Origin of the sequence: Marinobacter nauticus (assembly GCF_003634635.1) — a bacterium.
GTDB lineage: Bacteria > Pseudomonadota > Gammaproteobacteria > Pseudomonadales > Oleiphilaceae > Marinobacter > Marinobacter nauticus.
In genome coordinates this window covers 1-115,343 of the sequence record NZ_RBJB01000006.1, presented here as the reverse complement: position 1 = coordinate 115,343, position 115,343 = coordinate 1, and the positions used below count along the sequence as shown (strand labels likewise).

Annotated in this window: 98 protein-coding genes and 1 riboswitch (1 of these 99 running past the window's edge); of the genes, 59 read left to right on the top strand and 39 right to left on the bottom strand. The window is 57.0% G+C overall.

Going from position 1 to position 115,343, the window contains the following annotated elements:
* Window positions 1–154, top strand: the 3' portion of a protein-coding gene (locus C7436_RS16950) for an HAD family hydrolase (RefSeq protein ID WP_236043543.1). The gene continues 494 nt to the left of window position 1, outside the view; 154 of the gene's 648 nt are visible here — the last part of the coding sequence; its start codon lies beyond the left edge, outside the window; its stop codon occupies window positions 152–154.
* Window positions 155–156: 2 nt separating this feature from the next.
* Here the strand turns inward: C7436_RS16950 and C7436_RS16945 are convergent, their stop codons facing one another.
* The 10 genes from C7436_RS16945 to lpxL all read right to left on the bottom strand — a co-directional run bounded on the left by C7436_RS16945 (window position 157) and on the right by lpxL (window position 10,438).
* A complete protein-coding gene (locus C7436_RS16945) occupies window positions 157–1,299 on the bottom strand; it encodes a glycosyltransferase (RefSeq protein ID WP_121208549.1) in 1,143 nt (380 codons plus the stop codon).
* Window positions 1,296–2,126, bottom strand: coding sequence for a glycosyltransferase family 2 protein (locus tag C7436_RS16940; protein ID WP_121208548.1), 831 nt, complete (start codon window positions 2,124–2,126; stop codon window positions 1,296–1,298). The genes C7436_RS16945 and C7436_RS16940 overlap by 4 nt, the downstream gene beginning before the upstream one ends.
* A gap of 81 nt (window positions 2,127–2,207) precedes the next feature.
* Window positions 2,208–3,182, bottom strand: coding sequence for a glycosyl transferase family 90 (locus C7436_RS16935; protein WP_121208547.1), 975 nt, complete (start codon window positions 3,180–3,182; stop codon window positions 2,208–2,210).
* Between the two features lie 108 nt (window positions 3,183–3,290).
* Entirely contained in the window at window positions 3,291–4,199 is a 909-nt protein-coding gene (locus tag C7436_RS16930; RefSeq protein ID WP_121208546.1) for a lysophospholipid acyltransferase family protein, read from the bottom strand.
* The gene (locus C7436_RS16925; RefSeq protein ID WP_121208545.1) at window positions 4,196–5,614 is read right to left on the bottom strand and encodes a mannose-1-phosphate guanylyltransferase/mannose-6-phosphate isomerase; all 1,419 of its coding nucleotides are present in this window, start codon (window positions 5,612–5,614) and stop codon (window positions 4,196–4,198) included. Before C7436_RS16925 ends, C7436_RS16930 begins: the two co-directional genes overlap by 4 nt.
* Before the next feature lie 79 nt (window positions 5,615–5,693).
* Window positions 5,694–6,401, bottom strand: coding sequence for a YrbL family protein (locus C7436_RS16920; protein ID WP_121208544.1), 708 nt, complete (start codon window positions 6,399–6,401; stop codon window positions 5,694–5,696).
* Complete coding sequence (locus C7436_RS16915) at window positions 6,391–7,392, bottom strand: glycosyltransferase (RefSeq protein ID WP_121208543.1); 1,002 nt, start codon at window positions 7,390–7,392, stop codon at window positions 6,391–6,393. The genes C7436_RS16920 and C7436_RS16915 overlap by 11 nt, the downstream gene beginning before the upstream one ends.
* Window positions 7,389–8,507: a glycosyltransferase family 4 protein gene (locus C7436_RS16910; RefSeq protein ID WP_121208542.1), complete on the bottom strand. Its 1,119-nt coding sequence runs from the start codon at window positions 8,505–8,507 to the stop codon at window positions 7,389–7,391. Before C7436_RS16910 ends, C7436_RS16915 begins: the two co-directional genes overlap by 4 nt.
* Complete coding sequence (locus C7436_RS16905; RefSeq protein WP_121208541.1) at window positions 8,504–9,472, bottom strand: mitochondrial fission ELM1 family protein; 969 nt, start codon at window positions 9,470–9,472, stop codon at window positions 8,504–8,506. Before C7436_RS16905 ends, C7436_RS16910 begins: the two co-directional genes overlap by 4 nt.
* A 3-nt stretch (window positions 9,473–9,475) precedes the next feature.
* The gene (lpxL, locus tag C7436_RS16900; protein WP_121208540.1) at window positions 9,476–10,438 is read right to left on the bottom strand and encodes an LpxL/LpxP family Kdo(2)-lipid IV(A) lauroyl/palmitoleoyl acyltransferase; all 963 of its coding nucleotides are present in this window, start codon (window positions 10,436–10,438) and stop codon (window positions 9,476–9,478) included.
* Between the two features lie 102 nt (window positions 10,439–10,540).
* Between lpxL and waaA the strand changes: the two genes are divergently transcribed.
* On the top strand, window positions 10,541–11,794 hold the full coding sequence (waaA, locus tag C7436_RS16895; protein ID WP_121208539.1) for a lipid IV(A) 3-deoxy-D-manno-octulosonic acid transferase: 1,254 nt from the start codon (window positions 10,541–10,543) through the stop codon (window positions 11,792–11,794).
* Window positions 11,795–11,837: 43 nt separating this feature from the next.
* Here the strand turns inward: waaA and C7436_RS16890 are convergent, their stop codons facing one another.
* Window positions 11,838–13,199, bottom strand: coding sequence for a TolC family outer membrane protein (locus C7436_RS16890; RefSeq protein WP_014420550.1), 1,362 nt, complete (start codon window positions 13,197–13,199; stop codon window positions 11,838–11,840).
* Window positions 13,200–13,385: 186 nt separating this feature from the next.
* Window positions 13,386–13,499: riboswitch (TPP riboswitch) on the top strand.
* Window positions 13,500–13,582: 83 nt separating this feature from the next.
* On the opposite strand from C7436_RS16890, the gene thiC reads away from it, so the two are divergent.
* The 6 genes from thiC to C7436_RS16860 all read left to right on the top strand — a co-directional run bounded on the left by thiC (window position 13,583) and on the right by C7436_RS16860 (window position 20,480).
* On the top strand, window positions 13,583–15,460 hold the full coding sequence (gene thiC / locus C7436_RS16885) for a phosphomethylpyrimidine synthase ThiC (protein ID WP_121208538.1): 1,878 nt from the start codon (window positions 13,583–13,585) through the stop codon (window positions 15,458–15,460).
* Between the two features lie 114 nt (window positions 15,461–15,574).
* The gene (locus C7436_RS16880; protein ID WP_121208537.1) at window positions 15,575–16,195 is read left to right on the top strand and encodes an NUDIX domain-containing protein; all 621 of its coding nucleotides are present in this window, start codon (window positions 15,575–15,577) and stop codon (window positions 16,193–16,195) included.
* Complete coding sequence (locus C7436_RS16875) at window positions 16,192–16,677, top strand: DUF1249 domain-containing protein (RefSeq protein WP_023010963.1); 486 nt, start codon at window positions 16,192–16,194, stop codon at window positions 16,675–16,677. Before C7436_RS16880 ends, C7436_RS16875 begins: the two co-directional genes overlap by 4 nt.
* A 210-nt stretch (window positions 16,678–16,887) precedes the next feature.
* Window positions 16,888–17,694 (top strand): 3',5'-cyclic-AMP phosphodiesterase, encoded by an 807-nt coding sequence (gene cpdA, locus C7436_RS16870; RefSeq protein ID WP_121208536.1) that lies wholly within the window; start codon window positions 16,888–16,890, stop codon window positions 17,692–17,694.
* Between the two features lie 113 nt (window positions 17,695–17,807).
* Window positions 17,808–19,868, top strand: coding sequence for a T6SS phospholipase effector Tle1-like catalytic domain-containing protein (locus C7436_RS16865; protein WP_121208535.1), 2,061 nt, complete (start codon window positions 17,808–17,810; stop codon window positions 19,866–19,868).
* A gap of 9 nt (window positions 19,869–19,877) precedes the next feature.
* Window positions 19,878–20,480: a DUF2931 family protein gene (locus C7436_RS16860; RefSeq protein ID WP_121208534.1), complete on the top strand. Its 603-nt coding sequence runs from the start codon at window positions 19,878–19,880 to the stop codon at window positions 20,478–20,480.
* A gap of 63 nt (window positions 20,481–20,543) precedes the next feature.
* Here the strand turns inward: C7436_RS16860 and metE are convergent, their stop codons facing one another.
* The gene (gene metE / locus C7436_RS16855) at window positions 20,544–22,814 is read right to left on the bottom strand and encodes a 5-methyltetrahydropteroyltriglutamate--homocysteine S-methyltransferase (protein WP_121208533.1); all 2,271 of its coding nucleotides are present in this window, start codon (window positions 22,812–22,814) and stop codon (window positions 20,544–20,546) included.
* 113 nt (window positions 22,815–22,927) lie between these two features.
* Here metE and C7436_RS16850 point away from each other — a divergent pair, with 113 nt between their 5' ends.
* The 3 genes from C7436_RS16850 to C7436_RS16840 are packed head-to-tail and all read left to right on the top strand — an operon-like array spanning window position 22,928 to window position 25,461.
* Window positions 22,928–23,818 (top strand): LysR family transcriptional regulator, encoded by an 891-nt coding sequence (locus C7436_RS16850; RefSeq protein WP_121208532.1) that lies wholly within the window; start codon window positions 22,928–22,930, stop codon window positions 23,816–23,818.
* 47 nt (window positions 23,819–23,865) lie between these two features.
* Window positions 23,866–24,258: a glycine cleavage system protein GcvH gene (gcvH, locus tag C7436_RS16845; protein ID WP_022992066.1), complete on the top strand. Its 393-nt coding sequence runs from the start codon at window positions 23,866–23,868 to the stop codon at window positions 24,256–24,258.
* 6 nt (window positions 24,259–24,264) lie between these two features.
* On the top strand, window positions 24,265–25,461 hold the full coding sequence (locus C7436_RS16840) for a class I SAM-dependent rRNA methyltransferase (RefSeq protein WP_121208531.1): 1,197 nt from the start codon (window positions 24,265–24,267) through the stop codon (window positions 25,459–25,461).
* Between the two features lie 10 nt (window positions 25,462–25,471).
* Here the strand turns inward: C7436_RS16840 and C7436_RS16835 are convergent, their stop codons facing one another.
* Window positions 25,472–26,128: a histidinol-phosphatase gene (locus tag C7436_RS16835; protein ID WP_113880404.1), complete on the bottom strand. Its 657-nt coding sequence runs from the start codon at window positions 26,126–26,128 to the stop codon at window positions 25,472–25,474.
* A gap of 182 nt (window positions 26,129–26,310) precedes the next feature.
* Between C7436_RS16835 and C7436_RS16830 the strand changes: the two genes are divergently transcribed.
* From C7436_RS16830 to C7436_RS16820, 3 genes are all read left to right on the top strand, one after another.
* Window positions 26,311–26,841 carry an RNA pyrophosphohydrolase gene (locus C7436_RS16830; protein WP_011784333.1) on the top strand — a complete coding sequence of 177 codons (531 nt, stop codon included), beginning with the start codon at window positions 26,311–26,313 and terminating at the stop codon, window positions 26,839–26,841.
* 12 nt (window positions 26,842–26,853) lie between these two features.
* Window positions 26,854–29,160 (top strand): phosphoenolpyruvate--protein phosphotransferase, encoded by a 2,307-nt coding sequence (gene ptsP, locus C7436_RS16825; RefSeq protein ID WP_121208530.1) that lies wholly within the window; start codon window positions 26,854–26,856, stop codon window positions 29,158–29,160.
* Between the two features lie 93 nt (window positions 29,161–29,253).
* A complete protein-coding gene (locus C7436_RS16820; protein WP_022992070.1) occupies window positions 29,254–30,495 on the top strand; it encodes a patatin family protein in 1,242 nt (413 codons plus the stop codon).
* An 85-nt stretch (window positions 30,496–30,580) separates the two neighbouring features.
* Here the strand turns inward: C7436_RS16820 and hslU are convergent, their stop codons facing one another.
* The 6 genes from hslU to C7436_RS16790 all read right to left on the bottom strand — a co-directional run bounded on the left by hslU (window position 30,581) and on the right by C7436_RS16790 (window position 39,362).
* Entirely contained in the window at window positions 30,581–31,912 is a 1,332-nt protein-coding gene (hslU, locus tag C7436_RS16815; RefSeq protein ID WP_011784336.1) for an HslU--HslV peptidase ATPase subunit, read from the bottom strand.
* Window positions 31,913–31,926: 14 nt separating this feature from the next.
* Window positions 31,927–32,457, bottom strand: coding sequence for an ATP-dependent protease subunit HslV (gene hslV / locus C7436_RS16810; RefSeq protein ID WP_011784337.1), 531 nt, complete (start codon window positions 32,455–32,457; stop codon window positions 31,927–31,929).
* 91 nt (window positions 32,458–32,548) lie between these two features.
* A complete protein-coding gene (locus C7436_RS16805) occupies window positions 32,549–33,193 on the bottom strand; it encodes an SPOR domain-containing protein (protein WP_121208529.1) in 645 nt (214 codons plus the stop codon).
* Window positions 33,194–33,200: 7 nt separating this feature from the next.
* Complete coding sequence (gene argS / locus C7436_RS16800) at window positions 33,201–34,886, bottom strand: arginine--tRNA ligase (protein ID WP_014420563.1); 1,686 nt, start codon at window positions 34,884–34,886, stop codon at window positions 33,201–33,203.
* A gap of 214 nt (window positions 34,887–35,100) precedes the next feature.
* Window positions 35,101–36,930: an Ig-like domain-containing protein gene (locus C7436_RS16795; RefSeq protein WP_228198177.1), complete on the bottom strand. Its 1,830-nt coding sequence runs from the start codon at window positions 36,928–36,930 to the stop codon at window positions 35,101–35,103.
* Window positions 36,931–37,145: 215 nt separating this feature from the next.
* Entirely contained in the window at window positions 37,146–39,362 is a 2,217-nt protein-coding gene (locus tag C7436_RS16790) for a primosomal protein N' (RefSeq protein ID WP_228198175.1), read from the bottom strand.
* Between the two features lie 190 nt (window positions 39,363–39,552).
* Between C7436_RS16790 and rpmE the strand changes: the two genes are divergently transcribed.
* Both rpmE and C7436_RS16780 read left to right on the top strand, forming a co-directional pair.
* Window positions 39,553–39,774: a 50S ribosomal protein L31 gene (rpmE, locus tag C7436_RS16785; protein ID WP_014420566.1), complete on the top strand. Its 222-nt coding sequence runs from the start codon at window positions 39,553–39,555 to the stop codon at window positions 39,772–39,774.
* Between the two features lie 214 nt (window positions 39,775–39,988).
* Window positions 39,989–41,254 carry a malic enzyme-like NAD(P)-binding protein gene (locus C7436_RS16780; protein WP_011784343.1) on the top strand — a complete coding sequence of 422 codons (1,266 nt, stop codon included), beginning with the start codon at window positions 39,989–39,991 and terminating at the stop codon, window positions 41,252–41,254.
* Between the two features lie 86 nt (window positions 41,255–41,340).
* Here C7436_RS16780 and C7436_RS16775 read toward each other — a convergent pair whose 3' ends face one another.
* Window positions 41,341–43,881: a penicillin-binding protein 1A gene (locus C7436_RS16775; protein WP_121208526.1), complete on the bottom strand. Its 2,541-nt coding sequence runs from the start codon at window positions 43,879–43,881 to the stop codon at window positions 41,341–41,343.
* Window positions 43,882–44,118: 237 nt separating this feature from the next.
* Here C7436_RS16775 and C7436_RS16770 point away from each other — a divergent pair, with 237 nt between their 5' ends.
* The 13 genes from C7436_RS16770 (at window position 44,119) to C7436_RS16710 (ending at window position 62,612) form a co-directional block, all read left to right on the top strand.
* Complete coding sequence (locus C7436_RS16770; RefSeq protein WP_011784345.1) at window positions 44,119–45,183, top strand: pilus assembly protein PilM; 1,065 nt, start codon at window positions 44,119–44,121, stop codon at window positions 45,181–45,183.
* On the top strand, window positions 45,183–45,746 hold the full coding sequence (locus C7436_RS16765) for a PilN domain-containing protein (protein WP_023007638.1): 564 nt from the start codon (window positions 45,183–45,185) through the stop codon (window positions 45,744–45,746). The genes C7436_RS16770 and C7436_RS16765 overlap by 1 nt, the downstream gene beginning before the upstream one ends.
* Complete coding sequence (locus C7436_RS16760) at window positions 45,746–46,357, top strand: type IV pilus inner membrane component PilO (protein WP_014420570.1); 612 nt, start codon at window positions 45,746–45,748, stop codon at window positions 46,355–46,357. Before C7436_RS16765 ends, C7436_RS16760 begins: the two co-directional genes overlap by 1 nt.
* A gap of 2 nt (window positions 46,358–46,359) precedes the next feature.
* Window positions 46,360–46,902, top strand: coding sequence for a pilus assembly protein PilP (locus C7436_RS16755; RefSeq protein ID WP_121208610.1), 543 nt, complete (start codon window positions 46,360–46,362; stop codon window positions 46,900–46,902).
* Window positions 46,903–46,967: 65 nt separating this feature from the next.
* Window positions 46,968–49,031, top strand: a complete 2,064-nt coding sequence (gene pilQ, locus C7436_RS16750; RefSeq protein ID WP_410110936.1) for a type IV pilus secretin PilQ family protein — start codon at window positions 46,968–46,970, stop codon at window positions 49,029–49,031.
* Window positions 49,032–49,169: 138 nt separating this feature from the next.
* The gene (gene aroK / locus C7436_RS16745; protein ID WP_023007641.1) at window positions 49,170–49,760 is read left to right on the top strand and encodes a shikimate kinase AroK; all 591 of its coding nucleotides are present in this window, start codon (window positions 49,170–49,172) and stop codon (window positions 49,758–49,760) included.
* The gene (gene aroB, locus C7436_RS16740; RefSeq protein WP_023007642.1) at window positions 49,729–50,826 is read left to right on the top strand and encodes a 3-dehydroquinate synthase; all 1,098 of its coding nucleotides are present in this window, start codon (window positions 49,729–49,731) and stop codon (window positions 50,824–50,826) included. Before aroK ends, aroB begins: the two co-directional genes overlap by 32 nt.
* Before the next feature lie 31 nt (window positions 50,827–50,857).
* Window positions 50,858–52,339, top strand: coding sequence for an AAA family ATPase (locus C7436_RS16735; RefSeq protein ID WP_121208524.1), 1,482 nt, complete (start codon window positions 50,858–50,860; stop codon window positions 52,337–52,339).
* Between the two features lie 171 nt (window positions 52,340–52,510).
* The gene (gltB, locus tag C7436_RS16730) at window positions 52,511–56,959 is read left to right on the top strand and encodes a glutamate synthase large subunit (RefSeq protein ID WP_121208523.1); all 4,449 of its coding nucleotides are present in this window, start codon (window positions 52,511–52,513) and stop codon (window positions 56,957–56,959) included.
* A gap of 76 nt (window positions 56,960–57,035) precedes the next feature.
* On the top strand, window positions 57,036–58,454 hold the full coding sequence (locus C7436_RS16725) for an FAD-dependent oxidoreductase (RefSeq protein WP_011784353.1): 1,419 nt from the start codon (window positions 57,036–57,038) through the stop codon (window positions 58,452–58,454).
* A 128-nt stretch (window positions 58,455–58,582) separates the two neighbouring features.
* Window positions 58,583–59,647, top strand: coding sequence for a uroporphyrinogen decarboxylase (gene hemE / locus C7436_RS16720; protein ID WP_011784354.1), 1,065 nt, complete (start codon window positions 58,583–58,585; stop codon window positions 59,645–59,647).
* 225 nt (window positions 59,648–59,872) lie between these two features.
* Entirely contained in the window at window positions 59,873–60,241 is a 369-nt protein-coding gene (locus tag C7436_RS16715; RefSeq protein ID WP_011784355.1) for a PilZ domain-containing protein, read from the top strand.
* A 73-nt stretch (window positions 60,242–60,314) separates the two neighbouring features.
* Window positions 60,315–62,612 carry a hypothetical protein gene (locus C7436_RS16710; RefSeq protein WP_121208522.1) on the top strand — a complete coding sequence of 766 codons (2,298 nt, stop codon included), beginning with the start codon at window positions 60,315–60,317 and terminating at the stop codon, window positions 62,610–62,612.
* A 37-nt stretch (window positions 62,613–62,649) separates the two neighbouring features.
* On the opposite strand, the gene radA is transcribed toward C7436_RS16710, so the two are convergent.
* Window positions 62,650–64,026 carry a DNA repair protein RadA gene (gene radA / locus C7436_RS16705; RefSeq protein ID WP_011784357.1) on the bottom strand — a complete coding sequence of 459 codons (1,377 nt, stop codon included), beginning with the start codon at window positions 64,024–64,026 and terminating at the stop codon, window positions 62,650–62,652.
* Between the two features lie 70 nt (window positions 64,027–64,096).
* On the bottom strand, window positions 64,097–65,758 hold the full coding sequence (gene ettA, locus C7436_RS16700) for an energy-dependent translational throttle protein EttA (protein ID WP_121208521.1): 1,662 nt from the start codon (window positions 65,756–65,758) through the stop codon (window positions 64,097–64,099).
* A gap of 387 nt (window positions 65,759–66,145) precedes the next feature.
* Here ettA and glyA point away from each other — a divergent pair, with 387 nt between their 5' ends.
* The 8 genes from glyA (at window position 66,146) to C7436_RS16660 (ending at window position 72,755) form a co-directional block, all read left to right on the top strand.
* Complete coding sequence (gene glyA / locus C7436_RS16695; RefSeq protein ID WP_011784359.1) at window positions 66,146–67,399, top strand: serine hydroxymethyltransferase; 1,254 nt, start codon at window positions 66,146–66,148, stop codon at window positions 67,397–67,399.
* A gap of 72 nt (window positions 67,400–67,471) precedes the next feature.
* Entirely contained in the window at window positions 67,472–67,990 is a 519-nt protein-coding gene (gene nrdR, locus C7436_RS16690; RefSeq protein ID WP_023011678.1) for a transcriptional regulator NrdR, read from the top strand.
* Window positions 67,987–69,102 carry a bifunctional diaminohydroxyphosphoribosylaminopyrimidine deaminase/5-amino-6-(5-phosphoribosylamino)uracil reductase RibD gene (gene ribD, locus C7436_RS16685; RefSeq protein ID WP_014420580.1) on the top strand — a complete coding sequence of 372 codons (1,116 nt, stop codon included), beginning with the start codon at window positions 67,987–67,989 and terminating at the stop codon, window positions 69,100–69,102. The genes nrdR and ribD overlap by 4 nt, the downstream gene beginning before the upstream one ends.
* Before the next feature lie 64 nt (window positions 69,103–69,166).
* Window positions 69,167–70,282 carry a bifunctional 3,4-dihydroxy-2-butanone-4-phosphate synthase/GTP cyclohydrolase II gene (gene ribBA / locus C7436_RS16680; RefSeq protein WP_121208520.1) on the top strand — a complete coding sequence of 372 codons (1,116 nt, stop codon included), beginning with the start codon at window positions 69,167–69,169 and terminating at the stop codon, window positions 70,280–70,282.
* Between the two features lie 48 nt (window positions 70,283–70,330).
* The gene (ribH, locus tag C7436_RS16675; protein ID WP_011784363.1) at window positions 70,331–70,807 is read left to right on the top strand and encodes a 6,7-dimethyl-8-ribityllumazine synthase; all 477 of its coding nucleotides are present in this window, start codon (window positions 70,331–70,333) and stop codon (window positions 70,805–70,807) included.
* Window positions 70,807–71,283, top strand: coding sequence for a transcription antitermination factor NusB (gene nusB / locus C7436_RS16670; protein WP_121208519.1), 477 nt, complete (start codon window positions 70,807–70,809; stop codon window positions 71,281–71,283). Before ribH ends, nusB begins: the two co-directional genes overlap by 1 nt.
* Before the next feature lie 3 nt (window positions 71,284–71,286).
* Window positions 71,287–72,234 (top strand): thiamine-phosphate kinase, encoded by a 948-nt coding sequence (thiL, locus tag C7436_RS16665; RefSeq protein ID WP_121208518.1) that lies wholly within the window; start codon window positions 71,287–71,289, stop codon window positions 72,232–72,234.
* The gene (locus C7436_RS16660; protein ID WP_121208517.1) at window positions 72,231–72,755 is read left to right on the top strand and encodes a phosphatidylglycerophosphatase A family protein; all 525 of its coding nucleotides are present in this window, start codon (window positions 72,231–72,233) and stop codon (window positions 72,753–72,755) included. Before thiL ends, C7436_RS16660 begins: the two co-directional genes overlap by 4 nt.
* 32 nt (window positions 72,756–72,787) lie before the next feature.
* On the opposite strand, the gene C7436_RS18970 is transcribed toward C7436_RS16660, so the two are convergent.
* Window positions 72,788–72,991 (bottom strand): DUF6316 family protein, encoded by a 204-nt coding sequence (locus C7436_RS18970; RefSeq protein WP_011784367.1) that lies wholly within the window; start codon window positions 72,989–72,991, stop codon window positions 72,788–72,790.
* Window positions 72,992–73,260: 269 nt separating this feature from the next.
* Here C7436_RS18970 and C7436_RS16650 point away from each other — a divergent pair, with 269 nt between their 5' ends.
* A complete protein-coding gene (locus C7436_RS16650) occupies window positions 73,261–73,908 on the top strand; it encodes a DUF2057 family protein (protein WP_121208516.1) in 648 nt (215 codons plus the stop codon).
* Between the two features lie 25 nt (window positions 73,909–73,933).
* Here C7436_RS16650 and C7436_RS16645 read toward each other — a convergent pair whose 3' ends face one another.
* Together C7436_RS16645 and C7436_RS16640 are read right to left on the bottom strand one after the other, a co-directional pair.
* Window positions 73,934–75,460, bottom strand: a complete 1,527-nt coding sequence (locus C7436_RS16645; RefSeq protein WP_041654568.1) for a WS/DGAT/MGAT family O-acyltransferase — start codon at window positions 75,458–75,460, stop codon at window positions 73,934–73,936.
* An 82-nt stretch (window positions 75,461–75,542) separates the two neighbouring features.
* Window positions 75,543–76,463: a LysR substrate-binding domain-containing protein gene (locus C7436_RS16640; protein WP_014420588.1), complete on the bottom strand. Its 921-nt coding sequence runs from the start codon at window positions 76,461–76,463 to the stop codon at window positions 75,543–75,545.
* A gap of 152 nt (window positions 76,464–76,615) precedes the next feature.
* Here C7436_RS16640 and C7436_RS16635 point away from each other — a divergent pair, with 152 nt between their 5' ends.
* Entirely contained in the window at window positions 76,616–77,602 is a 987-nt protein-coding gene (locus tag C7436_RS16635) for a glutathione S-transferase family protein (RefSeq protein ID WP_121208515.1), read from the top strand.
* A 14-nt stretch (window positions 77,603–77,616) separates the two neighbouring features.
* Here the strand turns inward: C7436_RS16635 and ispB are convergent, their stop codons facing one another.
* Window positions 77,617–78,585 carry an octaprenyl diphosphate synthase gene (gene ispB / locus C7436_RS16630; protein WP_121208514.1) on the bottom strand — a complete coding sequence of 323 codons (969 nt, stop codon included), beginning with the start codon at window positions 78,583–78,585 and terminating at the stop codon, window positions 77,617–77,619.
* Window positions 78,586–78,826: 241 nt separating this feature from the next.
* Between ispB and rplU the strand changes: the two genes are divergently transcribed.
* The 4 genes from rplU to proB all read left to right on the top strand — a co-directional run bounded on the left by rplU (window position 78,827) and on the right by proB (window position 81,919).
* Complete coding sequence (gene rplU / locus C7436_RS16625; protein ID WP_011784373.1) at window positions 78,827–79,138, top strand: 50S ribosomal protein L21; 312 nt, start codon at window positions 78,827–78,829, stop codon at window positions 79,136–79,138.
* Between the two features lie 35 nt (window positions 79,139–79,173).
* Entirely contained in the window at window positions 79,174–79,434 is a 261-nt protein-coding gene (gene rpmA, locus C7436_RS16620; protein ID WP_011784374.1) for a 50S ribosomal protein L27, read from the top strand.
* Between the two features lie 136 nt (window positions 79,435–79,570).
* Window positions 79,571–80,764, top strand: coding sequence for an Obg family GTPase CgtA (cgtA, locus tag C7436_RS16615; RefSeq protein WP_011784375.1), 1,194 nt, complete (start codon window positions 79,571–79,573; stop codon window positions 80,762–80,764).
* 30 nt (window positions 80,765–80,794) lie between these two features.
* Window positions 80,795–81,919, top strand: coding sequence for a glutamate 5-kinase (proB, locus tag C7436_RS16610; RefSeq protein ID WP_121208513.1), 1,125 nt, complete (start codon window positions 80,795–80,797; stop codon window positions 81,917–81,919).
* Window positions 81,920–81,985: 66 nt separating this feature from the next.
* Here proB and rpsT read toward each other — a convergent pair whose 3' ends face one another.
* The gene (rpsT, locus tag C7436_RS16605) at window positions 81,986–82,255 is read right to left on the bottom strand and encodes a 30S ribosomal protein S20 (protein WP_121208512.1); all 270 of its coding nucleotides are present in this window, start codon (window positions 82,253–82,255) and stop codon (window positions 81,986–81,988) included.
* 266 nt (window positions 82,256–82,521) lie between these two features.
* Here rpsT and murJ point away from each other — a divergent pair, with 266 nt between their 5' ends.
* The 6 genes from murJ (at window position 82,522) to ispH (ending at window position 89,983) form a co-directional block, all read left to right on the top strand.
* Window positions 82,522–84,108: a murein biosynthesis integral membrane protein MurJ gene (gene murJ / locus C7436_RS16600; protein WP_121208511.1), complete on the top strand. Its 1,587-nt coding sequence runs from the start codon at window positions 82,522–82,524 to the stop codon at window positions 84,106–84,108.
* 118 nt (window positions 84,109–84,226) lie between these two features.
* Window positions 84,227–85,195 (top strand): bifunctional riboflavin kinase/FAD synthetase, encoded by a 969-nt coding sequence (gene ribF, locus C7436_RS16595; protein ID WP_011784379.1) that lies wholly within the window; start codon window positions 84,227–84,229, stop codon window positions 85,193–85,195.
* A 33-nt stretch (window positions 85,196–85,228) separates the two neighbouring features.
* Window positions 85,229–88,048 (top strand): isoleucine--tRNA ligase, encoded by a 2,820-nt coding sequence (ileS, locus tag C7436_RS16590; protein WP_121208510.1) that lies wholly within the window; start codon window positions 85,229–85,231, stop codon window positions 88,046–88,048.
* Window positions 88,048–88,569, top strand: coding sequence for a signal peptidase II (gene lspA, locus C7436_RS16585; protein WP_121208509.1), 522 nt, complete (start codon window positions 88,048–88,050; stop codon window positions 88,567–88,569). The genes ileS and lspA overlap by 1 nt, the downstream gene beginning before the upstream one ends.
* Window positions 88,570–88,574: 5 nt before the next feature.
* Complete coding sequence (gene fkpB, locus C7436_RS16580; protein ID WP_014420596.1) at window positions 88,575–89,027, top strand: FKBP-type peptidyl-prolyl cis-trans isomerase; 453 nt, start codon at window positions 88,575–88,577, stop codon at window positions 89,025–89,027.
* Between the two features lie 2 nt (window positions 89,028–89,029).
* The gene (ispH, locus tag C7436_RS16575; RefSeq protein WP_121208508.1) at window positions 89,030–89,983 is read left to right on the top strand and encodes a 4-hydroxy-3-methylbut-2-enyl diphosphate reductase; all 954 of its coding nucleotides are present in this window, start codon (window positions 89,030–89,032) and stop codon (window positions 89,981–89,983) included.
* Between the two features lie 29 nt (window positions 89,984–90,012).
* Here the strand turns inward: ispH and C7436_RS16570 are convergent, their stop codons facing one another.
* The 10 genes from C7436_RS16570 to C7436_RS16525 form a co-directional block, all read right to left on the bottom strand.
* On the bottom strand, window positions 90,013–90,417 hold the full coding sequence (locus tag C7436_RS16570) for a type IV pilin protein (protein WP_014420598.1): 405 nt from the start codon (window positions 90,415–90,417) through the stop codon (window positions 90,013–90,015).
* 37 nt (window positions 90,418–90,454) lie between these two features.
* Window positions 90,455–90,838, bottom strand: a complete 384-nt coding sequence (locus tag C7436_RS16565) for a hypothetical protein (RefSeq protein WP_121208507.1) — start codon at window positions 90,836–90,838, stop codon at window positions 90,455–90,457.
* A gap of 44 nt (window positions 90,839–90,882) precedes the next feature.
* Window positions 90,883–94,287 (bottom strand): pilus assembly protein, encoded by a 3,405-nt coding sequence (locus tag C7436_RS16560; RefSeq protein ID WP_121208506.1) that lies wholly within the window; start codon window positions 94,285–94,287, stop codon window positions 90,883–90,885.
* 60 nt (window positions 94,288–94,347) lie between these two features.
* A complete protein-coding gene (locus C7436_RS16555; RefSeq protein ID WP_023009257.1) occupies window positions 94,348–94,857 on the bottom strand; it encodes a pilus assembly PilX family protein in 510 nt (169 codons plus the stop codon).
* Window positions 94,854–95,987: a PilW family protein gene (locus C7436_RS16550; RefSeq protein WP_121208505.1), complete on the bottom strand. Its 1,134-nt coding sequence runs from the start codon at window positions 95,985–95,987 to the stop codon at window positions 94,854–94,856. The genes C7436_RS16555 and C7436_RS16550 overlap by 4 nt, the downstream gene beginning before the upstream one ends.
* Complete coding sequence (gene pilV / locus C7436_RS16545) at window positions 95,987–96,487, bottom strand: type IV pilus modification protein PilV (protein ID WP_081698948.1); 501 nt, start codon at window positions 96,485–96,487, stop codon at window positions 95,987–95,989. The genes C7436_RS16550 and pilV overlap by 1 nt, the downstream gene beginning before the upstream one ends.
* Window positions 96,478–96,960, bottom strand: a complete 483-nt coding sequence (locus tag C7436_RS16540) for a GspH/FimT family pseudopilin (protein ID WP_014420604.1) — start codon at window positions 96,958–96,960, stop codon at window positions 96,478–96,480. Before C7436_RS16540 ends, pilV begins: the two co-directional genes overlap by 10 nt.
* Window positions 96,961–97,107: 147 nt before the next feature.
* The gene (locus tag C7436_RS16535; protein WP_121208609.1) at window positions 97,108–97,674 is read right to left on the bottom strand and encodes a GspH/FimT family pseudopilin; all 567 of its coding nucleotides are present in this window, start codon (window positions 97,672–97,674) and stop codon (window positions 97,108–97,110) included.
* Between the two features lie 112 nt (window positions 97,675–97,786).
* On the bottom strand, window positions 97,787–99,175 hold the full coding sequence (locus C7436_RS16530) for a sigma-54-dependent transcriptional regulator (RefSeq protein WP_121208504.1): 1,389 nt from the start codon (window positions 99,173–99,175) through the stop codon (window positions 97,787–97,789).
* Window positions 99,176–99,224: 49 nt separating this feature from the next.
* Window positions 99,225–100,871 carry a sensor histidine kinase gene (locus C7436_RS16525; protein WP_023009262.1) on the bottom strand — a complete coding sequence of 549 codons (1,647 nt, stop codon included), beginning with the start codon at window positions 100,869–100,871 and terminating at the stop codon, window positions 99,225–99,227.
* A 92-nt stretch (window positions 100,872–100,963) separates the two neighbouring features.
* On the opposite strand from C7436_RS16525, the gene C7436_RS16520 reads away from it, so the two are divergent.
* Window positions 100,964–102,628 carry an NAD+ synthase gene (locus C7436_RS16520; protein WP_121208503.1) on the top strand — a complete coding sequence of 555 codons (1,665 nt, stop codon included), beginning with the start codon at window positions 100,964–100,966 and terminating at the stop codon, window positions 102,626–102,628.
* A gap of 8 nt (window positions 102,629–102,636) precedes the next feature.
* Here C7436_RS16520 and C7436_RS16515 read toward each other — a convergent pair whose 3' ends face one another.
* Entirely contained in the window at window positions 102,637–103,470 is an 834-nt protein-coding gene (locus C7436_RS16515; RefSeq protein WP_121208502.1) for an outer membrane protein assembly factor BamD, read from the bottom strand.
* 172 nt (window positions 103,471–103,642) lie between these two features.
* Here C7436_RS16515 and rluD point away from each other — a divergent pair, with 172 nt between their 5' ends.
* From rluD to clpB, 3 genes are all read left to right on the top strand, one after another.
* On the top strand, window positions 103,643–104,620 hold the full coding sequence (gene rluD / locus C7436_RS16510) for a 23S rRNA pseudouridine(1911/1915/1917) synthase RluD (protein WP_011784396.1): 978 nt from the start codon (window positions 103,643–103,645) through the stop codon (window positions 104,618–104,620).
* Between the two features lie 49 nt (window positions 104,621–104,669).
* On the top strand, window positions 104,670–105,368 hold the full coding sequence (gene pgeF / locus C7436_RS16505) for a peptidoglycan editing factor PgeF (protein WP_410110935.1): 699 nt from the start codon (window positions 104,670–104,672) through the stop codon (window positions 105,366–105,368).
* A gap of 174 nt (window positions 105,369–105,542) precedes the next feature.
* Window positions 105,543–108,122 (top strand): ATP-dependent chaperone ClpB, encoded by a 2,580-nt coding sequence (gene clpB / locus C7436_RS16500; protein WP_022992226.1) that lies wholly within the window; start codon window positions 105,543–105,545, stop codon window positions 108,120–108,122.
* Window positions 108,123–108,203: 81 nt separating this feature from the next.
* Here the strand turns inward: clpB and C7436_RS16495 are convergent, their stop codons facing one another.
* Window positions 108,204–108,680: a DUF4124 domain-containing protein gene (locus C7436_RS16495; RefSeq protein WP_031210239.1), complete on the bottom strand. Its 477-nt coding sequence runs from the start codon at window positions 108,678–108,680 to the stop codon at window positions 108,204–108,206.
* A gap of 470 nt (window positions 108,681–109,150) precedes the next feature.
* On the opposite strand from C7436_RS16495, the gene C7436_RS16490 reads away from it, so the two are divergent.
* The 6 genes from C7436_RS16490 (at window position 109,151) to C7436_RS16465 (ending at window position 115,029) form a co-directional block, all read left to right on the top strand.
* Window positions 109,151–110,869, top strand: a complete 1,719-nt coding sequence (locus C7436_RS16490) for an acetolactate synthase 3 large subunit (RefSeq protein ID WP_011784400.1) — start codon at window positions 109,151–109,153, stop codon at window positions 110,867–110,869.
* Between the two features lie 2 nt (window positions 110,870–110,871).
* Window positions 110,872–111,363 (top strand): acetolactate synthase small subunit, encoded by a 492-nt coding sequence (gene ilvN, locus C7436_RS16485; protein ID WP_011784401.1) that lies wholly within the window; start codon window positions 110,872–110,874, stop codon window positions 111,361–111,363.
* A 64-nt stretch (window positions 111,364–111,427) separates the two neighbouring features.
* The gene (gene ilvC / locus C7436_RS16480) at window positions 111,428–112,444 is read left to right on the top strand and encodes a ketol-acid reductoisomerase (RefSeq protein WP_011784402.1); all 1,017 of its coding nucleotides are present in this window, start codon (window positions 111,428–111,430) and stop codon (window positions 112,442–112,444) included.
* 90 nt (window positions 112,445–112,534) lie between these two features.
* On the top strand, window positions 112,535–113,350 hold the full coding sequence (pssA, locus tag C7436_RS16475; RefSeq protein WP_121208500.1) for a CDP-diacylglycerol--serine O-phosphatidyltransferase: 816 nt from the start codon (window positions 112,535–112,537) through the stop codon (window positions 113,348–113,350).
* 87 nt (window positions 113,351–113,437) lie between these two features.
* Window positions 113,438–114,412, top strand: coding sequence for a protein-methionine-sulfoxide reductase catalytic subunit MsrP (msrP, locus tag C7436_RS16470; protein ID WP_121208499.1), 975 nt, complete (start codon window positions 113,438–113,440; stop codon window positions 114,410–114,412).
* A complete protein-coding gene (locus C7436_RS16465) occupies window positions 114,412–115,029 on the top strand; it encodes a protein-methionine-sulfoxide reductase heme-binding subunit MsrQ (protein ID WP_121208498.1) in 618 nt (205 codons plus the stop codon). The genes msrP and C7436_RS16465 overlap by 1 nt, the downstream gene beginning before the upstream one ends.
* Window positions 115,030–115,343: the final 314 nt, after the last annotated feature.

Here is a 115,343-nt window from a genome sequence, read left to right as displayed (position 1 = left end):
AGGGGACAGCCGTTACGATATCGAAGCCGCGAGCCGTGCAGGCCTCGACTTTATATTTGTTCGTGCATGGAGCGAGTCGACTTTTGATTTTTCATCTGCCCGGTATCAGTTGGACTCGATATCGGATATTGTCGACCAGTTAGCGCAGCAGTAGCGTCAAGGTGTACGAAGGAATGCCTCAACAACCACTACGCTACGAAAAGGTGCCAGCCACTCCGGCTTCACAATAATGGGTAACTGATGCGTTATGTCTGACAGTCTATTGGCCAGCCCCTCTACGGTTCTCGGCGTCAGGTAGGCTTCGAGATCTCCCCGGAATACGTCGCGAACGCCACCGCGGCTTTCGACCGCCATAATCGGTGTGCCACAGGCCAGGGCCTCGGTCAGCACAATTCCCAGGCCTTCGTATTCAGAAGCGAGCACAAAGAGGTCGGCGTTTTTCATCCAGGGATAGGGATTCTTACGCTTGCCTGCAAATAACACTCGGTCGTGGATGCCAAGTTCTCTGGCCTTGGCTTCGAGCTCGCTGCGCAGAGGCCCTTCTCCGACAATCACAAGTTTGTGGCTGATTCCTGACCGAGCATAGGCTTCCAACAGCAGCGCATGGCCCTTCTGGGGCACCAGGCGCGCCACATTCAGAATGTAGGGTGCGGTGGGAATATCCGGATCAGGCTCGCCAGCCAGTGTCTCGATCTGTCTGATCGGACAAGGGTTGGTGATTACCTGAAGGCTGGCAGGCTGAATGCTGCCTTTTTCGAAGGCCTCAAGGGCCGAGTCCATGACGCCGGAAGACACGCAGGCCAGGTGGCGGCGGTGGAACACCAGCTTCCACTCCAGCTCTTTCTGCCAGAGTGGCCGATCGTAATGAATGACGTTTTCAAGAACGTAGACACAACGCTCATCCCGAAACGACCAGAAGTATTTGAAGGTGCCCAGTCCACGGAAAATGATTCGGTCGAACCGGCCGTGCTGCTTTTCCAGGGAGTGGATGTGGCGTTTGAGCAGCCAGCCGCTGAGCCAGCCAACCCACATGAAGTGGGAGCGAGGGAGCAGGACGCCAAGCAGCAGCCGGGATAACAGAAAGACCGGAATGCCAATAATCGATTTCATCAAGGCTTGAAACTGATCAAAGTAATGCAGTTTCACGCCCGGGTTGGCAGGCGCCAGGTCATTGGGGTGATTCCGGCATGAAAGCAGATGGCTTTCATGGCCTTCCTCGGCAAAGGCATCGGCCAGATTGACCGCGACGCGCTCCATACCGCCCATTTTCAGACTGTGGATAACAACCAGTGTTCTCATGCGGGTTGCTTCTTCTTGATACCATTTTCGGCCCAGAAGGTCTTGTTCTCCTTCACGGCTTTCCGGATGGCCCGGTTCCTGGCCCAGATCTCGGGTTTTGAATAACCCCGGGCATGATCCAGATGCAGGCACACCGTGCTGTATCGAATCTGCATGGATTTGTGGCCATAGTTCCACAGACGCTCACCCAGCTCGCGGTCCAGGCCACCATACTGCATGTCTTCGTTGAAACCGTTCACCGCAATCAGGTCTTTGGTCCAGGTGGAACTGTTCATGCCATTCCAGCTTGCGGCTGCCGGGGTAATCCGGTTCATAAAACGACGGAATCCTCGGGAAGAGGAAAGCTTCCAGAGCTTGTGGTTCTTGGGTTGGCCGTGGGCAACCAGCCACTGGGGCTTGAAGATGTCACCGGAGCGAATGTCATTGTCGGTGATGGCCTCGGATACCGTCATGGTCAGCTTGATGTAACCGCCGGAAAGAAAGTAACCGGGCCGGGCCAGATCGTGATGGGTCTGAATGAAATCCGGTTCGGGAATGCAGTCACCATCGGTAAAAATCAGGTAGTCGCATTGTGTTTCACGGATGGCTTTGTTGAGAATCTGACACTTTCGGAACCCGTCGTCTTCGTGCCATACGTGATCGATCGTGAGAATGCCGCGGGCTTTGAAGGAATCAATCAGTTCTTTTGTCTCATTGGCCGAACCATCGTCCGCAATAATGACACGGAATGACCTGAAGCTCTGGCATTCATAGCCAGTGAGCACTTTGCTCAGCCAGAGGGGGGAGTTGTAGGTGGTAATCACCACGCCGATGGAATTTGGAGACATAAGATACCAGTGCCCGAGCCGTCAGATTGAAACGGGCCCTAGTATACACTTGCTCCGGCCTGGATGCCTGTCAGGGGTTTTTCAGATCTGCCCGGACAACCTCAGATAACGATCGATAACCAGAAGCGAGATCAGTCGCTCATGGTTGTGATTACTGAACCTCGCCGCATGTTGTCGGGCGTTTGTGATAATGCGCTTTGCTTCCGACGGATGCTCACGGTAGTAGGTGACCTTCTGCTCAAGATCGGAAAAATCATCCTTGAGCTGGACGTAATGGATGTCTGGCTGCAGGGTGCCTTCCATAAACCAGGTTTCAAATCTCGGTCGCCGCATCAGGCACAGAGAGTTCGATGCCATGATCCATTTCAGGTTGGTGGCAACGTCGATACCTTCCACACTAACGATGAACTGATGCTCGAGTTGCTCCGGGATGGTCATGAAAGGCTTGTGATAGGCCTGCACTGTTGGCTCTTTGTGGCGCACACACCCGATATCGCAAAGTTGGCTGTCGGCCCATTTTCGGGCGAAAGCAATGCGTTCCGGGTGATTGGATTTTCCCCGCCAGACAGCCGTGGAGTGTTTATCTTCGAAGGCGAGCTTATCGTCTACCTTGACGTAGTGGCGAACAGTATTGAGTTTCAGGAGCACGGAGTGCGCGTTGGTGTCGCCAGCGGTGATTGGCCGGCTCTTCACGAAACGAGGGTGCTCGGGTATGCGGGTAACATCGCCTAACTGATAGGCAACCCTGGCGTCCCGTGGAAAGTAACGAATCACGTTACGAAGATCAAAGTAATAGGCACTGCTTTTATTGCGCGGTGAAAACGAGCGGATGGGCTCGGCATCGGGCGCCGGTGCGAAGGTTTGGTGTAAACGGTTGTAGTAACGAACCCGGGCCATGATGTGTGCTCGGATGCTTGGCGTCAGGCTTTCCAGCTCAGACATAAGGCGGTCACGTTGCTGTGACCACCACGCCCAGGGCAGAACGCCGGACAACGCGTTGGCGGCATAGAAGCCGGCTTTGTGCAACCGATTGGGGCGGGCGTTCTGCTTTGCCATACAACCTTCCTGAATACCGGACGAGAAATGTATGGCAATAAGTTGTAATCAAGCCCCATGTCATCCGGGTGACGATTCTGTGGCAATTCGATGACGTTGGGGCTGGCGCTAACGACAGATTTTATGAGGGTAATAGGGGTTGGGGTTGCCGGGCGGGCGATGTCGCAGGCGCTTGTACTCCCATTGATACTGAGCTGGTGCCATTCGAATGACTTTCTCGACCGATTGATTCAGCGCAGTTGCGGCCACCACGGGATCTGAGTCGCCATTGCCCGGAGCCGCCTCCTCAACGATCAGACGGAACCCATTGCCATCCGGCAGGCGTTCAGCAAAAGTGACCAGAACGTTGGCTCCGGTTTTCTGAATCAGGCGATTCACCAGCGTCATGGTGCGCACTTCCATCCCGAAGAAGGGAGCATAGGCGTTGGTTTTGCCTCGTGGCGACTGATCCGGAAGTATGCCGGCCACCCCGCCTTCTTTCAGAATGCCCATCAGCCGGAGCAGTCCCTTACGGTCACCGCGCACCAGTTCGGAACCCAGACGACCACGTACGCGGATCATGTAGTCCTCGAATTCCTTGATATGGGGAGGGCTGTAGAGGGCAGCCATCTTGTAGCGAGACGAAAAAAACAGTCCGGTCAGTTCCCAGTTGCCGAGGTGGGGGGCGAGCAGGATCAGTCCCTTGCCGGAGGCCAACGCCTGATCAACCAGCTCCAACCCTCGGGTTTCCTTGATAAGTTTGAAGCACTTGTCGACCGGCCATTCCCACATCAAAGGAATCTCCATCGCCGTCATGCCGGTATGGGCCATGGATTCCTTCGACAGTCTTTGCTGTTCCTCCGCCGATAGTTCCGGCAGGCAGATCCTGAGGTTTACGTCGGTGGTTTTTCGCGAGCGACCGTTCAGGCGCCAGGCCAGCAAACCGACGAACCTGCCAATGGCCTGGGCAAGTTTCAGAGGCAGCAGGCCGGCGATACGCAACAAGCCGGCAATCAGAAAATACTTGAGCTTGCTCATGACCGACCGTATCGATCCTCGTAACGAACAATGTCGTCTTCACCGAGATAGGAGCCGGATTGAACCTCAATCAGCTCAAGATCGATGACGCCGGGATTCTCCAGAGAATGGATCTGGCCAACCGGGATGTAAGTGGACTGGTTTTCCGTGACCAGATAGGTTTTCTCGCCATTGGTAACTTTGGCGGTGCCACTGACCACGATCCAGTGTTCAGCCCTGTGGTGATGCATCTGAACCGATAGCTTGGCGCCGGGTTTAACCGTGATTCGCTTGACCTGATAACGGGTACCGTTATCAATGGAATCGTATACCCCCCAGGGGCGGTAAACTTCCCGGTGATTCATATGTTCGTGGCGACCATCATTCTTGATCGCTTCCACCACTTTCTTGACGTCCTGAACCTGATCTTTGTGAGCGACCAGCAGGGCATCTTTTGTTTCGATGATCACCAGGTCCTTCACACCTACGGTGGCTACCAGTCGGCTATCGGCCCGAACCAGGGTGGTCTCGGTATTGTGGGCAATGACATCGCCCGAGAAACAGTTGCCGTTGGCATCCTTGTCGCTCACTTCCCAAAGCGCTGACCAGGAACCAATATCGCTCCAGCCTGCATCCAGTGCGACTACCGCAGCGTTATCCGTTTTTTCCATGACGGCATAATCAATGGAGTCTTCCGGGCACTCAGCAAAGACGCTTTCGTTTACGCGGGTGAAATGCAGATCCTCACTTGCGTCATCCAGCGCAGCCTGGCAAATGGCGAGAATATCCGGGCGGTGTTTCTGAAGTTCCTGAAGGTAAGTGCGAGCGCCAAAAAGAAACATGCCGCTGTTCCACAGGTAATCGCCGGAGCTGAGATACTGTTCCGCAGTCTTCTGGTCTGGTTTCTCGACGAACCGGCTGACTTCGAAGCTGCCGTCTGCAAGTCCGGAACCCTGTTGAATATAGCCGTAACCGGTTTCGGCATGGCCGGGTACAATCCCGAAGGTGACCAGCTTGCCCTGCTCGGCCAGCGGGATTGCCTTTCGAATACCGTTCTGGAATGCGCCCATATCCTTGATCAGATGATCCGCCGCCAGTACCAGCATCAGTGGGTTCTGATTCTCATCGGTTTTTCTGATCAGTTGCAGGGCAGCAAGGGCGATGGCCGGCGCCGTGTTGCGGCCACAGGGCTCCAGGATAATGCGGGCATCGTTGTAGCCGGACTGGCGCATCTGTTCTGCCGCCAGGAACCGGTGATCCTCATTGCAGATCAGCAGCGGGTCCGCAGATTCCATGCCCTCAAGGCGGGCGACGGTGAGTTGCAGCATGGACAGTTGATCGTCCGTCAGTTTCAGGAACTGTTTCGGATTCAGTTGCCTGGACAGTGGCCAAAGGCGTGAGCCGGTGCCTCCGGCCATGATGACGGGGTGAATCATGTGCGCACTCCGGGTTGTGAAAGTTGCGATGGATGCAGATAAAAGTGGCCGATATCTTATCATGCTGCCAGGCGCGGTTTTATCTCAAGCTTTGGAAATCTTTCCACGAGAGCCCCTCGTTACTCTGCTCCCACAGCATTCTTTTGTGGAAGCGTGCGAGTTTCCTCGCAATGTAGCGATCACTCCATCCGGGAACCAGTGCCAATGCCTGCGGAATGGTAGGGGCCCCCAGGCCATCCACCAGAAACAGTTCTGGCTGGCCTGAGCGATCCGTGACGACCAGATTGTGAGGCAATAGGTTGCGTGTAAGGATCCGGGTTTGCGCTAGCCAGGCTTCAAAGCGTTTAATGGCTTTTTGTAGTTGGTTGCTCAGCTCTCCGTTACGGACAAAAGACTCCAGGGTTGGCGCGACAGTTCCGTCTGCACACCGAATCAGCTCGCTTTCATTGGCATGGCCCAGACTGGTTTCAATGCTGCCGTAGAATCTGGGCAGGTGAGCCCAGAGAGTTGATTCTTTTTCGGCCTGGATCAGCCGGCGGATTGCCGGTTGCATGTGGGCTTTTAATTCCTGCGAGTTGTCGTTCAATCGTGCTTTGCCGAGCAGGCGCTTGAGTGGAGACTGTCGGTTGTAACGAGCTTTGATATTTTCCGGGCGAATCACTTTCAGACAACGGTCTTTATTTTCGGGATGTTGAAAGCAGTACCGGTTTGCGCCCTGTGCAAAGGGAACAAGAGGCTTGAGATCTATCTGCGCATTCCTGCGTTTGCTGGTTTTATCAGAGTTCATGCTGCAGCACTTGACGGTAAATGGTTATAGTATTGTCCACCATTGCATCCAGCGTCAGCTCACGCGATGCGGTTGCTCGCGCCTCGCTCTGGGCATCAAGTAGTTCTGTGACCGGGGTTTTCAAGCAGTCCATTAACCCTTCCAGAGTCGTCGTTTCGATTATATGCTCTGGTCGTAGTAGTTCGTTGGCAATCGGCACATTTGTTGAGATAACGGGCTTTCCGAGGAGCAGTGCCTCGGCGCAGACATAGGAGAAACCTTCGCGGTTGGAACTTATGATTACCCCCTTGGATGCATTCATCAGTTCCGGCAGGTCATTGCGATGACCCAGCAAGTGGATTCGATCCTTCTGCCCCGTGGTGTCGATCAGTTGTTGCAGCGATTCCCTCTCAGGGCCATCTCCGGCAATCCAAAGGCTGTCTGAACAATATCTGAAAGCCTTGATTAACTGTGCAAAGCCTTTTACCGGCACCAGACGCCCAGCCGCAAGCCAAGCCGGGGTATCGGCCATTGGTAGATTCCGTTCTCGTATGCTTCGTATTTTAACCCCGTTATAGACGACCGACACGTTGGGCTGGTTGATCGACGCCGCGAGTGTCTTGCTGACCGCAATCAGTCGATCAAATGCCTTGGCTTTTGGATACCGGGACTTGAATCCGTGAATCGTGGCAATCAACCGGCATGGTTTGATTAACGGGCGAAGATGCTGTACTGCAAAGGCGGCCTTGGTGCCCTGAGCGTGGATCACATCATAGCCTTCGGAATGAATCAGGCGAAAGATTCTAAGTAGCAGTGCAGGCGAGTATCGAGAGCCAGAAGTATTTATGACGGATGCTCTGACTGACGAAGGAAGCTCGTGTAAGTGTTCTCTTCCCGCAACGAGGGTTACAGACAATCCTCTGTCTGCCAAACCGGTTGCGAGTTCCCGGGCATGTTTTTCCATACCACCAATTCCGGGGCTATCGGAAAGCATCAGCAGCAGAACCTTCACTGGAGCGCCGCCCGTCTGGTCTGAATTGCTGCTTCGTATATCTCGAGTGTGGACTCTGTCTGCGCCCGCAGTAAAAACCGGTCCGGAAGGAATATATCAGGCTTGGGTTTGTCCAGCAGCCCGAGCACGGCGCTGGCAAACGCGCCGGTGTCGTCCGGCGTTACCAGCCCTTTCCGGAAGCAGGCTTGCAGGGTTTCCGCTGCACCGCCGCGGTTGTACGCCACCACCGGTGTACCGGACGCCAGGGCCTCGGTGACTGTGCGGCCGAAGGGCTCTGGCTTGGTGGACATGTGGCACACCACATCGGCCAGCAGGTAGAGGTTGGTCATATCGTTTCGCTGGCCGAGAAACGTGACTTTATCAGTCAGTTGCAAACGACTGCGTTCCTTTTCCAGCTCCTGCAGAAAGCGTTCCTTGCCCGGTTCTGCGCCGCCAACGATGATGCCGTGACAATCCGGGCGTTGACGTACGATACGCGCCATGGCCTCCAGAAAATGCAACTGGCCTTTCCAGCGTGAGATACGGCCCGGCATCATGATGATCTTTTTGCCGGCGAGTTGAGGAAACCTCCCGAGGAGGTGGTTTTGCCATTGTTCGTTGATGGCTCGGTTGCGGAAGGCTTCAATGTCTACGCCACGCTGGACCACCGTCAGCTTGTGTTCCGGCACAGCAAAGTGCTTCAGAACATAGTCTCGTACGCAATTGGACACCGCTATGACCTGGTCCGCTTTTGCCATGATGGCGCTGTAAGGCGTCACTGAATACATGCCGTGGAAGGTCGAAACTACGGCCGGGCGTTCATGTTGTGGCAGCGTTTTCAACGCCAGGTGAACAATCCAGGCCGGCATTCGGGAACGCACGTGAACGATGTCTGGCTTCAGATCCTTCAGCAGCTTGCGCATGGGCAGTATCTGTCCGAATGAAGCCGGCGTTTTTCGGTGTATCGGCATGTGAATATGCGAGGAGCCCTGGCCGCGGACCTGTTCGGCCATCGGGCCGCCGTTGGAAACCACGAAGGATTCGTGGCCTCGTTTCACCAGTTCGGCAGCGAATTCAACAGTACCTCTTTCCACACCGCCACTGTGCAGCGCCGGTAACGCTTGTAGAACCCTCACCTTGTCCGCTCCCCGTCCTTGTTCTGATACTTGCCCAGGAATATCTGCATTACCCAGCGGCCGGCCCGGTCCGCTTCCCAGAGACGATCTTGTCGTTCGAGCTGTTCGGCCATGATTGATGCGTGGTCGGCCCAGTGCGCCAGCAGTCCTTTCTTTGCGAGTTGCTCGACACCATTGGCTACCCTGCTTCCCGATCGAGGATTAAGATCCAGAAGGCCGGTTGGCACCCCCGACGTAACGGCTTCGCACACCATGGACTGGCTATCCGGTGTTACCCAGACGGCTCTTGATGACGCGAACTGGTGGTTCAGCCAGCCCTCGTGCGTCTGATTGTGGTCAACGACTGAAATCCTGGGGCCCTGAAGCTCCGAGAGGCTGTCGGACAGGGCTTTTGGTGTGCGCCGGGAGTTGGTGATGGTCCAGCGCCATTCGGGGTAGCGTGCCATCAGGTCGCCCAACTGCGAAAGAATGGCATCATCATGCCAGTCATAGTGCTGCGATGGTCCTCCGATCAGTACCAGAGCTTCGGGCTTGCTGGTGAGCCTGGCCAGGGGCGTGACGGCATTAATTACCCCCTCTGTGATCAGAATGTTGCGAGCAGGCTTAACCTTGTCGTGGGCCGGAATAATGGCGGCATCGACCAAGCGGAGGGGAAATCCAGGCTTCATCAGCACGAGCGTTTTTGCCTTGCGATAGCGTCGCAAGGCCAGCAATAGCCGGTGGGTTCCTGAGCCGGCCCCGATTATAAGTGCAGGGGCGGGCAGGTTTGGCACCAAAGCCGGCGCAATTCCCGTCAGTGCTCGCCACATCGGGGTTGGGTAATCCGTGGCGTTTATCCAATGGAGGTCCGCGCCGGCGAGGACGCGCAATCGATTACCCAAACCGCGTAACTGGTTGCGATGGCCGGCCTTGTTGTCGGTAATCAGCCAGATAACGGGTGCGGTGGCGCCGGAGTCCCTGTTCAAAAGTCACCTCTTCTTCTTCCGTTTTCGGCCATAGAAGCCTGGATCATCCCTGTTCGGTCGGGTTTTGAAGCGGCGGTGCATCCAAAGATACTGGTCGGGCGCCTTGCGGATTTCCTGTTCGATAATGGCGTTGATTCTGGTGGCATCCTCAAGATCATCGCCACTGGGGAAGTTCTCCAGGGCAGGGTGGAAATAGATGTCGTAGCCCGGGCCATCTTCCCGGCGGAAATGACTGAAGGGAACGACCTTGCACTTGCTACGCTCAGCAATCCGCGATGTGGCAGTAATGGTGCCGGTTGGAATCCCGAAGAAGGGCGCGAAAACGATGTCTTTCCGGCCGTAGTCCTGATCCGTGGCGTACCAGACGGCCCGGTTGTTTTTCAGGCAGCGAAATAGCCCGCGAAGGTCACGTGCGCCCAGCACCGTACCGTAACGTCGGCCGCGAGCCCGGGTCATCACTGCGTTCATCAGTGGGTTGTTGTGATCCCGCTGCATGACGTCTGCCTCAATATACTCCGTCGCCAGGCTACCACCCAGATCCAGCGTGCTGTAGTGGCCTCCGAGCAACAATACGCCATGTCCCTCTTCGAGCGCTTGCTCGAAGTGTTCGAGACCGTGAACTCTGGTGATCTTTTTGAGTTTTGACGCATCGCGAAACCAGGCAACACCAATCTCCATCAAGCCAATCCCGTTGGCGATAAAGGCATTGCGAACCAGCGCGGCCTGTTGCTGCTGGTTCAGCTCCGGGAAACACAGGCGAATATTCACTTCGGCAATATGGCGCCGGCTTTTCGCCAGCCGCCAGGCCAGCAGGCCAGCAATCTTGCCCAGCCACCATTGCAGGCGCAGCGGCAACTGGGCCACTAGCCACATCGCGGCTATGCCAAGCCAGGTTGGCCACCATCGTGGATGGCGGTAGGCGGAATAGTCTGTGTTTCGTGGTAGTTTGCGGTACTTCTTCTTCAAAATCGTGAATCCTGCATCGACAAACGGTTTTCCGGGGGGCAAGATGCCCGTCCAAAGAAAAATTGGCCCTATGATAACGCACTGTTTTGCCGGGAGTCCTGCGTGTTCCAGTTTATCTATTCCCAGCTGATTCGCCTTGTGCTGCCGTTCATACTGATCCGGCTGTGGTGGCAAGGGCGTAAAGCGCCCGCCCTTCGGCGCGACTGGCAACACCGTTTGGGTTGGGTGCCCGAAATTTCTGGCCCGGTTATCTGGGTACACGCCGTGTCTGTGGGTGAAACCATTGCGGCAGGCCCGTTGGTCAGGCGCCTGCTCGCCAGGAATCTGGGGGCCACTATTCTGATGACGGCGATGACCGACACCGGGTTGGCCCAGGCCCGCAAGATGTTCGGTGACAGGGTAACGTATGCCTACGCCCCATACGATACACCCGGCGCCATCCGGCGTTTTCTGGACCGCATCAATCCCAGGATTCTGGTTATTCTCGAAACAGAAATCTGGCCCAATATGATCCGCCAATGCCGCCGGAGGAGAGTTCCGGTTTTCCTGATAAATGCGCGCTTGTCCGAGCGTTCTGCCCGTGGTTACGAACGGGTCAAAGGGCTGGCCGCGCCGATCATGAAAAGCATTACCTGGGTGGCGGCGCAGGCCGACCGGGATGCTGACCGGTTTCGGCGCATTGGCGTTGCCGCCTCCCACGTTGAGGTTACTGGCAGTGTGAAGTTTGATGTCGATATACCGGATGATGTGCGTGCGGCTTCCCGTGCCTTGCGTGAGGAGCTTGGGGCTCGCCCGGTCTGGATTGCCGGCAGCACGCACTCCGGAGAAGACCAGCAGTTGCTTGACGCTCATCAGGGAATACTTCAGCAACATCCTGAGGCTTTGCTGATTATTGTGCCCAGGCATCCGGATCGCTTTGACTCTGTCGCCGAGCTGGCGGAGAAAGAGGGGTTTTCTGTTGCCCGTCGTTCAACCGGTGATGACCCTGCCGAAGCTCAGGTTTATCTGGGTGACACCATGGGCGAACTGATGATGCTGTACGGTGCCAGTGATATCGCCTTTGTTGGAGGTTCGTTGATCGAGCGTGGTGGGCATAATCCACTGGAGCCGGCAGCCTGGGGAATACCGGTTTTTTCGGGTCCTCATGTTTTCAATTTTGAAACCATATACGAGCACCTGCTGACGGATGGTGCTGTGCAGGTAATAGACGGGGCGAAAGCCTTGGCCACGGCGCTCAGTAAGCTGATGACTGATAAAGAAGAATGCCGGGCCTACGGAGTGCGTGCATTAAGCGTCGTTCAGAAAAACCGGGGTGCCTTGGATAAGGTTGTCGAAGGGATTATCGAACGTCTGTAGCTCCGGGTATCGCCGGTGATACCCGGAGCTCGCCTTTTGGGGATTACCGGGCAGGGTTGTCCAGTGTGCGGTCTTCCTCTGCCATCGCTTCTATGCCTCGCGCACCTTCACTCAGCCAGTTGTTCAGATCCACCAGATCCTGAGGGCTCAGGGTTCCGGCTGCCTGTTTCAGTTGCAGAGTGTTGATCACGTAATCATACCGCGCATTGGCGTAGTCCCGCAGGGCGACGTAGTAAGCCCGCTCTGCATCCAGCACTTCCACGATGTTGCGGGTACCAACGTCATAACCGGCCCGGGTGGCATCCAGGGCGCTACGACGAGAGATGATGGTCTGCTCCAGTGCCGATGCCGTTTCCACGTTGTTGTTCACGGTGAGGAACAGGCTGCGGGTGTTTACCTGTACATCGCGACGGACGGTGTTCAGATCCTGCTCTGCAGCGGTGACCAGAGAGCGTTGTTGGCGCACGCCGGCCTGGGTGCCGCCGCCCATATAGAGAGGCACGTTGAGCTCCAGGCCAATAACCCCCTGGGTTCCTTCCTGCTGAGGGTTTCGGGCGCCGTCCAGCTCGGACTCGCCATAGGATGCCACCAGGTCCAGTGTTGGCAAATGGCCGGATTTGGCAACTTTAAGATTGGCCTCGCTGGCGTTCAGTTGTGATAAAGCCGCTTGAATGGACCAGTTCTGGTCCAGGGCTGTTGTTTCCCAGGCATTCGGGTTCATGGGCTCAGGTCGACCGAGCGGGAAATTCTCGCGCAGGTTTTCCAGGTCATCGGCGTATTCGCCGGTCAGTCGCGCCAGCTGCTCCCGGGCGACATTCAGCTGGTTGTCGGCTGCGATGCGCTGGCTTTTGCTGTCGTCATAGCTGGCGCGGGCTTCGTACACCTCGGTGATGGCGATCAGGCCGACGTCGAAGCGTTCCTGCGCCTGTTCATACTGGCGCTGGATTGCTGCTTCAGTCGCGCGAGCTGTTGCAACGGTATCCTGAGCGCGCAGGACATTAAAATAGGCGGTTGCAACATCCAGAATCAGTTGTTGCTGGGCCAGGTTGTACTGGGCCTGGGCGGCTTCGGTCTGGAACTGGCTGGCGTCGTAGCGGAACCAGTTGTCGGCGCGGAAAACCGGTTGCGACAATTGCACGCCATAGTTGAATGACTTGTAGCTGTCTCCCGGGCCGTTTTCAGCGTCGAAATCCGTGTGGTTGGCTTCGGCAAACGCACCAACCTGCGGCAATAAGGTACTCTTGCTCACATCGCTGGCGGCTTGCTGGGCCTGAAACTGTGCCAGCGCAGAGGCGATGCCGGAGTCATATGACAGTGCCTGCTCATAAGCCTCCACAAGATCCAGAGAGAAAGCGGGCTGGGCTGCCAGCAGGGTGATCAAACCTGGAAGTAAACGTTTCTTCATTATTGCTCCTGAAAACTATCTCCGGGCATCCGTGATCTGGACACAGGTATCGGCAGGTCAACGTGTAGAGCGCGGGTTTATCCCGATAGTGACCCAAAGGTATTGGTGGCCCATTATGGACAATAATCGTTCCCGTCTCTACACTTGAAAAGCTCACTCATTTTGTGAGCAAAACAGAATATTTATCGCGTCTTGACGGGGTGCTGATTTGCCTGAACCAGGTGATCGGCTGAGATTGCAACGCAGAACCCGCGACCTGATCCGGATAATACCGGCGTAGGGATTAAGACCGTACGAACCATGCCAGAAGTAGGTTTCGAATTACCTTCGGCATAACTCCGTCATACGCGACCCGACCACCTGAGCAAACACGGGAGCAGACGATGACGGACATCCCATCCTACCTGAGCGATTCCGCACAAGTAGACTCCGCAGCAATCAAACCATTACCAAGCTCACGAAAAATATACGTGCAGGGTAGCCGAGCCGATCTGCGCGTGCCTATGCGGGAAATTACTGTGGGTGACACGCCCACTGAAATGGGCGGGGAAAAGAATCCGCCAGTGGTGGTGTACGACACCTCCGGGCCCTATTCAGACCCGGAAGCCAGCATCGATCTGCGCAAGGGGCTGCCGCCGGTGCGCGCTGCATGGATTGCCGAACGCGGCGATGTCGAACAACTGGAAGGGTATACCTCTGAGTTTACCCGCCGGCGTATGAAAGATCCGACTCTGGATCCGCTCCGGTTTATGGACGAGCGCAAACCCCTGCGTGCCAAACCCGGCAACAATGTGTCCCAGATGCATTACGCCCGGCAGGGCATTGTTACGCCGGAAATGGAGTACATTGCCATCCGGGAGAACATGAAGCTGCAGGAAGCCCGAGAGAATGGATTGCTGGCCGAGCAGCACCCCGGCCAGTCATTCGGTGCCAACCTGCCGAAAGAAATCACCCCGGAATTCGTTCGCGACGAAGTGGCCCGTGGCCGCGCCATCATTCCAGCCAACATCAACCACCCGGAAATCGAACCGATGATCATCGGCCGCAACTTCCTGGTGAAGATCAACGGCAACATTGGCAACTCGGCAGTGACCTCCTCCATTGAGGAGGAAGTGGAAAAACTCACCTGGGGCATTCGCTGGGGAGCGGATACCATCATGGATCTGTCCACCGGCAAGAACATTCACGAAACCCGGGAATGGATCATCCGCAACTCTCCGGTCCCCATCGGCACCGTGCCCATCTACCAGGCCCTGGAAAAAGTCGGCGGCGTGGCCGAAGACCTGACCTGGGAAATCTTCCGCGACACCTTGATTGAACAGGCGGAGCAGGGCGTGGATTACTTCACCATCCATGCCGGCGTGCGCCTGCACCACGTACCACTGACCGCCAAACGCACCACCGGCATCGTGTCCCGAGGTGGCTCCATCATGGCCAAGTGGTGCCTGGCTCACCACAAGGAAAGTTTCCTGTACGAGCACTTTGAAGACATCTGCGAAATCATGAAGGCCTATGATGTCTCCTTCAGTCTTGGTGACGGCTTGCGCCCGGGCTCCATTGCCGATGCCAATGATGCCGCCCAGTTTGGTGAACTGGAAACCCTCGGAGAACTCACCAAAATTGCCTGGAAGCACGACGTCCAGTGCATGATCGAAGGCCCCGGCCATGTGCCGATGCAGTTGATCAAGGAGAACATGGACAAACAGCTGGAATGCTGTGACGAAGCGCCGTTCTATACGCTCGGGCCGCTGATCACCGATATTGCCCCGGGCTATGACCACATCACCTCCGGCATCGGGGCGGCCATGATCGGTTGGTACGGTTGTGCCATGCTTTGTTATGTCACGCCCAAGGAACACCTTGGACTGCCCAACAAGGACGACGTGAAAACCGGCATTATCACCTACAAGATCGCCGCGCATGCTGCAGACCTTGCAAAAGGTCACCCGGGTGCCCAGATCCGCGACAATGCGTTGTCCAAAGCGCGATTCGAGTTCCGCTGGGAAGACCAGTTCAATCTGGGGCTGGACCCGGATACTGCCCGCGCCTACCACGACGAAACCCTTCCCAAGGAATCGGCCAAGGTGGCGCATTTCTGCTCCATGTGTGGCCCCAAGTTCTGCTCCATGAAAATCTCCCAGGAGGTCCGGGATTACGCGGCAGAGCACGGTATCGATGAGGTGTCGGCGATTGATGCCGGTATGCAGGCGAAATCACGGGAGTTTGTGGAATCGGGCAGCAAGATCTACGACAAGATCTGACCCGCATTCACTTGGTTCCATGATGGCGTGAATCCGAGCCTGGCGGGGTGTTAACTTGCACCCCGCCGTGGCTCCGGCTATCGTTCAAGGCCGAATGCGCAACCGGGTGAAGTAATGCCAAAACCATTCCAGTTCAACGCCAGCGACGTCAAAGTCCAAAAACGTGAAACCGTGTTCCAGGGCTTCTTCCGAATGGACAAACTCTGGCTGACGCATCCGCGCTTCGATGGTCGCGACATGCCCGTCTTTACCCGGGAACTGTTTATCCGGGGTGATGCCACCTGCGTGCTGCCATACGATCCGGCGCGCGACGAGGTTGTACTTCTGGAGCAGTTTCGTTTGGGGGCGCTCCACCGTAACCAGTCCCCCTGGTTGCTGGAACTTGTTGCTGGCATGAATGAGGATGGTGAGAGTCCGGAAGAGGTGGCCCAGCGAGAAGGTCAGGAAGAGGCTGGGCTGAGTTTCAGTCGCCTGGACAAAATCTGCGATTACCTGGTGTCCCCCGGCGGTACCACGGAAATGATCCACCTGTATTGCGGTCAGATCAGCACCGCCGAGGCTGGTGGTGTTTTCGGTATGGAACATGAGCACGAGGACATTCTCAGCCACGTGGTGTCAGCGGAAGAATGCTTTGCCATGATTGCTGATGGCCGCATCAATAACGCCGCCGCGATTATTGCCATCCAGTGGCTGCAACTGAACCGGGAGCGTTTGCGGCGGGAGTGGCAAGCATGACGGAGTGGGTAAAACGGCCCAGGCAGTATGTGCCGGACCTGCGTCAGTTGGGGGCACTCTGCGACGGCAACTATCAGCGCCTGCGCAAGCTGCGCCAGCTTGAGGTGGATGGCAAGCCCGTATGTGAGTTCGAATTGCACCGGGAGAACCAGTACCTGGGCCGGGTGCGAATTGAAGTGCTGCAAACGGCCAGATTCACAGAAACCCTGCTGCTGGAGCAAGTCCACAACAGCGGCCGATGGCTGAACAACCCCAGGATGACTGTGCGCGTATACCACGACGCCCTCATGGCCGAAGTAATCAGCTGCTACCGGCAACGACAGATTGCGCCCGTGAATGACTATCCGAACCGGTTTATGCATCACCCGGATGAAAAGGTTCAGGTGAACGGCTTCCTGGCCGATTGGCTGGACTACTGCCTGCGTTTCGGGCACCTGCCGATGGAGCATGCAGCCTGGTCTGCGGGCGAAGGCATCGATTGAAATCCCTCATCTCTGAACGGTTTCTCAGTTCGCCGAAAGTCTATAAAGCCGGTTGTCGGACCTGTGGCAGAGTTGTCAAATACTGCAAAATCTAGCGTGCCGCTGGTCAGAATGTGATCCACCTTCCATTCGTGAACAATCAATCTGAACTAAGCCATCGTACACTTGTCTGGATTATCAACTGCTTGCAGAAAACAGAACAGGCCTGGAATGACCAAACCCACAACGGCGCGCCCACTCAATGTGTTGCAGCTTACCGATCCGCACCTGATGGCGTCTGCGGATGGCGCCTTGCTGGGAGTCAACACCCGTGACAGCCTGGCGGCGGTGATTAACGAAGTGCTTCGCAATCACGGCCAGCCCGACCTGATTCTTGCCACCGGAGACCTCACCCAGGATGCATCGCCGGAGGCGTATCGCTATTTCGCTGAACAACTGAAGGCGTTTGATTGCCCCTCGCTCTGGATTGCTGGCAATCATGACGATTCCGCGCTGTTGTCTTCCATTGCGGCGGAGTCCGGCTCTGATCAAAAACAATGGATCCAGGGCGGCTGGCAGTTTGTCATGCTCGATTCCTCGGTACACAGCAAGGTGTATGGAGAGCTTTCGGCCGATGAGCTGAGTTTTCTCGACAGGGCTTTGTCCGAGCAACCAGAGATGCCTGCTGTGGTTAGCCTGCACCACCACCCGGTGGATATCGGCTCAGACTGGATGGAAAAAATCGGGCTCAAAAACCGGGACGCCTTCTGGCAAGTGATTGACCGGCATCCGCAGGTTCGGGTAGTGCTGTGGGGCCATATCCATCAAGAGCTTGAACAGCAGCGCAACGGTGCTTGCCTGCTGGCTACACCTTCCACTTGCATCCAGTTCGCCACAGGATCCAGTGACTTTGCCGTGGAACCTCTGGCACCGGGTTATCGCTGGCTGGAACTTGATCCCTCCGGCAGCTTCAAGACGGAAGTCCGCCGAGCGGAAAGTTTCGAGTTTGACCTGGACGAGAAGAGTACCGGGTATTGATTCGGGCCTGGCTGAAGGCAGATCACGGTTTACGTTGACGGCTTTGATAATATGACAAGCCTGTGAAGGGGATTTCACAGGGAAGATCAGAACTCGTCAACGGATGACACGGAATGAAAATCATACAACCTCAGGATCTGCGGGCGGCGGATCTGCCAGGGCTGGAATCGCCCTTTTTTGCCTTGGAAAAAGCCCGACGCTTTATTCAGAACAACCCCAACACAAATCTGGAGCGCCTCCTTGGACAGCCGGCAACTTACGGTCTGGGAGCGCGGGCGTTCAATCAACAGCGCAATACCCATATTGAGAATGTCCTCCGGGAAATACGGGATGGGCGACTTCTTCTGGTTTTTGACACTATTGATGGAGAGCCATCCTCACCCGTCGTGCGTTGGCGTGAAGAGGTGGGAGGCGAGGGCCGTTGGCAGGTGACAGACGCCGGAGTTGATCATGAGATCATCGCCGGAGTAAACGCTCTGAATCAGCACGGTATTACCCCGGGAGATTTGCGGGTTCAGGGCAGTATGGGCGTGGGAAGTTTGCCTTCAGGCGATTTCGCGATGGAGTATCGCCTTAAACAGCGCGAGCAGGCTTCGCGGCAAGACGTTCAATCCGGCGGCTCGCCCAGCTCATCCTCGAATAACGTTTTGCCTGTCTCTGCACTGACCAAGACGACCGAATCTTCCACCACTGAAGCACCTCCGGAAATCCATCTCGAAATCGGCATCTTCACTGATGGCACCCTCAACAATGCTGAAAACTCCAGGGAACTGGAGGAGCGCGCGGCAACCGAGTGCGTTGAGGCCTTTGAGCGCGGCGATATGTCCCTGGAGGAGTGCGAGTATCGATTGTCTCTGGCAATGGGTGGGAGTTATAGCAACGCGCCGAGTAATGTGGCGAAACTGGCTCGTCATTATATTGAGTCCAGTGAAGAGTCGAATGGTCGAGCTATACATCGTCTGTTGATTTATGCACCTGGCATTGGCACCAAAACTGGCGAAGGTGATTCGCTGGTTGGATCTGTTTCTGGAATGGGGGAAACAGGAATTGTTAGTCAGGTGAGAAATGCGTTTTTTCGAGTTGTTCGGCGAATTTATGGTTTGGGATTGTCGAGCAATATTAGAACGCTAACGGTAGATCTATTCGGATTCAGTCGTGGAGCAGCCTCGGCTCGCCTGGCTGCCCACGAAATACTCGAAGGACCAACTGGTGCACTGGGGCGGATGTTTCAGTCATTTGACATGGAATGGCCAGGCAAGGTTGCTGTCCGCTTTGTGGGGGTATTCGACACTGTGGCTGCGGTAATTAATCCGCTCGCCATGGATTTATCGCCGTCGAATGAGCGTAATGCACCTGTTACTGTCTATCTCGATCCCAAAAAGGTAGAGGCCGCAGCGCATTTAATTGCAGCTGACGAACATCGGGAAAATTTCTCCCTCAACAGCTTACGGAATTCTGATGGCAGTCTCCCTGAAAACTTCCGGGAAATCTCATTGCCGGGGGTGCATTCCGATATCGGTGGTGGTTACTCGGATAATCAACGCGAGGATGTTCTGGTAACTCCTTACTATGTGATTCCGACACATCGTCATCGTTGGCCAGAGCAGACGATGGAATGGGATAACCTGAATAACTTGAAACTCAAATTTGAATCGGAAGGCTGGATCGGGGAATACAGCATGCCTGTTCAATCATCTGAAGAACCGGATCCAGCACCCAGTCAGCTCGGTCCGCTGGGAGATGCTTATTATCAAGTGCATAAGAAAGTATCCGCTCACCCGGCGCCAGATGGACGGGTAGAGCTGGCGTTGCGGATGGTGCGGCAGGTTAGGGGAGAGTATTCCAGAATAGCTTTCAAAGTTATGTGGGAATTGGCCAGCCAGGCTGGAGTGCCGCTACGAGATATTCGTGCAGACGAAGAAACGCGTATACCTGATGACTTGATGCAAGTTTCCGAGGACATTCTTCATCAAGTTATTTCTGGTTGTGATTCTCCCTCGTTGACCTTGGGTCAACAGGCATTGATTAGGCAGCGCTATGTTCACTATTCGGCAAACTATAACGCGTTAAGGTTTATGATCGGTGAAACCGTTACGAACATTCGTTTCGGACGAAACTTTAGTCCTAATGCTCCTGCTTCGTCAGGAGAGCGCGCCATTCATGCCAACCGATAAGGTGCCGTTATGTATTCTCTTCGAAGGCTTTTGATGATTGTCAGCGTTGGCTTGCTTATCACTGGCTGCTCCACACCGAAGAAAGGTGATATTCCCTGGTATATTGGTGTAGCTGCTCCCCAGCACTATGAGATGTGGGTGATGAACATGCACCTCGAGAGGTCGGGTGAGCGCAGCTGGCGCGTGCCTATAGGCACTGTTTCATGTTGTTGGACGGGCAAGTATGGTCCACGAGGTGGTGGCGGTGAAATGGATCCGTTTCCCAACTTGATTGCGCTTCACTGGTTCTCGTATGCCGAGCAGAAGTTTTACTCAACGTTGATCAGGGTTCCTGACGATCTGGAAGCCAGAATGAGTGTGCCCGCCCTTACCACGACTCCTAGTGGCAAAGAACGTTATATGCCCCGCCATAGCCTGGTACTTGGCCTGGCCCCCGGCGGCCAGGTCGTAATGTGGATGATGAGCCAGCGAAGTAACGCGGTGGAGGTGATGCGAGTATCCGCTACTGAGGTTGAGGGTGACCCCGACGATTTTGCCAGTGCCACAGCGTCTTATCTGGAGGAGCATGGCGATTACCTGGAAGAGCACGGCTTGCAGCTCGACAAGTGGTAGCCGCACCGCTAAATCTGCGGGTGCATTTTCTTGGACGCACCCACAGATTGCCGCTTGTGAAACCTAGCTTCTCAGTTCCCGCGCTGCCGCTACCATGGTTTCCAGTGCCGGCGTCACTTCTTCCCATTTCCGCGTTTTCAGGCCGCAGTCCGGGTTAATCCACAGCCGTTCTGCGGGGATACGTTCAGCCGCCAGAGTCATCAGGTTGATGATATGTTCCTTGTCTGGAATGTTGGGCGAATGGATGTCGTATACGCCCGGACCAATGTCGTTGGGGTATTCAAAGCTCCGGAACGCATCCAGCAGTTCCATGTCTGACCGAGAGGTCTCGATGGTGATGACATCGGCATCCATACGGGCAATGGCTTCGATGATGTCGTTGAATTCCGAGTAGCACATATGGGTATGGATCTGGGTGCTGTCATCTACGCCGTTGGCGGCGATGCGGAAGCTGTTGATTGCCCACTCCAGATACGTTGCCCAGTCCGACTTTCTCAGCGGCAGACCTTCGCGCAGAGCGGCTTCGTCGATCTGGATGATGTTCACGCCGGCTTGTTCCAGATCCTGAACCTCCTCGCGAATTGCCAGGGCCAGTTGCAGGCAGGAATCCTTGCGAGGCTGATCATCCCGCACGAAAGACCAGTTCAGAATCGTCACCGGGCCGGTCAGCATCCCTTTCACTGGTTTGTTCGTCAGCGACTGGGCATAGCGAATCCATTCCACGGTCATGGCCTGGGGTCGGCGGATATCGCCAAACAGAATCGGCGGTTTCACGCAGCGCGAACCGTAAGACTGAACCCAGCCGAAGCGCGTGAAGGCATAGCCGTCCAGTTGCTCGCCAAAGTATTCCACCATGTCATTACGTTCGGGTTCGCCGTGTACCAGGACATCCAGTCCGAGCTTTTCCTGCTCTTCCACGCAACGAACGATTTCTGCTCGCATTTGTTCGATGTAAGCCTGTTCGCTCAGCTCGCCCTTACGGAATTGCAGTCGCGCCTGTCGAATCTCGCGGGTTTGCGGGAAAGATCCGATGGTCGTGGTCGGGAAGGCGGGCAGGTTTAGTCTCTCCCGCTGGCGGACGATCCGCTGAGGGTAGGGACTCTGGCGATTGCCAAGCTCAGACGTGGCGGCGGCAACGGCCTTTCGAACCTCCGGATTGGTCACGCGATGGGAGCTGCGGCGGCTATCGATGGCCAATTGATTGTCTGCCAGCTCGGCGCGCACGCTGCTGCGGCCCTCGTTCAGTGCTCTGGCGAGAATCTTCAGTTCGTCGAGTTTCTGTACCGCAAACGCCAGCCAGTTGCGAATGTCGCGATCTAGTTCCTGTTCCTGAGAGAGATCGACAGGGACATGCAGAAGCGAGCAGGTCGGTGCCAGCCACAGACGTTGGCCCAGTTTTTCGTTCAGGGGTTCCAACCAGCCTAGAGTGCTGTTCAGATCCGATTTCCAGATGTTGCGACCGTTGACCACCCCGAGAGAAAGCACCTTGTGGCTCGGCAGCCAGTCTGCCACGCGACTGACCTCGGCCGGCGCGCTGATGGCATCAACGTGCAGGCCTGCAACGGGCAATTCGCACGCCAGCTGAAGATTGTCCCTGAGCTCGCCGAAATAGGTGGCCAATAGCAGTTTCGGGCGGTTCGTTTTGAGCTGGTGGTAAGCCAGATTGAAGGCATAACGCCAGTTGGCGTCCAGGTCCGTGACCAGGGCAGGTTCGTCAATCTGAACCCATTCCGCGCCGGCATCCGCCAGGGCTTCCAGGAGTTGGGAGTACACCGGTAGCAGGCGCTCCAGCAAATCCAGAGGATTGCTTCCATCCGAGGTTTTTCCCAGCCAGAGATAGGTCACCGGGCCAATAATCACGGGTTTTGCGTTGAGTCCCTGTTTCCGTGCTTCGGACAGTTGTGTTAACAGTCGTTCCGGATTGAGTTCAAAGCGAGTGTCAGCTGTCAGCTCCGGCACAATATAGTGGTAGTTGGTGTCAAACCACTTGGTCATCTCGCCAGCGGCAGTGGCGCAGCAGGGGCTATCATTGGCACCCCGGCCACGTGCGGCACGGAAGTAAGCGTCCAGCTCCGAGCCTTCTTTGCTGGCTGCCCGGATGGGGAGGTTTCCCAGAGTGACGGACATATCCAGCACCTGGTCGTAAAGGGAAAAATCGCCTACCGGCACGTAATCGAGCCCGGCCTGTTGCTGCCAGTGACGCCGGCGCAGATCGGCTGCCGTGATGGCCAGTTCCTGTTCGGTTTGCTGGCCGCCCCAATAGTCTTCCAGCGCGAATTTCAGCTCACGCTGGCCACCGATACGGGGGAAGCCGAGGTTATGTGTGGTTGCCATGATCGAGTCCTTGAATCCTGTGTGGTGAGTCAGGCCTCAAGGTTAGGCGGGCTTTTGCATGAATAAAAATGGTATTATTTCACTAAATCATGAAAAATATTCACGGACAGGTCATGGTCGAGCGGCATCATCTGGAAATCATGCGATCGGTGGAGCGCCAGGGCTCGCTGACGGCTGCGGCGGAACAGCTACACCTCACCCAGTCGGCGTTGTCCCACGCTATTCGTAAGCTGGAGCAACAACTGGGCACGTCGGTCTGGCTCCGAGAGGGGCGTCAGTTGCGTTTGACTCAGGCTGGTCATCAACTGCTGGCATTGGCCAATCGTTTGCTCCCGCAGTTTGAACACGCTGAGATGCAGATTCACCAGATTGCCCAAGGGCAGCGCGGCAGCTTGCGAGTTGGCATGGAGTGTCACCCCTGCTATCAATGGCTTCTGAGAGTAGTAGGCCCTTACTTGCAGCAGTGGCCGGATGTCGATGTGGATGTGAAACAGGAGTTCCAGTTCGGCGGCATGGGCGCGTTGTTTGGTCATGATATCGACTTGCTGGTTACCCCGGACCCGTTGCATAAGCCAGGTGTACGTTTTGAGCCCGTGTTCGATTATGAACAGGTGTTGGTGGTGTCGGAAGATCATTCGCTTGCCGATGAAAAATGGGTAGAGCCGCATCAACTCGAAAAAGAAACGCTGATTACTTATCCGGTGGCAGTAGAGCGTCTGGACATCTTCACGCGGTTTTTTCTGCCGGCGCATACCGCACCGGCACGCCATAAGACCATTGAGACCACCGATATCATGTTGCAGATGGTCGCTGCAGGGCGGGGGGTGAGCGCGTTACCTCGCTGGCTGGTGGATGACTATGCCCGGAACATGCCCATCAGAGCCCTGAAACTCGGTCAACAAGGTATGCCAAAACAGATTTTTCTGGGTTTCCGGGAGCGTGATGAGGCGGTGGATTATCTGAACGCGTTCGTGAAGCTGGCCCGCAGCATTCGCTGGAACTAATCTCTTCGGTTAAACTGCGCGGAAAATTATCACAGGACACACAAATCATGAGTGAAATCCCTTCTGATCTGAAGTACATCGAAACTCACCAGTGGGTGCGCGTTGACGCTGACGGCACCGCCACCGTGGGCATCACCGATTTTGCCCAGGAGCAGCTGGGAGACGTGGTCTACATCGGTGTGCCGGAAACGGGCGCAACGGTAAACGGCGGCGAAGAAGCCGGCGTGGCAGAATCCGTGAAATCCGCCTCAGACGTTTTCAGCCCGGTAACCGGCGAGGTCATCGAGATCAATGAAAAGCTGGAAGACGAGCCGGAAATCGTGAACGAAGACCCCTACGGCGATGGCTGGATGTTCAAGGTAAAGCTGGCCGACGAAGGCGAGCTGGAAGGCCTCATGGATGCGGCTGCCTACGCTGAACACGTGGCCGCTGAGGAATAACTATTGATGGAATTCCCCGTTCTCTATCTGCGCAAAGGCGCAGAACGTCGTCTCCGGGCCGGTCACTTGTGGGTGTACAGCAACGAGGTGGATACCCGCCGCAGCCCGCTGACGGAGTTTCAGCCCGGCGCGCAGGTGCAGGTTCGGGCATCGAACGACAAACCGATGGGGGTAGCGTTTGTGAACCCCCATGCCCTGATCTGCGGTCGTTTGACCAGTCGTGATGCCGCTCACGGCATGACCCCCAAGCGGCTGACTGATCGCATGGAGGCGGCACTGAGTCTGCGGGAACGATTGTTCGATAAACCCTTCTATCGCTGGGTATTCGGCGACAGTGATGGCCTGTCTGGCCTGGTGGTAGACCGGTTCGATGATGTCGTCGTGGTGCAGATCTCCACTGCCGGCATGGAGCAGATGAAGGAGGCTATTGTCCGTGCTGTTCAGCGCCTGGCTCATGCCCGCATCATCGTGCTGAAGAACGATGGCAAAATGCGCAAGGTTGAAGGGCTGGATACTTACGTGGAATTTGCCCACGGTCCGGAAGCCGACACTGTGCTGGTGGAAGAAAACGGCGCCCGCTTTGAAGTGCCCCTGGCGGGCGGCCAGAAAACCGGCTGGTTCTACGACCACCGCATGAATCGACAGCGCCTGCAAGCCTACGCGCCCGGAAAAAAGGTTCTTGATGTGTTCAGTTACGTGGGCGGTTGGGGCGTTCAGGCCGCTTGTGCCGGCGCATCCCAGGTGACCTGCGTGGATGCATCCTCAGCCGCTGTAGATGCGGTACACCACAACGCCAAACTGAATGGGCTGGAAAGCGTGGATACCATTGAAGGCGATGCCTTTGATGCCCTGAAAGCCCTGGCGGATGAAAAGGAAAAATTCGACATCGTGGTGCTGGACCCGCCCGCACTGATTCCCCGCCGCCGGGACCAGAAAGCCGGTGAGCAGGCTTATGCCCGGTTGAATCAATTGGGGCTCCGGCTGCTGGAGCGCGACGGACTACTGGTGTCGGCCTCCTGTTCCATGCACCTTTCCCAGGAAAAGCTGATCGATATTATTCGTAGCAGCGGCCGCAAGATCGACCGGTTTGTGCAACTACTGGAGCAGGGCCATCAGGCGCCGGATCATCCGATCGTACCGGGGATTCCGGAGACGGACTATATCAAGTCCTGCTTTGTGCGTTCCCTGACTGGGTTTTTGTGATCTGCGGGCGTTACGCCCGCAGCGAAATCACCGCCCAGCCATTCTCAATTGCCGTTTTCTCCAGGGTAGGGTCCGGGTCCACCGCCACAGGATTGTCCACCTTCCGCAACAGCGGCAAATCATTGTGGGAATCGCTGTAGAACCAGGCGCCCTCAAGGCTCTCGCCGTGGGCAGTCAGCCAGTCATTCAGCCGCTCCACCTTGCCCTCCTGAAAACTCGGGGTGCCCGCCACTTCACCCGTGAATTTCCCGTTCACCAGCTCTGGCTCAGTGGCAATCAAATGATCCACTCCCAGCATTTCGGCAATAGGTTCGGTAATAAAACGGCTGGTTGCCGTAATGATCATCAGCGTGTGGCCCCGCTCGCGATGATCCGCGAGTAACTTCACCGCCTTGTCCAGCATCATCGGCTGCACCTTCTTGGCCATGAAAGCAGCCCGCCAGCCTTCAAGCTCTTCCAGATTGTGGCGGGTGAGGGGGGCCAGGACAAAGCGCTGGTAATGGAAAACATCCAGCTCTCCATTCAGATATTCCTGATAGAAGCGGTCGTTGGCCCGCTTGTACTCCTCCGCATCCACCATGCCCTCTTCCACCAGGAATTCGCCCCATGCATGGTCGCTGTCCCCGGCCAGCAAAGTGTTATCCAGATCAAAAATCGCGAGCGTCAAGCCTTCTCCTCCCATCCGTACAGGCATCATGGCAAAGTCGACAGTCTACCACGGCATGGTAGTAACGTGCCGCCAACAGCTCCGTTTGCCGAAGCCTTGGGTTTCTGTAAGAATGAGAGCAACTTGGACAATTTTCGCCGGTTAAAAAATGACCGGCAGCCGACTACTACGAGGACTGTGCCGTGATCGACTCAGACGGTTTCAGACCCAACGTCGGAATCATTCTGGCCAACCACAGGGGAGAAGTTCTCTGGGCAAGGCGAATAGGGCAGGACTCCTGGCAGTTTCCTCAGGGCGGTATCAAGCACAACGAAACCCCCGAGGATGCACTCTACCGGGAGCTTGGAGAGGAAATCGGCCTGTGTGCCAGCGATGTGGAAATCATCAGCTGCACCCGGGGCTGGCTGCGTTACCGGCTTCCGAGGAGGATGGTACGCCATAACTCGCACCCCGTATGCGTGGGGCAAAAACAGAAATGGTTCCTGCTGAGGATGTTATCGCCAGATGCGCATGTACGCGTGGATGGCACGGATTCACCGGAATTCGACGGCTGGCAGTGGGTGAGCTACTGGTATCCGTTGGGGCAGGTGGTTTCATTTAAACGAGAAGTATACAGACGCGCGTTGAGGGAACTGGCCCCCAGACTGTTTCATAACATGGAGCAGTGGCACCGGGCCGAGAACCCACGGCGTATGAAGGAACATCAGAAATGACGGACTGACTCCATGCTGAGCATCCTGCGAAGTCTAGTACAAGAGGTAAACAGCGCCCGCGATCTCCAGGAGGCGTTGGAAATCATTGTATCGCGGGTGCAAAAGGCCATGGGCACAGAGGTCTGCTCGGTTTATCTGCTGGATCCCGCCTCTAATCGCTACATCCTGATGGCCACCGAAGGCCTTTACAAAGACTCCGTGGGTCAGGTCAGCCTGGCCTACTCTGAGGGTCTGGTGGGGCTTGTCGGTTCCCGTGAGGAACCCATCAATCTTGAAGATGCGCCATCCCACCCGCGCTATCGTTACTTTCCGGAGACCGGTGAGGAACGCTTCCGCTCGTTTCTGGGGGTGCCGATCATTCACCATCGCCGGGTACTGGGCGTGCTGGTGGTTCAGCAACGGGAGAGTTCCCGTTGCTTCGATGAAGGTGAAGAAGCTTTTCTGGTCACCGTGTCAGCCCAGTTGTCGGGTGTGATTGCCCACAGTGAGGCCACAGGTGCCATCAGTGGATTGTCGCTGACGGGTGAGGAAGCCCGCGATGTCAGTTTCAGCGGCGTTCCCGGAGCGCCGGGTGTCGCCATTGGAACGGGCGTGGTGGTTTATCCTGCCGCCGATCTGGATGTGGTCCCGGAAAAGCCGACCGAAGACATCGATCAGGAGCTGGAACTCTTTCGTTCAGCTGTTTCGGCGGTGCGGGAAGATATCGAGCGCGTTGCCAACCGCCTTGCGTCCCAGCTCCGGCCGGAAGAGCAGGCGTTGTTCGATGTCTATCTGCGGATGCTGGGAGATGAGGCGCTACCGGGGGAGGTGGCGAATCGAATCCGGGAAGGCGTCTGGGCTCAGGGTGCCTTGAAACAGGTGGTTCAGCAGTATGTTCGTCATTTCGAGATGATGGACGACCTGTACTTGCAAGAACGCGCAGTCGACATCCGTGATCTGGGCCGCCGATTACTCTCACACCTTCAGGAAGGTGAGCAGAAGCATCTGGAGTATCCCGAGCGCACCGTGCTGGTGAGTGAAGAGCTGACGCCGGCCATGCTCGGTGAAGTGCCCAAAGGTCAATTGGTTGGACTGGTCTCGGTTAAGGGATCGAGCAACTCCCATGTTGCCATCCTGGCCAGGGCTATGGGTGTGCCCACGGTGATGGGGCTGGTAGACATCCCGGTTAACCAGCTCGATAGCCGGGAACTGGTGGTAGATGGTTTCGAAGGGCAGATTTTCGCGTCTCCCTCGGCGGATCTTAGAGCCTTTTTCCAGGCCATCTGTGACGAAGAAGACGAACTGGTTCGGGGCCTTGAAGCGCTGCGTGACAAGCCCTGTGAGACCACTGACGGTCATCGGGTCTCGCTGCTGGTGAATACCGGTTTGATGACCGACGTGGTGCGCTCTCTTTCCCATGGTGCCGAGGGCATTGGCCTGTACCGCACCGAAGTGCCGTTCATGATCAAGGACCGCTTCCCGTCAGAGCAGGAACAGCGGGAATACTACCGGGAACAGCTGGAGGCCTTTGCCCCTAACCCGGTGACCATGCGAACCCTCGATATTGGCGGTGACAAGGCACTCACCTATTTCCCTATTCAGGAAGAAAACCCGTTCCTGGGCTGGCGCGGCATCCGGGTAACGCTGGACCACCCCGAGATCTTCCTGGTTCAGGTGCGGGCCATGCTCAAGGCCAGTGAGGGTCTGAACAACCTGCAGATCATGTTGCCGATGATCAGCAATATTTCTGAGGTGGAGGAGTCCCTGCACCTGATCTATCGGGTCTATCACGAAGTTCGTGAAGAAGGGTACGACATTCATATGCCCAAGGTGGGTGTGATGGTGGAGATTCCGGCCGCGGTTTACCAGATTCGTGAGCTGGCGGAGCGGGTAGATTTCCTGTCCGTGGGCTCCAACGATCTGACTCAATACCTGTTGGCGGTAGATCGCAATAACCCGAGGGTGGCGCAGCTGTATCACTCCTATCATCCGGCGGTGCTGCAGGCGCTGGTGCGGGTGGCTCAGGATGCCCATTCGGTGGGCAAACCGGTGGGTATCTGTGGCGAACTGGCGGGTGATCCGGGCGGCGCGCTGTTGCTGATGGCCATGGGCTATGACTCCCTGTCGATGAACGCGGCGAGTCTGCCGAAAGTGAAATCCGTGATCCGCAGCGTGGGGCGGGAATGGGCCATCCAACTGTTGGAGGATGTGCTGTTGCTGGATTCGCCTCATGTCATCAAGAGCTGTGTTGATCTGGCGTTACGCAATGCCGGTTTTGGTCGCTACTTGCGCCCTGCCCGTACCTCGTCGGCAGCACTGGCAGAACAGGCCGTTTCCTGAGCGTTGTGAGGGTTATAGTGTGCGCACTCTAAATTCCCTTGTTAGGTTGTTGGATAACTGAAATCCTGCAGCAGTATCCGATAAGGACAGGCAATGAAGACAGCGACCGAGCTCAAGCCAGCACCGAGAATTGGCCTCGCCCTTGGCGGTGGCGGGCCTCTGGGTGGTATTTACGAGATCGGTGCCCTGCGGGCTCTGGACGAAGCCCTGGATGGTCTGGATTTCAATAATATCGATGTCTATGTCGGCGTAAATGCCGGCTCTTTTGTGGCTGCCAATCTGGCAAACCAGATGACCACAGCCCAGCTTTGCCGCATCTTCGTAAGGAACGAAGCTGAGGTTCATCCGTTTCACCCTGAGGTTTTCTATCGTCCGGCTTTGCGTGAGATCGGGCGCCGGCTGCTCGCCGTTCCGGGCTTGCTTTCAACGGCGGTCAGCCGGTTTGTGAACAACCCTTACGACCAGAGCCTGCTGGAAGCCATGACCATTCTGGCCCAGGCGGCACCGGCCGGACTTTTCGATAACGAGGGGTTGCACGAGTACCTGAAGCGCGCCTTCACCATGCTTGGCCGCACGAATGATTTTCGTCAGCTCAAGCGCAGCCTGTATGTGGTTGCTGCAGACGTGGAGAGCACGGAGGCGGTCTGCTTTGGTGCGCCCGGGTACGATCATGTCCCCATATCCCGGGCGGTTCAAGCCAGTACTTCATCTCCGGGGCTGTACGTGCCGGTCGAGATTGATGGTCGTTTTTACGTGGACGGTACGCTGCGAAAGGGGTTGCATGCCTCGGTCGCTTTTGAAGATGGCGCGGATCTGGTGTTGGCGGTCAATCCCCAGGTGCCCATCGATGCCAGTGCTGCGGTGCGCGCGGGGACCATGAAGCCGGGAGAGCTTACCCGTTCCGGAATGCCGAATCTGTTGTCCCAGATGTTCCGGACCATGGTTTATTCCCGTATGCAGTCGGGTATTGCTCAATACACCCGTGATTATCCGGATAAGGACATATTGCTGTTTGAACCTACCCGGGATGATGCCAAGCTGTTTTTCTCAAATGTGTTCAGCTTCCAGAGTCGCCGTATGGTGTGTGAACACGCCTATCAGATGACCCGCCGAGATCTGCTTCGGCGGGCAGATGAACTGGAGCCCAAACTGCGCAAGTACGGCATTACGCTGCGCCGGGATCGTCTTGAGGATGAGCAGAGAACCATCAGTACCAGCCTGTATGGTGAAATGCTGCCCCTGTATGTGGCCAAAGGTCGCAAGAAGCAGGGCGAGAAGAACCGGATTGCGAGCGGCTTCAGTACCGTCACGCACCTGTTCTCAAAGGCAGAATAAGTACTGATGTTGCCGATACGGGCATGAAAAAGCCGGAGAGGTTATCCCCTCCGGCTTTTTTGTTGGCATTTCAGGAAACCGCGAATCAGAGAATGTAGCGGCTCAGGTCTTCGTCTTCAGATAGCTCGCCGAGCTTCTCGTCAACGTAGTCCGCTGTCACCTCAAAGGTATCGGTGACCTGGTCGCCAGCGTCGTAGGACAGACTTTCCAGCAAGCGCTCAAGCACGGTATGCAGGCGGCGCGCACCGATATTCTCGGTGGTTTCGTTCACCTTGTAAGCCACTTCCGCAATGCGGGCGATGGCATCGTCGGCGAAGGTCAGTTTCACACCTTCGGTGCCCATCAGCGCTTCATACTGCTGCACCAGCGAGGCATCCGGTTCGGTCAGAATGCGCTTGAAGTCGTCCGGCGTCAGCGCCTGCAGCTCCACGCGAATCGGCAGGCGGCCCTGCAGTTCCGGAATCAGGTCAGAAGGCTTGGACAGGTGGAAGGCGCCAGAGGCAATGAACAGAATGTGGTCAGTCCGAATGGAACCGTATTTGGTGCTTACGGTGCTGCCTTCAATCAGAGGCAACAAGTCGCGCTGAACGCCTTCCCGGGACACATCCGAGGAGGTGTTTTCCGAGCGTTTGGCAACCTTGTCGATCTCATCGATAAAGACAATCCCGTTCTGCTCAACCGCCTGAATGGCCTTCTGCTTGATCTCTTCCTCATTCACCAGCTTGGCGGCTTCTTCGTCCTTCACCCGCTTCATGGCATCCGCCACTTTCATCTTGCGGGTTTTGCGCTTGTCCGAAGACAGGTTGGAGAACATGCTCTGCAACTGGGAGGTCATCTCTTCCATACCCGGAGGTGCCATGATCTCCACGCCGGCTCCACTGCTGCGCAAATCGATCTCGATTTCCTTGTCGTCCAGCTCGCCTTCCCTCAATTTCTTGCGGAACAGCTGTCGGGTCGAGGAGTCCGCATTGGTGCGCTGGCTGTCTTCGTTAAAATCCCTGGGGGGCGGCAGCAGGGCATCCAGAATGCGGTCTTCGGCGGCATCCAGTGCACGGTGTTCATGCCGCTTCATTTCCTGTTCGCGCAGCATTTTAACCGCCATGTCGGCCAAGTCGCGGATGATGGACTCAACATCCCGGCCTACATAGCCCACTTCGGTGAATTTGGTGGCTTCCACTTTCAGGAAGGGGGCATCCGCCAGTTTGGCCAGCCGGCGGGCAATTTCGGTTTTGCCGACGCCGGTGGGGCCGATCATCAGGATGTTTTTCGGGGTAATTTCATCCCGCAGACTGCTGTCCAGTTGCATGCGGCGCCAGCGGTTACGCAGGGCAATGGCGACGGCGCGTTTGGCTTCTTCCTGGCCCACGATGTGTTTGTTCAGTTCGTGGACAATCTCTCGGGGAGTCATTGCAGACATGGTCGCTCCGGTCGTCAGTCTTTAATGGGCAGCACTTCCAGAGTGCGGTTCTGATTGGTGTAAATGCAGATGTCGCCGGCAATTTCGAGCGCCTTCTCGGCGATTTCGTGGGCGCTGAGCTCGGTGTTTTCCAGCAGCGCCCGGGCGGCGGCCTGGGCAAACGGCCCGCCGGAACCGATAGCGATCAGCCCCTGCTCCGGCTCGATTACGTCGCCGTTGCCGGTAATGATCAGAGAAGCGGTTTTGTCCGCAACGGCCAGCAGGGCTTCCAGCTTGCGCAGGGCTCGGTCCGTGCGCCAGTCTTTGGCCAGTTCAACAGCGGCACGGGTGAGATTGCCCTGGTGCTTTTCCAACTGGGCCTCGAATCGCTCGAACAAGGTGAAGGCATCGGCGGTGCCACCGGCAAAACCAGCAATTACCTGGCCGTTGTACAGGCGGCGTACCTTTCGGGCATTGCCTTTCATAACGGTGTTGCCGAGGGATACCTGGCCATCACCGCCCATGGCGACTTCATTCTCCCGGCGTACGGAAACTATCGTGGTCATTGGCGCTCCAGTTGCCTGTTTGAATTTGTATTTTGGCTTTATGGAGGCGCTGGGCGGGATTTCAAGAGCAGGGGAGGTGGCTGAACAAAGTTCAGCCTTCTTTCGGGATCTTCCGCACCAGAGGCTGGATATTGATAGTAACCAGCTTGTCGACCGCCGAGTTCATCTGGCTGCGTGAGTTGAATGGTCCCACATTTACGCGGTACCAGACACTTCCATTGTCGAGATCAATACGCTGTACATGAGCCCTGAGTCCCTGGAAGGCGATCTGTGCGCGCTGTCGCTCGGCGTCTTCCTTACTCCTGAACGAGCCAGACTGTACGACATAATCGAACTCCTGCATGGCCGGGCCCGGGGTATATTCTTCCACTTTGGGCGGAACGACCTCGGATTCCGGCAGCATTTCATAGAACCGGAAGTTCTGTTCTTTCGGCCGGCTATCCTGTTTAGCCGTGGTGTTGGCGGGTTGCTTGGGCGCTACCGGGGTCTGTTCCTGAATCGGGGTTTGCCTTGCCGTTTCCGGCCCGCCGGGCAAGGTGTTCAGGTAGACAATAAAGCCGATGAAGCCACCCACGGCGGCCAGAGACAGGATGGTTTTCATAGACAACGCGCCATGCTGTGAGTGTGATGGTGCACTCTTTTGGGGTTTGGACGGCTTGCGGGGCCTGGCAGCAGGCTTGCTGGCGGCGGCCCCTTTGCCCGCAGGGCGATCTTTCCTGGCGTAATCTCTGGCCATGGCCTGATTACATCTCCTCTGGTGCGCTTACGCCGAGCAGGTCCAGGCCATTGGCAATCACCTGGCGCACGGCCAGGTACAGGCTGACTCTTGCGTCCCGCAGGGCGGTATCTTCAATCAGCACCTTGTGGGCGTTGTAGTAAGTATGGAACTGGCCCGCCAGCTCACGCAGGTAATGGGTGAGGTGATGCGGCTCGCGCTGGGCGGCAGAGTTGGCAATCAGTTCCGGATACTTCGCCAACTGGTTGGCCAGCTCTTTTTCTTCATCCAGAGTCAGCAGGCTCAGGTCGCCGACGCATTCGTTCATGCCACGCTGTACGCCCTCGGCGGCCAGCTTGCGCAGCACGCTGCAAATCCGGGCATGGGCATACTGGATGTAATACACCGGGTTTTCATTGGTCTGAGAGCGCGCCAGGTCGATATCGAAAGTCAACTGGGAGTCCACGCGACGTGCCGCCAGGAAGAAGCGGGTGGCATCCCGGCCCACTTCGTCGATCAGATCCCGCACGGTAACGTAGCTACCGGCACGTTTGGAGATTTTTACTTCCTGCCCGGAACGGGTCACCATTACCATCTGGTGCAGAACGTAATCCGGCCATCCCTGGGGGATATCTGCCTTCAGGGCCTGCAGTCCCGCGCGAACACGGGTTACGGTGGAGTGGTGGTCGGCACCCTGCTCGTTAATTACGGTGGTAAAACCGCGCTGCCACTTGTCCAGGTGGTAAGCGACATCGGGCAGGAAGTAGGTGTAGCCGCCGTCTTTCTTGCGCATTACCCGGTCTTTGTCGTCGCCGAACTCGGTGGTTTTCAGCCACATGGCGCCATCCTGCTCATAGGTGTAACCGTTGGCCTTGAGGCGCTCAACGGTGGCTTCCACCTTGCCATCCTCGTACAGAGAGGATTCCAGGAAATACACATCGAACTGAACCCCAAAGGCTTTCAGGTCCAGGTCCTGCTCACGGCGCAGGTAGGCGACGGCGAATTCCCGGATGGCATCCCGGTCTTCCGGATCGGCTTTTGCCGTTACCTCGCGGTCGTCGGCCACCACGGTTTCGCCAGCAAGGTAGGCGTTTGCCACATCGACAATGTAATCGCCCCGGTAGCCATCTTCCGGCCAGCTTTCATCTTCCGGCGTCAGGCCCTTAACGCGGGACTGCACCGAAAGGGCCAGATTGTTGATCTGGGCTCCGGCGTCGTTGTAGTAAAACTCCCGGGTAACGTTGTAACCGTTGGCTTCCAGCAAGCGGCACAGGCAATCGCCAATGGCGGCGCCCCGTCCGTGACCCACGTGCAGAGGGCCGGTGGGGTTGGCAGACACAAACTCCACCTGAACCTTTTCGCCGTTACCGGAGTTGTTGCGGCCGAACTGCTGCGCTTCGTCCAGGATGGTGTTCACAATGCCGAAGGCGCTGGCAGTGCTCATGAAAAAATTGATAAACCCCGGCCCGGCAATCTCCACTTTTTCCACGGCGGAGTTCTCAGGCAATGCCGCCACCAGGGCTTCGGCCAGCTTGCGAGGCGGGCAGCCAGCGGCTTTGGAGGCCACCAGGGCAATGTTACAGGCATAGTCCCCGTGGGACTTGTCTTTGGTGTTGCCCACCTGAGGAGTGAAGCTCTGGTCTGCCGGCAATGTGCCGTCAGATTGCAGGGTCGCCAGTGCAGACTGGAGAAGCTCGGATACGGTCTCTTTCATGCTGTCGAATGACTCGGTTTGCAGAAGAATGGGTGTCAGGGCAGGGCGCCCGTTGAAAACAGAAGGGGCGTATTATCGCGGAAAGTTGGGCTGCAAGCAAAAAGACTCAGGAAATAACGCTTCGCTAATATTGGCGATAGCAGGCAGTGAAGCTTGGGTGTGGTGCTTAAAAAGAAAGTGGGCCTTTTATGGCCCACTTTCGTGTCAGACAGTATTAGTTACAAGCGGTTGGGTTATAGGGGCTCTCTGTGCCTCCCGGCGGCAGCACATTCTCGTCGGTTACGTCGTCGGCCAGACAGGGAAGTGTGAACTCTCGGGAGTTTGAGCTTGTGAAGCCTTCGACATTGGAGGTCGCAGTCAGGCGAACCCGTACCCAGCTACACTCGCCTTTCGGATAGCGAATATCGAATTCAACAGAGCCGCTGGCATCTGTGGATACCGAGGTAGGCGCTGATGCCGGGTTGGCGATTTCAGTGCCGTTCACCGGATCCGCATGATTGGTCAGGCAGCTTTGCGTTACGTTGGTAACCCAGCGGTCACCATTGTAGCTGTAGCTGCCCTTGTCGAATTCCAGCGGCAAAACGCTCAGTTGGACCGGCTGGTTGGCGCTGGCGTTACCATTTGCATCGGTAACCAGTACGCTCCACGGCATGTCATAGACGGTTTGGTTTGGTGCTGCAATGGTATTGCCAGTGCCGAGAATCAGCGTGAGCGCTCGACCGGCAACCGTCAGAGAAATAGAGGCCTCGTCGGTTGAGCTGTCCTGGCGGGTGATGCGGGCGGTCACCTGCACGCCGTCTTTATCGCTGATACTGCTGGTGGACCGGTAGGTCGAGATCGCCCGGCCCTGGCTGTCGGTGTTGACGGTGCCTGGTGACAGGGTGCCGCCGGTGGGATCTACCAGCGTGAATTCCACGGTCGCGTTTTTGACCAGGTTGCCGTTTACATCGCGAACGGTGGTAATGATGCTCGCCTCGTCGTTGGTTGATACCTGGGTCTTCGAGGCGCGGATGGTCACTTCGTGGGGCGCTGAAGAGACAAACTCAATAGTGGTGTTTGCCTGAATCTGGCTGCCACCGGCGGCATCAGCGCTTGCAGTGACTTCAGCAATACCCACGTCGGAAGAGGAAATGCTGACTTGAGCGGTTCCCTGAGCGTTGGTTGTCACGGAGCTGTTGGAGAGTGTCCCACGGGTTGTGGAGAAGCGTATCGTTTGACCGACCACGGGGGCTCCGTTTTGAGTCCAAGTGACGGACAATGCTTGCGGAGTGTCAATTTCAACTTCATTGTCAGCCAGAGAGCCGAAAGAAAAGCTGTCGGCTGAAACGTTGATGTCGATCTGTGCCGAAACCCTTGACTCACCCTCGTAAGCAGAGACAACAACGGTATCGGAGCCGCCGCTTGATGCCGTCAGTTGGAACTGAACCCGGCCGGAAGCATCGGTTGTCAGTGTTGGGCTTGAAACGGTGTTCTTCTGGCTCGATACCGACACCGTAGTGTTTCCGATGCCTTGGCCTGAAGAGTCAAGCAGCCGAGCCTCGTAGCTGGCATTTGCGCCATTACTGATGGCTGAAGGCCCGGTGAGGCTTATGCTGGTCCCGGTGACGGCGATATTCACGGAGTTTGAAACGCCACCGGTTGATGCCGTTACGGAAATGGTGCGGTTGCGGGCGTCTCCCTGCGTCGAGAGTTCGGCGCTTGCCTGGCCTGCGTCCGTGGTGGTTTGGGTGGTCACGGTCAGTGACCCGTTATTGGAGGCATTGAAGGCCACGTCAAGACCAGGCGTAAGAATGCCATTCTGATCCCGTACAAGTGCGGTAATCTGAGCCTTGTCTTGTCCGGAAGATCCAATGGAAGGCGTGCTGGTAATAAGCTGGATGGAGCCAACCGTGACGCCCGGAGTGGTTGGCGTCCCGGAGCCGTTATCTCCGCCGTTGTTATTGCTACCGCCCGCTAATGGTGTGGAGCCACTGTCGCCTCCACAAGCTATGAGCAAAAGGCTCAGCGACAATGCGGCCGCACGCGCAAGGAATTTCCATGCCATTTTGTTTCTCCAGTTTTCATCGACAGCAAAAGCCATAAACCTGCGCATTCCCGCACGAGAACCGCAACCTCAGGTTTTGATCCAAGAGTAGTGGTTATAGTGCTGAAAATCATAGCACAGTCAGTTCAAACTGAATGAGTATGAATGGTGAATTCTGAAAAAGATTGTAACGAATTGCAGAATATGGACTGTGTCACGATTCGGGATGATGATCTTCAGCCAGTCTCCTGAGGGTCAACATCAACAATCCATTTGGTGCTCGCTGGCAGCTTGCATTGGTCCAGGTACTGGCAAATGTGAGTAAGCAGATGGTTGAGTTGGCGCCGGTGGTTACTGCACAGGATCAGCTGCGCCCGGTGTCGGTCGGCTTTGCGTGCAATTACCGCCGGTAGCGGCCCCCAGGTTTCTATGCCGTTCGCGGCCGTCATTGGTTTAATGCTGTCTAACAGTTGCAGGCTTGCCTGCATGGTGTCGGCTTCCGCGCGGAGTATGGCCATGGCACGGAATGGTGGCAGGGCGCCGGTTTGGCGTTCAGTCAGAAGTTGGTCTGCCAGAGCGGCATAATTACCCTGGCAGAGCGATTTCAACAGCGGGTGGTCGCTGTGGCAGGTCTGGATAAGCACTTTGCCGGGTTTTTCGCCCCGGCCAGCGCGGCCGCTCACTTGCAAAAGTGTCTGCACCATCTGTTCCGGCGCCCGAAAATCGATACTGAACAGGCCACCATCGGCGTTGACGACGGCAACCAGGGTCACGTTGGGAAAGTCATGGCCCTTGGCGAGCATCTGGGTGCCCACCAGTATGCAGGGCGCACCGCTGTTAACCTGAGCCAGTATGTTCTGGATGCTCCCTTTGCGCTGGGTGCTGTCCCTGTCTACCCGTACAATGGGGGTGTCCGGAAACTGTTCGGCCAGGGTTTCTTCTGTGCGCTCTGTGCCCTGGCCTACGGGTTTGAAATTTTCACTCCGGCATTTGGGGCAGCTGTGGCTCGCGGCCATCTGGAAGTCGCAGTGATGGCAGCGCATGGCTCTGTCCCGGCGATGGTATGTCAGTCGGGTATCGCAGCGCGGGCATTCCTCCATGTGGCCACAATCGAAGCACATCATGATGGGGGCGAATCCCCGCCGGTTCACAAATACCAGTGCCTGCTCACCTCGTGCCAGTGTTTCCTTTATAGCGTTCAGGGTGGGGCGCGAGAGGCCGGCTTCCAGAGGGCGGCTGCGGATGTCGAGCAGCTCCACTTCCGGAGGTGAGGCATTGCCAGCCCGTTGTTCCAGGCGGATAAGGTGGTATTTGCCTTGCTTGGCGTTGTGCCAGGATTCCAGCGAAGGCGTTGCTGAGCCCAGGATGACGGGGCATTGATTCAGGTGAGCCCGATAGACAGCAACGTCCCGCCCCGAATAGCGAAACCCTTCGCCCTGCTTGTAGGAGTTGTCATGTTCTTCGTCCACAACAATGGCGCGAAGGTTCGTGAACGGCAGCAAGACGGCGGAGCGGGTGCCGATCAGAATAACCGGTTCCCCATGTCGGATTCTCAGCCAGGTAGCGAGGCGTTCGCTGTCGTTCAGGGCCGAGTGCCAAACCACAATCCGGTTGCCGAAGTAACGCCGGAAGCGCTCGAGGGTCTGGGGCGTGAGGTTGATTTCGGGAACCAGTACCAGAGCCTGTTGGTCGTCCCGCAGTTTTTGTGTCAGGTAATGAAGATAGAGCTCGGTCTTGCCGCTCCCGGTGATGCCATAAAGAAGTGTGGTACTGAAGCGATCTGTAACCTGTGGTAATTCTTTGGCCGCTGCCAGTTGCGCGGGTGAGAGTCTGGGGCCGTCTACTGTGGCGATGCTTTCGCTGGAAGTCGGATGCTGTGGATCGCTCAGTTCGATAAGGCCTTTATCGTGAAGGCTTTTGATCTGAGGGCGGTTGAAGCCGGCTTTAACCAGTTCGCCGGTCGATATGCCGGGGGCGCGCTGGATGGCTTCCAGCAAGGCTTTCTGTCGATGGGCGTTGGCCGGCAGTGGGGCGATGTTTTGGGTGCCTTGCCAGTGTTCATCCTGTTTCTGCTGTGACGGCCGGCCTCGGCGTAATGCGGGAGGCAGAGCGGTGAACAGGCACTCACCCAAGGGGTGCTGATAGTAGTCGCTGGCCCAGCTAAGGAGTTGGAAGGTGGCTGTGGGTAAGGCAAGCCACGGCTCCAGCACTTCCAGGATCGGCTTGAGGGTAATGCCGTCTGGTGGTGTCACGCCGGTTTCCACCACAAGGCCGGTCAGGGTTTGCCTGCCAAAGGGTACTTTCACGCGTTGCCCGGGTGAGACTGTCATGGTCTCCGGGATTCGGTAATCGAAGAGTCGCCGGAGCGGGCGATTCAGGGCGATGCGAGCGGTTGAGGGCCGTGTCACGGTAACTGCGTATCCTGAAAGCGGGCAAAAGTAGGCTGGTTGCATGGTATCCGGACTGTTCCGGATGGCCAAGATACTTGCCTGTGGTCGGGTTTGTCAGTAAGATTCGCGGTCTGTTTCTGGCCGGGCTTGATTGTGCACGGTCTTTTCAATTGATTCAAACATGCGGTGCCTGGCACCTGGGCAGCAAAGATGCCCCGTGATCAGGTAGCGGCATGACCTAACGAGGTTCGCCATGAAAGAAGGTATTCACCCGAAGTACGAAGACATCACCGCTACCTGTTCCTGCGGTAATGTGATCAAGACCCGTTCTACCATCGGTCACGATCTGCAGCTGGACGTATGTTCCCAGTGCCACCCGTTCTACACCGGCAAGCAGAAGGTTATGGACACCGGTGGTCGTATCGATCGCTTCCAGAAGCGTTTCGGCAGCCGTATCGGTGGCAAGAAAGACTGATCCGCGCCGGGATGTTGAAAAAAGCGCCTTTGGGCGCTTTTTTTGTGCGCCAATGAAAAATAAAGTTTGCTATATACGCAAAATGCACTATTGACTGTTCATAAAATATTCGATTTCGGCTTGTCGTTTTGGGTCGGGCGCGCCATAATGGCGCGCTCCGTTGGGCGAGCTCCAGCGGGATTTACCTTTAAACGTGACAAACGGAACAGTGGCAATGTCTCAAGATCTGAAAGAAGCAGCCCTTGAATATCACGCCAAACCGCGGCCGGGTAAGCTGAGTGTTGAAATCACGAAGCCGACCCAGACTTCCCGCGACCTCTCCCTGGCGTACAGCCCCGGGGTTGCCGAACCGGTCCGCGAGATCGCGAAGGACCCCGAGAACGCTTACAAATACACAGCCAAGGGTAACCTGGTTGCCGTGATTTCTGACGGTACCGCTATCCTGGGTCTGGGTAATCTCGGCCCTCTGGCGAGCAAGCCGGTTATGGAAGGCAAGGGCGTACTGTTCAAGCGCTTTGCCGGAATTGACGTCTTCGACATCGAGGTTAATTCCGAAAGCCCGCAAGCGTTTATTGAAACTGTTGAGCGCATCGCCGATACCTTCGGTGGTATCAACCTCGAGGACATCAAAGCACCGGAGTGCTTCGAGATTGAGCGTGCGCTGATTGAAAAGTGTAACGTGCCCATCTTCCACGATGACCAGCACGGTACCGCTATCGTAACTGCGGCCGGCATGATCAATGCTCTTGAGCTGCAGGGCAAGAAAATTGAAGAGGCAAAGGTGGTATGTCTGGGCGCCGGTGCGGCCGCCATTGCCTGCATGAAGTTGCTGATCAGCTGCGGTATGCGCTCTGAGAACATCTTCATGCTCGACCGTAAGGGTGTGATCCACTCTGGTCGTGATGATCTGAACCAGTACAAGGCGATGTTCGCTAACGATACCGACAGGCGTACTCTGGACGATGCCATCGACGGTGCCGACGTGTTCCTGGGTCTGTCCGGCCCGGACCTTCTGTCTGCCGAGCAATTGGCGAAAATGGCGCCGAACCCGGTGGTGTTTGCCTGTTCCAACCCGGATCCGGAAATCAGCCCGGAAGTGGCTCTGGCTACCCGTGATGATCTGATCATGGCGACAGGTCGCTCTGACTATCCGAACCAGGTGAACAACGTGCTTGGCTTCCCGTTCATTTTCCGTGGTGCACTGGATGTACGTGCAACCGCTATCAACGAGGAAATGAAGGTTGCCGCGGTTAACGCAATCCGTGAGCTGGCCAAAGAGCCGGTGCCGCAGGAAATCTGTGAAGCCTACGGTGTTGATTCGTTCGAATTCGGTAAGGAATACATCATTCCAAAGCCGATGGATGTTCGTCTGCTGGAAGTGGTGCCGGCCGCCGTGGCCCGTGCTGCGGTAGATTCCGGTGTTGCGCGCAATCCGTACCCTGCGCATTACCCGCTGAAGTCTATGGACGACATCATCTGATCGGGATGCAGTCTGGCTTCAAAAAAAACCTGCGGAGATCCCGCCGGTTTTTTTGTGCGTCCTGCTTGGGGTGGTGCTGCGACAGATCAGAAGATCTGCCGTGACAGGTCGTCCCCGTTACCGTTGTCGCCGCTCCCTCCGATACTCTCGGCTGGCAGAGGCGAGGGTGCGTCTTCTTCCTTGAATATTTCGAACACAGCTTCTTCGCCGGGCCGGGCTCTTTCTCCGGTTTCCGGGTTGATGCGGATATTCACGATGCCGTTGGGCCTGGGCATGGTGGCTGCTGGCTGGTCTGCCAGCGCTACTTTCATATAGTCGACCCATATCGGCAGTGCGGTACTGGCGCCATACTCGCCCCGACCCAGAGGGGAGGGTTGGTCAAATCCGACCCAGACGGTAGTTGCGATATCATGGTTGAAGCCCGCGAACCAGGTGTCTTTCTGCTCGTTGGTGGTGCCCGTCTTGCCGGCAATGTCGCTGCGATTCAGGGCCAGGGCGCGACGTCCCGTTCCCCGGCGAACCACGTCCTGCATCATGGAGTGCATGATGTAGATTGATCGTTCGTCGGCCAGGCGTTGCATAATCCGTGGTTTGGTTGTGTTCTCCTCGGCTGCGGAGGCTGGCAGTGTCAAGCCTTCAATTTCGGGTGGTTGCTCCGAAGTGCTTTGTTCGGCATCGGCGACCTGCGTCTGGGAGGCGTCGCAGTTCTCGTCGCATAATATGGTCTTCGGGGCTTCATAGACCACGGTGCCGTCCCATTCCTCGATTCGTTCAATCAGGTAAGGCTGTACGTCGTAACCGCCATTGGCTATCACCGCAAAGCCTCGTGCCAGCTCCATGGGTGTCAGCAGACCGCTGCCCAGGGAGAGCGAGAGGTTGGAGGGCATGTTTTCAGTCGGGAGTCTGAGTTGCTTCAGGTAGCTGAGGGTGGTGTTGATGCCCAGGTCTCTCAGCAGTCGGATGGAAACCAGATTGCGGGAGCGGTAAAGGCCCTCGCGCAAGGTGGTTGGTCCGTAGAACTGGCCCGATGAGTTCTGTGGTCGCCATGCGGTTTCAAGTTCGGAGTCTTCGAATACGATCGGGGCGTCGTTGTAGATGGTCGCCGGTGTTCGACCGTTTTCCAGCGCGGAAAGGTACAGGAACGGCTTGAACGTTGAGCCTGGTTGGCGGCTGGCCTGGGTGGCGCGATTGTACTTGCTCTGGTTGAAGCTGTAGCCGCCCGCCAAAGCTTCAATGGCGCCGGTTTTGGCTTCCAGGGAGATAAGTGCGCCCTCGATTCGGGGTGCTTGCGCCAGGGAAACTCGCAGTTCGGTGACGGCCTGCGCGGATGCGCTCTCGCTGCCAGATTCTGCCTCAGAGTCTTTAATCTGTGGCAGTTGGTCAACTTTTACATAGATGACGTCCCCGGGGTTGACCACATCCGAAGGTTTTTCTGGTTCGGGGCCGGTGATGCTCTCGGTTCGGAATCGGCGTGCCCAGGTCATGGTTTCAAAGGGCATGACGCCGGGGCCCAGGCGCCGGGCGTGTACTTTTACTTCGTTCTTTTCGTCGTCTATTGATGTCACAACGGCTGGCACCAGCGTTTCAACCCGCGGGTAGTTCTGCATCTTGTCCGACAGTTCGGCCGGGGTCAGGCCTTCAATGTCGAACTGTCCGATGGGGCCCCGGAAGCCGTGCCGGCGGTCATAGGCTTCGAGCCCTGCCCTCAGGGCTTCGGTAGCGGTTTGTTGCTTGTCGCTGTCGACGGTCAGGGTCACGCTATAGCCATCGGTGTAAGCATTCTCTCCGTAGCGGCGAACTATTTCGGCCCGGGCCATCTCGGCCACATAGTCGGCATCCACTTCGGCGTCGCGAGTGTTATAGCTGGCGGTCAGCGGTGCTTTGCTGGCCAGAGACCAGGCGTCTTCGGTGATGTAGCCCAGGTCTTTCATCCTGCCGAGAATCCAGTTGCGGCGAATCAGGGCCCGCTCGGGATTTGCCAGGGGGTTGTAGGCAGAGGGCGCTTTGGGGAGGCCAGCCAACATTGCCATCTGGGCCAGTGACAGTTCTGTCACCGGTTTGTCGTAGTAAACCTGAGCGGCAGCGGCGATTCCATAGGCCCGGTTGCCGAGGTAGATCTTGTTCAGATAGAGCTCAAGAATCCTGTTTTTATCCAGTTCACGTTCAATCTGAAGAGCCAGCAGTATCTCGTTGAACTTTCGTATGAAGGTCCGGTCGCGTGACAAAAAGTAATTTTTTGCAACCTGCATGGTGATGGTACTGCCGCCAGACTGGATTTCTCCGGTGGTGATCAGTTCCACTGCAGCCCGCGTCAGGCCTTTAATGTCGACTCCGAGGTGCTCGTAAAACCGCGCGTCTTCCGCCGCCAGAAAGGCTTGTAACTGAATTGTAGGGATCTGTTCTATTGTGATCGGTGCCCTTCTCTTTTCACCGAATTCTGCTATTAATCTGTTGTCTTTGCTATACACCCGTAAAGGCGTCTGCAGCCGGACATCCAGCAATTGCTCAACCGGTGGCAGATTGGGCCGAAGATAAAGATACAGGCTTGAGGAAATAATAATGGCGACACTCAGGCCGGTAAGAAAGAACCAGGCAAAAACGCGAGATGTACGCAACAAATGAGACATTTTTTTCTGACAACTGTTGGATATAGGTCTATTATTTGAGAAATTGCTTTAGGAAGGTTCGGTCGCCTAGCCGTCTGCAATGTCTCCCGAAATTCGAGAGATTGCATTGTAGACGGAATAAATAAGAAATTCTCTTACATAAAAAACACATAGAACGCCTCTGAAATGATCGCCTTTACAGGGAGTGGTTCAGGGGTTCCAACGCCGGGTGCATTTAACCAGGTATAGGGTGAGCGCGTGTTCGGATTACCAGGAAAAAAATCCAGTGCCGTCCTTGGAGTGGATGTAAGCTCCAGTTCGGTCAAGCTGCTAGAGCTGTCAAAACATGGCGATCGATACAAGGTCGAGAGCTATGCGGTAGAGCCGTTGCCGGCCAATGCAGTTGTTGAAAAAAACATCACAGACGTCGAAGCGGTTGGGGAAGTGCTCAAGCGTGTCGCGTCCAAGTCACGTACCAGTGTGAAACAGGTGGCTGTTGCTGTTTCCGGCTCGGCGGTGATCACCAAGGTTATCCAGATGGACGGTGGTCTCAACGAGTTTGAAATGGAAGACCAGATTGCGCTGGAAGCCGATCAGTACATTCCTTACCCCCTCGATGAAGTGGCGATCGATTTCGAAGTCCAGGGTCCGTCCGAATCCAACCCGGATCAGGTGGATGTGCTGCTGGCGGCCTGCCGTAAGGAAAACGTCGACATCCGCGAAGATGCCCTGGAAATTGCAGGGCTGACAACCAAGATTGTCGACGTGGAAGCTTATGCTCTGGAGCGGGCTTACAGCCTGATTGAGCCTCAGCTCGACTCCCAGGGTGAAGAATTGGTGGTTGCCATCGTTGATATTGGCGCGACCATGACAACTCTGAGTGTGCTGGCAGAGGGTAAGACGGTCTATACCCGCGAACAGATTTTTGGCGGAAAACAGCTGACGGAAGAAATTCAGCGTCGTTACGGGTTGTCGCTCGAAGAAGCTGGTCTGGCCAAGAAGCAGGGTGGTTTGCCAGACGACTACAACGAGGAAGTCCTGACCCCGTTCCGGGAAGCGGTTGTTCAGCAAGTGGCGCGGGCGCTGCAGTTTTTCTTCGGCGCGAGTCAGTACAACGCGGTGGATTACGTGGTGCTTGCCGGAGGAACAGCGTCGATTCAGGGGCTCACGGAAATGGTGGAAGAGAAAACTGGAACGCCAACCCTGGTGGCCAATCCGTTTGCCAATATGGCGGTGGGCTCCCGGGTTAACGCCTCTGCGCTAAGCAATGATGCCCCCTCGTTGATGATTGCCTGCGGTCTGGCAATGAGGAGTTTCGACTGATGGCAAAGATTAACCTCAGACCCTGGCGGGAAGAGCTTCGCGCCGAGAAGCAGAAACAGTTTGTTGTGATGATACTGGGCGCCGTGATTATCGCGGGTGGCCTGGCTTTCCTCTGGAAATCGGATATGGACAGCCGGATTGCCTATCAGCAATCCCGTAATGCCTATATTGAGACTGCAACCAAAGAGCTGGACAAGCAGATCAAGGAGATTGAAAACCTCAAGCGTCAGCGCGATGAATTGTTGGCACGCATGCAGGTGATTCAGGATCTTCAGGGTAAGCGACCGGTGATTGTGCGGGTGTTCGATGAATTGGTGAGGACTCTCCCGGATGGGCTTTACTACACCGATCTCAAGAAAGCCGGTGAGCGACTCGATATCGTGGGTATGGCCGAGTCAAACAGCCGGATTTCGAACCTGATGCGTCAGTTCGAGGATTCTGAATGGTTTGCCAATCCCAATCTGACCAATGTGGCTGCAGCAGACAGCGCCCGGTCCGGATACAGCCAGTTCAATCTCTCCGTCCGGCAACGGACGCCTGAGCCCGAAGGGGAGGATAACTGATGAGCCTCGCGGACTCTCTGAAAAGTCTTAATGAATTCGATATCAATGATCTGGATATCAACAATGCCGGCATCTGGCCGGCTCCGGTCAAGGCCATTGTGGTGCTAATTGTCTTCGGCCTGATACTGGGTGGCGGTTACTGGTTCTTTGTCAAAGATCAGTATGCTCAGCTCGATCAGGTGGAACGAAAAGAGCAGGAGCTCAAGCAGCGCTACGAGCAGAAGGCCTATCAGGTGGCGAACCTGGATGTGTTCAAGGCCCAGATGGAAGAAATGGAAGAAACCTTTGGAGCCCTGGTGCGTCAGTTGCCCAGTGAAACCGAGGTGCCCGGCCTGTTGGAAGATATTACCAATACGGCGTTAGGGAGCGGTTTGGCGTTGCAGGAAGTCAAGCTTCAGCCGGAGCAGCAGCGAGACTTCTATTCGGAGCTTCCCATTAATATTCGGGTGTCAGGTTCGTATCATGAGCTGGCTTCCTTCGTAAGCAGCGTGGCGAGCCTGCCGCGTATCGTGACGCTGCACGATTTAACCATCAAACCAATTGGCGGAGACGGAGACCAGCTTGATATGCAGGTGGTTGCACGTACTTACCGCTACCGGGCTGGAGAATGAGCATGACAGGAAAGCATGCGGGAAAGGCCTGGCTGGGTGTGTGTCTGGCGTCTTTGCTGACGGCTTGTTCCCAGGGAAACGGTTTTTCGGATCTCGACAAGTTCATGGCAGATACCCGGGCCAAGCCTCGTGGACACGTGGAGCCTTTGCCGGAGTTTAAAGCCTATGAGGCTTTCAGTTACTCGGCGGCAGACCGTCGCGCACCTTTTGAGCCGCCGGTGGATGTCCAACTTACGATGGTTGATGAGCAACCGGTCAGTGACGTAGAGCCGGACCTGGATCGGCCGCGCGAGGTGCTTGAGAACTTTGATCTGAAGTCGTTGACCATGGTGGGCACGCTTCAAGGGGTTGAGGGCAATCTGTTCGCGTTGGTGCGCGATGATATGGGTGGTATTCACCGTGTTCGCACCGGCAATTATATGGGGCAGAACTATGGCCGTATTGTGGGTCTCAGTGAAACCCGCATTGAGCTAATTGAAATCGTTCCGAATGGCCGGGGTGGATGGGTAGAACGCCCGCGCTCCCTGTCTTTGGATGAAGGCTGAGGAGCGGTAACGGTATGAATTCAAGAAACATGCACGAACAAACAGGTTTAGGGTCGAGGCTAGCGATGTTCAAAAAACTCAATGTCTGCGTAGGCGTGATTGCCATCGGGTTATGGAGCGGCCTGGCCAGCGCGGTCACGCTGCAGGACTTGTCGTTTTCGTCGCTGCCAGGGGAGCGGCTGGAAGTCACCATGCAGTTTGATGGCACGCCGCCGGAACCTTCGGGCTACACCATAGAGCGGCCTGCCCGGATTGCGGTGGATCTTAAAGACACCACCAGCGCCTTGAATCAGCGCAGTATCCCGCTGGGTACCGGTAATGCTCAGAGCGTTACCGTGGTCGAAACCAAGGATCGCACCCGGCTGATCTTTAACCTGGTTGAATTGGTGCCTCACGATACCGTGCGTACCAGCAACTCTCTGGTAATGACCATTGGTGGTGAGTCTGACGCCGTCGTCTCCACCTCTTCTCAGCCGGCACAGCGTACGACAACGGCTTCTCCTGCATCGTCGAATGCGTTGGCCGGTGTTGATTTCCGTCGTGGTAAAGAGGGCGAAGGTCGGGTGATCGTCGATCTGGGTAGCAGCACGGCGACCGTCAATCTGAACGAGCTGGGCGGCCGTATCCGTCTGACCATGCCTGACCTTCAGGTTCCTGCCGATCTGAGACGTCGGCTGGATGTCACCGATTTTGCGACACCGGTTACTCGCATCGATACTTTTGTGGAAGATGGCAGTGCGGTAGTCGAGATCAGACCACAGGGTGAATATGACTATATTGCCTATCAGTCAGGTCGTGAGTTTACCGTAAGCATTGAAGAGCTCTCGCGTGAAGAGGCCGAGGCACGCCGTGAGGAGAAATTCCCATACACCGGCGACAAGCTTTCCCTGAATTTCCAAGACATTGAAGTGCGTTCGGTGCTTCAGCTGATTGCTGATTTTACCGGGCTTAACCTGGTCGCCAGTGACACAGTGGGTGGAAGCATCACTCTGCGACTGCAGAACGTGCCATGGGATCAGGCGCTGGATCTGATCTTGAAGACCAAAGGCCTGGATAAGCGTCAGATCGGCAACGTTCTGTTGGTCGCGCCTGCCGAAGAAATTGCGGCCAGGGAAAAGCTTGAGCTCGAGACCAACAAGCAAATTGCGGAGTTGGCTCCGGTTCGGTTGGATATTATTCAGGTGAATTACGCCAAGGCGGCTGACATTGTTGAGCTGATCCAGGCGGACGAAGAGCTCATTTCTTCCAGAGGCTTTGTTTCATCTGATGCCCGTACCAACACAATCAGTGTCCGGGAAACTGCTGAGAAGCTCGATGAAATCCGTCGACTGGTATCGACATGGGACGTTCCTGTCCGTCAGGTTTCTATTGAAGCGAGAATCGTCAGGGCTCAAACCAACGTGGCTGAAGATCTTGGCGTTCGTTGGGGTGGCGCGGCGTATAACGTTGACGGTGATGATGTTGTCACGGTTGGCGGGTCTCTCGGTACTCTGCAAGAGGCTCGGGATGCGGCAAGCGGTGGAAGCAACACTATTTCCTTCCCGGGAGCATTGGGTGTAGATCTCGGTGTGAGTGGCGAGGGAGCCTCATCTTTTGCGATTGGTTGGGGTAGCGATGATTTCCTCGTCGATCTCGAGTTGTCAGCGCTTGAAAGTGATGGTCGTGCGGAAGTGGTGTCCCAGCCCAGGGTGGTGACTGCAGATCGCCAGAGCGCGTCGATCAAATCTGGTGAAGAGATCCTTTATCAGGAAGCGTCTTCCAGTGGTGCGACTTCTGTATCGTTCAAGGAAGCGGTGCTTTCTCTTGAGGTGACCCCGCAGATTACGCCCGATGACAAAATCATTATGGATCTCGTGGTCAACCAGGATTCCCGGGGCGAAGTAACCGCAGGTATCCCTTCGATCAATACTAATGAAGTGACAACACAAGTATTGGTTGCTAACGGCGAGACGGTTGTACTGGGTGGTATCTTCCAGTCTGAAGTTGCCACTCAGACCACAAAAACTCCGTTCCTGGGTGACATCCCCTATCTCGGGCGCCTGTTCAAGCGCACCGAGCATGTTGATGAGCGCAGCGAGCTGTTGATCTTTATTACGCCGAAGATCATCAAGAACGATATCTTGCAGTAAGATTGGTGTAAGTAAAAAAAACCGCCGGGTAACTCCGGCGGTTTTTTTGTTCCGGGCCTGTTGCCCGATACCGAGCCGCTTATGGATTGCCGGTCCTTGTGCTATTCTCACCCGCCTGAAACCTGTTGAGCGGAAATTATGTCTTTGCCCAAACGTGTTGTTCTGGTTGGGCCCATGGGGGCTGGAAAAAGCACCATTGGCCGGTTGCTGGCCAAGGAGCTCGGCTATCGATTCCTGGACTCGGACCGGATTATCGAAGAGCGATGTGGTGCCAATATTCCCTGGATCTTCGATGTTGAAGGTGAGGACGGTTTTCGTCAGCGTGAAACCTCAATGCTTGACGAGTTGTCCAATGAGGTGGGCACGGTGCTGGCGACAGGGGGTGGTGCCGTCATGCGTGCTGAAAATCACGGATTGCTGAAAAAGAACGCTGTGGTGGTTTACCTCAAAACGTCTATAGACCAACAGGTTGAGCGCACACGTAAGGACAGGAACCGACCGTTGTTGCAGAACGACGATCCGGAAGGCGTGTTGCGCAGGCTGTTTGCGATTCGGGACCCGCTCTATACCGAGTTGGCGGATATCGTTATGTTTACCGATCGTAAAAGCCCCCGTCTTGTGGTTCGGCAACTGGTGAACCGAATCAATCCTAAAACGCCCCGCCACAGAAGACAGCGGCGGAAAGAGGGCAGGCATAATGCACAAGGTACTTCGAGAGCTGAAGGTTGAGCTCGGGGAGCGCAGCTATCCGATCATTATCGGGCAGGGGTTGCTGGGCTCGTTTGACCTGACACCCTGGGTGGCGGGCCAGCAGGTCATGATCGTAACTAACGATACCGTTGGCCCCCTGTATCTTGACAAGGTTAAAGGCTGTTTTCCCGGCAAGGTCATTGACGTAGTGACCTTGCCCGATGGAGAACAGTTCAAGGATTGGCAGACGCTCAACCTCATTTTCGACGCGCTTCTGGAAAAACGACATACCCGCAAAACGACACTCGTTGCCCTGGGCGGCGGTGTTGTGGGCGATATGGCGGGTTTCGCGGCGGCCTGTTACCAGCGCGGCGTTCCCTTCATTCAGGTTCCAACCACGCTGCTCTCTCAAGTGGACTCTTCTGTTGGGGGGAAAACCGGGATAAATCACCCGCTTGGCAAGAACATGATCGGTGCTTTCCATCAGCCCCAGGCAGTGCTGATCGATACCGACAGCTTGCAAACACTGCCGGCGAGGGAGGTGTCTGCTGGTCTCGCAGAGGTGATCAAATATGGTCTGATTCGGGATGAGTCTTTCCTGGCCTGGCTTGAGGATTCGATGGAAAGCCTGTTACGCCTTGATGCTGAGGCATTAGGTGGGGCCATCTATCGTTCCTGTGTCTGTAAGGCGGAAGTTGTTGCGCTTGACGAGCGAGAGGGCGGGTTGCGTGCAATTCTCAATCTTGGTCATACCTTTGGTCATGCCATTGAAACCTTTGCTGGCTACGGCAACTGGTTGCACGGTGAAGCCGTGGGCACGGGTATGATGATGGCAGCCGATCTCTCAGTGAGAGAGGGGCTGATCTCGGCGGATGATCGGGCCCGGGCGGTTGCTCTGATTCGGCGCGCTCGTTTGCCTGAGTGGGCGCCGAGCGGCATGACATCAGAGGACTTCATGAATCTGATGTCCGTGGACAAGAAGAATGTGGATGGTCGGCTACGGTTGGTTCTCCTGAAAGCAATAGGTGACGCCTTTATCGCCGAGAATGCCTCCGCTGACAACATCCGTGATACCTTGAGGGCATTCCTGCCGCAGGCAGGCTGATGGGCTCTGAGTTTCGAAACAGGGACAGCGTGTGACTCAAGAATCCTTGAACAGTACCGACGGAGGGGGGCTTTTCCCCCGGCTCCAGCAGCGATACGGTCTTCGAGACAATCCTCTCGAGATGGAAACGCCGTTTTTCCCGGATGCCATGCGTCAGCATGCTTTGGAGACGTTGCGCCATCTTTGTGGGTTCGGGGATATGGTGCTGGTGCTGACCGGTGCGCCGGGGGCCGGTAAGACCCGGGTGTTGGCAGAGTTGGTGCGCAGCGAGTCCTCAAGGCTTGATTTTCATCGAATTCCCGCATCGGCGCTTACCAGCCGCCAGGCCCTCGCGCGTTACCTGAAACAGCTGGCGAAATCCGGGATACCGGCAGACTCTGAGCCCAGAGAGGCGGTTTATCGTTATTTTCGCTGGTCCGAATCCGGCCTCCGCCGAGGTCACCGGCAAGTGCTGCTGATTGACGATGCAGACCGGGTTGAGTCGGATGTTCTGAATCTTCTGGTGGCAGGCTTCGTGGCCTCGGAACGGTCGGTTTCTGCCGTTCCGATTATGGCCGGCACCGAGCAGGTTTGGAGCCAGTTGGAAGATCGTCCTGATTCCGCCTATGCGCATCACCTGAACCTGCCTCCGTTAAGCCGCGAAGACATCAAGGCATATCTCGAACCCAGGGTTCATAGGGCGGGTGGTTCTCAGTCTGAGTTGCTGTCGACCTCTCGGCTGAAAAAGCTTGAGGTGTTGAGTCAGGGCAGCTTTGGTCGACTCAAGGGTGTTGCGCCGGGTGTTTGGCTGGACATGGTTCCGTCGTCGGCAACGTCCTCCTCGAAAGCTGGTTTTACGGTTGCGCATTTGCGGTGGCCTGCGCTGGGGCTGCTATTGCTGGCGGCATCCTGGTGGTTTGTTTCCCAGCAATACGAGAGCACGGTTCAGCGACAGGCTGACGCCGAGGTTGAGCCTGAGCCAGTCCGTAAGAGCATTACCATTGGTCCGGGTACTGAGGAGCCTGAGCCGGAAATGGCGCCTTTGATTGCACCTGCGCGCCAGGATGAGCCTGTCGTTCCGGGCGAGAACAATGCGGCTGAGGAATTGACACAGGCCCCGCCTGAAACAGAGATTGTCCCAGAGCCAGAGCCAGAGCCAGAGCCAGAGCCAGAGCCAGAGCCAGAGCCAGAGCCAGAGCCAGAGCCAGAGCCAGAGCCAGAGCCAGAGCCAGAGCCAGAGTTTGTGCCGGACAATCCCGTTAAATTTGTGGCACTTGACCAATTACGTCAGCGTAAGGGTTGGACGCTGCAGCTTGTTGCAGGCAATCAGGAACAAACGGTGTTGAATGTACTGCGTCGAGCGCCCGAGGATGCGAATTTGAGCTACACCAAGGGTGAGCGCCAGGGCTTACCTTGGTTTATGCTGGTTTATGGCCAATACTCTAGCCGAGAAGAGGCCGGGGCGGCGGCGGCTAGTCTGCCCGACGTGCTGAGGATCTCGAATCCTTGGGTTCGACCCTACGAGGATTATTGATTTTCGCACCATTCCGGTGCGTTTTAGGCGCCAAACTACGAAAAAAATTGTATACGTAGTTTCACGTGTGTAAAATCCCTTCCCCCTTTTTTTCGGTGTCAGCGCATTTCTTGCACCATTTTGGTGCGGTAGCGTCGCTGGCGGGAAGCATTTACACGCGAGAGAACGCTTATGACAACAGGCTTGTATCATCCTGATGAGTTCAGGGACAACTGCGGTTTTGGCCTGATTGCCCACATGAAGGGCGAAGCGAGCCATAAGCTGTTGCAGACAGCCATTGAATCTCTGACCTGCATGACCCACCGGGGCGGCATTGCTGCCGATGGCAAGACCGGTGATGGTTGTGGTCTGCTTATTCAGAGCCCCAAGGCCTTCCTCTATAAAGCTGCCCAGGCAGCCTTCGGCAAAAAACCTGGCGACTTGTTTGCGGTTGGCCAGGTTTTTTTGGCTAAGGACGACGCAAAAGCTTCTGCTGGCCGATCAGCTATTGAAAAAAGGCTGACGGAGCAAGGCCTTGAAATTATGGGTTGGCGGGAAGTGCCCGTCGATGACAGTTGCCTTGGCCCCATGGCTCTGGATTGTCTTCCGCGCATCGAACAGGTATTTGTAGAGCCCGGCGGCAATGAAGAAAAAGAATTTGCGATCAGTCTATTCGTCGGGCGCCGCCATGCTGAACGAGATATGGCGGAAGACCCGGAATTCTATATCTGCAGTCTTTCCCATAAGACGTTGGCCTACAAAGGCCTGATGATGCCCGCGGATCTGGCCAACTTCTACAAGGATCTTGGTGATCCGGATCTGCAAACGGCCATCTGTGTTTTCCACCAGCGCTTCTCGACCAACACCATGCCGCGTTGGCCACTGGCGCAGCCGTTCCGGTTCCTGGCCCATAATGGTGAGATAAACACCATCGACGGTAACCGTAATTGGGCAATTGCCCGCGCAGCCAAGTTCAGCTCACCGGATTTGCCGGATCTGCAGACCCTGCAGCCGCTGGTTAACCTGACTGGCTCCGACTCCTCAAGCATGGACAACATGCTGGAAGTGCTCCTGGCAGGTGGTGTAGACCTGTTCCGGGCGGTGCGCATGATGATTCCGCCTGCCTGGCAGAATGTTGATACCATGGATTCTGAGCTGCGGGCCTTTTACGAGTACAACTCCATGCATATGGAGCCTTGGGATGGCCCTGCGGGCCTGGTAATGTCAGATGGCCGTTATGCGCTGTGTATGCTGGATCGCAATGGTCTGCGTCCCGCACGCTGGGTTATCACCAAGGACGATTTCATCACCCTGGCCTCGGAAGTGGGAACGTACAGCTACTCACCGGATGATGTGGTGGCCAAGGGGCGGGTTGGCCCGGGTCAGATGCTGGCCATCGATACCGAATCCGGCGAGGTCCTGCATACCGGGGATATCGACCAGCGGCTCAAAAAAGCCCAGCCCTACAAGCGCTGGCTCAAGGACAATGCACTGCGAGTCGAGACCACGCTGAATCAGGCGACCCCGGAATTCAAGCTGATGGAATCCGAAGAGCTTCTGGTTCATCAGAAGATGTTCAATATCTCGTTTGAAGAGCGGGACCAGGTGCTGCGCCCACTGGCTGAGAGTGCCCAGGAGGCGGTAGGTTCCATGGGGGACGATACCCCGATGGCGGTTCTGTCCAGCAAGGTGCGCCATGTGGCGGATTATTTCCGGCAGAAATTCGCGCAGGTCACCAACCCGCCCATTGATCCTCTCCGTGAGACCATCGTCATGTCTCTGGAGACTTGTCTGGGCGCGGAACAGAACGTTTTCGAGGAGTCTCCGGAGCACGCTAACCGGATTATCCTGACCACGCCGGTGCTGTCGCCGGCCAAGTTCCTGAAGATCAGCAATAACGATCGCCCGGGATTTGAGGTGGCAAAAATCGCCCTGAGCTATCGTCCTGAAGAGGGCTTGGAGCAGGCGGTTCGTCGGGTATGCGACGAAGCCGAAAAAGTTGTGCGTGATGGCAAGGTGTTGCTGATTCTAAGCGATAAGGACCTGGCTCAAGGCGATCTTCCGATCAATGCCCTGATGGCCACCGGCGCAGTGCACCATCACCTGGTGGCGAGAGGTCTGCGCTGCGATTCCAACATCATTGTTGAGACCGGCTGGGCTCGGGACCCGCATCACTTTGCGGTACTGTTCGGATTTGGTGCTACGGCGGTCTACCCGTACCTGGCCTACCAGATCCTGAACGATCTGATTCGCACCGGCGAAATGCTGATGGATCCGATCGAAGCCAAGAACAATTACCGCAAGGGCATCAACAAGGGCTTGCTGAAGATCCTGTCGAAGATGGGTATCTCCACCATTACCTCCTATCGCGGTGCCCAACTGTTTGAAGCCATTGGTCTTGCCGACAATGTGGTAGACCTGTGTTTCAAAGGCGTGCCGAGCCGGATTCAGGGCGCCGACTTCTTCGATTTCCAGCAGGATCAGGAGCAGTTGGCCGCGGTTGCCTGGAAGCCCCGTAAGCCTATTTCCCAGGGCGGCCTGCTCAAGTACGTGCATGGCCAGGAATATCACGCCTTCAACCCGGATGTGGTGGGCAAACTGCAGGATGCCGTGATAAGTGGCGACTATGGCACCTACAAGGAATACGCCGGTCTGGTCAATGAGCGCCCGGTTGCCACCCTGCGCGACCTGCTGGTGTTCCGTGAGGGCATCCAGTCAATTGACCTGAGCGACGTTGAGCCCGTGGAGAATATTTTCCCGCGTTTTGACTCTGCGGCGATGTCTCTCGGTGCCCTGTCGCCGGAGGCGCACGAGGCTCTGGCCGTGGCCATGAACACGCTGGGTGGTCGTTCCAACTCCGGTGAGGGCGGCGAAGACCCGGCCCGTCACGGCACTAACAAGCGTTCCAAGATCAAGCAGGTGGCTTCCGGTCGTTTCGGTGTGACCGCTGAGTACCTGCGTAGCGCCGATGTTATGCAGATCAAGGTAGCTCAGGGTGCCAAGCCGGGTGAAGGCGGCCAGTTGCCGGGCGGTAAGGTGAATGACCTGATCGCGCGCCTGCGTTACTCGGTGCCCGGTGTCACCCTGATTTCGCCACCGCCGCACCACGACATCTACTCCATTGAAGACCTGGCGCAGCTGATCTTCGACCTGAAACAGGTGAACCCGGAGGCGCTGGTGTCCGTCAAGCTGGTATCAGAGCCCGGGGTGGGCACGATTGCCGCGGGCGTTGCCAAGGCTTATGCCGACCTGATTACGGTTTCCGGTTATGACGGCGGTACCGCAGCCAGTCCGCTGACCTCAATCCGCTACGCAGGCTCCCCCTGGGAGCTGGGCCTGACGGAAACCCAGCAGGCGCTGCGCGCCAATGATCTGCGAGGCAAGATTCGCCTGCAGACCGACGGCGGCATCAAGACTGGTCTGGACGTGGTGAAAGCCGCGATTCTGGGCGCGGAGAGCTTTGGCTTCGGCACCACTCCGATGGTGGCGTTGGGTTGTAAATACCTGCGGATCTGCCACCTGAATAACTGTGCGACGGGTGTCGCGACACAGAACGACTATCTGCGCGAAGAGCACTTCAAGGGCACCGTGGAAATGGCCATGAACTTCTTCCGCTTTGTGGCGGAGGAAACTCGCGAATGGCTGGCGAAGCTGGGTGTGCGTTCTCTGGAAGAGTTGGTCGGCCGTGTTGACCTGCTGGAGCGTCTACCGGGTAATACCGAGCGCCAGAAGAAGCTGGATCTGACCCGTCTGCTGCAGAATGACCACATTCCGGCTGACAAGCCGCACACCTGTCAGATTGAACGCAACAAGCCCTTCGATGAAGGTAAGCTGGCGGAGCAGATGGTGCAGGACACCGCTGCTGCCATCGCCGAGAAGTCCGGCGGTGCCTGGAGTTACCGGGTGACTAACTGTGACCGTTCCATTGGTGCACGCCTGTCTGGCGAGATTGCCGCCCGTTACGGCAATCAGGGCATGACCGATGCGCCCATCACTCTGGACCTGACCGGCACCGCTGGCCAGAGTTTCGGTGTGTGGAACGTCGGTGGTCTGAACCTGATTCTGGAGGGTGATGCTAACGACTATGTGGGTAAAGGCATGACCGGCGGTAAGCTGGTCGTCAAGCCGCCCCGTGGTAGTGACTTTGAGACCCAGGAAACCTCCATTGTCGGTAACACCTGTCTGTATGGCGCAACTGGTGGCAAGCTGTTTGCGGCCGGCACCGCCGGTGAGCGCTTTGCGGTTCGTAACTCCGGCGCCCATGCCGTGGTTGAAGGTGCTGGCGATCACTGCTGCGAATACATGACGGGTGGTCTGGTCACCGTGCTGGGGTCCACCGGCTACAACTTTGGTGCCGGCATGACCGGCGGGTTCGCCTATGTGCTGGACCTGGACAACACCTTTGTGGACAAATACAACCATGAACTGGTTGAGATCCAGCGTATTTCCCGTGAAGACATGGAAGCCTACCGGAACCACCTGCGTGGCGTGATCCGGGAGCACATCTCTGAAACCGGAAGTGCCTGGGCAGAGCACCTACTTGAAGATTTCGACGATTACATCGGCCGTTTCTGGCTGGTCAAGCCCAAGGCCGCGAACCTTCGCAGCCTGCTGGCAAGCACCCGCGCCCGTCCGGAATAACGGGCAGGTCCAACAAGGTTGATGGGTCGCACTCCGGTGCGGCCCCCGTCGAAATCGAGCTGATGAGAGTGGCAACATGAAAGAACGTCTCAACAATGACTTTCAGTTTGTGGAAGTTGGGCGGGTAGACCCGAAGAAGGTGCCTGCCAAGAAGCGCAAAAAGGAATTCGGGGAAATCTATCACCCGTTCAGCGAAACCCATGCGGCCTCCCAGTCCCATCGATGCCTGGCGTGTGGTAACCCGTACTGTGAATGGAAGTGCCCGGTACACAACTATATTCCGAACTGGCTGAAGCTGGTGTCGGAGGGCAACATCATGAAGGCGGTGGAACTGTGCCACCAGACCAACTCCCTGCCGGAAGTCTGTGGTCGTGTGTGCCCGCAGGACCGCCTGTGTGAAGGTGCCTGCACCCTGAATGACGGCTACGGCGCGGTTACCATCGGTTCTGTTGAGAAGTACATTACCGACACCGCATTTGCGCTGGGCTGGAAACCGGATATGTCCAATGTCACCTGGACTGACAAGAAGGTGGCTGTGATTGGCGCTGGCCCCGCAGGGCTTGGTTGTGCTGATGTTCTGGTGCGCAACGGCGTCAAGCCTGTGGTGTTTGATCGTTACCCGGAGATCGGTGGCCTGCTGACCTTCGGTATTCCTGAGTTCAAGCTGGAAAAATCCGTCATGTCCCGCCGCCGCAAGGTGTTCGAGGAGATGGGCGTGGAGTTCCGTCTGAGTACCGAGGTGGGTAAAGACGTTCAGTTGAACAAGATCCTGGAAGAATTCGATGCCGTCTTTATGGGCATGGGTACCTACACCTACATGAAAGGTGGGTTCCCCGGTGAGGAGCTGCCGGGTGTCTATGACGCCCTGCCGTTCCTGATTTCGAATGTTAACCGTCGCCTGGGTTTCGAGAAAAAGGAATCTGACTTCATCGATATGAAAGGCAAGCGTGTTGTGGTGCTGGGTGGTGGTGACACCGCTATGGACTGTAACCGGACTTCCATTCGCCAGCAGGCCGAGAGCGTGACCTGTGCCTATCGCCGCGATGAGGCCAACATGCCGGGCTCCCGTCGGGAAGTGGCCAACGCGAAAGAGGAGGGCGTCAAGTTCCTGTTCAACCGTCAGCCCATCGCCATCATCGGTGAAGACCGCGTTGAGGGTGTAAAGGTAGTCACCACGGAGCTGGGTGAGCCGGACGAAAACGGCCGTCGTCGTCCGGAAGTGGTTCCGGGCAGTGAGGAAGTGATTCCGGCTGATGCCGTGCTGGTAGCGTTCGGCTTCCGCCCGAGCCCAGCACCCTGGTTTGAAGAGCTGGGCGTGAACACGGACGACTCCGGTCGGGTGACTGCGGCAGAAGAAGCCGAGTTTCCGTTCCAGACCAGCAATGCCAAGATTTTCGCTGGTGGCGACATGGTGCGTGGCTCGGATCTGGTGGTTACCGCAATCTGGGAAGGACGTCAGGCGGCCGAAGGCATCCTGGACTACCTGGACGTTTAACGCTGGATTGACCAGAGTCAGAAAGGGCGGCTTGCTAAGGGTAAGCCGCCCTTTTTTATTCGTGCAAACGGGGTATCATTGCTCCCCATTGTCTCTGACCATTTTTACCGACGAGAACGGGAAACTCTATGACCGAGCTGAAGAACGATCGCTTCCTGCGCGCCCTGATGCGCCAGCCTGTAGACCGCACCCCGGTGTGGATGATGCGCCAGGCAGGCCGTTACCTGCCGGAATACCGCGCAACCCGGGCCAAGGCCGGCGACTTCCTCAGTCTGTGCAAAAACACCCCGCTGGCCTGTGAGGTTACCCTGCAGCCGCTGGAGCGTTACCCCCTGGATGCCGCCATCCTGTTTTCTGACATTCTGACCATTCCCGATGCTCTAGGGCTGGGGCTCTATTTCGAAACCGGCGAAGGCCCGAAATTCCGCAAGGTCATTCGTTCGGAAGCAGATGTGGATGCACTGCCCAGGATGAATGCCGAGTCTGACCTGGACTACGTGATGAATGCGGTGTCTACCATTCGCCGGGAGCTGAATGGCCGCGTGCCGCTGATCGGTTTCTCTGGCAGTCCCTGGACTCTGGCCACCTACATGATTGAAGGTGGATCTTCCAAGACCTTCTCGGAAGCCAAGAAGTTGATGTACGGTCAGCCGGAGGTGATGCATCGTCTGTTGGACCATCTGGCAGATTCGGTCATTGACTACCTCAATGGCCAGATCAAGGCCGGCGCCCAGGCTGTGCAGATTTTTGATACCTGGGGTGGTGTGTTGAGCAGCTGGGCCTATGAAGAGTTTTCCCTGCGCTACATGACGAAGATTGTTGATGGTCTGATTCGCGAGAGCGAAGGTCGCCGTGTGCCGGTGATTGTTTTCACCAAGAACGGTGGTCAGTGGCTGGAGTCTATCGCTGATTGTGGCGCCGATGCTGTGGGGCTGGACTGGACGACGGACATCGGAAACGCCCGTGCCCGCGTGGGCGACAAGGTGGCCCTGCAGGGCAACATGGACCCGGCCATGCTGTATGCGCCGAAGGCGCGCATTCGCCAGGAGGTGGCGGATATCCTGAAGCGCTATGGTTCTGGCTCGGGGCATGTGTTCAACCTTGGGCATGGGATTACGCCGGATGTGGATCCGGAGCATGCCGGGGCGTTTATTGAGGCGGTTGTTGAGCTTAGTGGGCAGTATCACCAGTAAAGCCAAACTAGGGGATTGCCGCTTCTCCTAGCCTGCAAGATTGGTGTTTGAGGGCCGTTCTACCGGCCCTCTTCGGACGTTTCTGGAAATATCCTCCTGAGACTGCATCGTGGTCTTTCACCGGATGGGTTTTACTCCGTAACAGTGTCGTTTAACTAAGCTGTACTCCTTTTTATGTCCGGTCTATAGTCAGAGAAAGCAACAACGTCTGTCTGGAGCTTTCCCTTGTCTAACAGAACATCCGAAAAACGCCGGTTTCACCGAATCAACTTTGACGCCCCCTGTGAGCTGCATTGTCAGGATGTGGTGTGGTCAACGGAGGTGTTGGATATTTCCCTGAAGGGCGTTCTCGTTCAGCGGCCTGAAGGATGGAAGGTTCCTCTGAACAAGCCCTGTGAAGTGGTGATTCACCTGAATGAGCATGAAGCTGCGATTGTAATGGCGGTGGAGCTGAAGCATGTGGAGGATCATCGGCTGGGATTTCGCTGCCAGTACATTGATCTCGACAGTGCAACGCACTTGAAGCGTTTGGTGGAGCTGAATCTTGGAGACCAAGCGTTACTCGAACGGGAATTCGCACATCTTATCGACTGACAAGATTCAAAGATCGCTATCGTACGTTAACCTGCTGTGTTTTTGTCTGGAATGATACGGAGGTCATTCTGCAATGGGCCGCTCACTTACCTTCTCTCTTTTCTTGGTTCACCTGTTGTGTTTGTCGTTGCTGACAGCAACGAGTGCTGTTGCAGGTTCTGCGGAACCCGTACTGGGTACGTGGACAGGTTTTGATAACAACAGTTTCTCGGGGCAACTCCGGAGTGTTGAGCTGGCTCTGGAGCTAGATAACGATGCGCAGGCACCGTCAGATCAGGGCATGGCGCTATCGGGACAGAGTGAAACCATCTACCTGAAGGGCCGTATGACGACGACCTTCCTTCAGGGGCGAGCCAATAATCTGGCGTTCGCGGATCAGGATTTTGATGTTCGCGCGGGTTATCTCCCGTCGTTGAACGTGCTCATACTATATCCCTATCGTGAACGAGGTCCGGGGGCGTCCGAGCAGCAGCTAGCTGTGTTATCAGTCGATGGCAACACACTGGCATTTATTAAGACAGCAAGGGCCTCGGGCTGGCCCCTGCCCTGGCTGTTATCCCGGCGAAACCAGTCAGAACCGGTGCTTGATGAGCTGGCTGCGATCAAGCAAGCCGGCCCCTTCGGCGGTGCGGGCATCAACACGTTGAGCGTGACGCTACAAAATCTGAAGCCCAGAATGTCCGCACAGCAGATCAGCGAGCAGAAACAGAGCATTAGTGCCTTCAGAAAACGGCTGGCGAAGGCGATGCTATCGCATGATCTGGCTGCTATCAGGGCGTTGAACACAGAGGCCAGCGAACAGGCCAAGGCCGTGGTGCAGACCGTCATGTTCTCCGGAAATCCCGGAATGGCGCCGGCCAACACGGCGCCCGGCAACCAGGCCTGTCCCGAATCGGTGTTGGGTTGGTACGAAGCGATCGAGTCCGAGCGTCAATCCGAACGCTTCAACAGTTTTCTTGAGGTGTTTAATGCGTTTCGGCCGGATACTTTCAGCCCGCACTTCGGTAAAGATTTCCAGGACTTGAGTGAGGTCGAGCGAACGGTGCTCTTCAATCAGATGAGCCGGTACTGCGCAGGAGAGCCCCGGGTTTCCCGTTCCCGATTTTATCAGTCGTTTCAGCACGCATTCTTGGGTGGGCTTGCAAGCAGCGGAAACAGTTCAGGGCCCTTCACTGCGGCCTCAGGTGCCCGTGCGCTTGAGATTTATGAGGGATGGCAGCAACAAGCTGTCTCTGGCGTCCGGACGGCGGGCTCTGCAGCGCAGGCGGAGCATCTGGCGAAAGTTCTCAACGCATTTTCCGGCAGTTTCTGGGAAGCAAAGGCTGCAGATATCAGGGCGACTGCGGATCAGTTGGTGAACATGGCTTCGGACGCTAATAAGGAGCTAGCGCCGCCGGTCGCTGTTGCCTCAGTGCTGCCCGCACCGGAAGTGCCCGGGCCCGTTGGCCGGCCGGTCCCGAAACAAAAGCCGTTACCGCAATCTGCGCATGCGGAGCACAAAGAGCCTGGAGCTGGGCAACAACCAGCGTCAACAGAGACTCCGAAATCTCGGGAGGCGTCGGGCGTCGGGGCCATAACAACCTTTCGGGAACTGCGGGGTGGTGTGATTGCCCAGGCCGATGCCTTGTGCGTGCTGAGCGGAGGTTGCAAAGACACATGTCGTGCCTCGCCCGACTCTTGTCCGGGTGGCGAGCAGGCTGCGTTAGCCCGGGGCTTCTGGAGTAACTGCAGTGATAACGGCTGGGAAGGAGAAGCGTGTGAGGTTATCATTTCCCGGTTCGGGAAACTGAGTCAGTCTGAACCTGTTGTTGTGCCTGGGGCGTATCAGTCTTTGTACGCCTTGTTGGAATCGGGGCAGGCGTTTCCGCCAACGGAGGAGAATCTGGCGTTTGTTGCGGGGCTTGGAGGGTATCTGGCCAACGAGTGTCAGATTCTTGGGCCCGCCGAGGCAAGCGTGGTCAATAACTTTGCGCGAGCCGGAAAAACGTTCGCCGTAATGGGCAATAACTATATGAATCCCGGACGAAATTTGGGTAAGGCGACCTCCGCCACAGGTCATGTAATCGCGGGCATCGAGCTTGCTCAGAACATTGCCTGTCGATTACCTGAATCCTATGTATTGGCAACGCGTATCGTTGAGAGCATTCAGGCTAGCGACGGCGCGGGGAATAACGGGCCTTCCCGTTTTGTGGCCACTTGCACCCGAACCTTCTCGGAGCAGCAATGCCAGTGTCTTGCGGACATTGGGCGCGCGACGATCCCCGACATCCATACCCGGGATTACCACCGCAACCTGATTCGGGAGATTATCGAGCGTAATCCCATGCTGGGCTTTGGAATCGGATTGCAGTGCCGGATTACCAATTACTAGGGAGCTCAGGTTGATTGCTTCAGGCTGACAGGTGCCCTCAGAGCTCTTCCAGAGCAGACAGGGCATCCGAAAGCTTGGTCACCGGAATCACTTTCATGCCATCGACAGGCTTACGCGGAACGTTGGCCTTGGGCACCAAAGCCCGGGTAAAACCGTGCTTGGCCGCCTCGTAGATACGCTCCTGGCCGCTTGGTACCGGCCGGATCTCGCCAGACAAGCCAACTTCGCCAAAAATAACCAGGTCCTGCGGCAGCGCCCGATTCCGGAATGACGAAACCACAGCTGACAGCAAAGCAAGATCCGCACTGGTTTCGTTGACCTTCACACCGGCCACCACATTTACAAACACATCCTGATCGGCCACATGCATGCCGCCATGGCGGTGCAGCACGGCCAGAAGCATCGCTAAGCGGTTCTGGTCAGTCCCTACCGCTACCCGTCTCGGGTAGCTCCCCTGGGCCATGTCCACGAGGGCCTGAATCTCCACCAGCATCGGCCGAGTGCCTTCCCAGACGACCATCACTACGCTGCCCGGCGCCGCTTCCTCGCCTCGATTCAGGAAGATGGCGCTGGGGTTTTTTACTTCCTTCAGACCTTGTTCCAGCATGGCGAACACGCCCAACTCATTAACCGCGCCGAAGCGGTTCTTGATGCCGCGCAGGGTTCGGTAGCGGCTGTCGCTGGAGCCCTCCAGCAGGATCGAGCAGTCAATCATGTGTTCGAGCACCTTCGGCCCCGCCAGGCTGCCATCTTTGGTGACGTGCCCCACCAGCAAGAGGATGGTGCCGGTTTGCTTGGCAAAGCGGGTCAGAAAGGCGGCGCTTTCCCGAACCTGGGATACCGAGCCAGGGGCGGATTCAATGTCCGCGACATGCATTACCTGGATACTGTCGATTACCAGAATGCGGGGCTTCTCCGCTTCCGCCACCTGCATAAGCCGCTCAACGGAGGTTTCCGAGAGCATTTTCAGGTCTTTGGTGGGCAGGCCCAGCCGCTTGGCGCGCATGGCTACCTGTTGCAGGGATTCCTCACCGGTGACGTACAGCGCTGAGTGCTTCTCGGCCAGTTGGCAAACCGCCTGCAGTAGCAGGGTACTTTTGCCCGCGCCGGGGTGACCGCCCATGAGTACCGCCGAGCCTTCCACCAGGCCGCCACCCAGGACACGGTCGAATTCCTGCATGCCGGTGCTGATGCGTGCCTGCTCTGCCAGACTGACTTCGTCCAGGCTTTTTACCTCCGACAAGCTGCCGGCATAACCCTCAAAGCGGGCGCTGCGAGCACCTTTGCCGGGGCCTGAGACGCCGCGTACTTCGCTGATGGTGTTCCAGGCCTGGCAGGCGGTACATTGGCCCTGCCACTTGGAATAGTCGGCACCACACTCGGTGCATACAAAGGCGGTTTTGGCTTTGGCCATGGGTATGGTTCCGTGTCGGGCAGATCGGGGAGGGCAAGCGGGCCGACGCGAAGGCCGGCCCGGTCATCGGTTACGCCAGTTTCTTGTACTTCATACGCTTGGGCTGCATGGCGGAGTCGCCTTTGCGCTTCTTGAAGTCGGCGTCGTAATCGGTGAAGTTGCCTTCGAAGTAGACTACTTCGCCGTCGTCTTCGAACGCCAAGATGTGGGTCGCTACCCGGTCCAGGAACCAGCGGTCGTGCGAGATCACCAGTGCGGAGCCCGGGAAGTTCAGCAGGGCTTCTTCCAGAGCGCGCAGGGTTTCCACATCAAGGTCGTTGGTGGGTTCGTCCAGCAGCAGCACGTTGCCACCCTGTTTCAGCAGCTTGGCCAGGTGCAGGCGGTTGCGCTCACCGCCGGACAGGTCGCCCACCCGTTTCTGCTGGTCAGTGCCCTTGAAGTTGAAGCGGCCCACGTAGGCCCGGGACGGGGTCTCGTAGTTACCGACCTTGATGATGTCCTGGCCGTCGGAAAGCTCTTCCCACACAGTCTTGCTGCCGTCGAGATCGCGCATCTGATCCACGTAGGCCAGTTCCACGGTTTCACCAACGGTGATGGTGCCAGAGTCCGGCTTGTCCATGCCTGCGATCATCTTGAACAGCGTGGATTTCCCCGCGCCGTTACCACCGATGATGCCAACAATCGCACCCGGTGGAACGTGGAACGAGACATTCTCGTACAGCAGGCGGTCGCCGAAGGCCTTGCTGATGCCGTCCACCTCGATCACCTTGTCGCCAAGGCGAGGTCCGGGCGGGATATACAGTTCGTTGGTTTCGTTGCGCTTCTGGAATTCCTGGGAGCTCATCTCCTCGAAGCGGGCCAGTCGTGCCTTGCTCTTGGACTGGCGGCCCTTGGCGTTGGTGCGTACCCATTCCAGCTCGTGCTTGATGGCTTTCTGGTGAGCGGCCTCCTGCTTGGCCTCCATCTCCAGGCGCTTCTCTTTGTTCTCCAGCCACTGACTGTAGTTGCCCTCGAACGGAATGCCGTGGCCACGGTCCAGTTCCAGGATCCAGCCGGCGACGTTGTCCAGGAAGTAACGGTCGTGAGTGATGGCGACAACGGTGCCGTCGTAATCGTGCAGGAAGCGCTCCAGCCAGGCCACGGATTCGGCATCCAGGTGGTTGGTAGGCTCGTCCAGCAGGAGCATGTCAGGGCCGGACAGCAGCAGGCGGCAAAGGGCCACACGGCGGCGCTCACCACCTGACAGCACTTTTACCTTCTGGTCCCAGGCCGGCAGTCGCAGGGCGTCTGCCGCCACTTCCATCTTGCGCTCTATGTCGTGGCCATCGGTAGCCTGGATAACGGCTTCCAGTTCGCCCTGTTTCTTGGCCAGTTCGTCAAAGTCCGCATCCGGCTCGGCGTAGGCGGCGTAAACCTTGTCCAGCTCCGCCAGAGCGTTGTGTACGTGCGAGACGGACTCGTCAACGATTTCCTTTACGGTCTTCTCCTCGTCCAATTCCGGCTCCTGCGGCAGGTAGCCCACATTGATGCCGGGCTGTGGCCGGGCCTCACCGATGTAATCCTGGTCGACACCCGCCATAATACGCAGCAGGGTGGATTTACCGGCGCCGTTCAAACCAAGTACGCCGATTTTGGCGCCCGGGAAGAAGCTCAGAGAGATGTCTTTCAGAATTTCCCGCTTGGGCGGTACCACCTTGCCCACGCGGTTCATGGTGTATACGTATTGAGCCATTTTGGCATATTCCTTTTATCAAACAGTAGCTTGAAAAATGAAAGCACGTCAGGCGACTGATCGAGGACTTCGGGGTGAGCGATCCGGGATCGTCAAAATCAGGGATGATTTTGTCGAGCGTACAGGGACGTATTTACAGCGTATCCCGGATCGCTCACCCCGAAGGCCGATACCACGGACGTCGGTACCTGAGAACAATAACCGGGTAAGGTATCTAAAGCGTTCCGCGATAGCAATTGACAGCCTCCGGTGTGCTGGTATCTGCGGACGGCATAAAGGATGATTTTTAACCCGCTTTCAAGATAGAATAGCGGCCCAATTTTTCAGGGGTTCCGGCTTGCAAAGAGGCATCGCCGGGCCAGCCATACAGACAGGGGCAGCACATCCATGTTTACTCGTGATATGAAAATCGCCGGTTTCGATGACGAACTTTGGAACGCTATGCAGGCGGAAGAAAAGCGCCAGGAAGCACACATCGAACTGATCGCGTCTGAAAACTACACCAGCCCGCGGGTGATGGAAGCCCAAGGTAGTGTGCTGACCAACAAGTACGCTGAAGGTTACCCCGGCAAGCGTTACTACGGTGGCTGCGAGTTTGTGGACATCGCTGAGGATCTGGCCATTGCCCGCGCCAAGGAGCTGTTTGGTGCCGCCTACGCCAACGTGCAGCCGCATTCCGGTTCACAGGCCAACTCTGCGGTGTTCATGGCGCTGCTCAAGCCCGGTGATACCGTTCTGGGTATGAGTCTTGCTCACGGTGGGCACCTGACCCACGGTGCCAGCGTGAACTTCTCCGGCAAGATCTACAGCGCGGTTCAGTATGGCCTGAACCCGGAGACCGGTTTGATCGATTATGACGAAGTGGAAGCTCTGGCTGTCGAGCACAAGCCGAAAATGATCATCGCGGGCTTCTCTGCTTACTCGCAGGAGCTGGACTTTGCCCGTTTCCGTGCCATCGCCGACAAGGTAGGCGCGTATCTGTTTGTTGACATGGCCCACGTGGCCGGTCTGGTCGCCGCTGGCGTCTACCCGGATCCGGTACCTCACGCCCACGTGGTTGCGACCACCACGCACAAAACCCTGCGCGGCCCACGTGGCGGCCTGATCCTGGCCTGTGATGACGAAGATCTGCAGAAGAAGCTGAACTCCGCTGTGTTCCCAGGCGGTCAGGGCGGCCCGTTGATGCACGTGATTGCGGCCAAGGCCGTGTGCTTCAAGGAAGCCATGAGCGACGAGTTCAAGGCCTACCAGCAGCAGGTCGTGAAGAACGCAGCCGCCATGGCAGAGGTGTTCATCGAGCGCGGCTTTGACGTGGTTTCCGGTGGTACCAAGAACCACCTGTTCCTGGTGAGCCTGATCAAACAGGACATTACCGGTAAAGACGCGGATGCCGCACTGGGCAAAGCGCACATTACCGTGAACAAGAACGCCGTGCCGAACGATCCTCGTTCACCGTTCGTAACGTCCGGACTGCGCATTGGTACTCCGGCGGTGACCACACGCGGCTTCAAGGAAGCCGAGTGTCGGAATCTGGCGGGCTGGATGTGTGACATCCTCGATAACCTTGAAGACGAAGCGGTTAATAGCCGTGTGCGGGAGCAGGTGGAAGCTGTCTGCGCGCGGTTCCCGGTCTACGGCTAACAGGCTTAGAGACAGGTCAGCCCGGGCGCTCCGGTGAGTGCCCGGGTTCTTTCTTTCCGGAGCAGGTGATTTATGCATTGTCCTTTCTGTGGTGAAGCCGATACCAAGGTGATTGATTCGCGCCTGGTGGCCGAGGGTGACCAGGTTCGCCGCCGCAGGGAGTGTCTGTCCTGCCGTGAGCGATTTACCACCTTTGAAACTGCCGAGTTGGTGATGCCCCGGGTCGTTAAGCAGGACGGTACTCGGCAGCCATTTGATGAAGAAAAGCTGCGGGCCGGCATCATGAAAGCTCTGGAAAAACGTCCGGTCAGCATTGAGGAAATCGATGCCGCCCTGAACCGTATCAAGTATCGTCTCCGCTCGACTGGTGAGCGCGAGGTCAAGTCGATGCAGTTGGGTGAGGAGGTAATGACCGAGCTGCGCCAACTGGACAAGGTTGCCTACGTGCGTTTTGCGTCGGTTTACCGCAGTTTTCAGGACATCAACGAGTTCAAGGAAGAGATCGAGCGGCTGTCCCAGGGCAATGGTGATGCCGCGGTGGATGTTGCCAGGGCATTGGTGGATAACGGTACAGACAAAGGCAAGGCATGATTTCGGACCGTGATCGGGCAATGATGGCCCGGGCCGTTCAACTGGCCTGGCGCGGTCGCTATTCCACCCATCCCAATCCCCGTGTTGGTTGTGTTATTGCCAAAGGCGATCTGATTGTGGGCGAGGGCTGGCACGAGCGTGCCGGTGAAGCCCATGCGGAAGTGCGTGCTTTGAGCCAGGCAGGCCATGAGGCTCGGGGAGCCACCGCCTACGTTACGCTGGAGCCTTGCAGCCATTACGGGCGCACGCCGCCCTGCGCACGGGCACTGATAGATGCCGGTGTGGCCCATGTGTTTGCCGCTACCAAAGACCCCAACCCGTCTGTGTCCGGTCGGGGGCTGGATATGCTCAGGGAGGCTGGCATACGGGTGACCGAAGGCGTGATGGCCGATGAGGCTTCGCGTCTGAATCCTGGCTTCATGAAGCGTATGAATACCGGCCGCCCCTGGGTTCGGCTGAAGATGGCGGCCAGTCTTGATGGCCGGACCGCCATGGCCAGTGGTGAAAGCCAGTGGATAACCGGCCCGGAGGCGCGCGCGGATGTGCAGCGTTTGCGGGCGATCAGCGACGCTATCCTCACCGGGGTAGGCACGGTACTGGCGGATGACCCCTCGTTGACCGTTCGGCGGGACGAGATGGGCGATATCGGCGATGCCACGGATCCGTCCCGGCAGCCGTTGCGGGTGATCGCTGACCGGGATGCCCGTACGCCGGCCACCGCCAGGATTCTTCAGGGTGGCAATGTGCAGGTATTCTGCGCCAGTTCGACACTGGCCTCCGGCCCGGCCCAGGATCTGGCTGCGCTGGGCGTCAGCCTGACCGGGGTTGCCTGGAAAGATAACGGTGTTGATGTCGCCGAGTTGCTGGACGCGCTGGGAGAGCTTGGTATTAACGAGTTGCTGGTTGAAGCCGGCCCTACGCTGGCCGGTACGTTCATCGGTGAAAATCTTGTGGACGAGCTCTGGCTCTACCAGGCCCCGGTTTTCCTGGGTAGTACCGGCAGGCCGACAGCGCATTTGCCGCTGGAGACCATGGCCGACAAAGTGCAATGGAAGGTGCTGGATCGTCGTCAGGTGGGTGAGGATCAGCGTCTGATCCTGGCTCGCCACTAATCATTCAATCCATTCCCCGTGAACCGGCTAGACTGTCGGGAGGGGTGAAAGGGTGCAGAACCGTATGGCACTGAACAGCATTGAAGAAATCATTGAAGACATTCGCCAGGGCAAAATGGTCATCCTGATGGATGATGAGGATCGCGAGAATGAGGGCGATCTGGTGATGGCAGCGGAGCACTGCACGGCAGAGGCCATCAACTTCATGGCCCGCTTTGGCCGCGGACTCATCTGTATGCCCATGACCCGTGATCGCTGCGAACAGCTGGGTCTGCCGTTGATGGTGCAGCAGAATGCCTCCGGCTTCGGAACCAAGTTCACCCTGTCTATCGAGGCCCGGGAGGGTGTTACCACGGGCATTTCCGCAGCGGACCGGGCTCGTACCGTGCAGGCAGCGGTTGCCCGGGATGCCAAGGCTTCTGACCTGGTTCAGCCGGGGCATATTTTCCCGCTGATGTCCGATCCTGGTGGCGTTCTCAGTCGTGCCGGTCACACCGAAGCGTCCTGCGATCTGGCGGCCCTGGCCGGCTGTGAGCCGGCCGGCGTGATCTGTGAAATCATGAATGATGACGGCTCCATGGCCCGGCGCCCGGATCTTGAAAAGTTCGCAGAAGAGCATGATCTGAAGATCGGGACCATCGCAGACCTGATTCATTACCGCACCATGAACGAGCGCACGGTTGAGTGTGTGGAGCAGAACGAACTGGATACCGAGTACGGCGTGTTCAAACTGCACACCTACCGGGACAATATCCAGGGTGCTACCCATCTGGCTATGGTAATGGGCGATATCCAGCCAGATGAGCCGGTGTTTGTGCGTGTGCACATTACCGATACCCTGCGCGACCTGTTGGGCGCACGACGTCAAGATTCCCGGAGCTGGCCGCTGCATCACGCACTAGAGAAGGTTGCGGAAGAAGGCAAAGGCGTGGTGGTGCTGCTTAACAGTGCTGAAGACAGCTACAACCTGGAGGACCGGATTCAGGAGTTCTTTGACAAAGGGCAGGGATCCTCAGGCAAGGGCAGTTCCGGCGTGTATTTTACCGTCGGTACCGGTTCCCAGATTCTCCGGGATCTTGGAGTCGGTAAAATGCGCCTGCTCAGTCCGCCGGTTAAATTCTCTGCCATCTCCGGTTTCGACCTGGAAGTGGTGGAATACGTACCTTACGCCCCCGAATGATAAACCCGGTTATCGCCAATAAGGCGATGACCCGTGAAGGAGCCCGAGATGGCAGATATCAAAGTAATTGAAGGTGATTTTACCCAGTGCAGCGGCCGCTATGCGCTGGTGGTTGGCCGGTTTAACGGCTTTGTGGTGGAAAGTCTGGTGGAAGGTGCAGTGGATACCTTGCGTCGTCACGGCATTTCCAATGATGACATTGCCATTATCCGTGTGCCGGGTGCCTATGAAATGCCACTGGCGGTCAAGCGTGTTGCCGAAACCTCGGACTACGACGCCATTATTGCTCTCGGTGCGGTAATTCGTGGTGGTACTCCCCACTTTGAATACGTGGCGGGCGAGGCCTCCAGCGGCCTGGGCGCTGTCAGCCTGGAAACCGATGTCCCGGTTACCTTTGGCGTATTGACCGTAGATTCCATTGAGCAGGCCATCGAACGCTCCGGCACCAAGGCAGGCAACAAGGGCGCGGAAGCCGCCATTACTGCCCTGGAAATGGTCAGTCTGTTCAAAAAGTTGGGTGAGTAATGAGCGAAGCGGGTGACACTTCTCCCCAGCCGGGGAAAACCGGCCAGCCCAAGGCAGGCGATCGCCGCCGGGCACGGGCGCTGGCCATGCAGGGTTTGTATCAGCGGCACTTCAGCAAAACGCCGATTTCTGATATCGAAGCCGAGTTCATGGTCGACAACGACATGAGCAAGGTCGATATCATGTATTTTCGGGATCTTCTGCGTGGCGTTCACCGCGAGCAGGCGGAGCTCGACAAACTGCTGGAGCCGTTTCTGGATCGTCCCCTCAGGGAGGTCGACCCGGTTGAACTGGCGATCGTTCGCCTGGGCGCCTATGAGCTGAAACACCGCATCGATGTGCCCTATAAAGTGGTCATCAACGAGGGTATTGAAATGGCCAAGCGCTTTGGTGGCACCGAAGGGCACAAGTTCGTGAACAGCATTCTGGACAAACTCAGCCGCCGGCTTCGCCTGGCCGAGACCCGCCCGCGTTGATTCATGGGTGAATTTGAGCTGATCCGGAAGTATTTCCAGCCGCTGGCTGATGGTGCCGGGCAGGATCAGCTCCTTCTCGGTCCCGGCGACGACTGTGCGATCCAGCGGGTATCGCCGGGGCTGGATCTGGTGTTTTCTGTGGACACCCTGGTAGAGGGCGTTCATTTTCCTTCCGATTATTCGCCAGATTATCTCGGATGGCGAGCTCTGGCGGTTGCGGTAAGTGATTTGGCCGCGATGGGCGCAAGCCCGGTCTGTTTTACTCTGGCTTTAACCTTGCCAGACGCCAATCAGGGCTGGCTGAAGCCGTTTTCGGAGGGGCTGGCCCGGGCCAGCAAAGCCTTTGGTATCGCCCTGGCGGGCGGAGATACTACCCGTGGCCCCCTGACAATCAGCATCCAGGTGCACGGAACTGTTGAGAGTGGGCGTGCGCTGTATCGATCCGGCGCGAAGCCCGGCGACCTGATATGTGTCAGCGGCACGCTCGGGGCGGCCGGTGCCGCTCTTGATTACCTTGCTGCCCCCGCGCCCTCACCGGCCCAGCTCGCCTTGTTGTCACGTTATCATTTCCCGCAGCCTCGTCTGTCACTGGGTCAGCAGCTGGCGGGCTGTGCCTCCTCTGCCATAGATATTTCTGACGGGCTCCTGGCGGATCTCGGCCATATCCTTGATGCCTCGGGGGCCGGAGCGCGAATCGACACGGGACGTATACCGATGATGGCGGAGTTGGTTGCATTAAAGGGTGAGAACGCCCGGGATCTGGCGTTGGGAGCAGGAGATGACTATGAGCTTTGCATCACCATCCCGCCAGAAACCTTCGGCACTCTTGACGACTCTGTGGCCCGTGAGCTGACGGTCATTGGAGAGATTACTTCGGAGCCTGGCCTTCAACTGAGCGGGCCGGTCTCTGGCGTCATTCAAGGATTTGAGCACTTTGGGAGACCCGCATGAGTGATGAGCTGATGCATGAACCGGACGCCGCCCAGGTCATCTTGCCCCCTGGCTTTCTGAAAAATCCGGTCCACCTGTTGGCCTTCGGTTTTGGTAGCGGTGCAGCGCCGAGAGCGCCGGGAACCTGGGGTAGCCTCGCCGCTGTTCCGGTTTGGTATGCCTTTTCCTGGATGCCTCCGTTGGCCTACTGGCTCGCGGTTCTGGCGGCGTTTCTGGTGGGTATCTGGTTGTGTGGCAAAACCGCGACAGACCTGAAAGTGCATGATCACGGCGGTATTGTATGGGATGAATTTGTGGGGATGTGGATTGCCCTGGGCCTGTTTCCGGATCAGCTTTACGGGGTGCTCATGGCGTTCATGCTGTTCCGGCTGTTTGACGTGTGGAAGCCCTGGCCCATTAACTGGCTGGATGAGCGCTTGCCCGGCGGGCTCGGGATTATGGTGGACGATGTCGTCGCCGGCGCCATGGCGCTGGGTTGCCTTTGGGCGATTGACGTCTGGGTGATGCCCTATATTATCTAGCGGGGCATCACCCATTCGGTTTGTCGGGTGGGTTAGTGCACCTGCTGCTCTTCTGGCAGCATGCGAACAACATGCAGAAAGCGTTTAAGGCCGACTTCTGCCCGCTCTCTTGAGGCAAAAGGCCCGCTATCGAAGCCCTCGCGAGTTGTAAAGTACCATTTGCTCCCTACGCAGAAAAAACGACTGCTGCGAAACGGGACGGGGCCTTGCTCTCCTGTCCTGCGCTGAGTGTCCATGGTTTCTCCTGAGCCCACTTGTTCTTTTCTTCTCGGGCTGTGCGTTGTGTAAGCCGACTTGTTTAAAATTAATCCAATTGCAGCCGAATTCAACAATTTTTTACATTCTTACGTTGGGCGTCACATTCCGGACCTTCCTGCAGTGAAAGTGAATTCCGTTGCGTGTCTTGCTCTGATCCGCCCGGATGGTCAGAATGCTTGGCAGAGTTGCGCTCAACATTGCAGGCCGTGCCAACGGCCATCCCTATGGATAAGGAGATGAAGTGAGTATGTGTCACGTTCCAAGGCTTTTCAAATTGCTGGCTGTTCTGGCGAGCGTTGTCATGGCGGGCTGTGCATCGAGTGTGGCCAGAGTGGATACCTGGGAAGGCCAGTTGCCGGCGACGACAAAACCGGCTGTGCTGCAGGCGCCCGGTGAGATACAGGTGGTCAGTGTGAATGGTCGGAACATGACCAACTTCCTGATTGAGGATCTGGCACTGGACTACGGTTTGTTGCCGGGAGAGAACGAGGTGGTGTTCCGCTACAAAACCATCTGGGCGAAGAGTGGTGTGGTACGCAACGGCGAATCCAAAGTGCATGTTATCGAGAGCAGCACTCAGGTGGCGCGTTTCACGGCGAGCCCGGACGCAGTCTATGGTTTCGAGTTTGATAAGCCGGCAAGTCGCCAGGAAGCCGAAACCATGATGGAGAGCTTTTCAGCAAAGATCGTTGCCGGCAATGGCACTGTCGTGGCGGTATCTGAGGAGTGGGACGGACAGTCCCGTCTGACGGACAGCCGCACTCCGGTTCCGGCTTCCGGGGGCGAGAGCACCAGCCGGCCCCAGGAAGGCAGCACTCTGGAGCAGCTCAAAGCCATTTGGGCCGATGCTTCTGATGAAGACAAGAAAGCCTTTTTGCGTTGGGCATTCGAATAACCCGGCGCCGGGCCTGCGGGCCCGGCTATCTTCTGAATCTGCCCAGCCCGCCTTTCAGCAGTTTTTCCACGTAGGCAAGGACATCGTCGGTCATGTTGTGTTGTGGTTCCGGAAACTGCTCATGGCCCTGATCGGGGCCCAGCTCCGCTGCAGCTTTCTCTATCGCTTCCAGACTGTCGTGTACCAGTTCCGGTAGCTGGTCGCTGTCGGCGACCACGTCCGGGCAAAGAGTAAAGTTCAGGGTGAGCTGGCCCTGGTAGCTGACCGCAACAATCACCAACCCAAGGCTGTCGAATAATGGGGCACTGTTGTACTGGCGCACCAGTCGGGCACCTTGCAGGTACAGCGGTACCTGCGGGCCCGGTACGTTGGTAATCGGCACGTTGAACAGTGGCTGGTAGCGCTGTGCGACCTGCAGCTCGGAATACAGGCGGGCGGACAGTGCCAGCAGCGTTGACGGAAGTAGCTCGGTCAGCCGGTCTGCGGCTATGGCTTCACGGTAGGGCTCGGATTCAACCGCATTGCGGTGAATTCGCCGGATCCGGGCTGCCGGGTTGGGTTCTGCGGTGGCCAGGTCCAGCAACATGGCTGACATCTGATTGCCGGTGGCCTTGCGAAGACTGCTGGAACGAACCGAGATCGGCGTCATGGCGACCAGCGAGGATTTCGTTTCTATGTTCTGGTTGGCGAGGTATCGGGCCAGGGATTCGGCACACAGGCCGAGGACCACATCATTCAGGGTGACGTCGACCAATGAGCCCTTGATGGCTTTGAGCCGGGACAAGTCCACGCTGGTTGAGACAATTCGCCGGTTGGCGGTAATCTGCCGGTTGAAGGGGCTGTGGGGCGCGGTGAACAAGGGCAGTGGCAATGGCAGCTTGTGTAATTGCTTCTGGATCAGCCCACGGGTGGTGGCTTCGGCGGCGTTATAGGCCAGAGAGGCCAGCTGCATCGGCGTTTTCAGCATGTTGGCGCCGGCCTGCAGGAAAACCCGCTCTTCTGAAGGTTCCTGCCTTGGCAGCCAGGGACGTGGTGGCGTGATGGTTCTCGGGCTGGGTGTGTACTCCAGTAGCTTGCCCATGATTTCCTCACCGCTAAACGCGTCAATGGCGGCATGGTGCAGCTTCACGATCAGTGCAAACCCTTCTTTTTCACCCTCCGGATCGTCGATCCGGAAACCATCGACAAAGGTGATGTGCCAGAGTGGTCGGTCCCGTTTCAGCGGCTCTTCAAGAATCTTCGAGGCCAGGGATATCAGGCTGGCCTGCTTGCCGTGTTCGCCAAGGTTTACGTAGGCCAGGTGCCGCTCGATGCTGAAATCGGCGTCGTCCACCCAATAGGGGCGGCCAAGCCGGAGAGGGATTTCTTTCAGCTTCTGGCGGAACAGAGGTACCACGTGGAGCCGGCTGCGCAGATAGGCGACGAAGGTGCTGAATGCCAGTGGGTTGGACAGCCCGCTGGCATCGAACAGATAAATGCCGCCGATGTGCATCGGGGTGGTGTCCGATTCCAGATACAGGAACGAGGCATCCAGTTCCGACAGCTGACGCATGGAACGCACTCCTTGTGTTTCTCGTTGTATTCGGCTGGTCAGTATACTTCAGGTCGTGAATTCGCCGGTTGGCCCCTTTGCCTCAGGAATCGGCAGGCTTGAGCCACTGGCTGAGGCTCTGGTCTTCGCTCAGCCGGTTCCAGAACCACATCAGTGCCTTGCCTTTGTCTTCACTGTGGCGGGCCAGGTGAATGGCGATCGGGGGGCGTGGTTCGTGCACGGCTTTCGCCACCAGCCGGCCTGAAGCCAGTGCCTCCCGGATGCGTGGCAAGGGCAGCCAGCCAACGCCAAGGCCTGCTTCCTGTATGGCAATTTTCTGGTCGATGTTGGTGACGGTCAAGGTTCGTTGGCGCCGGAAGATGCCGGCATGGCCGGGTGGCAGCGCGCGGGAGGTGTCGGCGGCAACGGCAGCGGGAAATGGGGCGATGTCGCTTTCTTTCAGGGGTTCTTCTGCCTGGGCCAAAGGGTGGTTGGCCGCCACGGCAAAGACGAAAGGTATCTCGCCCAGTGGCTTGGTGGTAAAGCTTCCGGCGGGCTTGCTGAGCTGGTCTGCGCCGATCACCATGTCGACGCGCCGGCTTTGCAGGGCGTCCCAGGCGCCTGCAAAGACCTCCTCCACCACCTGTACATCCACTGGAACGCCCAATTGGTAAAAAGCGTCAATCGCCGGAAACAGGCATTGTGCCGGCAGCAGCGAGTTGAATCCTATTCTAAGCCTGGTTTCCCAGCCCTGAGCTACCTGGCGGGTAGAGTGAGCCAGGTTCTCGGCGGCTTCAAGCAGCGAGCGGCCTTCCTCCAGCAGGTAACGACCGGCGGGCGTGAGCACGGCTTTGTGGCCGGTTCGGTCAAAGACACTGACGCTGAGGTCTTCCTCAAGCTTCTGAACGGTGTAACTGATGGCCGAGGGAACCCGGAACAGTTCGCTGGCGGCACCGGCAAAACTGCCCTTGCGGTCGATAGCGTCCAGTACTTTGAGTGCGTCGATGGTAATGGCTGTATGCATGTTCGAATAATCTGAAAGTGTTTGCCAGAAATGCTTGCTATCAGCCTAGCAGCACAGCCGTTAGCCTGTCTCTATTAATTCAGAACCGGGTCGGCCCCATCACACTTCATCAGGGCAAATGTCATGGTGGCTGACCTCGCAGGAGGGTAGTTATGGGCTTGTTGGTTGACGGCTGTTGGCACGATCAGTGGTATGACACAGGCAGAACCGGTGGCAAGTTTGAGCGCGAAGCGGCGCGGTTCCGGAACTGGGTAACCGCTGATGGCTCTGCCGGGCCGGCCGGAGAGGGTGGTTTTCCTGCAGTGAGTGGCCGGTATCACTTGTATGTTTCCATGGCCTGCCCCTGGGCCCACCGCACCTTGATTTTCCGGAAGCTCAAAGGTCTGGAGAACCATATTTCGGTGTCTGTCGTGCACCCGGACATGGTGGAAAACGGCTGGGAGTTCTGGCCCGGTCGCAAAGAACATCAAGACGACTTGTATAATTTTGACTTCATGCACCAGATTTATACCCGTGCCGCCCCGCATTATTCTGGCCGGGTCACGGTGCCGGTGTTGTGGGACAAAGAGCGCGAAACCATTGTCAGTAATGAATCCGCAGACATTATCCGGATGTTCAATTCCGCCTTTGATGGCCTTGAGGGCGTGAATAACGACCGGGATTTCTACCCGGAAAGTCTGCGTGGTGACATCGAGGCGGTGAATGAGCGGGTTTACCACACGGTGAACAACGGTGTTTACAAAGCAGGGTTCGCGACTGCGCAGGACAAGTATGAGGAGGCCTATCAGGCCCTGTTCGACTCCCTGGACTGGCTGGAAGAAAGGCTGGCGGAGAAGCGCTATCTCACCGGTAACCGGCTAACCGAGGCCGATTGGCGGCTGTTCACCACGTTGATCCGATTTGATGCGGTGTATTACAGCCACTTCAAATGCAACCGCCAGCAGATCCGCGACTATCCGAATCTGTCCGGCTATGTGCGGGAGCTATATCAGGTGCCGGGCGTGGCTGAAACCGTGGATCTGTGCCAGATCAAGCGTCACTACTACGTAAGTCAGCGCACCATTAACCCAACGCAGATTGTGCCGGTGGGGCCAGAGCTGGAATTCGAAGCACCCCACGGGCGTGAACATCTCGGCTGAAAGGGCCTGGTCGACTAGCTGACCCGGGCTACCGCCACTTCGGTCAATAGTTCCAGCGCCTGGCGGTGCTCAGAGCCCGGCAGGCAGGCCAGCAGGTCTCTCGCGATCTGCGCCTGCTCTTTTGCCTTTGTCATGGTGTATTCGATGGCACCGGACGCCTTCACGATATCCAGTACTTTCGGCAGGTCATCCAGCCCTCCCTTCCGGATGGCCTGGCGGATCAGCTGCCTTTCGGCTTCGTTACCATTGGCCATGGCGTAGATCAGCGGCAGGGTGGTTTTGCCTTCCGCCAGGTCGTCTCCCACGTTCTTGCCCATGGTTTCGGCATCGCCCTGATAATCGAGAACGTCATCAACCAGCTGGAATGCCAGCCCCAGGTGTTTGCCATAGTCTTTCAGGGCATTTTCCTGTTCCCTCCTGGCTCCGGCCAGCAGGGCGCCCGTGTGGGACGCGGCTTCAAACAGCATGGCGGTCTTGTTGTGGATAACGACCATATACTGGTCTTCGCTCAAGTCCGGGTTCTTCACATTCATCAGCTGCATGACCTCGCCCTCGGCAATAACGGCCGTGGCGTGCGACAGCACGTTCATGATCGGCAGGCTCTGCAGCTCGACCATCATTTCGAAGGCCCGGGCATAGAGGAAATCGCCGACCAGAACGCTGGGTGCGTTGCCCCATTTTGCGTTGGCTGTGCTGCGGCCGCGGCGCATATCGGAGGTGTCTACCACATCGTCGTGCAGCAGGGTGGCGGTATGCAGGAATTCAATCACGGCAGCCAGCTTCAGATGATCGTCTTTCTGGTAGCCGGCGGCCTGGCTGGCCAGGAGAACCAGCAAAGGTCGCAGGCGTTTGCCGCCGCTTTCGATAATGTACTGGGCGATTTTCTCAACCAGCGGGACATCGGAAGCGAGCCGCTTGATGATAAGGTCGTTAACGCGGCTGAAATCATCCGCTACGGTGTCGTAGATGCGCTGGGCTGTCATCGGGCCGGTAAGTCCCTTGCTGGTGTTTTCGTTGAGTTTTCGGGCAGGTCGCGGCAATGCTAGGTATTGCTGCTTACAGTGTCAACTTGAGCCGGAATCCGGCTTGTATTGGTCGACGGGTTTTCGTACAATCACGCGCCCAACTCATCCCAACCTGCGCTCCCTGCAATAGGGTCGCCAGAGCGCTTCCCTTAGAACCAGGTGGATAAGAGCAGGGATGGGTCAATCGCGGAGACTATGAATGTACGCAGTTATTGTTAGCGGTGGTAAGCAGCACCGTGTAAAAGAAGGCGAAACTCTGAAGCTGGAAAAGCTGGAAGTTGAAACCGGCGGTTCCGTTGAGTTTGATCGTGTTCTTCTGGTTGCCAATGGCGACGACGTAAAAGTTGGCGCTCCGGTTGTTGAAGGTGCCAAGGTGACCGCAGAAGTGGTTAGCCACGGTCGTCACGACAAAGTGAACATCATCAAGTTCCGTCGTCGTAAGCATCACATGAAGCGTCAGGGCCACCGTCAGTGGTTTACTGAAGTCAAGATCACGGGTATCCAGGGCTAAGCCCTCGAATAACCCCTTAATGAAGGAGGCTGGTAATGGCTCATAAAAAGGCAGCAGGTAGTACCCGTAACGGTCGCGATTCCGAGTCGAAACGACTTGGTGTCAAGCGCTACGGTGGCGAGTCTGTATCTGCAGGCAGCATCATCGTTCGTCAGCGTGGCACCCGTTTCCACGCTGGCAGCAACGTAGGCATTGGCAAGGACCACACCCTGTTCGCGAAAGCGGAAGGTCAGGTGAAGTTCGAAACCAAAGGCCCGCAGAACCGCAAGTTCGTAAGCATCGTTCCGGCTGCGTAAGCAGCGGCGATCCGGTTCTGTTGAACCTTGGGTTTGCCTGATATGCTGATTTAGTCAGTTCTCAGGTGAATCCGGAGCCCCGCAAAGCTTCCTTGAGGCTGCGGGGCTTTTTAGTTTATGCAAAGGCATTTGGCGTATGAAATTTGTAGACGAAGCCACCATCATTGTTGAAGCCGGTAAAGGCGGGCATGGTTGCCTGAGCTTCCGGCGGGAAAAGTACGTGCCAAAGGGTGGTCCCGACGGCGGTGACGGTGGGGATGGCGGTTCCGTCTATCTGGAGGCGGACAGCGCACTCAATACCCTGATTGATTACCGCTTCCAGCGTAAATACAAGGCCCAGAATGGTGAGCCGGGCGCTGGCCGTAACTGCACCGGTACTAAAGGCGAAGATCTGGTGCTGCCGGTGCCGGTTGGCACGACAGTGGTGGATATGGATACCCATGAAGTGCTGGGAGATCTCACCAAAGAAGGTCAGCGTCTGAAAGTGGCCCAGGGTGGTTTTCACGGTCTTGGCAATACCCGCTTCAAGTCGTCCGTTAATCGTGCTCCGCGTCAGACCTCCAAAGGGTCTGAGGGTGAGGCGCGTAATCTGCGTCTGGAACTGAAGGTTCTGGCTGATGTCGGTCTGCTGGGTTTGCCCAATGCCGGCAAGTCTACGTTCATCCGGTCGGTTTCCGCCGCGCGCCCGAAGGTAGCGGATTATCCCTTCACCACCCTGGTACCAAATCTTGGTGTGGTCAGTGTGCAGGCCCATCAAAGCTTTGTTATCGCGGATATCCCTGGTCTGATTGAGGGGGCCGCGGAGGGAGCAGGGCTTGGTATTCGTTTCCTGAAGCACCTGGTCCGGACGCGCTTGTTGCTGCACCTGGTGGATGTTGCTCCTTATGACGGCTCGTCCCCGGCCGACGCGGTCAGGGCGATTGCCCACGAACTCGAAAAGTTCAGTGAAACGCTGGCCAGCCGTCCTCGTTGGCTGGTGCTGAACAAGGTCGATATGGTCGCCGAGGAAGATCGCGAGGCCCATTGTCAGGCCATTGTTGATGAGCTTGGCTGGGAGGGGCCTGTGTTCCGCATTTCCGCGCTGAGTGGTGAGGGCACCAAACCTCTGGTGCAGGCCGTGATGCGCTGGATTGAGGAACAGGCCGAGCAGGAAGCCGACAATCCCGATTTCGCTGAGCAGGAAGCCGCGCGCAGGCGTCGCATGGACGAAGAGGCCCGTCAGAAAATTGAGGCGGATCGTCAGGCCCGCAGAGCGGCCCGTAACGCGGATGATGACGACGACTTTGACGACGATGATTACGACGTTGAAGTGGTTTACGCACCGGAATAACTCACTAACGGAAGAGACTGTAGCGCTATCATGAGTGAACGCCTTCAGCTTCGACAGGCCCGCCGTCTGGTGGTCAAGATCGGTAGTGCCTTGCTGACCAATGATGGCAAAGGTCTGGATGTGGCCGCGTTGGGGTTGTGGGTAGATCAGATCGCCGAGCTGATTGCCGAAGGGGTGGAGGTGGTGGTGGTGTCCTCCGGCTCGGTCGCCGAAGGCATGAGTCGCCTTGGTTGGACAGTTCGCCCCCAGCGCTTGCACGAGTTGCAGGCTGCGGCTGCTGTGGGGCAGATGGGGCTTGTGCAGACCTGGGAGGCCCAGTTCAAGCGCCATGATATCCATACGGCGCAGATTCTGCTGACCCACGACGACCTCTCCGACCGCAAGCGTTACCTGAACGGCCGCAGTACCCTGCGTACGTTGCTGGATTACGGTGTGGTGCCGATCGTGAACGAGAACGATACGGTGGTGACCGACGAGATCCGCTTTGGTGATAACGACACCCTGGGTGCGCTGGTGGCTAATCTGATTGAGGCGGATGGTCTGATTATTCTGACCGATCAGGTGGGGTTGTTTAATAAAGACCCCCGCAAGCACGGCGATGCCGTGCTTGTGACCGAGCGCAGGGCGGAAGATCGCGAGCTGGATGCCATGGCCGGCGGTGGTGCCGGAGCGCTCGGGCGCGGTGGTATGCAGACCAAGCTGAGGGCGGCCCGGTTAGCGGCCCGCTCAGGCGCGTTTACGGTGATTGTTGGTGGCCGGATTGAGCATGTGATTGCCCGATTACGCCAGGGTGATGTGATTGGTACCTTGCTGTTGCCGGAGCAGGGGCGGCTGGCGGCCAGAAAGCAGTGGATTGCCAGTCACTTGCAAACCCGGGGCAAGCTCACGCTGGATGATGGTGCGGTGAAGGTGTTGCGCCAGGGTGGACGGAGTCTGTTGCCGGTGGGTGTGAAGGCTGTGTCCGGGCAGTTCCGGAGGGGGGAGATGGTCTCCTGTGTCGATCTGACTGGCAAAGAAATCGCGCGGGGGCTGGTTAACTATGATGCTGATGAAGCCAGGGCCATCTCGGGCCGGTCCAGTGATCGCATTAATGATGTTCTGGGTTATGTGTCCGATGAGGAGATGATCCATCGGGATAATCTGGTGGTGGTTTGATCTTTTTCGCTTGATTCAGACACAAAAAAACCGGCTGATTAGCCGGTTTTTTTATTTCGCACAGAATCAGGCGCTTTTCAGAGCCTTGGTTTTGGCGTTCAGACGGCTCTTGTGGCGAGCAATCTTGTTCTTGGCGAAGATGCCTTTGTTGACCATGCTGTCCATGATCGGCTGAGCTTCTTTCAGAGCAGCCTGGGCTTCATCGTGGTTGCCGGCCTTGATCTTGGCGTCGACCTTTTTCATGTAGGTGCGTGCCATGGAACGCAGGCTGGCGTTATGCTTGCGATTTTTCTCGTTCTGACGAGCGCGCTTCTTGGCTTGCGGGGAATTTGCCACCGTAAAACTCCTGAAAATTCGTTGCTATAAAAAAGAAATTTTTACATCGCGGGCGCGCCAAAACCAGCGCGTCGAAATAAATGACGCGGAACTATGCCGCTGAATGCCCGAAATGTCAAGGCCGCCGCACGGTTCGTGCCTCGCCTGCAAAGCCCTGTGATACACTCCGGCATCGCAGCGCTGGGGCTGGCCGGGGGGCGTTACTCCGCCTCGTGGATTACCGAGATGGCCCGTAGCTTCCACTCAGGATTCTGGACGCCGAAATCATGTCTTCCGAACAACGAAAGCCACCCTCAACAGGGAAGTCAGAACCGCCCAGGGCGCCGGGATTGTTGAGATCGTCTGGCGTGGTCGGGATGATGACCATGCTGTCCCGGGTGTTGGGGCTGGTTCGGGATATGGTGATTGCCCGCTATTATGGCGCGGGAGCGGGGGCTGACGCGTTTTTCGTGGCATTCAAGATTCCCAACTTCCTCCGGCGTCTGTTTGCCGAAGGTGCGTTTTCTCAGGCTTTTGTGCCGGTGTTGTCATCCTATCGGGAAACGCAGGATATTTCGCAAGTGAAACGCCTGGTAGACGCCGTGGCCGGTTCTCTGGGTTTGGTGCTTCTGGCGGTAACTCTTGTTGCGATGCTCGGCTCGCCGGTGCTGACCGCGGTGTTTGCGCCAGGATTTCTGGGTGACGACGTCAAGTTTGCGCTCACCAGCGAGATGCTGCGCATTACCTTTCCGTATCTGCTGTTGATATCCCTGACCGCCTTTGCGGGTGGCATTCTCAACAGTTATGACCGGTTTGCGGTGCCGGCCTTCACTCCGGTCTTACTGAACCTGGCGATGATTTCAGCGGCCATTTTCCTCACACCGGTGATGGATGAGCCGGTGATGGCCCTGGCCTGGGGTGTGTTCATTGCCGGTGCCTTGCAGCTGTTTTTCCAGTTGCCGTTTCTGATGCGCCTGGGGCTTCTGCCCAGGCCTCGGATCGATTATCGGCACGAAGGGGTAAGCCGTATCCTGAAGCTGATGGCGCCGGCGCTGTTCGGGGTTTCGGTCAGCCAGATCAATCTGTTACTGGATACCGTGCTGGCCTCCTTCCTGCAAACCGGGAGCGTGTCCTGGCTGTACTATTCCGACCGTTTGTCGGAGTTGCCATTGGGGGTGTTCGGTATTGCGATCGCCACGGTGATTCTGCCCAGTCTGTCGCGCAAGCATGCGGCAGCATCTGCGGACCAGTTTGCAGCGACCCTGGACTGGGCTGTGCGGGCCGTTCTGCTGATCGGCGTGCCGGCCGCCCTGGCGTTGGCTTTGCTGGCAGAGCCCTTGATCGCAACTCTGTTCCACTACGGCGAAGTGACCGATCGCGATGTCGCGATGTCAGCACAAAGTCTGCGGGCCTATTCTGCGGGTTTGTTGGCGTTCATGTTGATCAAGGTGCTGGCACCGGGTTTTTTCGCCCGGGAAGATACCAAAACCCCGGTAAAGATTGGTGTGATCGCCATGGTCGCCAATATGGTGTTTAACCTGGCGCTGATCGTGCCGCTGGCGCATGCCGGGCTTGCGCTGGCGACATCGCTTTCTGCTTGGCTCAACGGTTATCTGCTCTGGCGCGGACTTCGCAAGGAAGGCGCCTGGAAAAGCCAGTCGGGCTGGCCGAAGTTCCTGATGCAGCTGGCGGTTGCGAACAGCGCGCTGGCAGCGGTGATCCTCTGGCTGAACGTGCCGGTTGGCCAATGGCTGGCCTTTACTGGTCTGCAGAGGGCTTCGGAAATGACGATTCTGGTTGTGGCTGGGGTTCTCGCCTATTTTGTTGCGCTGGCCCTTGCAGGTGTTCGCGTGCGGCAATTCCGCCAGAAGTAAGGCATCGTCATTTCTACCACGCCCGCTCCTGGGGTATAATCGCGCGTTTTCTCACCAGTGCGTCGCGCGTTCGCGCCGGCGCGCCGAAAGCCATTGGCAGCATTAGGGTTCGCAGTACATGCGTCTGATTCGAGGCCTGACCAATCTCAAGCGTATCGCGGGAAGTGCGGATTCTCCGCTGGCCGATGGGTGCGTGGCCACTATCGGCAACTTTGACGGCGTTCATCGGGGCCACAAAACCATCATCGATCAGGTCAGAGGCAAGGCTCAGGCACTTAACCTGCCGTCTGTGGTAATGATTTTCGAGCCTCAGCCCCAGGAATTTTTCAAGGGGGCGGAAGCGCCTCCCCGGTTGATGCCGTTTCGCCAGAAATTTGAAGCTCTGCTTGGCGAAGGCGTTGATGTGGTGCTGTGTATCCGCTTTGACGAAACCTTCCGCAGCTATTCCGGCATGGGCTTTATCGAGGATGTGCTGATCCATGGCCTTGGGGTTCGTCACCTGGTGGTGGGCGACGACTTCCGCTTCGGCTGCGACCGGGCCGGCGACTTCAGGCTGTTGCAAAGCGTGGGGCAGGAACGGGGCTTTACAGTTGAGAATACCCGCACCGTTGTCGTGGACGGAGAGCGGGTGAGTAGCACCCGGGTGCGCAACGCCCTGAATGTGAACGGACTTGAGGAAGCCGAGCGACTCTTGGGGCACCCTTACCGGATCCATGGGCGGGTGGTATATGGCCGGCAGCTGGGCCGGCAGATCGGCGCGCCCACCGCCAATATCCTGCTGCATCAGATGCCGGCGCTGAGAGGGGTTTACGTGGTGAGGGCCCGGCTCGATACCGGGGAATGGCGTGATGGCGTGGCGAACATCGGCCTGCGCCCCACGGTAGATGGCAAGCGACCATCGCTGGAAGTGCACCTGTTTGACTTTGCTGGCACACTTTATGGCCAGCACCTGGAAGTCGTGTTCCGCCATGGCCTGCGGGACGAAGTGAAATTCGACTCTGTTGACGAACTTCGGCAACAGATCGCCCGGGATTTTGAGCATGCCCGGGCCTGGTTGGCGGAGAACCCCGCCACCCCGGAAACCTGATTCAACTGACCAACCAAGAGTACGCACACAGACATGAGCGACTACAAGCATACCCTGAATCTGCCGGAAACCGCGTTCCCCATGCGCGGTAACCTGGCCAAGCGCGAGCCGGACATGATCAAGCACTGGCAGGACCTGAACGTTTACGGCAATCTGCGCAAGCAGCGCCAAGGTCGTGAGAAGTTCATCCTGCACGATGGCCCTCCCTACGCTAACGGCAGCATTCACATCGGGCATGCGGTCAACAAGATCCTGAAAGACATGATCGTGAAATCCCGCAGTTTCATGGGCTACGACGCACCCTACGTGCCGGGCTGGGATTGCCACGGTCTGCCCATCGAGCACAAGGTTGAGCAGGAAATCGGCAAGGCCGGCGTGAAGGTGGACTACAAAACCTTCCGCCAGGCCTGCCGAGACTACGCCACCAAACAGATCGAAGGCCAGAAGGCCGACTTTATCCGCCTGGGCGTGATGGGTGAGTGGGACAAGCCCTATCTGACCATGGATCCGAAAGTGGAGGCGGGCATTGTCCGGGCGTTGGGCAAGATCGTCGCCAAGGGCCACCTGGTGCGGGGCTTCAAGCCGGTTTACTGGAGTGTGGTTGGTCAGTCCGCACTGGCAGAAGCCGAAGTTGAATACCAGGACAAAACTTCAACCCAGATTGACGTGCGCTTCACTGTCGTGGATCAGGACGCCGTACTGAAAACCTTCGGAACCAGCGAAGGTGAGGGCGATGTATCCCTGGTGATCTGGACCACGACTCCCTGGACGATTCCCGCCAACCAGGCGGTGTCCATCGGTGCCGATATTGAATACGCACTGGTACAGTTAGATGTCGGCCACGGCGCTGAGCGAATGATTCTGGCCACGGACATGGTGCAGGGCATCATGGCTCGCTGGGGTGTGGAAGACTACAAAGTGCTGGCCAACGTCTCCGGTTCCGCACTGGAAAACCAGTTGCTTCAACATCCGGTGTACGACAAGCAAGTGCCTGTGCTGCTGGGTGACCACGTTTCCCTGGACGCCGGTACCGGTGCAGTACACACAGCGCCTGACCATGGTATGGAAGACTTCGTGGTGGGTAAGGAATACGGCATTGGCACCCTCAACCTGGTGAAAGCCGACGGCACCTATACCGACGCGGCCGGCGAATTCGCTGGTGTGCACGTATACAAGGCCGATGAGCCGGTATGCGCCGCGCTGGAACGCGAAGGCAAGCTGGTACGCTCGGAAAAATTCCGCCACAGCTACCCGCACTGCTGGCGCACCAAGACCCCGCTGATCTACAGGGCTACGCCCCAGTGGTTCATCAGCATGGACAAGCTTAACCTGCGCGCCGATGCCCTGGAAGCCATCAAAGGCGTGCGCTGGGTGCCGGCCTGGGGCCAGAATCGCATCGAGGCCATGTTCGAGCAGAGCCCGGACTGGTGTATTTCTCGTCAGCGCACGTGGGGCGTGCCGATCACCCTGTTTATCCATAAGGAAACCCAGGAGCTGCACCCGAACACCCAGGAGCTGATCGAGAAAGTCGCCCAGGCGGTGGAAACCGGCGGCATCGATGCCTGGTACGACATTGACGAGAACGAACTGCTGGGCGCCGATGCTGACCAGTACGAAAAAGTGCTGGATACCCTGGACGTCTGGTTTGACTCGGGTGTCACCCATGACTCTGTATTGCGGGTACGTGAAGAATTGGGCCAGTTCCCGGCCGATATGTACCTGGAAGGCTCTGACCAGCATCGTGGCTGGTTCCAGTCATCCCTGAAAACCTCCATTGCCATGAATGGCGTGGCGCCGTACAAGCAAGTGCTCACTCACGGCTTCACTGTGGATGCCAAGGGCTACAAGATGTCCAAGTCCCTGGGTAACGTTATCGCCCCACAGGAAGTCATGAACGAGCTGGGTGCAGACATCCTGCGTTTGTGGGTCTCTGCCACCGACTACAGCGGTGAGATGAGCGTTTCCAAGGATATCCTGCGCCAGACTGCAGACGGCTATCGCCGTATCCGCAACACTGCACGCTTCCTGTTGAGCAACCTGACCGGGTTTGATCCGGACCAGCATATGGTCGCGCCGGAAGACATGATTGCCCTGGATCGCTGGATGGTCGACCGCGCCCTGCAGCTCCAGAACGAACTGCATGAAGACTACGGCAACTATGCCTTCCTTCGGATTTACCAGAAGGTGTACAACTTCTGTGAAGCCACCCTGGGTGGCTTCTACCTGGACATCATCAAGGACCGCCAGTACACCACCCAGGCCGACAGCCTGGCGCGACGTTCCTGCCAGACCGCGCTCTATCATGTAGCCGAAGCCCTGGTGCGCTGGATTGCGCCAATCCTGAGCTTCACCGCTGATGAAATCTGGCAGCACCTGCCGGGTAGGCGCGGCGACACCGTGTTCTACGAAACCTGGTACGAGGGCTTGACTGCGCTGCCTGAGGGCTTCGAGTTAGGCCGTGACTACTGGCGTGAAATCTACGCTGTGAAAGAGGCGGTCAACAAGTGCCTGGAAGAAGTCCGTGCCCGAGGTGAAATCAAAGGCTCGTTGAGCGCGGAAGTGACTCTTTACTGCGAAGGTAGCCTGGCCGAGCGACTGAACTTTCTTGGTGAAGAGCTGCGCTTTGTGCTGATTACCTCTGAAGCCACCGTTAAGCCGGTGAGCGAAGCGGCCGGCGTAGAGCAAACCAACCTGGAAGGTCTGCTGGTGAAAGTGACCCCGGCGACTCACGCCAAGTGCGAACGCTGCTGGCACCACCGTGAAGACGTGGGGCAGAACGAGCAGTACAGCGATCTGTGTGGCCGTTGCGTGACCAATGTGGAAGGCCCGGGTGAAACCCGTGCATACGCCTGATGGATGCGGTCATGACTGAAAGCACTGGCAGTAAACTGAAATGGCTGTGGCTGGCGGTGCTGGTCATCGCCATTGACCTGGGCACCAAAGCCATAGCCACGGCTATGCTGACCTACGGTGACCCGGTACCGGTACTGCCCAGTTTCAACCTGACGCTACTGCACAACACTGGCGCGGCATTCAGCTTCCTGGCCGATGCCGCCGGCTGGCAGCGCTGGTTCTTTGTCGCCCTGGCGGTCGTGGTCAGTGTGGTGCTGGTGGGCTGGCTGAGAAAACTCAAAGCCGATGAAACCTGGACCGCGATTGCCATCGTATTGATCCTCGGTGGCGCCATCGGCAACGTATACGACCGGGTGGTGCATGGTTACGTGGTGGACTTCCTGCATTTCTACTGGCAGGACTGGCATTTCCCTGCCTTTAACCTGGCCGACACCGCTATCACCATTGGTGCTGCCATGATGATCATCGATGCATTCCGCAACCCCGCTGGTGCCAGCGGCGATGCTGACAGGAGCAACTGAACCCCATGAAAGAACTGCCCATCGATAAGGGAACCCGAGTAAAACTGCACTTCGCCCTGAAGTTTGAAGACGGCGAAACTGTGGATTCCACCTTCGACAAAGAGCCGGCTACCCTGGAAATCGGTGATGAAAACCTGCCGGAAAATTTCGAAGCCTACCTGATGGGCCTGAAAGCCGGCGACCACAAAACCTTTGAAGTGCCGCCGGAAAAAGCCTTCGGCCAGCACAACCCCAGCAATATCCAGACCTTCAAGCGCCACGAATTCAGTGCTGACATGGTTCTGGAGCCGGGTGTGGTGATTTCCTTCGCCGACGCGCGCCAGCAGGAACTGCCCGGGGTGATCAAGCGGGTAGAAGGTGACCAGGTGGATGTGGACTTTAATCACCCGCTGGCAGGGCATACACTGAGCTTTGAAGTTCAGATTATCGACGTTGAACCAGCAGGGCCGACACACTGATTATGCACATTCGACTCGCTAACCCCCGTGGCTTCTGTGCCGGCGTAGACCGTGCCATAGAAATTGTAAACCGCGCGCTGGACGTGTTCGGAGCGCCTATCTACGTGCGCCACGAAGTGGTCCACAACAAATTCGTGGTAGACAACCTGCGCAACCGGGGCGCGATCTTTGTCGACGAGTTGGACGAAGTGCCCGACGACAAACTGGTGATCTTCAGTGCCCACGGCGTATCCCAGGCGGTACAGAACGAAGCCGCCCGGCGCGGCCTGAAAGTGTTCGACGCTACCTGCCCGCTGGTCACCAAAGTGCATATGGAAGTGATGCGTTACAGCCGTGATGGCCGCGAGTGCATCCTGATTGGCCACCATGGACACCCGGAAGTGGAAGGTACCATGGGCCAGTACGATCACAGCAACGGCGGCGACATCTATCTGGTGGAAGACGAAGCCGACGTGCAAAAGCTGGAAGTGAAAGACGCCAGCCGTTTGTCCTTCGTTACCCAAACCACGCTGTCCATGGACGATACCGCACGGGTAATCGACGCCCTGCGCGCGAAATTCCCGAAAATCGAAGGCCCCCGCAAAGACGACATCTGCTACGCCACCCAGAATCGGCAGGACGCGGTCAAGCAGTTGGCCGGTGACTGTGATCTGATGCTGGTGGTGGGCTCCCCCAATAGCTCCAACTCCAATCGCCTGCGGGAACTGGCTGAGCGCATGGGCACGCCTGCTTACCTGATTGATGAGGCTGCCCAGATAGAGCCGCAATGGCTTGAGGGCAAGAAGGCCGTAGGAGTCACTGCTGGAGCGTCGGCTCCTGAGGTGCTGGTTGCCGACGTGATTGCCCGACTCAAGGAGTTGGGCGGGGAAGAACCCGAGGAAGTCTCCGGCCGGGAGGAGAACATTGTCTTCTCGATGCCGAAAGAACTGAGGATTGACGCCCTTCAAATCGACTGAACCTGAAGGGCTATCAATTCGTTTTGATGTTACCAGCAGCCCGCCTGGGCTGCGCCTCTGACGCCTTCATCGTTCAGCGTCAGCGTGCCGCAATCATCATTGGCTTGAGCACCCGTGGGGACCGCCTGCAGAGTATATGTGTCGCGCGTCGCGTTCACGGAAAAGCTGATGTTATAAAACGCTGTGCCTGTTTGCGGCGATTGCGTGAAGGGCAATACTGGATTATTCCCACCATCTCTGTAGTCAAAGCCGTTTGAGTAGCGTCTTTCCATCCACTGGGCCAGTTCCAACAGGTCTGCCTGGGCTGTGGTTCGTCGGGTTTGTTCCACCTGGTTCTGGTAGAGCGGCAGGGCTATTGCAGCTATGATCGCGATGATTGCAACCGCGATCATGAGCTCGACCAATGTGAAACCGGCATTCGATTGAATCTTCAAGGTAATAGATCCTTACTCTGGAATGTGTTTTGGCGGATCAATCGCGTATAACGCTGAGACCCACCGCCACTGTTGGCCCCGAGCCGCCCGCAGTATCGGGCGACAGTTCCAGTCTGATGGAGTCTCCTGGCTGAATTTGCTGCAGCACCTGTTCTCGTGACCAGACGGTATTCCTGAACTGGACGAGTCTGTCGAGCGTGAAGGACTCATCATCGACGATCAGGATGGATTCCTCAGCGTGGATGGCGTTTATGGCCCCCTCGTAAAAACGATCATTTGTATTCATAGGTGTGCCGTCAGCGATCTCCTCCCGAGCCTGAAGGCCGGAAGAAATGGATATCGCGACCAATAGGGCGCCTAAACTGCCTAGGGTTTTCTTGTTGATTCGGCGAACGCCGAGAAGCTTGAACGGATTCTTCATGGTCAATCCCGTTTCTAGGTTGAGTCAGTTTTGGGACCAGCTTCTTAACGAAGCTGCTCCCAGGTCTGTCTTCCGATGTTTGTGTCGAGCGATCTGGCGCATAAGCCATCCTCGCATGGATCGCCGGGTGACAACTGAGTCGGGTCCAGCCCCGGAATGACGATCTCCGCGTCACCGTCGGACGTGGCTATGGTCCGGTTTTCGCCACCATACCCAACCTGGATACCACTGGGCGCATACCCCCCGGTAATATCGCCGGTATTGAATTTACCGTCGCTGTTCAGGTCGAAAACTGCCGTGTCTGAGGGCGCACCTGTGCTCAGCCTGAGGTCCATCAGAAACCCTGTTCGTCCGCTGCCACAGGGGTCGCGGTCTGGAATAACGGTCGTGAAACGCACCCGATCCGGGTTAACACCAAATGGGAAGGTGGCACGACTGATCACCCGTTCGCCTACCTTATTCCCGTTATAAGCCAGATCCAGGTACCAGCCACTTTGGGTTGTCAGGCTGTTGCCGGAGGTGTCTCGGACAATGAAGCTATTGGATCCATTTCCGGATGCCTTGCTGACACTGATACTTTCCTGTTTGGTGATGGTTTGCTCCAGCAGGTCTGAGCGCGCTAATCCGCTCTTGTTCAAATCATCCTTGATGGCATAAAGCGACTGAATATCGTAGTCACCTTCGTCCCCGCTGCGGAGGAAACTACCGGTGCCGAAGGCGACAACCAGTTCATCGCTGTCGTTTGGATTAAGCGCCACGCGCGGGGCCACAGTGATCGGCTGGCTATTTCCCGCTGGACTTTGCGCTGTAAATACCTTGGTCGCGGACCAATTAGACACTCGCCCTGTCAAGTCAAACCTCCAGAGGTTGCCCAACAGGTCTCCACCGTAGGCATAACGGGTTACCGGGTCGGTTTCAGGAAAGCTGGTTACTGTCACTGATGCCAGTCCATTGGGGCTGGTGGCAGAGCCTGCTCCAGTCTGAATTTCTTTGATCAGGGTACCGGTCTCAAGATCCACAACGAACAAGCTCGATTGCCCGCTGTCGCCATTGTAGCCATTGCCGAACAGGGCCACCCAAGTGCCATCGCCCAGCCGGGAAATCTGCGGATCGGTTACGCCATAGCCCAGGTTCGGGTGTGAAAACTCCCATAGAACGTCATCCGATGGAGAGAAAGAACCCGGGTTGGTGACATCAAGTGCGAAAACGGTTTTTCCACCGATGCCCATGCCTCCCAGCAGCACCGTGCGCCAGGACTGCGTCCCGCCGCCGGACTTGTCGATGTAGGCGTCCTGGACACGGGGTGTGCCATCCATGAAATATTTATGGGTGTAGTTGGGCTGCATCAGCTCAGAGATTCGTGCGTAGGTTTTTGACCCCGAGGGCAGCAATAGCTCGGAGGGGATGTAGCCAAACAACTCTTCCCCGGTTTCGCTATTGAACGCATGGAGTATGCCGTCGTTTGCGGGTACGTAGAGCGCATCGACACGGTTTTGATACGAGGACGTGGACCTGAAATTCCGGTAAGCGACCCCCTCAGGGTCCGGGAGCCGGGCGAAACCATAGTTGGTTTTACCCACGAACTGAGGGTTGGCATTGATGATATCGCCCATCAGGCGCAAAACGCTGGCGCCACCGTCGTCCTGAACCAGCCGGTCTCTTAACGTCGGGTGGGCATTGTTATCCCCATGGAGCCATGCAATTCGATTGTGCCCAAGGTTGTCCTGGGTGGAGTTGAGCGTAGGGTCGGCGTTCAGAGCATTCTGCTGTGCCGTCGACAGATTCGACAGCGAGCTGGCCGATGCAAACTCCAGCTCAACCCCGGCACTGCCATTATGGGTAATCAGCTTGCGCGCCTGCGGTTGAGTGCTGGCGAGGACTTCTTCAGCATTCCAGGCTTCTGAGCCTTGATCAAAATTGAAGGCGGTTAACGTTCCAGACCAGTCCTGACTCCTGAATCCAGCGAAGAAACCCAGGGAATCGGTGCGGAGCACTGCTGAACTCACTGCTGCCGAGGATGCAGAGGTTTCAGAACGTGCAATGACATCGCCCAGGAAGCCCTGGATTTCAGTGGTGAATTCGGTTGGATTTTGGGCGCTGGCATAACCGCCCCGGCCGTTAATGGCTGCGTGTAGCAGATCATCGATATTATCCGGGCTTTGGTCGGCGCCGGGCTCTGGCCAGTTAATGGTGATATTTTTGCTCGAGTCCAGTGCGGCCAGCGCGTCGGCTTCCTTGATGTCGCCGGTCACACCCAGGCCGATGGTAAACGTAGTCATGTGCTGCCAGAAGGCCGGATCTGTCGAAGAAACCGGCACTTTATTGGCCAGGTCCGTTCTCAAATCGGTCTTCCAGTATTTCATTGCCACGTCTGCGAGAGTGTTGGAATAGCTGTCCGAAAACGGCGACACCGCCTGGTAGGTGAAGTTTTTACCGTTGGGGTCGGGATTGTTGTAGGTGGGGCCACCGGTTCCATCCGCATTGCCTACCTGCGGACTGCTGCCGTTCCAGATACCGTCCGTCATAAGGATAGAAAAGCTTTGACGGCATTCGATATGCGACGTGTTGTCATTGGTGCCGGGCACTTCACCCCATGGACCACGATTGTCGGTTCGGGAATAGTACTGACCCACGTCCTTGAGCGCGGTCCGCAACGGGGTGCCGCCATTGATGCTCTTACCGTGCAGCCAGGTCAGGAAGGTTTGTCGGCGTGCCGCTGTGTACGGACGCACCCCGCTCACCAGCGTGTCAGTGTTAACACCATCAATGGTTCTTCCGTTGACGTTGATCGCGCCATAGCCAACTCTAATGTTCTCGGGGAGGTCAAAGAAGGCTTCAGTTATACCGGATTTTGCGGCCAATGCCCGGGTGCTGTAATAGGAAAACCAGTTGGCATAGTTCTGTTTTTCCTCGGCGGAGGCATTGTTTAGCAGTACGGCTGTATAACAACTGTTTTGCCTGGGGTTGCTGTCACAACTCGTTGAGGAGTTGAACTGCATATAGAAGCCTTGCTCGATGCTGCCAATCTGGTCAAACCGAATATCATTGCGCAGGTCGTCCGTACCCTCTGATTGATCAAAACCGTTGACCCACGCGTTGGTGTAGGACGAGTTCGGATACCGGCTACTGCCATCTGGCTTGTAGGGCGGCGTGTAGGTCACCGACGGGTCATAATAGATTTTATTGACGTGGCTGGAGTAGTAATAGTTGTTGCCCGCTCGCCCGCTCAAATCGTCTGGCATAAAACGCCAGCCCATGGAGCCCGAGTCGTCAAAAATGAAAACCAGGTTGGGATCCACTGATTCCTTCAGAAACAGTGGCACTTGTGACAGGTTTACCTGAGCGATCGCAGATTGTGCGGTCAGGATAGAAAACGCCGCACTGACACCGAAGGTGGTCAGCTTTGACAGCTTTCTCGACTGTAGCCGTTTGCGGAAGATCTTTTTCATAACTGGCTCTCCGGATGGAATGAGCAATCCTAATCTGATGTTCGTTTATGGTTTTCTTTATCACTGAGGCGGTAGCAGAACGGTTGACTGCAGAACCGTCACTGCCTCGGCACTGCCGCCTTGGGCTCGGGCAGTTGTCATATACCTCTCAAAGCAGGGTTGGCCCGGTTCAATCGGGCAGACATCGGCCAGTCGGGCAATGTGGTAAATCGGCTGTGCGCTGACATCCGGGCCGGCATTACCAACGCCCAGGCGAGTCGGATTGGTGCCATCCCAGAGCCACGGGGTCGCAATCAGCGGCTCATCGAAAGCCGTGAGGCGTGTCGGCAGACTGTTCAGAATATCGTCTTCTGCCTGTCGCAGGGCTGCTTCGGATGCCTGAAACGAAAGAGCTCCATCATGGGCGTTGCTGGCCATCCGTTCCTGCATGATGGATCCCTGCATGCCTCCGATAGCCAGCAGGGATATCAACAGCAGCATGACCAGGGCGACGATCAGGGTGGCGCCTTGCTGTTGTCCAGGAAACTGGCCATTCGCGAGCGGATAACCTGGGGAGACTGCGTCAATCATTGCATTCTACCTCTGATGGTGGTGGTGCCGACGGAAACCAGTCGAACTCGTCTGTCACCGTTGTTGGCCTGGGACACTTCGCTGCCCAGGACATCAAACAACCGATCGTTTTCTTCATCAAGCACCTCGTCCCGACTGCGGGTGATTACCGCAAATCGGACGCTTGAAACCGAATCCCAGTTAGCCACGAGGTTGGCGGGAACATAATCGTCTGCGGCTTCGTCTCCAACCGTGTCGACGCCATACAGGAGTTGCAGCGTCTCGACCCCTGACACGAGTTCCTGTGGGGGTTCTAACGGTGTCATCAGTCTTCTGAACAGGGCGGGTTCTCCGTTGGTGCCCTGACCGATGTAGTAAGCCATAGAGGTAAATTCATACACTCGTGTTTCAGAGTCATATGCCAGGTTGAAATTGTTGCCATTATTGCCTGGTATGACATTGCCGCCTGCCATGGTCACTGAGCTCGAGTTGAAGTTATTGCTCTTTTGAAACAACTCGCCTTCAGAACAGTCTCCCAGTGTTGCCAGTACGATCCGGTTGACGGGCACCTCGGAGTTATCAACGAGGTTGATGCTGTTGCCGTTCTGAGGGTTCGCTGCGTTTACAGGCACGCTCAGGGGGGTGAGGGCGTTTATAACGACCACGTCTGAATTGGCCAGTACCGAGCCGGCCAACTGGGCCGGCAGCTGCGCGCCAGCATTACCAGAGGACCAATTGCCCGCACCCGGTGTGTTCAGAGCGGCGGGAAGGGTAACGCTGTCGCTGGGTCCTGTGCCGTTGAAATCCCAGCCCTGGACGGGCCGCCCCAATGGCATCAGCAGGCCACCATTCAATCGATTATCGACAACCTGGTCCAGCGGCCGGCCCATCTCTGCGAGGCAGCCAAAGCTGCCTGCGGACCGGAAATCCGGGGCGAGGATCGCAGACACAAAGCGTGCGCTCTCTTGTGCATGGGCAAGTCCCTGGGTTTGGCGATACGTTTCGTTTCCGCTCAGATAAATCTGTGTGACGCCAAGCGTCAACAGCAGGCCCAGTGCAACTGCAATCAGCAACTCCACAAGTGAAAGTCCGCGCTGGGATTGCCAACGGGGAGCGGAAGTGTGAGCTCTTGCTTGGATAGTGTGCGCCATCAGATCTGAGTCCTCACCACTACGGGGTTCATTGCCTGGTCGTTTTGATCCCAGTCGATCGTCACAGTGACCGTGTTGTTGAGGCCGTCAATGACAACTGTGCGTTCTGCATCCGGGAGCAGGCAAGCCAGGTTGTTTTCCCAGGTTGCCAGATCATTTGCAGCTACACTCCCGTTTGCCGGGACGAAGGATGTGTCGCAGGCGCCGCCATCAGCGCCTTGGGCATCGCCTTGAGCCAGTGCGTAGCCGGCGATGTTATCCGGATTGGCTCGAATTCGGTCAAGCAGATCCTCCGCCAGCAGAACCGCCTGGCTGCGGCTTTGCGATTGCGTGTTCATCTGCAGGGAGACCACCTGTGTCGATGCGACGCCCAGAATCCCGATACCGAGAATCAGGACGGTGACCAGTATCTCAATGAGTCCGATACCTGCCTGGCGGGTCAGAGCCATGGGGCTGTGCGAATTAACTGTGTGATTTAGGGAATTGATCGTCACGGGCATACTCCGTCTTCCACTTCAGTTCGCCCTACCGGACTGATTCGAATAGTCCGAAACCGTATATCCCCGGCAGCGCAGCCAACGGGAGCGACCGTAAATGTCTGGGCTGCCTGCGGTACCAGAAAACCTCGGCGGTCAAACACGATGTCGGCCGCTGATTCGGTATACGTCAGATTGCCGGGAGCCTCAAAAACACGAATCTGGTTGTTTGTGCAATCACCGGCAGCACCGCCCTCATGGACGCACCAGCCACTGTCGAGCCCGCCATCGGTGCTGAGGGTCACGTTCTCGCCACGCTTGATAGCTTCCGATCTGGCCAGCTTGATGGATGAAACAAGCAGGTTGGTACCTGATACCAGTCGGTTGTTATCGATTAACCTGCCAAATCCCGGAATGGCGATGGTTGCGACAAGCGCGAGAATGACCATCGTCACCATGAGCTCAATTAGCGTAAAACCCGCAGTTCTGTTCCTCATATGCCATCCTGCCCATTAATACAGCCTCAATTACAGCAGAATGAGTCGTACAGTCCATGAGTCTTGCGATAAAAGGTAGTTGTCAGGGAATGAGCGGTACGAGCGTCTGATAAAATGAGACCTCGTACCCGCTATCCCGATGTGCGATCAGAAACAGACCACGGTGGTGCCCCACGGTAACCTGATGGTTCCGTCCCGGTCTTCGTCATCGAGGCTGCGTAGACGTCCGCCGATATTCAGGGCCAGGTAGCTCATTCTGATATCGTTTGGCTGGGTTCCGGAGCACACCACTATGCTCCCCAATGTGCCGCGGCTCATTCCGGTTGAAGCGAACTGGAAGTAGCCCCGGCCGGCGGTTCGAGTATGGAGTCTCGCCTGGTTGTCGTTGAGGTGGAAAACCTGATGGCTACGCCCATTATCCGGACGCTTGTCGTTGTCGGCGTCAAGGAACACGTGAACCGGTCGGTTCCAGTCGTCGATGCAGGACTGCGCCGGTGTAAGTGGGCATACCGTGATCACTGTCCTGCGGGTGACGGCCAGTGAGCGGGCACTGGCAAACATGCGATGGATCTGATTGACTGTATCCGTGTGGCGCGTTGAGGTGATCAGTTGGGGCCAGGAGACACTGGCCAAGGTAGCCAGAATGGCCATGATAGATAGCGTAAGGGTCAGCTCTATAAGCGTAAACCCGCCACTGCGTATTGTGTAACGCATAGCGAACGTCCTTGTCTGAGGTTATCTGATGAGCTCTGTACATCCTGTTCAGAGCCTGACAATCCTAACCTAGGCCGCTGGCCTGATTCTAAGTACTGAGTCTACTTCTGGATTACTCCATCCCCAGTTTCTTCAACCGGTACCTCAAGGCGCGAAAGCTGATCCCCAGTCTCTTGGCCGCCGCCGTTTTATTCCACCGTGTCGCTTCCAGTGCTTTTTCAATGGCCTGTCTCTCGATGTTTTCCAGATAGCCCTCAAGATCGATCTCACCCTCAGGCACCGGAGCTGCGGCAGCATCCGTTTCTGACTCCGTCTCTCTGGTCGCGGAGGCGGAGCCCGCTGGCACGACACCGCCGCCAAGATGCAGATCTCCGGCATCAATCAGGTCTTCATCGCACAGGGTAAAAGCGCGTTCCAGGATGTTCTCCAGTTCACGAACGTTACCGGGAAACTCGTAGCCTTTGAGTCGTTCGATGGCGGCCGCGGTGAGTTTGGCCGGGTCGCACTCGTATTCCCGCGCTATGCGTTGGAGAATGTGCTCGGCCAGCAGGGGGATATCCTCGGCGCGCTCGCGCAGCGGCGGAACGGCCAGTTCGATGACGTTGATCCGGTAGAACAGATCCTGGCGGAAGTCGCCTTCCTGCACCAGTTCGGGGAGGTTTTTGTGGGTGGCGCTGAGCACCCGGATGTCCACCGGCACTTCTTTGGTATCGCCGACCGGGCGGACGGCTTTCTCCTGGATAGCACGCAGCAGTTTTACCTGCATGGCCAGTGGGAGGTCGGCCACTTCGTCCAGAAACAGGGTGCCACCATCGGCAGAGCGGAACAGGCCCTGCTTGTTCTCGACGGCTCCGGTGAAGCTGCCCTTCTTGTGGCCAAAGAACTCGCTTTCCATCAATTCCGAGGGGATTGCGCCACAGTTCACTGCGATAAAGGGGCCGTCACTTCTGGGGCCTTGCAGGTGAATCATGCGGGCGACCAGCTCCTTGCCGCTGCCGGATTCGCCGCTGATAAACACCGGTGCCTGACTTCTGGCGAGCTTTTTCGTCTGTGTGCGCAGTTTCCGGATTTGCGGCGAGTTGCCCAGAAGCAGGCCGGGCTCATCGGACTCGGCGGTTTCGCCGATCTGGGGTTCTGACAGCTTCAGAGCGCTGTTGACCAGTTCCCGCAGGCGGGGCAGCTCCACGGGCTTGGATACGAAGTCAAAAGCGCCGGCTTTGAGCGATTCGATAGCCGTGTCCATGCTGCCATAGGCGGTGATCACTGCAACGGGGGTGCAGGGAGTGTGTTGCTGAATCCAGTGAACAAGGTCTATACCATTGCCGTCGGGCAGGTTCATGTCTGTCAGGCAGAGCTGGGGATTGTGCTGCTGCAGTAGTTCCCTGGCGCTGGCCAGATCGGGGGCGGTGTAGGTGGTAATGCCCATCCGGGTGAGGGTGATTTCCAGTAGATCCCGGATATCCGGCTCGTCGTCAACAATCAGCGCTGTCTGTGTAGTCATTCTGTGTCTTCGGTTCCCTGTTGAATTCAAACGCCCGATGGCCAGTTGGTCAGATCATTCGCCCGGGGTGAGCAAACGTTATGCGGAATCGGCACCCCGGCTGTCCGTCATCGACCAGCGAGAGGTGTGCCTGGTTGGCTTCGCATAACTCCCTGGCCAGGTAAAGGCCAAGCCCGGTTCCGCTTTTATCCGTGGTGAAAAAGGGCTCGAATACGGAATGCCGATGCTCGGCACTGATGCCCGGGCCAAAATCCCGAACGTCCACGTAAGCCCGTTTGCCATCGGCCGTGGCGCCCGCAATTAATTGTATCCTGTTTTGCCCGGTCTGCTGTTTGCTGTACCGCAAACCATTGTCGCACAGATTCACCATCACCTGCTCAATCTGGCTCTTGTCGAAACGAGCCTGTGGAATCTGCTCGCTGATATTCAATTCGATCGTGGTGGCCGTTTCCCCATTCACGGTCTGCACGAAATCATCCCGGAACTCGCGAAGCCATTGGCCGACATCTATCAGCTCGGAATTTGCGGTCCGGCGGCGAGAAAGGTCCAGTACATTCTCGATGATGCCATTCACCCTTCGGGAGTGACGGCGAATGATGTCGAGCATGCGAAGATCCCCCTCATCCAGGCTGGGGGATTCTTCCATCAACTGGGCAGCGTGGCTTATGGCGCCGAGAGGATTCCGGATTTCGTGAGCGATGCCAGCCGTTAAGCGTCCGAGTGAGGCCAGCTTCATCTGTTGGGCCTGCTGGGTCACTTTGCTCATGTCTTCAATAAACACCAGAATCTGGTCGCCCCGCTCCTGGTCCAGTTGCGTGAAGTTGGCCTGCAAAAGCGGTGAGGTAGACGACGCCTGAAAGGGTTCAATCCGCATGTTGGGGTTTTTCAGCCAGCTTTCGAGCCCCTGCCTGAGCGGTTTAGGCAGTAGCCTTGCACGGGGCTCCAGATCTTCTCCATCGGCGCTCACACCGAACAGCAGTTCTTCGGCGGCGGCGTTGGCAAGCCGAATCTGGCCGAAACGATCAAGCACCAGGATGCCGGTACGCATGCGCTGGATGATCTGCTGGTTGATCTGTTCCAGTTCCTGAATGCTCCGTGCCCGGCTGCTGGCCAGGGCTTCGCTTCGGATCATCCGTTTTGAAATGCCCTGCAGGACAAAAGCCGCGGCAAAGTAGAGTATGCCCAGAGAACCCGCCCGGACAATGTCGTCGGCGGTTTCATTGATGGCGAGTACCGCCCAGCCGGAGATGCCGAGAGAGCAGATGGCAGCCAGTGCCGCGTAGAAGGTACCTATCCGGCTTGGTGTCAGAATATTGCCCGCCGCCACCGAAATGATAACCAGGTTGGCCAGGCCATTAGTGATACCGGTGCTGGCCAGTAACAGTCCATGCATTACCAGTATGTCGATCAGAATGGAGAGCGTGATATGCCGCTGTCTTGGCTGAAAGCCGGCAAGCAGTAGCAGTGCGGTAAAGCCATTGATTGCCAGGTAGGTAACCACGCCCGCCTGGTAGTACTCCAGCCAGCGGAACTTGCTGTCGGTGGTGAATGGATCGAAGAGCAGCAAGCCCAGCAGCATCAGGCTGATGACCACGCGATAATGATTGTAGATCCGGAACAGCCTTCCCTGTTGCTGCTTGGCCGGCGGCCCGAAAGCAGAGCGCTTGCTGTCTTTGTCGGCAGTGTCTTGAGCCATGGAGCGAGTCATCTGTCTGTGTGCGGGAGAAATCTTTGTTGTTGACGGGTTATAATAGCCTTTTAACGGCAACAAGTTACAGGAGCCAGTCCATGCCGGAAGCCGGTCAAACATCCCAGAGCCAGAACGCCGTCAGAAAACTCCGCGTTGTTATGGCGCAACTGGATTTCCTGGTTGGAGATATTCCGGGCAATACCGATCTGATTCTGGAGGCAACCCAGCGGGCCTGGGCGGAGCATCAGGCCGATATCGTTGTCTTTCCGGAGCTGTGCCTGACCGGTTACCCGCCGGAGGATCTCCTGTTGCGCCCGAGTCTGGACCTTCGCGTGCGCGAAGCACTGGAAGAGCTGCAAAGTGCGGCACTGCCTCCGGCGATGGTCATCGGGGCTCCTATTCGCTCTGGAGGGTTGCTATATAACGCGGCGCTGGTGATTGAAGCCGGTCAGATTCGCGGTCGCTACTTCAAACGCTTCCCGCCGAACTACCAGGTTTTTGACGAAAAGCGCTATTTCGCCGAAGGTTCCGACACGCTGGTGCTCGACATTAAAGGCCAGCCCGTCGGTATTACCGTGTGTGAGGATCTCTGGAAAGATGGCCCGCTCGAGGATGCCGCCGCCGCGGGTGCCCGGCTTATCCTTAATCTCAATGCCTCGCCCTACGATATCGATAAACAGGCCCGTCGCAAGGCTTTGCTCGAGCGCAAGTCCCGGGAGAACCGGGTCAGCATCGTCTACGTGAACCTGGTGGGCGGTCAGGATGAGCTGGTGTTTGATGGCGGCTCCATGGCGTACGACCACTCGGGTGGGCTGTCTGCGGAGGTGCCTCAGTTCGAGGAGGGGCTGTACCCGGTGGATTTCCTGTGCGAGCACCATTGTCAGCCGATTTCTCGGCCGTTACCGCCAGAACCGCAGCTGGAAGCCAATGTTTACAACGCCCTGGTGACCGGCGTACGGGATTACGTGAACAAGAATGGTTTCAGGTCGGTAGTACTGGGCCTGTCCGGCGGCATCGATTCGGCAGTTACACTGGCGGTTGCGGTGGATGCCCTGGGCAAGGAGCGTGTGCGCGCGGTGATGATGCCGTTCCGGTATACCTCCAGCATCAGCCTGGAAGATGCCGAAGCCGAGGCCACCGCTCTGGGTGTGCAGTATGACGTGTTCTCCATTGAGCCCATGTACGATGCCTTCATGGCGGCGCTGGCAGAACCGTTTGCGGGCACAAAGCCGGATACCACTGAGGAAAACCTTCAGGCTCGTCTGAGGGGGGTGCTGCTCATGTCGCTGTCCAACAAGTTTGGCTCGTTGGTGCTCACGACTGGCAACAAGAGTGAAATGGCGGTTGGCTATTCCACGCTATACGGTGACATGGCCGGTGGCTTTGATGTTCTGAAGGATGTGCCGAAAACGCTGGTTTTCCGGCTGGCGCGCTACCGCAATACCCTGTCACCAGTGATTCCGGAGCGGGTGATTACCCGCCCGCCCTCAGCCGAGCTGGCGCCAGACCAGAAAGATGAGGACAGCTTGCCGGGCTATGACGTGCTGGATCAGATTCTGAACCTATACGTGGAGCGTGATTACAGTGCTGATGCTATCGTCGCGGAAGGGTTTGAGCGCGAGGATGTGGACAGGGTGGTCAGGCTGGTTGATATCAATGAATACAAGCGGCGCCAGGCCCCCATCGGTGTTCGTATTACCGAACGGGGCTTTGGCAAAGACAGACGCTATCCCATTACCAATGGCTGGAAGAGCGGGAAGTAATCCCGCTCTTACTCATCCCCCATCAGACCGAAGGTCACCACGTTGGTCAATGACCGGTTCTGGCGGCGAAGAAGATCTGATTCGTACTCACCGTTGTCATTGAAGGAGTCGCTGTTCGGGAAGTTTTTTCTCAGCGTGGCAATGGCATCGTTGGCGCCCTTTTTCAGCTCCAGAAAGCGGAAGGTATCCGCCATGATCATCAGAGCCTCTTCCACTGAAGGCGAAGACGGGTAGTTCTCCACTACGTAGCGAGCACGGTTGTTGGCGGCCACGTAGGCTTCACGTTTGATGTAGTAACGGGCAGCGTGCAGTTCCAGTTCGGCCATTCGATTGCGGATGGCGATCATACGCTGGCGGGCGTCCAGAGCGTAGTCACTGTCCGGAAACCGGTTGAGCAACTGTGAGAAATCGCGGAACGCCTGCAATTGCTCGCCGGGATTGCGTGCGGCCGCATCAACAGGGAAATAGCGTGTGGCCAGTCCCAGGTCCAGATTATAGGAGGCGAGCCCTCTCATGTAGAGCGCGTAGTCCAGATGCTCACTCTGCGGATTCAGGCGAATGAAGCGGTCGGCGGCAGCCCGGGAACCTTCAAGGTCGAGGTTCTGGTAACGGGCAAAGATCAGATCGAGCTGGGCCTGTTCGGCATAACGGCCGAATGGATAATAGGTTTCCAGGGCATCCAGGTTCTGTTCGGCTTCGTTGAAGTTGCCCGAGTTCATGGCCTCACGGGCATTCTCGTAATAGGTTTGTTCCGGCAGGACTTCCACCTCCTTCTGGGACGCACAGCCGGCGGCCAGCGCAAAAAGTGTGGAAAGTAGCAGTAATCGAACGACTGATCTCATGCCGGAATCCCGTATAATGTTCAGAACTTGTGGTTGGATTGGTCATTGTAACGGGGAAGGCTGTCTGTGTGCAGTGTTTCCCGATATTGGCACCAGAATCTGACCGAAACGTAACATCGCCGCCTGTCCGGCGGCCGTCTGCGCCAGAAACCAACGGCGAAAACGAGGCTGAATGACTTCCGAAAACCGAATTACCGGCCAATTTACCGTACCGCCGGAGCTCAGCGATAAACGGCTGGACCAGGCGGCGGCGGAACTGATGCCCGAGCATTCCCGCTCCCGCCTGCAGTCCTGGATCAAGAGCGGAGCCCTGACGGTGAATGGAAAATCCCGTAAGCCGCGGGACAAGGTAATGATGGGCGATTCCCTGGCTCTCGATGCTGAGCCGGAAGTGCAGGTGACCTGGGAAGCAGAACCCATCAGCCTGGATATCGTCTACGAAGATGAGCATTTGCTGGTGATTAACAAGCCGGCCGGGTTGGTGGTGCACCCAGCGGCCGGCCATACTGATGGCACGCTGGTGAACGCCCTGCTGAATTACGCGCCGGAAGTGGAAAACCTGCCGAGGGCAGGTATTGTTCACCGCCTGGACAAGGATACCTCCGGCATCATGGTGGTGGCCCGCAGCCTGATTGCACATACCTCCCTGGTAGACCAGTTGCAAACGCGCACGATGGGGCGGGAGTATGAGGCCGTGGTGGTGGGCGCGCTGACCGGTGGTGCAACAGTTGACGCACCTATTGGCCGTCATCCGCAGGATCGTAAACGCATGGCCGTGGTTTCCAGTGGCAAACCGGCGGTCACCCATTACCGTCTGCTGGAGCGTTTTGCCGCGCATACCCTGGTTCGTTGCAAGCTGGAAAGTGGCCGCACCCATCAGATCCGTGTGCACATGGCGCATGTGCGCCACCCGCTGGTTGGTGATCCTGCCTACGGTGGGCGTCTGCGGTTGCCCAAAGGCACTACAGAGGAGCTTCGGGATGTACTGGCTGCGTTCACCCGGCAGGCCCTGCATGCGAGACAGTTGACCCTTGAGCATCCGGAAACGGGTGAGATTCTGAGCTGGGAGGTGCCGCTACCAGAGGATATGGTTCACCTGATCGAAGCTCTGCGCAAACACGCCCGTGAGCTGGAAGAACGTGATTTCTGACAATTACATCCTGAGGCCGAGTTGGTCCGCACCGGGGGCGGTGCAAGCCATGTGCACGACTCGCAAGGGAGGCGTCAGTGAGGCGCCGTGGAGTTCGCTCAACCTCGGGGATCATGTCGGGGATAGCCCTGAATCTGTCGCCGAAAACCGGCAGCGCCTGGCCCGCTTCACGGGGTTAGAGGTGGATCGGATTGGCTGGTTGAATCAGGTGCATGGTACGAGGGTGGTCGAGCTTACACCCGACAACGCCAAGCAGGTTCCGGAAGCAGATGCCAGTTTCACCCGATTTCCCGGCCTTGGTTGTGTCATTCTGACTGCCGACTGCCTGCCCGTGGTGATTGTTGATTCCGATGGAACCGTAGTGGGGGCTGCTCACGCCGGCTGGCGCAGCCTCAGCGGAGGCGTGCTGGAAAACCTGGTCAGTGCGATGGCGGTTGAGCCTGACAAGCTTTCGGCCTGGCTGGGTCCCGCCATTGGCCCCGACAGTTTCGAAGTTGGTCCGGAGGTGTGCGAAGCGTTTGTCCGGCATAGCCCGGTGGCTGAGAACGCCTTTAAAACCAGGGGGGCTCGCCCGGGCCATTTCATGGCCGATATCTACAGCCTGGCAGCCCTGCGCCTGCATCAGGTTGGCGTCTCGGCGGTCGCTGGCGGTAGCCTGTGCACCGTTCAGGATCGGGAATGGTTCTTTTCCTATCGCCGGGATGGTCAAACCGGCCGTATGGCGACCCTGGTCTGGTTAAAATCCTGAACTCCTGATTGCTCTCCCTGATGTGTTAACTGACAGCCGTCAAATTTCTGACGAATTGAGGTCGGCTCAACTTGAACTCCCCCCACTTGCCCCTACATTAAGTTTCAAAGCAATCGGAATATCCGCACCACAGGGTTGATCGGTATTCACTACGAATTTTGGGGATAAGAACACATGAGAATCGACAAGCTCACCAGCAAACTGCAAACCGCGTTGGCGGATGCGCAGTCCATCGCGGTTGGCAAAGACCATAACTTCATCGAGCCCGTGCATCTGATGCAGGCCCTGCTGGACCAGCAGGGAGGCTCCATTAAACCGCTGCTCAAACAAGTGGGGGTCGAGCCCGGCCGGGTACGGCAGGCCGTGGCGAAGGAAATTGAGAACCTGCCGGAAGTGCAGGGCAATGCCGGCGATGTGTCCATGTCGAACGACATGGGTCGACTGTTCAACATTTCCGACAAGCTGGCCCAGAAGCGGGGTGACCAGTTCATATCCAGTGAGCTGGTTCTGCTGGCGGCGGTTGAAGACCGCGGTTCGCTGGGGCGCATTCTGCGAGAGCAAGGCGTTGACAAGGCGGCGCTGGAAAAGGCGATTGACGAAGTGCGTGGGGGAGAGTCGGTGAATGATGCGGGCGCTGAGGAAAACCGTCAGGCGCTTTCAAAGTACACCATTGATCTTACCGAGCGGGCTGAAGCCGGTAAGCTGGACCCGGTAATCGGTCGCGACGACGAAATCCGTCGCACCATTCAGGTACTGCAACGCCGGCGCAAGAACAACCCCGTGCTGATCGGTGAGCCTGGTGTGGGTAAAACCGCGATTGTTGAGGGGCTGGCCCAGCGTATCGTCAACGGCGAGGTGCCCGATGGCCTGAAGGACAAGAAAGTACTGTCGCTGGACATGGGCGCATTGATTGCCGGCGCCAAGTTCCGGGGTGAGTTTGAGGAGCGCCTGAAGGCAGTGCTTAACGAGCTGTCGAAACAGGAAGGTCAGATCATCCTGTTCATTGACGAAATCCACACCATGGTAGGCGCCGGGAAAGCCGAGGGTTCGATGGATGCCGGAAACATGCTGAAGCCGGCGCTGGCCCGGGGTGAGTTGCACTGTGTCGGCGCCACCACGCTGAATGAGTACCGGGAGAATATTGAAAAAGATGCAGCACTGGAACGCCGTTTCCAGAAAGTGCTGGTCAGCGAGCCCAGTGAGGAAGATACCATCGCCATCCTGCGTGGGCTGAAAGAGCGCTATGAGGTTCACCATGGGGTTGAGGTAACGGATGGCGCCATCATCGCGGCCGCCAAGCTGTCTCATCGATATATTACCGATCGTCAGTTGCCGGATAAGGCCATTGACCTGGTGGATGAAGCGGCCAGCCAGATACGTATGGAAATGGACTCCAAGCCTGAGGCTCTGGATCGCCTGGAGCGCCGGCTGATTCAGCTCAAGATTGAGCGGGAAGCCCTGAAAAAGGAAACCGACGCCGCCTCTAAGAAGCGGCTGGAAGAGTTGTCTGCCGTTATCGGCAACGTTGAGCGCGAATACGCCGACCTTGAGGAAGTCTGGAACACTGAAAAGGCGGCTCTGCACGGCTCCCAGAAGATCAAGAGCCAGCTGGAGCAGGCTCGGATTGACCTGGAGAATGCCCGCCGTGCAGGGGATCTGGGCAAGATGTCCGAGCTGCAGTACGGCAAGATCCCGGAGTTGGAGCGCCAACTGGATATGGCCAGCCAGGCGGAAATGATGGAAATGAAGCTGTTGCGCAACCGGGTCACGGATGAAGAAATTGCGGAAATCGTCTCAAAGTGGACCGGGATTCCGGTATCCAAGATGCTGGAGGGTGAGCGCGACAAGCTGATGCGCATGGAGGAAGCCCTCCACGATCGGGTCATTGGCCAGGATGAGGCCGTGGAAGCGGTATCCAATGCGGTGCGCCGGTCCCGGGCTGGACTGTCGGATCCGAATCGTCCCAATGGTTCTTTCCTGTTCCTTGGGCCGACCGGGGTGGGGAAGACCGAGTTGTGCAAGGCGCTGGCAAACTTCCTGTTCGATACCGAAGAGGCCATGGTTCGCATCGATATGTCGGAATTCATGGAGAAGCACTCGGTCGCCCGTTTGATTGGTGCGCCTCCCGGATATGTGGGGTATGAAGAGGGTGGCTACCTGACCGAGGCCGTGCGTCGCAGGCCCTACTCGGTTCTGCTTCTGGATGAGGTTGAAAAGGCGCACCCGGATGTCTTCAACATCCTGCTGCAGGTGCTGGATGATGGGCGTCTGACCGATGGTCAGGGCCGCACGGTCGACTTCCGCAACACAGTGGTGGTGATGACCTCAAATCTGGGTTCCCACATCATTCAGGAGAAGGCCGGAGAAGAGAACTACGAAGACATGAAGTCGGCGGTGATGGAAGTGGTTGGCACTCATTTCCGGCCGGAGTTCATTAACCGTGTGGATGAAGTAGTGGTGTTCCATCCGCTGGCGGAGTCCCAGATTCAGGGCATTGCCCGCATCCAGATCGAGAATCTGGCTCGTCGCCTGAAGGATCAGGATATGAAACTGGAACTCGGAGACGACGTCATGCAGTTGCTGGCGGAAGTCGGGTACGACCCGGTTTATGGTGCCCGGCCGCTGAAGCGGGCGATTCAGCGCATGATCGAAAATCCGCTGGCGCAAAAGCTGCTTCAGGGTGCGTTTGTGCCCGGCGATATCATTCGCGCAACGGTGCAGGAAGACCGGTTGGTATTCAGCAAGAACGGCTGACGAGGGAACTACAGTTGCTGATTTAAAAAAGGGCGGAAGACACGAGTCTCCGCCCTTTTCTGTTATCCGAACCCCTAGGGTTTAACGCGGGCTGCTGCCACCTTGTTCCGGGCCGCAGTTTTCGTCTGCGATTTCCTGGAATTTCTGGCGCTGCTGCGCAATTTCCTCGGGACTCAGATACCGAGATTCACCGTTCTCCTCCACCCGGATACGAGCGTTGTTATTGATCACCTCAAGATTGGAGCGAGCTGTGCCGCAGTTGGCCTCGCGCTGCTTCCGGCGAGCTTCTTCAACCGCGGATTCTTCTCGTTGCTGCTGCTCTGCCGCTTGTTGTTCCTGCAGTTCGTCCAGCTGTTCCTGTGCGCTTCGGCGCTGAACACCAGCGCCCTGACTGGTGCCGGAACGAACGTTGACCTGCTCGGCGTTACGGCCGGTTGGCTGTCGGTCGCCAAAGTGTGTTACGCCGTTCTCGTCTGTCCACTTATAGACCGAAGCGCTGGTTGCAAGGCCGGGTGCGGCCGCCATCAATACCGTCAGCAATAATATTTTTCGGTTCATGTCTCTGCTCGTCACTTGGTTACTGCCTGTGGCTATCATGCCATCGGATGGCTGGATTTTCCTGTCTCTGGTTCAAAATCTTGCACGCAGTTTTGCACAGTATGGCGGAGAGAGGCGAATTCGGCGGTAATTAAGCCACAGCGCCTATTGACAGCGAGTTTCCCGCTGTCAGAATTACCGATTGCCTGAAGACTGGGGTCAATACGGCAGGCAATCCCGAGCGAGTATCCCCCGTTAATCACCACACTGCGCTCGCCAGCGTCTGGCGGGCCTTGGTTGTTGCTTACGTGCAACCCGTTGATTGGCCGCTCTCCGCAACCCTCAGGAGGGCGGCTGGCCAGGAGACAACCTCTTTAGTTTTGGTGTGGAGGAGTACGCCGGTTCCGCTTTCACAAGAAGCAGGGAAACCGAGAATCCAGGCAACCGGGGCGTAACCCGGCTCATTCACTCGTAGAAGAGGGTAGAAAATCGTGGAGTTATTGTCTGGCGCCGATATGCTGATCCGCTCCCTGCAGGATGAAGGGATCGAATACATATACGGCTATCCGGGTGGTGCAGCCCTTCATATTTATGATGCGCTGTTCAGGCAGGACAAAGTCAAGCATATTCTGGTGCGGCACGAACAGGCGGCGGTCCACATGGCCGACGGCTATGCCCGTGCAACCGGAAAACCAGGTACCGTACTGGTGACCTCGGGTCCTGGAGCCACCAACACCATTACCGGCATTGCCACCGCGTTCATGGATTCCATCCCCATGGTGGTTCTGTGCGGCCAGGTTGCATCCACCCTTATTGGTGAGGATGCCTTCCAGGAAACCGATATGATCGGTGTTTCCCGTCCGGTGGTTAAGCACAATCTGAGCGTTCGTCACCCCGAGGAAATCCCTGAGGTAATCCGCAAGGCATACTACATCGCTGCTACCGGTCGTCCCGGTCCGGTTGTGGTTGATATCCCGAAGGATATGACCACACCGAATGAGCGCTATGAGTACTCCTATCCCAAGAAGGTCAAGCTGCGCTCCTATAACCCGGCGGTTCGTGGCCATGCCGGTCAGATCAAAAAAGCCGTCGACATGCTGATGGCGGCCAAACGCCCGGTCATCTATGCCGGCGGCGGTGTGATCCTGGGCAAGGCTTCCAGCCAGTTGACCGAGCTGACCCGGACCCTGGGCTTCCCTATCACCAACACCCTGATGGGCATCGGTTGCTATCCGGCGACTGACAAACAGCACCTGGGCTGGCTGGGTATGCACGGTACCTATGAAGCCAACATGGCGATGCACCATTCAGATCTGATTCTCTGTGTGGGCGCGCGCTTTGATGATCGCGTGACCAACGCCACCGAGAAGTTCTGCCCGGGCGCGCGCATTATTCATATCGATATCGACCCGGCATCTATCTCAAAGACCATAGATGCAGACGTGCCCATTGTCGGCCCGGTGGATGCGGTACTGAAAGAAATGCTGTCGCTGGTAAAAGAATCCAGGGACAAGCCGGATGCCGAGGCGCTGGCATCGTGGTGGAAGCAGATTGAAGAGTGGCGCGCGTTCCACGGCATGCGTTACGAGACCAGCCCGGATGTAATCAAGCCCCAGGAAGTGGTCGAGATGCTCTGGAAGCTCACCAATGGTGATGCCTTCGTAACCACCGATGTAGGTCAGCACCAGATGTTTGCTGCCCAGTACTACAAGTTCGACAAGCCGAACCGATGGATCAACTCCGGTGGCCTCGGCACCATGGGCTTCGGCCTGCCGGCCGCCATGGGCATCAAACTGACCCATCCGGAAGATGAAGTGCTGTGCTTTACTGGTGAAGGCAGTATCCAGATGAATATCCAGGAACTGTCCACCTGCAAGCAGTACGATCTGCCGGTGAAGATCATCAACCTGAATAACCAGGCTCTGGGCATGGTCAAGCAGTGGCAGGACATGAATTACGAGTCCCGCCATTCCCAGTCTTACATGGAGTCTTTGCCGGACTTCATCAAGCTGGCGGAAGCGTATGGTCATGTGGGTGTGCGCATTGATCGCAAGGAAGACCTGGAGCCCAAGCTCAAGGAAGTCCTGGCCATGAAAGACAAACTGGTGTTTGTCGATATCTATGTGGACCGCTTTGAGCATGTCTATCCCATGCAGGTCGCTCGAGGATCCATGAAAGACATGTGGCTCAGCAAAACGGAGAGGGTGTGATCATGCGTCGAATCATTTCTGTTTTGCTGGAAAACGAACCCGGCGCACTGTCTCGTGTGGTTGGCCTGTTTTCGCAGCGCAACTACAACATCGAAACCCTGACCGTAGCGCCCACGGAAGACGAAACCCTGTCTCGCCTGACTGTCACCACGACAGGTTCCGACAAGGTTATCGAGCAGATCACCAAGCAGCTGAACAAGCTGATCGAAGTGGTCAAGCTGGTGGATCTGACCGAGGGCGCTCACATCGAGCGGGAGCTGATGCTGGTCAAGCTCAAGGCAACCGGATCCCAGCGTGCCGAGATCAAGCGCACGGTGGATATCTTCCGTGGCCAGATTGTGGATGTCACCAGTTCTGTCTACACCGTGCAGCTTGCCGGCGACAGTGAAAAGCTGGACGGCTTCATTCAGGCGGTGGGCACTTCGGGTGTTCTGGAAGTTGTTCGCACTGGTGTATCTGGCATTGCCCGGGGCGAAAAGGTGCTCAGCCTGTAAGGGCTGCCGAAACAAATCGAAAATCATGGCCCCGAGGGGGCAGTACATATAATAGAGGTTTCTCATGCAGGTTTATTACGATAAGGATTGCGATCTTTCCATCATCCAGGGCAAGAAAGTTGCCATTCTCGGCTTCGGCTCCCAGGGTCACGCTCATGCGTGTAACCTGAAGGACTCCGGTGTAGACGTGGTTGTTGGTCTGCGTGCCGGTTCATCCTCCATCGCCAAGGCTGAAGCCTATGGACTGAAGACCAGCGATGTGGCTTCTGCCGTTGCATCTGCAGACGTGGTCATGGTTCTGACGCCGGACGAGTTCCAGGCCCAGCTGTACCGTGAGGAAATCGAGCCGAACCTGAAGCAGGGCGCTACCCTGGCCTTCGCTCACGGTTTTGCGATTCACTACAACCAGATCGTTCCGCGCAAAGATCTGGACGTGATCATGGTTGCTCCGAAAGCTCCGGGCCACACTGTGCGCACCGAGTTCACCAAGGGCGGTGGTATCCCTGACCTGATTGCGATCTTCCAGGACGCGTCCGGCAACGCCAAGAATGTAGCTCTGTCCTACGCCAGCGGCATCGGCGGCGGCCGTACCGGTATCATCGAAACCACCTTCAAGGACGAAACCGAAACCGATCTGTTCGGTGAGCAGGCGGTTCTGTGCGGTGGTGCGGTTGAGCTGGTTAAAGCCGGCTTCGAAACCCTGACCGAAGCAGGCTACGCTCCGGAAATGGCGTACTTCGAGTGTCTGCATGAGCTTAAGCTGATTGTTGACCTGATGTACGAAGGCGGTATCGCCAACATGAACTACTCCATCTCCAACAACGCCGAGTACGGTGAATACGTAACCGGCCCGGAGGTGATCAACGAGCAGTCCCGCGAAGCCATGCGTAACGCACTGAAGCGCATCCAGAGTGGTGAATACGCCAAGATGTTCATCTCTGAAGGCGCATTGAACTATCCGTCCATGACCGCTCGCCGTCGCCAGAATGCGGCTCACGAGATCGAAACCGTGGGCGAGAAGCTGCGTTCCATGATGCCGTGGATTTCCGCGAACAAGATCGTGGACAAAGACAAGAACTGATCCGGATTTTCGGTAAGGTTTGGAAACGCGGCCCCTTGTGGCCGCGTTTTTCGTTTATACTCCGCCCAAATGCTTTCCGGAGTTTATGGAATGACTGAAGAAAAGAATACCGTGGAAAAATCAGAAACCAGGAAAGCCGCAGATCCGGAAATTGAGCCCGGTGAAGTGGTTGAAGAGGAGCTTGTTGAGGGGGCCAAGGTTCGTCGCAAAGGCATTTACCTACTTCCCAACGCGCTGACGACAGCCTCTCTGTTCTCTGGATTCTATGCGATTGTTTCTGCCGCCAATGGTGTGTTCGACAATGCAGCCATCGCCATTTTCGTGTCCATGATTCTGGATGGACTGGATGGCCGTGTCGCCCGGATGACGAATACTCAGAGCAAATTCGGTGAGGAATACGACAGCCTTGCCGACATGGTGGCCTTCGGTGTTGCGCCCGGCCTGGTGGCGTTTTTCTGGTCCCTCAACGGATTGGACAAAGTGGGCTGGGTGGTTACGTTCATCTACGTGGCCGGCGCAGCATTGCGGTTGGCCCGGTTCAATACCCAGATCGGCTCCGTGGACAAAAAATACTTTGTGGGCCTGCCCAGTCCATCGGCAGCTGCCTGTGTTGCGGGGCTGGTGTGGTGTTTCCACCGTTTCGAGCCATCGTCCTGGCTGACGTTGCTGACAATTATCGTTGTGGCCGGAACCGGTGTGCTGATGGTCAGCAATATTCTCTACCGCAGCTTCAAGGATCTCGATCTTCGAGGTCGGGTGCCTTTTGCGGCGATACTTCTGGTCGTCCTGGTGTTTGTGGTGATCGCCCTTGATCCCGCCACCGTACTGTTCACCGGGTTCCTGATTTACGCACTTTCCGGTCCGGTTCGGGCTCTGTTCCGTCGCAAGCCGGCCCGCGCCCGGTAGGACTTGCCCCTCGGCCGAGTGAATCGGCCGGGAATTTTCTCGGGAACCTCCGGTCAGTTACCTCAAGTAATGAATTGGAGATTTCCGATGCTTATCAAGCGCCGCCCGTCGTGGGCCTTGTCAGAATCTGCAGTGACGCCTGAATCCGTCTACCTGAACCGGCGGAAATTCATGGCCGGGACGATGGCATCCGCTGCGGCGCTGACCATGCCGGCCCTTCTCAGGGCGGAGGAGGGCGGAATTCCTGGCGACGCCCTGCAGTATAAGGCCATGCCGGCGTTTTCTACCGACGAAAAGAAAGCGCCTTACCCCGCGATTACTTCCTACAACAATTTCTATGAATTTGGCACGGATAAGGGCGATCCTGCGCGCTATGCCGATGCCATGTCGGTCGACCCCTGGTCTGTATCTGTCGAAGGTGAATGTGCAAAGACAGGCGCCTATGCGCTGGAAGATCTGCTGAAGCCTCACCAGTATCAGGAGCGTATTTACCGGTTGCGTTGTGTGGAAGCCTGGTCGATGGTGATTCCGTGGGTCGGAGTGCCGTTGGCCGAAGTGCTCGCCAGTCTGGAGCCGACGTCAAAAGCCAAATACGTCTACTTCGAAACCCTTCACGATCCGGACCAGATGCGTGGGCAGCGCTCGATGTTCAGCGTGATTGACTGGCCCTACCGGGAGGGGCTCCGGATGGACGAGGCCATGAACGAGTTATCGTTTCTGGCCATTGGTTTGTACGGCAAGACCCTGCCAAACCAGAATGGTGCGCCGATCCGCCTGGTTGTGCCGTGGAAATATGGCTTCAAGAGCATCAAGTCGATCGTCCGTATCCGCTTCATGGAGGAGCGACCCAAGACCAGCTGGGAGATGATTGCGCCTGAAGAGTATGGCTTCTATGCCAACGTGAATCCGGAAGTGGATCATCCGCGCTGGAGTCAGAAGCGTGAGCGTCGCCTGCCCTCTGGTTTTTTGAGTCCGAACTGGATCGAGACAGTGAAGTTTAACGGCTATGGTGAACAGGTCGCTCATTTATACAAGGGCATGGATCTTTCCAGGTATTATTGATGGCATCCAAGGCTTCTCGTCAATTTCCCTATACTCCGGTTAAAGCCCTGGTTTTTCTGACCTGCCTGATTCCGCTCGCGTTGATCGGGTGGGGCATCCAGAGCGGTAATCTGGGGCCTGATCCAGGCCAGACCATTACGGAAGCACTGGGTATCGCAGCGTTCCAGTTTCTGCTGATAACCCTGTTGATCTCACCATTGCGAAAAATCACAGGTTGGGCCGGTTGGCTCCGTTTTCGCAGGATGCTGGGGTTATATGCTTTTTTCTACGCGGCGTTGCATGTGCTCGCCTTCCTCCAGTTCATCCTTGGATGGTTTGATCTATGGGCAACCTTTACCAAGCGCCCCTATATCATCGCGGGTGGCTTGGCGTTCCTGTTAATGGCGCCGCTGGCGGCGACCTCGACCAGGGGCATGATGAAGAGGATGGGGCGCGGCTGGAAACCGTTACATCGCCTTATCTACAGCTCGGCACTCCTGGCCTGGGTTCATTTTCTGTGGCAGGCGCGCAGCGACGTGACCGAAATGATGATCTATGGCCTGGTGCTGGCTGTTTTATTGGGTGCCCGGGTGTACTGGTCAGGTTTTTCCACGCTCATTCCTCTGAGAAGAGCGTGATTTTGATCAACGCCTGATCGTTTTGGTGGGTATTTGATCGCTGACGTAGGTGGAAACCGAAGCCCGGCAAAATAAATTGAAAATGGGCGTTGACAGTTTTCCTGAGGGCTGTAGAATGCGCACCACTTCTGAGGGACACGGCAGACAACGCCGGTTCACGAGGAACGCAACTACTTGAAAGTGTTCGAAAATTTGCTTCAAAAATTCTTCGAAAAAAGTGGTTGACAGGGCAGCGGAACGATGTAGAATACGCGGCCTTGATTGAGCAACAGCTCAAACGCTCTTTAAAAAGTTAACCAAGTAATTCGTGTGGG

Excerpts from the sequence above, each read along its gene's own strand:
- C7436_RS16525 (WP_023009262.1), bottom strand. The coding sequence starts at position 100,871 with ATGGCTCAAGACACTGCCGACAAAGACAGCAAGCGCTCTGCTTTCGGG.
- C7436_RS16550 (WP_121208505.1), bottom strand. The coding sequence starts at position 95,987 with ATGGCGCACACTATCCAAGCAAGAGCTCACACTTCCGCTCCCCGTTGG.
- C7436_RS16765 (WP_023007638.1), top strand. The coding sequence starts at position 45,183 with ATGGCAAAGATTAACCTCAGACCCTGGCGGGAAGAGCTTCGCGCCGAG.
- nusB (WP_121208519.1), top strand. The coding sequence starts at position 70,807 with ATGAGCGAAGCGGGTGACACTTCTCCCCAGCCGGGGAAAACCGGCCAG.
- ribF (WP_011784379.1), top strand. The coding sequence starts at position 84,227 with ATGCGTCTGATTCGAGGCCTGACCAATCTCAAGCGTATCGCGGGAAGT.
- C7436_RS16640 (WP_014420588.1), bottom strand. The coding sequence starts at position 76,463 with ATGCATACAGCCATTACCATCGACGCACTCAAAGTACTGGACGCTATC.
- C7436_RS16920 (WP_121208544.1), bottom strand. The coding sequence starts at position 6,401 with ATGAACTCTGATAAAACCAGCAAACGCAGGAATGCGCAGATAGATCTC.
- aroK (WP_023007641.1), top strand. The coding sequence starts at position 49,170 with ATGTCTTTGCCCAAACGTGTTGTTCTGGTTGGGCCCATGGGGGCTGGA.
- cpdA (WP_121208536.1), top strand. The coding sequence starts at position 16,888 with ATGACCAAACCCACAACGGCGCGCCCACTCAATGTGTTGCAGCTTACC.
- C7436_RS16940 (WP_121208548.1), bottom strand. The coding sequence starts at position 2,126 with ATGTCTCCAAATTCCATCGGCGTGGTGATTACCACCTACAACTCCCCC.
- C7436_RS16645 (WP_041654568.1), bottom strand. The coding sequence starts at position 75,460 with ATGCGTCAGCTGTCGGAACTGGATGCCTCGTTCCTGTATCTGGAATCG.
- C7436_RS16565 (WP_121208507.1), bottom strand. The coding sequence starts at position 90,838 with ATGAAGAATCCGTTCAAGCTTCTCGGCGTTCGCCGAATCAACAAGAAA.
- clpB (WP_022992226.1), top strand. The coding sequence starts at position 105,543 with ATGAGAATCGACAAGCTCACCAGCAAACTGCAAACCGCGTTGGCGGAT.
- C7436_RS16790 (WP_228198175.1), bottom strand. The coding sequence starts at position 39,362 with ATGCAACCAGCCTACTTTTGCCCGCTTTCAGGATACGCAGTTACCGTG.
- proB (WP_121208513.1), top strand. The coding sequence starts at position 80,795 with ATGAGTGAACGCCTTCAGCTTCGACAGGCCCGCCGTCTGGTGGTCAAG.
- nrdR (WP_023011678.1), top strand. The coding sequence starts at position 67,472 with ATGCATTGTCCTTTCTGTGGTGAAGCCGATACCAAGGTGATTGATTCG.
- cgtA (WP_011784375.1), top strand. The coding sequence starts at position 79,571 with ATGAAATTTGTAGACGAAGCCACCATCATTGTTGAAGCCGGTAAAGGC.
- C7436_RS16880 (WP_121208537.1), top strand. The coding sequence starts at position 15,575 with ATGCCAAAACCATTCCAGTTCAACGCCAGCGACGTCAAAGTCCAAAAA.
- C7436_RS16875 (WP_023010963.1), top strand. The coding sequence starts at position 16,192 with ATGACGGAGTGGGTAAAACGGCCCAGGCAGTATGTGCCGGACCTGCGT.
- C7436_RS16795 (WP_228198177.1), bottom strand. The coding sequence starts at position 36,930 with ATGGCATGGAAATTCCTTGCGCGTGCGGCCGCATTGTCGCTGAGCCTT.
- rplU (WP_011784373.1), top strand. The coding sequence starts at position 78,827 with ATGTACGCAGTTATTGTTAGCGGTGGTAAGCAGCACCGTGTAAAAGAA.
- C7436_RS16775 (WP_121208526.1), bottom strand. The coding sequence starts at position 43,881 with ATGTCTCATTTGTTGCGTACATCTCGCGTTTTTGCCTGGTTCTTTCTT.
- C7436_RS16540 (WP_014420604.1), bottom strand. The coding sequence starts at position 96,960 with ATGAGGAACAGAACTGCGGGTTTTACGCTAATTGAGCTCATGGTGACG.
- ettA (WP_121208521.1), bottom strand. The coding sequence starts at position 65,758 with ATGGCTCAATACGTATACACCATGAACCGCGTGGGCAAGGTGGTACCG.
- C7436_RS16560 (WP_121208506.1), bottom strand. The coding sequence starts at position 94,287 with ATGAAAAAGATCTTCCGCAAACGGCTACAGTCGAGAAAGCTGTCAAAG.
- lspA (WP_121208509.1), top strand. The coding sequence starts at position 88,048 with ATGGATGCGGTCATGACTGAAAGCACTGGCAGTAAACTGAAATGGCTG.
- gcvH (WP_022992066.1), top strand. The coding sequence starts at position 23,866 with ATGAGTGAAATCCCTTCTGATCTGAAGTACATCGAAACTCACCAGTGG.
- C7436_RS16945 (WP_121208549.1), bottom strand. The coding sequence starts at position 1,299 with ATGAGAACACTGGTTGTTATCCACAGTCTGAAAATGGGCGGTATGGAG.
- C7436_RS16635 (WP_121208515.1), top strand. The coding sequence starts at position 76,616 with ATGGGCTTGTTGGTTGACGGCTGTTGGCACGATCAGTGGTATGACACA.
- C7436_RS16755 (WP_121208610.1), top strand. The coding sequence starts at position 46,360 with ATGACAGGAAAGCATGCGGGAAAGGCCTGGCTGGGTGTGTGTCTGGCG.
- pilQ (WP_410110936.1), top strand. The coding sequence starts at position 46,968 with ATGTTCAAAAAACTCAATGTCTGCGTAGGCGTGATTGCCATCGGGTTA.
- pssA (WP_121208500.1), top strand. The coding sequence starts at position 112,535 with ATGACTGAAGAAAAGAATACCGTGGAAAAATCAGAAACCAGGAAAGCC.
- C7436_RS16925 (WP_121208545.1), bottom strand. The coding sequence starts at position 5,614 with ATGATTCACCCCGTCATCATGGCCGGAGGCACCGGCTCACGCCTTTGG.
- C7436_RS16650 (WP_121208516.1), top strand. The coding sequence starts at position 73,261 with ATGTGTCACGTTCCAAGGCTTTTCAAATTGCTGGCTGTTCTGGCGAGC.
- thiL (WP_121208518.1), top strand. The coding sequence starts at position 71,287 with ATGGGTGAATTTGAGCTGATCCGGAAGTATTTCCAGCCGCTGGCTGAT.
- ribH (WP_011784363.1), top strand. The coding sequence starts at position 70,331 with ATGGCAGATATCAAAGTAATTGAAGGTGATTTTACCCAGTGCAGCGGC.
- C7436_RS16865 (WP_121208535.1), top strand. The coding sequence starts at position 17,808 with ATGAAAATCATACAACCTCAGGATCTGCGGGCGGCGGATCTGCCAGGG.
- C7436_RS16840 (WP_121208531.1), top strand. The coding sequence starts at position 24,265 with ATGGAATTCCCCGTTCTCTATCTGCGCAAAGGCGCAGAACGTCGTCTC.
- gltB (WP_121208523.1), top strand. The coding sequence starts at position 52,511 with ATGACAACAGGCTTGTATCATCCTGATGAGTTCAGGGACAACTGCGGT.
- thiC (WP_121208538.1), top strand. The coding sequence starts at position 13,583 with ATGACGGACATCCCATCCTACCTGAGCGATTCCGCACAAGTAGACTCC.
- pgeF (WP_410110935.1), top strand. The coding sequence starts at position 104,670 with ATGTGCACGACTCGCAAGGGAGGCGTCAGTGAGGCGCCGTGGAGTTCG.
- ilvN (WP_011784401.1), top strand. The coding sequence starts at position 110,872 with ATGCGTCGAATCATTTCTGTTTTGCTGGAAAACGAACCCGGCGCACTG.
- ileS (WP_121208510.1), top strand. The coding sequence starts at position 85,229 with ATGAGCGACTACAAGCATACCCTGAATCTGCCGGAAACCGCGTTCCCC.
- fkpB (WP_014420596.1), top strand. The coding sequence starts at position 88,575 with ATGAAAGAACTGCCCATCGATAAGGGAACCCGAGTAAAACTGCACTTC.
- ribD (WP_014420580.1), top strand. The coding sequence starts at position 67,987 with ATGATTTCGGACCGTGATCGGGCAATGATGGCCCGGGCCGTTCAACTG.
- hemE (WP_011784354.1), top strand. The coding sequence starts at position 58,583 with ATGACCGAGCTGAAGAACGATCGCTTCCTGCGCGCCCTGATGCGCCAG.
- C7436_RS16850 (WP_121208532.1), top strand. The coding sequence starts at position 22,928 with ATGGTCGAGCGGCATCATCTGGAAATCATGCGATCGGTGGAGCGCCAG.
- C7436_RS16890 (WP_014420550.1), bottom strand. The coding sequence starts at position 13,199 with ATGAAGAAACGTTTACTTCCAGGTTTGATCACCCTGCTGGCAGCCCAG.
- C7436_RS16555 (WP_023009257.1), bottom strand. The coding sequence starts at position 94,857 with ATGATTGACGCAGTCTCCCCAGGTTATCCGCTCGCGAATGGCCAGTTT.
- C7436_RS16710 (WP_121208522.1), top strand. The coding sequence starts at position 60,315 with ATGGGCCGCTCACTTACCTTCTCTCTTTTCTTGGTTCACCTGTTGTGT.
- C7436_RS16935 (WP_121208547.1), bottom strand. The coding sequence starts at position 3,182 with ATGGCAAAGCAGAACGCCCGCCCCAATCGGTTGCACAAAGCCGGCTTC.
- C7436_RS16520 (WP_121208503.1), top strand. The coding sequence starts at position 100,964 with ATGCCGGAAGCCGGTCAAACATCCCAGAGCCAGAACGCCGTCAGAAAA.
- ispB (WP_121208514.1), bottom strand. The coding sequence starts at position 78,585 with ATGACAGCCCAGCGCATCTACGACACCGTAGCGGATGATTTCAGCCGC.
- C7436_RS16930 (WP_121208546.1), bottom strand. The coding sequence starts at position 4,199 with ATGAGCAAGCTCAAGTATTTTCTGATTGCCGGCTTGTTGCGTATCGCC.
- C7436_RS16535 (WP_121208609.1), bottom strand. The coding sequence starts at position 97,674 with ATGCGTTACACAATACGCAGTGGCGGGTTTACGCTTATAGAGCTGACC.
- C7436_RS18970 (WP_011784367.1), bottom strand. The coding sequence starts at position 72,991 with ATGGACACTCAGCGCAGGACAGGAGAGCAAGGCCCCGTCCCGTTTCGC.
- C7436_RS16530 (WP_121208504.1), bottom strand. The coding sequence starts at position 99,175 with ATGACTACACAGACAGCGCTGATTGTTGACGACGAGCCGGATATCCGG.
- C7436_RS16780 (WP_011784343.1), top strand. The coding sequence starts at position 39,989 with ATGTCTCAAGATCTGAAAGAAGCAGCCCTTGAATATCACGCCAAACCG.
- rpmA (WP_011784374.1), top strand. The coding sequence starts at position 79,174 with ATGGCTCATAAAAAGGCAGCAGGTAGTACCCGTAACGGTCGCGATTCC.
- glyA (WP_011784359.1), top strand. The coding sequence starts at position 66,146 with ATGTTTACTCGTGATATGAAAATCGCCGGTTTCGATGACGAACTTTGG.
- metE (WP_121208533.1), bottom strand. The coding sequence starts at position 22,814 with ATGGCAACCACACATAACCTCGGCTTCCCCCGTATCGGTGGCCAGCGT.
- aroB (WP_023007642.1), top strand. The coding sequence starts at position 49,729 with ATGCACAAGGTACTTCGAGAGCTGAAGGTTGAGCTCGGGGAGCGCAGC.
- argS (WP_014420563.1), bottom strand. The coding sequence starts at position 34,886 with ATGAAAGAGACCGTATCCGAGCTTCTCCAGTCTGCACTGGCGACCCTG.
- C7436_RS16820 (WP_022992070.1), top strand. The coding sequence starts at position 29,254 with ATGAAGACAGCGACCGAGCTCAAGCCAGCACCGAGAATTGGCCTCGCC.
- pilV (WP_081698948.1), bottom strand. The coding sequence starts at position 96,487 with ATGCCCGTGACGATCAATTCCCTAAATCACACAGTTAATTCGCACAGC.
- C7436_RS16515 (WP_121208502.1), bottom strand. The coding sequence starts at position 103,470 with ATGAGATCAGTCGTTCGATTACTGCTACTTTCCACACTTTTTGCGCTG.
- ispH (WP_121208508.1), top strand. The coding sequence starts at position 89,030 with ATGCACATTCGACTCGCTAACCCCCGTGGCTTCTGTGCCGGCGTAGAC.
- rluD (WP_011784396.1), top strand. The coding sequence starts at position 103,643 with ATGACTTCCGAAAACCGAATTACCGGCCAATTTACCGTACCGCCGGAG.
- rpmE (WP_014420566.1), top strand. The coding sequence starts at position 39,553 with ATGAAAGAAGGTATTCACCCGAAGTACGAAGACATCACCGCTACCTGT.
- murJ (WP_121208511.1), top strand. The coding sequence starts at position 82,522 with ATGTCTTCCGAACAACGAAAGCCACCCTCAACAGGGAAGTCAGAACCG.
- C7436_RS16495 (WP_031210239.1), bottom strand. The coding sequence starts at position 108,680 with ATGAACCGAAAAATATTATTGCTGACGGTATTGATGGCGGCCGCACCC.
- ribBA (WP_121208520.1), top strand. The coding sequence starts at position 69,167 with ATGGCACTGAACAGCATTGAAGAAATCATTGAAGACATTCGCCAGGGC.
- C7436_RS16725 (WP_011784353.1), top strand. The coding sequence starts at position 57,036 with ATGAAAGAACGTCTCAACAATGACTTTCAGTTTGTGGAAGTTGGGCGG.
- C7436_RS16805 (WP_121208529.1), bottom strand. The coding sequence starts at position 33,193 with ATGGCCAGAGATTACGCCAGGAAAGATCGCCCTGCGGGCAAAGGGGCC.
- ilvC (WP_011784402.1), top strand. The coding sequence starts at position 111,428 with ATGCAGGTTTATTACGATAAGGATTGCGATCTTTCCATCATCCAGGGC.
- msrP (WP_121208499.1), top strand. The coding sequence starts at position 113,438 with ATGCTTATCAAGCGCCGCCCGTCGTGGGCCTTGTCAGAATCTGCAGTG.
- C7436_RS16660 (WP_121208517.1), top strand. The coding sequence starts at position 72,231 with ATGAGTGATGAGCTGATGCATGAACCGGACGCCGCCCAGGTCATCTTG.
- ptsP (WP_121208530.1), top strand. The coding sequence starts at position 26,854 with ATGCTGAGCATCCTGCGAAGTCTAGTACAAGAGGTAAACAGCGCCCGC.
- hslU (WP_011784336.1), bottom strand. The coding sequence starts at position 31,912 with ATGTCTGCAATGACTCCCCGAGAGATTGTCCACGAACTGAACAAACAC.
- C7436_RS16465 (WP_121208498.1), top strand. The coding sequence starts at position 114,412 with ATGGCATCCAAGGCTTCTCGTCAATTTCCCTATACTCCGGTTAAAGCC.
- C7436_RS16860 (WP_121208534.1), top strand. The coding sequence starts at position 19,878 with ATGTATTCTCTTCGAAGGCTTTTGATGATTGTCAGCGTTGGCTTGCTT.
- radA (WP_011784357.1), bottom strand. The coding sequence starts at position 64,026 with ATGGCCAAAGCCAAAACCGCCTTTGTATGCACCGAGTGTGGTGCCGAC.
- C7436_RS16760 (WP_014420570.1), top strand. The coding sequence starts at position 45,746 with ATGAGCCTCGCGGACTCTCTGAAAAGTCTTAATGAATTCGATATCAAT.
- hslV (WP_011784337.1), bottom strand. The coding sequence starts at position 32,457 with ATGACCACGATAGTTTCCGTACGCCGGGAGAATGAAGTCGCCATGGGC.